The 112,265-nt window shown below is 59.7% G+C and carries 113 protein-coding genes and 4 pseudogenes (2 of these 117 running past the window's edge); 78 read left to right on the forward strand and 39 right to left on the reverse strand.

What is annotated here, in order from left to right; translation table 11 throughout:
- From AC515T_RS06480 to AC515T_RS06490, 3 genes and pseudogenes are all read left to right on the forward strand, one after another.
- A protein-coding gene (locus AC515T_RS06480) for an NAD-dependent epimerase/dehydratase family protein (RefSeq protein ID WP_496531850.1) crosses the window boundary here: on the forward strand, positions 1-246 show its 3' end. 747 nt of this gene lie to the left of the window's left edge; the window shows 246 of its 993 coding nt (coding positions 748-993); its start codon lies beyond the left edge, outside the window; the stop codon is at positions 244-246.
- A 106-nt stretch (positions 247-352) separates the two neighbouring features.
- Positions 353-1,228 (forward strand): ATPase, encoded by an 876-nt coding sequence (locus AC515T_RS06485; protein WP_496531851.1) that lies wholly within the window; start codon positions 353-355, stop codon positions 1,226-1,228.
- Between the two features lie 254 nt (positions 1,229-1,482).
- Positions 1,483-2,326, forward strand: a pseudogene (locus AC515T_RS06490) (cache domain-containing protein).
- 966 nt (positions 2,327-3,292) lie between these two features.
- On the opposite strand, the gene rapA reads toward AC515T_RS06490, so the two are convergent.
- Positions 3,293-6,139 (reverse strand): RNA polymerase-associated protein RapA, encoded by a 2,847-nt coding sequence (gene rapA, locus AC515T_RS06495; protein ID WP_496531852.1) that lies wholly within the window; start codon positions 6,137-6,139, stop codon positions 3,293-3,295.
- Positions 6,140-6,369: 230 nt separating this feature from the next.
- Here rapA and AC515T_RS06500 point away from each other — a divergent pair, with 230 nt between their 5' ends.
- The 3 genes from AC515T_RS06500 (at position 6,370) to ccoM (ending at position 7,228) form a co-directional block, all read left to right on the forward strand.
- The gene (locus AC515T_RS06500; RefSeq protein WP_122566805.1) at positions 6,370-6,711 is read left to right on the forward strand and encodes an aspartate-semialdehyde dehydrogenase; all 342 of its coding nucleotides are present in this window, start codon (positions 6,370-6,372) and stop codon (positions 6,709-6,711) included.
- Positions 6,712-6,805: 94 nt separating this feature from the next.
- Complete coding sequence (locus tag AC515T_RS06505; protein WP_003184513.1) at positions 6,806-6,967, forward strand: hypothetical protein; 162 nt, start codon at positions 6,806-6,808, stop codon at positions 6,965-6,967.
- A 144-nt stretch (positions 6,968-7,111) separates the two neighbouring features.
- Positions 7,112-7,228 carry a cytochrome c oxidase subunit CcoM gene (gene ccoM, locus AC515T_RS06510; protein WP_496531853.1) on the forward strand — a complete coding sequence of 39 codons (117 nt, stop codon included), beginning with the start codon at positions 7,112-7,114 and terminating at the stop codon, positions 7,226-7,228.
- Positions 7,229-7,482: 254 nt separating this feature from the next.
- On the opposite strand, the gene AC515T_RS06515 is transcribed toward ccoM, so the two are convergent.
- Complete coding sequence (locus tag AC515T_RS06515; protein ID WP_496531854.1) at positions 7,483-8,958, reverse strand: inorganic phosphate transporter; 1,476 nt, start codon at positions 8,956-8,958, stop codon at positions 7,483-7,485.
- A 364-nt stretch (positions 8,959-9,322) separates the two neighbouring features.
- On the reverse strand, positions 9,323-9,523 hold the full coding sequence (locus AC515T_RS06520) for a hypothetical protein (RefSeq protein ID WP_003184509.1): 201 nt from the start codon (positions 9,521-9,523) through the stop codon (positions 9,323-9,325).
- Between the two features lie 577 nt (positions 9,524-10,100).
- On the opposite strand from AC515T_RS06520, the gene pcaR reads away from it, so the two are divergent.
- From pcaR to pcaC, 11 genes are all read left to right on the forward strand, one after another.
- A complete protein-coding gene (gene pcaR / locus AC515T_RS06525) occupies positions 10,101-10,943 on the forward strand; it encodes a pca regulon transcriptional regulator PcaR (RefSeq protein ID WP_003184507.1) in 843 nt (280 codons plus the stop codon).
- A 141-nt stretch (positions 10,944-11,084) separates the two neighbouring features.
- On the forward strand, positions 11,085-12,431 hold the full coding sequence (pcaK, locus tag AC515T_RS06530; RefSeq protein ID WP_496531855.1) for a 4-hydroxybenzoate transporter PcaK: 1,347 nt from the start codon (positions 11,085-11,087) through the stop codon (positions 12,429-12,431).
- A 309-nt stretch (positions 12,432-12,740) separates the two neighbouring features.
- Positions 12,741-13,598 (forward strand): CoA transferase subunit A, encoded by an 858-nt coding sequence (locus tag AC515T_RS06535; RefSeq protein ID WP_496531856.1) that lies wholly within the window; start codon positions 12,741-12,743, stop codon positions 13,596-13,598.
- The gene (locus AC515T_RS06540; RefSeq protein ID WP_496533083.1) at positions 13,595-14,377 is read left to right on the forward strand and encodes a CoA-transferase subunit beta; all 783 of its coding nucleotides are present in this window, start codon (positions 13,595-13,597) and stop codon (positions 14,375-14,377) included. The genes AC515T_RS06535 and AC515T_RS06540 overlap by 4 nt, the downstream gene beginning before the upstream one ends.
- Positions 14,374-15,579: a 3-oxoadipyl-CoA thiolase gene (pcaF, locus tag AC515T_RS06545; RefSeq protein WP_496533084.1), complete on the forward strand. Its 1,206-nt coding sequence runs from the start codon at positions 14,374-14,376 to the stop codon at positions 15,577-15,579. The genes AC515T_RS06540 and pcaF overlap by 4 nt, the downstream gene beginning before the upstream one ends.
- Before the next feature lie 37 nt (positions 15,580-15,616).
- Positions 15,617-16,321 carry a protocatechuate 3,4-dioxygenase subunit beta gene (gene pcaH, locus AC515T_RS06550; RefSeq protein WP_496531857.1) on the forward strand — a complete coding sequence of 235 codons (705 nt, stop codon included), beginning with the start codon at positions 15,617-15,619 and terminating at the stop codon, positions 16,319-16,321.
- 1 nt (position 16,322) lies between these two features.
- On the forward strand, positions 16,323-16,889 hold the full coding sequence (pcaG, locus tag AC515T_RS06555) for a protocatechuate 3,4-dioxygenase subunit alpha (protein ID WP_496531858.1): 567 nt from the start codon (positions 16,323-16,325) through the stop codon (positions 16,887-16,889).
- Positions 16,890-17,161: 272 nt separating this feature from the next.
- Positions 17,162-18,460, forward strand: a complete 1,299-nt coding sequence (locus tag AC515T_RS06560) for an MFS family transporter (protein WP_496531859.1) — start codon at positions 17,162-17,164, stop codon at positions 18,458-18,460.
- A gap of 45 nt (positions 18,461-18,505) precedes the next feature.
- Positions 18,506-19,870: a 3-carboxy-cis,cis-muconate cycloisomerase gene (locus AC515T_RS06565; protein ID WP_496531860.1), complete on the forward strand. Its 1,365-nt coding sequence runs from the start codon at positions 18,506-18,508 to the stop codon at positions 19,868-19,870.
- 12 nt (positions 19,871-19,882) lie between these two features.
- Complete coding sequence (gene pcaD / locus AC515T_RS06570; RefSeq protein ID WP_496531861.1) at positions 19,883-20,683, forward strand: 3-oxoadipate enol-lactonase; 801 nt, start codon at positions 19,883-19,885, stop codon at positions 20,681-20,683.
- 10 nt (positions 20,684-20,693) lie between these two features.
- Positions 20,694-21,086 carry a 4-carboxymuconolactone decarboxylase gene (gene pcaC, locus AC515T_RS06575; protein WP_109755800.1) on the forward strand — a complete coding sequence of 131 codons (393 nt, stop codon included), beginning with the start codon at positions 20,694-20,696 and terminating at the stop codon, positions 21,084-21,086.
- Positions 21,087-21,297: 211 nt separating this feature from the next.
- Here the strand turns inward: pcaC and AC515T_RS06580 are convergent, their stop codons facing one another.
- A complete protein-coding gene (locus AC515T_RS06580; RefSeq protein WP_496531862.1) occupies positions 21,298-22,551 on the reverse strand; it encodes an OprD family porin in 1,254 nt (417 codons plus the stop codon).
- A gap of 1,179 nt (positions 22,552-23,730) precedes the next feature.
- On the opposite strand from AC515T_RS06580, the gene AC515T_RS06585 reads away from it, so the two are divergent.
- Complete coding sequence (locus tag AC515T_RS06585) at positions 23,731-24,084, forward strand: DUF6124 family protein (RefSeq protein ID WP_496531863.1); 354 nt, start codon at positions 23,731-23,733, stop codon at positions 24,082-24,084.
- A 213-nt stretch (positions 24,085-24,297) separates the two neighbouring features.
- Here the strand turns inward: AC515T_RS06585 and adeC are convergent, their stop codons facing one another.
- Genes adeC through AC515T_RS06600 form a run of 3 tightly spaced genes read right to left on the reverse strand, consistent with a single transcriptional unit; the run spans position 24,298 to position 30,077 of the window.
- Complete coding sequence (gene adeC, locus AC515T_RS06590) at positions 24,298-25,755, reverse strand: AdeC/AdeK/OprM family multidrug efflux complex outer membrane factor (protein WP_496531864.1); 1,458 nt, start codon at positions 25,753-25,755, stop codon at positions 24,298-24,300.
- The gene (gene emhB / locus AC515T_RS06595; protein ID WP_496531865.1) at positions 25,752-28,916 is read right to left on the reverse strand and encodes an efflux RND transporter permease subunit EmhB; all 3,165 of its coding nucleotides are present in this window, start codon (positions 28,914-28,916) and stop codon (positions 25,752-25,754) included. The genes adeC and emhB overlap by 4 nt, the downstream gene beginning before the upstream one ends.
- A 3-nt stretch (positions 28,917-28,919) precedes the next feature.
- Entirely contained in the window at positions 28,920-30,077 is a 1,158-nt protein-coding gene (locus AC515T_RS06600) for an efflux RND transporter periplasmic adaptor subunit (RefSeq protein ID WP_496531866.1), read from the reverse strand.
- Positions 30,078-30,342: 265 nt separating this feature from the next.
- Between AC515T_RS06600 and AC515T_RS06605 the strand changes: the two genes are divergently transcribed.
- Entirely contained in the window at positions 30,343-30,975 is a 633-nt protein-coding gene (locus AC515T_RS06605) for a TetR family transcriptional regulator (RefSeq protein WP_018607032.1), read from the forward strand.
- 212 nt (positions 30,976-31,187) lie between these two features.
- Here AC515T_RS06605 and AC515T_RS06610 read toward each other — a convergent pair whose 3' ends face one another.
- The 4 genes from AC515T_RS06610 to AC515T_RS06625 form a co-directional block, all read right to left on the reverse strand.
- Complete coding sequence (locus AC515T_RS06610; protein WP_496531867.1) at positions 31,188-31,814, reverse strand: hypothetical protein; 627 nt, start codon at positions 31,812-31,814, stop codon at positions 31,188-31,190.
- Between the two features lie 172 nt (positions 31,815-31,986).
- Entirely contained in the window at positions 31,987-33,036 is a 1,050-nt protein-coding gene (locus tag AC515T_RS06615; RefSeq protein ID WP_496531868.1) for an alkene reductase, read from the reverse strand.
- Between the two features lie 34 nt (positions 33,037-33,070).
- The gene (locus tag AC515T_RS06620; RefSeq protein WP_496531869.1) at positions 33,071-34,237 is read right to left on the reverse strand and encodes an MFS transporter; all 1,167 of its coding nucleotides are present in this window, start codon (positions 34,235-34,237) and stop codon (positions 33,071-33,073) included.
- A 17-nt stretch (positions 34,238-34,254) separates the two neighbouring features.
- Positions 34,255-34,557 carry an ArsR/SmtB family transcription factor gene (locus AC515T_RS06625; protein ID WP_003198672.1) on the reverse strand — a complete coding sequence of 101 codons (303 nt, stop codon included), beginning with the start codon at positions 34,555-34,557 and terminating at the stop codon, positions 34,255-34,257.
- 157 nt (positions 34,558-34,714) lie between these two features.
- Here AC515T_RS06625 and AC515T_RS06630 point away from each other — a divergent pair, with 157 nt between their 5' ends.
- On the forward strand, positions 34,715-35,299 hold the full coding sequence (locus AC515T_RS06630; RefSeq protein ID WP_496531870.1) for an acyl carrier protein phosphodiesterase: 585 nt from the start codon (positions 34,715-34,717) through the stop codon (positions 35,297-35,299).
- Positions 35,300-35,413: 114 nt separating this feature from the next.
- Here the strand turns inward: AC515T_RS06630 and AC515T_RS06635 are convergent, their stop codons facing one another.
- Both AC515T_RS06635 and olsB read right to left on the reverse strand, forming a co-directional pair.
- Complete coding sequence (locus tag AC515T_RS06635) at positions 35,414-36,208, reverse strand: lysophospholipid acyltransferase family protein (RefSeq protein ID WP_496531871.1); 795 nt, start codon at positions 36,206-36,208, stop codon at positions 35,414-35,416.
- Positions 36,208-36,963 carry an L-ornithine N(alpha)-acyltransferase gene (gene olsB, locus AC515T_RS06640; RefSeq protein WP_496531872.1) on the reverse strand — a complete coding sequence of 252 codons (756 nt, stop codon included), beginning with the start codon at positions 36,961-36,963 and terminating at the stop codon, positions 36,208-36,210. The genes AC515T_RS06635 and olsB overlap by 1 nt, the downstream gene beginning before the upstream one ends.
- A 146-nt stretch (positions 36,964-37,109) precedes the next feature.
- Here olsB and AC515T_RS06645 point away from each other — a divergent pair, with 146 nt between their 5' ends.
- From AC515T_RS06645 to AC515T_RS06665, 5 genes are all read left to right on the forward strand, one after another.
- Positions 37,110-37,982 (forward strand): acyl-CoA dehydrogenase middle domain-containing protein, encoded by an 873-nt coding sequence (locus AC515T_RS06645; protein WP_496531873.1) that lies wholly within the window; start codon positions 37,110-37,112, stop codon positions 37,980-37,982.
- A gap of 185 nt (positions 37,983-38,167) precedes the next feature.
- Positions 38,168-39,262: a serine hydrolase domain-containing protein gene (locus AC515T_RS06650; RefSeq protein ID WP_496531874.1), complete on the forward strand. Its 1,095-nt coding sequence runs from the start codon at positions 38,168-38,170 to the stop codon at positions 39,260-39,262.
- Positions 39,259-39,570 (forward strand): amidase, encoded by a 312-nt coding sequence (locus tag AC515T_RS06655; RefSeq protein ID WP_496531875.1) that lies wholly within the window; start codon positions 39,259-39,261, stop codon positions 39,568-39,570. Before AC515T_RS06650 ends, AC515T_RS06655 begins: the two co-directional genes overlap by 4 nt.
- Positions 39,571-39,804: 234 nt before the next feature.
- Positions 39,805-40,395, forward strand: coding sequence for a YceI family protein (locus tag AC515T_RS06660; RefSeq protein ID WP_496531876.1), 591 nt, complete (start codon positions 39,805-39,807; stop codon positions 40,393-40,395).
- Position 40,396: 1 nt separating this feature from the next.
- Positions 40,397-41,554: a phospholipase D-like domain-containing protein gene (locus AC515T_RS06665; protein WP_496531877.1), complete on the forward strand. Its 1,158-nt coding sequence runs from the start codon at positions 40,397-40,399 to the stop codon at positions 41,552-41,554.
- A gap of 130 nt (positions 41,555-41,684) precedes the next feature.
- On the opposite strand, the gene bglX is transcribed toward AC515T_RS06665, so the two are convergent.
- Positions 41,685-43,976: a beta-glucosidase BglX gene (gene bglX, locus AC515T_RS06670; protein ID WP_496531878.1), complete on the reverse strand. Its 2,292-nt coding sequence runs from the start codon at positions 43,974-43,976 to the stop codon at positions 41,685-41,687.
- A gap of 251 nt (positions 43,977-44,227) precedes the next feature.
- Between bglX and AC515T_RS06675 the strand changes: the two genes are divergently transcribed.
- From AC515T_RS06675 to AC515T_RS06700, 6 genes are all read left to right on the forward strand, one after another.
- Positions 44,228-44,836, forward strand: a complete 609-nt coding sequence (locus tag AC515T_RS06675) for a LemA family protein (protein ID WP_496531879.1) — start codon at positions 44,228-44,230, stop codon at positions 44,834-44,836.
- 137 nt (positions 44,837-44,973) lie between these two features.
- Positions 44,974-45,732: a TPM domain-containing protein gene (locus tag AC515T_RS06680; protein ID WP_496531880.1), complete on the forward strand. Its 759-nt coding sequence runs from the start codon at positions 44,974-44,976 to the stop codon at positions 45,730-45,732.
- Positions 45,733-45,766: 34 nt separating this feature from the next.
- Positions 45,767-46,384 carry a TPM domain-containing protein gene (locus tag AC515T_RS06685; RefSeq protein ID WP_496531881.1) on the forward strand — a complete coding sequence of 206 codons (618 nt, stop codon included), beginning with the start codon at positions 45,767-45,769 and terminating at the stop codon, positions 46,382-46,384.
- Between the two features lie 235 nt (positions 46,385-46,619).
- Positions 46,620-47,837, forward strand: coding sequence for a class I SAM-dependent methyltransferase (locus AC515T_RS06690; protein WP_496531882.1), 1,218 nt, complete (start codon positions 46,620-46,622; stop codon positions 47,835-47,837).
- A gap of 219 nt (positions 47,838-48,056) precedes the next feature.
- Positions 48,057-48,638, forward strand: coding sequence for a DJ-1/PfpI family protein (locus tag AC515T_RS06695; RefSeq protein WP_496531883.1), 582 nt, complete (start codon positions 48,057-48,059; stop codon positions 48,636-48,638).
- Between the two features lie 71 nt (positions 48,639-48,709).
- Positions 48,710-49,054 (forward strand): YegP family protein, encoded by a 345-nt coding sequence (locus tag AC515T_RS06700; protein WP_496531884.1) that lies wholly within the window; start codon positions 48,710-48,712, stop codon positions 49,052-49,054.
- A gap of 161 nt (positions 49,055-49,215) precedes the next feature.
- Here AC515T_RS06700 and AC515T_RS06705 read toward each other — a convergent pair whose 3' ends face one another.
- Complete coding sequence (locus AC515T_RS06705; RefSeq protein ID WP_496531885.1) at positions 49,216-50,235, reverse strand: DUF4917 family protein; 1,020 nt, start codon at positions 50,233-50,235, stop codon at positions 49,216-49,218.
- A 140-nt stretch (positions 50,236-50,375) separates the two neighbouring features.
- On the opposite strand from AC515T_RS06705, the gene yiaY reads away from it, so the two are divergent.
- On the forward strand, positions 50,376-51,524 hold the full coding sequence (gene yiaY / locus AC515T_RS06710) for an L-threonine dehydrogenase (protein WP_496531886.1): 1,149 nt from the start codon (positions 50,376-50,378) through the stop codon (positions 51,522-51,524).
- Here yiaY and AC515T_RS06715 read toward each other — a convergent pair.
- A complete protein-coding gene (locus AC515T_RS06715) occupies positions 51,521-52,684 on the reverse strand; it encodes an MFS transporter (protein WP_496531887.1) in 1,164 nt (387 codons plus the stop codon). The two genes, yiaY and AC515T_RS06715, sit on opposite strands and share 4 nt — an antisense overlap.
- Before the next feature lie 13 nt (positions 52,685-52,697).
- Positions 52,698-53,933: an aminotransferase class I/II-fold pyridoxal phosphate-dependent enzyme gene (locus tag AC515T_RS06720; RefSeq protein ID WP_496531888.1), complete on the reverse strand. Its 1,236-nt coding sequence runs from the start codon at positions 53,931-53,933 to the stop codon at positions 52,698-52,700.
- 258 nt (positions 53,934-54,191) lie between these two features.
- On the opposite strand from AC515T_RS06720, the gene fos reads away from it, so the two are divergent.
- The 3 genes from fos to AC515T_RS06735 all read left to right on the forward strand — a co-directional run bounded on the left by fos (position 54,192) and on the right by AC515T_RS06735 (position 56,886).
- Positions 54,192-54,608 (forward strand): fosfomycin resistance glutathione transferase, encoded by a 417-nt coding sequence (fos, locus tag AC515T_RS06725; protein WP_496531889.1) that lies wholly within the window; start codon positions 54,192-54,194, stop codon positions 54,606-54,608.
- A gap of 166 nt (positions 54,609-54,774) precedes the next feature.
- Positions 54,775-56,124 (forward strand): sensor domain-containing protein, encoded by a 1,350-nt coding sequence (locus tag AC515T_RS06730; RefSeq protein ID WP_496531890.1) that lies wholly within the window; start codon positions 54,775-54,777, stop codon positions 56,122-56,124.
- Positions 56,125-56,382: 258 nt separating this feature from the next.
- Positions 56,383-56,886, forward strand: a complete 504-nt coding sequence (locus tag AC515T_RS06735; RefSeq protein ID WP_496531891.1) for a DUF4142 domain-containing protein — start codon at positions 56,383-56,385, stop codon at positions 56,884-56,886.
- An 86-nt stretch (positions 56,887-56,972) separates the two neighbouring features.
- Here AC515T_RS06735 and AC515T_RS06740 read toward each other — a convergent pair whose 3' ends face one another.
- Complete coding sequence (locus AC515T_RS06740; RefSeq protein WP_496531892.1) at positions 56,973-57,377, reverse strand: low affinity iron permease family protein; 405 nt, start codon at positions 57,375-57,377, stop codon at positions 56,973-56,975.
- Positions 57,378-57,553: 176 nt separating this feature from the next.
- On the opposite strand from AC515T_RS06740, the gene AC515T_RS06745 reads away from it, so the two are divergent.
- The gene (locus tag AC515T_RS06745; protein WP_162893799.1) at positions 57,554-57,700 is read left to right on the forward strand and encodes a hypothetical protein; all 147 of its coding nucleotides are present in this window, start codon (positions 57,554-57,556) and stop codon (positions 57,698-57,700) included.
- A gap of 119 nt (positions 57,701-57,819) precedes the next feature.
- Here the strand turns inward: AC515T_RS06745 and AC515T_RS06750 are convergent, their stop codons facing one another.
- The 4 genes and pseudogenes from AC515T_RS06750 to AC515T_RS06765 all read right to left on the reverse strand — a co-directional run bounded on the left by AC515T_RS06750 (position 57,820) and on the right by AC515T_RS06765 (position 60,007).
- Positions 57,820-58,230: a type II toxin-antitoxin system HicB family antitoxin gene (locus tag AC515T_RS06750; RefSeq protein ID WP_058543061.1), complete on the reverse strand. Its 411-nt coding sequence runs from the start codon at positions 58,228-58,230 to the stop codon at positions 57,820-57,822.
- 40 nt (positions 58,231-58,270) lie between these two features.
- A pseudogene (locus AC515T_RS06755) lies at positions 58,271-58,453 on the reverse strand (type II toxin-antitoxin system HicA family toxin); the annotation flags it as partial.
- Between the two features lie 498 nt (positions 58,454-58,951).
- Positions 58,952-59,145 (reverse strand): annotated as a pseudogene (locus tag AC515T_RS06760) (helix-turn-helix domain-containing protein); the annotation flags it as partial.
- 232 nt (positions 59,146-59,377) lie between these two features.
- Complete coding sequence (locus AC515T_RS06765; protein ID WP_496531893.1) at positions 59,378-60,007, reverse strand: LysE family translocator; 630 nt, start codon at positions 60,005-60,007, stop codon at positions 59,378-59,380.
- Between the two features lie 145 nt (positions 60,008-60,152).
- Between AC515T_RS06765 and AC515T_RS06770 the strand changes: the two genes are divergently transcribed.
- Positions 60,153-60,629, forward strand: coding sequence for an Lrp/AsnC family transcriptional regulator (locus AC515T_RS06770; protein ID WP_496531894.1), 477 nt, complete (start codon positions 60,153-60,155; stop codon positions 60,627-60,629).
- 541 nt (positions 60,630-61,170) lie between these two features.
- Positions 61,171-66,186, forward strand: a complete 5,016-nt coding sequence (locus AC515T_RS06775; protein WP_496531895.1) for a beta strand repeat-containing protein — start codon at positions 61,171-61,173, stop codon at positions 66,184-66,186.
- 143 nt (positions 66,187-66,329) lie between these two features.
- Here the strand turns inward: AC515T_RS06775 and AC515T_RS06780 are convergent.
- The 4 genes and pseudogenes from AC515T_RS06780 to AC515T_RS06795 all read right to left on the reverse strand — a co-directional run bounded on the left by AC515T_RS06780 (position 66,330) and on the right by AC515T_RS06795 (position 69,122).
- Positions 66,330-66,628: pseudogene (locus AC515T_RS06780) on the reverse strand (DUF3077 domain-containing protein).
- A gap of 727 nt (positions 66,629-67,355) precedes the next feature.
- Positions 67,356-67,523, reverse strand: coding sequence for a hypothetical protein (locus AC515T_RS06785; RefSeq protein WP_003198738.1), 168 nt, complete (start codon positions 67,521-67,523; stop codon positions 67,356-67,358).
- Positions 67,511-68,245: a zeta toxin family protein gene (locus tag AC515T_RS06790; protein WP_447772709.1), complete on the reverse strand. Its 735-nt coding sequence runs from the start codon at positions 68,243-68,245 to the stop codon at positions 67,511-67,513. Before AC515T_RS06790 ends, AC515T_RS06785 begins: the two co-directional genes overlap by 13 nt.
- A 265-nt stretch (positions 68,246-68,510) precedes the next feature.
- Positions 68,511-69,122 (reverse strand): hypothetical protein, encoded by a 612-nt coding sequence (locus tag AC515T_RS06795; RefSeq protein WP_496531896.1) that lies wholly within the window; start codon positions 69,120-69,122, stop codon positions 68,511-68,513.
- A 344-nt stretch (positions 69,123-69,466) separates the two neighbouring features.
- On the opposite strand from AC515T_RS06795, the gene AC515T_RS06800 reads away from it, so the two are divergent.
- The gene (locus tag AC515T_RS06800; RefSeq protein ID WP_496533085.1) at positions 69,467-70,675 is read left to right on the forward strand and encodes a tyrosine-type recombinase/integrase; all 1,209 of its coding nucleotides are present in this window, start codon (positions 69,467-69,469) and stop codon (positions 70,673-70,675) included.
- A 12-nt stretch (positions 70,676-70,687) separates the two neighbouring features.
- Here AC515T_RS06800 and AC515T_RS06805 read toward each other — a convergent pair whose 3' ends face one another.
- The 9 genes from AC515T_RS06805 to AC515T_RS06845 form a co-directional block, all read right to left on the reverse strand.
- Positions 70,688-71,584, reverse strand: a complete 897-nt coding sequence (locus AC515T_RS06805; RefSeq protein WP_496531897.1) for a hypothetical protein — start codon at positions 71,582-71,584, stop codon at positions 70,688-70,690.
- Between the two features lie 43 nt (positions 71,585-71,627).
- Positions 71,628-71,831 (reverse strand): helix-turn-helix transcriptional regulator, encoded by a 204-nt coding sequence (locus AC515T_RS06810; protein ID WP_464710687.1) that lies wholly within the window; start codon positions 71,829-71,831, stop codon positions 71,628-71,630.
- A complete protein-coding gene (locus tag AC515T_RS06815) occupies positions 71,828-73,573 on the reverse strand; it encodes a DNA cytosine methyltransferase (protein WP_496531898.1) in 1,746 nt (581 codons plus the stop codon). Before AC515T_RS06815 ends, AC515T_RS06810 begins: the two co-directional genes overlap by 4 nt.
- A 244-nt stretch (positions 73,574-73,817) precedes the next feature.
- The gene (locus tag AC515T_RS06820; RefSeq protein ID WP_496531899.1) at positions 73,818-74,360 is read right to left on the reverse strand and encodes a phosphohydrolase; all 543 of its coding nucleotides are present in this window, start codon (positions 74,358-74,360) and stop codon (positions 73,818-73,820) included.
- Positions 74,357-74,578 carry a hypothetical protein gene (locus AC515T_RS06825; RefSeq protein WP_496531900.1) on the reverse strand — a complete coding sequence of 74 codons (222 nt, stop codon included), beginning with the start codon at positions 74,576-74,578 and terminating at the stop codon, positions 74,357-74,359. Before AC515T_RS06825 ends, AC515T_RS06820 begins: the two co-directional genes overlap by 4 nt.
- Positions 74,575-74,991, reverse strand: coding sequence for a hypothetical protein (locus AC515T_RS06830; protein WP_496531901.1), 417 nt, complete (start codon positions 74,989-74,991; stop codon positions 74,575-74,577). Before AC515T_RS06830 ends, AC515T_RS06825 begins: the two co-directional genes overlap by 4 nt.
- 49 nt (positions 74,992-75,040) lie before the next feature.
- On the reverse strand, positions 75,041-75,364 hold the full coding sequence (locus AC515T_RS06835) for a pyocin activator PrtN family protein (protein WP_496531902.1): 324 nt from the start codon (positions 75,362-75,364) through the stop codon (positions 75,041-75,043).
- A 158-nt stretch (positions 75,365-75,522) separates the two neighbouring features.
- On the reverse strand, positions 75,523-75,807 hold the full coding sequence (locus AC515T_RS06840; RefSeq protein WP_072348346.1) for a phage antirepressor KilAC domain-containing protein: 285 nt from the start codon (positions 75,805-75,807) through the stop codon (positions 75,523-75,525).
- 10 nt (positions 75,808-75,817) lie between these two features.
- On the reverse strand, positions 75,818-76,402 hold the full coding sequence (locus tag AC515T_RS06845) for a hypothetical protein (RefSeq protein WP_496531903.1): 585 nt from the start codon (positions 76,400-76,402) through the stop codon (positions 75,818-75,820).
- 359 nt (positions 76,403-76,761) lie between these two features.
- On the opposite strand from AC515T_RS06845, the gene AC515T_RS06850 reads away from it, so the two are divergent.
- Both AC515T_RS06850 and AC515T_RS06855 read left to right on the forward strand, forming a co-directional pair.
- Positions 76,762-78,012, forward strand: a complete 1,251-nt coding sequence (locus AC515T_RS06850) for an AAA family ATPase (protein ID WP_496531904.1) — start codon at positions 76,762-76,764, stop codon at positions 78,010-78,012.
- Positions 78,005-78,763, forward strand: a complete 759-nt coding sequence (locus tag AC515T_RS06855) for an HNH endonuclease family protein (RefSeq protein WP_496531905.1) — start codon at positions 78,005-78,007, stop codon at positions 78,761-78,763. Before AC515T_RS06850 ends, AC515T_RS06855 begins: the two co-directional genes overlap by 8 nt.
- A 1-nt stretch (position 78,764) precedes the next feature.
- On the opposite strand, the gene AC515T_RS06860 is transcribed toward AC515T_RS06855, so the two are convergent.
- The gene (locus AC515T_RS06860) at positions 78,765-79,496 is read right to left on the reverse strand and encodes a LexA family protein (RefSeq protein ID WP_496531906.1); all 732 of its coding nucleotides are present in this window, start codon (positions 79,494-79,496) and stop codon (positions 78,765-78,767) included.
- A 78-nt stretch (positions 79,497-79,574) separates the two neighbouring features.
- On the opposite strand from AC515T_RS06860, the gene AC515T_RS06865 reads away from it, so the two are divergent.
- The 33 genes from AC515T_RS06865 (at position 79,575) to AC515T_RS07025 (ending at position 107,326) form a co-directional block, all read left to right on the forward strand.
- Complete coding sequence (locus tag AC515T_RS06865; protein WP_496531907.1) at positions 79,575-79,835, forward strand: hypothetical protein; 261 nt, start codon at positions 79,575-79,577, stop codon at positions 79,833-79,835.
- A 332-nt stretch (positions 79,836-80,167) separates the two neighbouring features.
- The gene (locus AC515T_RS06870) at positions 80,168-80,686 is read left to right on the forward strand and encodes a phage regulatory CII family protein (RefSeq protein WP_043042002.1); all 519 of its coding nucleotides are present in this window, start codon (positions 80,168-80,170) and stop codon (positions 80,684-80,686) included.
- Positions 80,679-80,906 carry a TraR/DksA family transcriptional regulator gene (locus AC515T_RS06875; protein WP_496531908.1) on the forward strand — a complete coding sequence of 76 codons (228 nt, stop codon included), beginning with the start codon at positions 80,679-80,681 and terminating at the stop codon, positions 80,904-80,906. Before AC515T_RS06870 ends, AC515T_RS06875 begins: the two co-directional genes overlap by 8 nt.
- Positions 80,896-83,115 (forward strand): VapE domain-containing protein, encoded by a 2,220-nt coding sequence (locus AC515T_RS06880; RefSeq protein WP_496531909.1) that lies wholly within the window; start codon positions 80,896-80,898, stop codon positions 83,113-83,115. The genes AC515T_RS06875 and AC515T_RS06880 overlap by 11 nt, the downstream gene beginning before the upstream one ends.
- A complete protein-coding gene (locus tag AC515T_RS06885; RefSeq protein ID WP_496531910.1) occupies positions 83,108-83,467 on the forward strand; it encodes a PA0613 family protein in 360 nt (119 codons plus the stop codon). The genes AC515T_RS06880 and AC515T_RS06885 overlap by 8 nt, the downstream gene beginning before the upstream one ends.
- Before the next feature lie 513 nt (positions 83,468-83,980).
- Positions 83,981-84,325 carry a phage holin family protein gene (locus tag AC515T_RS06890; RefSeq protein WP_134923547.1) on the forward strand — a complete coding sequence of 115 codons (345 nt, stop codon included), beginning with the start codon at positions 83,981-83,983 and terminating at the stop codon, positions 84,323-84,325.
- Positions 84,326-84,472: 147 nt separating this feature from the next.
- Positions 84,473-85,075 carry a terminase small subunit gene (locus tag AC515T_RS06895; RefSeq protein WP_496531911.1) on the forward strand — a complete coding sequence of 201 codons (603 nt, stop codon included), beginning with the start codon at positions 84,473-84,475 and terminating at the stop codon, positions 85,073-85,075.
- 4 nt (positions 85,076-85,079) lie between these two features.
- Positions 85,080-87,092, forward strand: coding sequence for a phage terminase large subunit family protein (locus tag AC515T_RS06900; RefSeq protein ID WP_496531912.1), 2,013 nt, complete (start codon positions 85,080-85,082; stop codon positions 87,090-87,092).
- A 1-nt stretch (position 87,093) separates the two neighbouring features.
- A complete protein-coding gene (locus tag AC515T_RS06905; protein WP_014339651.1) occupies positions 87,094-87,300 on the forward strand; it encodes a phage head-tail joining protein in 207 nt (68 codons plus the stop codon).
- Positions 87,300-88,781, forward strand: a complete 1,482-nt coding sequence (locus AC515T_RS06910) for a phage portal protein (protein ID WP_496531913.1) — start codon at positions 87,300-87,302, stop codon at positions 88,779-88,781. Before AC515T_RS06905 ends, AC515T_RS06910 begins: the two co-directional genes overlap by 1 nt.
- Positions 88,778-89,938, forward strand: coding sequence for a head maturation protease, ClpP-related (locus tag AC515T_RS06915; RefSeq protein ID WP_496531914.1), 1,161 nt, complete (start codon positions 88,778-88,780; stop codon positions 89,936-89,938). The genes AC515T_RS06910 and AC515T_RS06915 overlap by 4 nt, the downstream gene beginning before the upstream one ends.
- Positions 89,935-90,279 carry a head decoration protein gene (locus AC515T_RS06920; protein WP_496531915.1) on the forward strand — a complete coding sequence of 115 codons (345 nt, stop codon included), beginning with the start codon at positions 89,935-89,937 and terminating at the stop codon, positions 90,277-90,279. Before AC515T_RS06915 ends, AC515T_RS06920 begins: the two co-directional genes overlap by 4 nt.
- 60 nt (positions 90,280-90,339) lie before the next feature.
- Complete coding sequence (locus tag AC515T_RS06925; protein ID WP_496531916.1) at positions 90,340-91,335, forward strand: major capsid protein; 996 nt, start codon at positions 90,340-90,342, stop codon at positions 91,333-91,335.
- Between the two features lie 2 nt (positions 91,336-91,337).
- Positions 91,338-91,652 carry a head-tail joining protein gene (locus AC515T_RS06930; RefSeq protein WP_496531917.1) on the forward strand — a complete coding sequence of 105 codons (315 nt, stop codon included), beginning with the start codon at positions 91,338-91,340 and terminating at the stop codon, positions 91,650-91,652.
- A complete protein-coding gene (locus AC515T_RS06935) occupies positions 91,649-92,311 on the forward strand; it encodes a hypothetical protein (RefSeq protein ID WP_496531918.1) in 663 nt (220 codons plus the stop codon). Before AC515T_RS06930 ends, AC515T_RS06935 begins: the two co-directional genes overlap by 4 nt.
- Positions 92,298-92,828 carry a hypothetical protein gene (locus AC515T_RS06940; RefSeq protein ID WP_496533086.1) on the forward strand — a complete coding sequence of 177 codons (531 nt, stop codon included), beginning with the start codon at positions 92,298-92,300 and terminating at the stop codon, positions 92,826-92,828. The genes AC515T_RS06935 and AC515T_RS06940 overlap by 14 nt, the downstream gene beginning before the upstream one ends.
- The gene (locus AC515T_RS06945) at positions 92,825-93,388 is read left to right on the forward strand and encodes a phage baseplate assembly protein V (RefSeq protein ID WP_496531919.1); all 564 of its coding nucleotides are present in this window, start codon (positions 92,825-92,827) and stop codon (positions 93,386-93,388) included. Before AC515T_RS06940 ends, AC515T_RS06945 begins: the two co-directional genes overlap by 4 nt.
- A gap of 59 nt (positions 93,389-93,447) precedes the next feature.
- Complete coding sequence (locus AC515T_RS06950; RefSeq protein ID WP_460104737.1) at positions 93,448-93,696, forward strand: hypothetical protein; 249 nt, start codon at positions 93,448-93,450, stop codon at positions 93,694-93,696.
- Between the two features lie 4 nt (positions 93,697-93,700).
- The gene (locus AC515T_RS06955) at positions 93,701-94,027 is read left to right on the forward strand and encodes a GPW/gp25 family protein (RefSeq protein WP_069971005.1); all 327 of its coding nucleotides are present in this window, start codon (positions 93,701-93,703) and stop codon (positions 94,025-94,027) included.
- A complete protein-coding gene (locus AC515T_RS06960; protein WP_496531920.1) occupies positions 94,024-94,908 on the forward strand; it encodes a baseplate assembly protein in 885 nt (294 codons plus the stop codon). The genes AC515T_RS06955 and AC515T_RS06960 overlap by 4 nt, the downstream gene beginning before the upstream one ends.
- Positions 94,905-95,516: a phage tail protein I gene (locus AC515T_RS06965; protein WP_496531921.1), complete on the forward strand. Its 612-nt coding sequence runs from the start codon at positions 94,905-94,907 to the stop codon at positions 95,514-95,516. Before AC515T_RS06960 ends, AC515T_RS06965 begins: the two co-directional genes overlap by 4 nt.
- A complete protein-coding gene (locus tag AC515T_RS06970; RefSeq protein ID WP_496531922.1) occupies positions 95,509-98,244 on the forward strand; it encodes a phage tail protein in 2,736 nt (911 codons plus the stop codon). The genes AC515T_RS06965 and AC515T_RS06970 overlap by 8 nt, the downstream gene beginning before the upstream one ends.
- Before the next feature lie 14 nt (positions 98,245-98,258).
- Positions 98,259-98,783 (forward strand): phage tail assembly chaperone, encoded by a 525-nt coding sequence (locus AC515T_RS06975; RefSeq protein WP_496531923.1) that lies wholly within the window; start codon positions 98,259-98,261, stop codon positions 98,781-98,783.
- 85 nt (positions 98,784-98,868) lie between these two features.
- Complete coding sequence (locus AC515T_RS06980) at positions 98,869-100,032, forward strand: phage tail sheath subtilisin-like domain-containing protein (protein WP_496531924.1); 1,164 nt, start codon at positions 98,869-98,871, stop codon at positions 100,030-100,032.
- A gap of 12 nt (positions 100,033-100,044) precedes the next feature.
- Entirely contained in the window at positions 100,045-100,554 is a 510-nt protein-coding gene (locus AC515T_RS06985; protein ID WP_014339636.1) for a phage major tail tube protein, read from the forward strand.
- A 66-nt stretch (positions 100,555-100,620) separates the two neighbouring features.
- A complete protein-coding gene (locus AC515T_RS06990) occupies positions 100,621-100,947 on the forward strand; it encodes a phage tail assembly protein (protein ID WP_014339635.1) in 327 nt (108 codons plus the stop codon).
- 100 nt (positions 100,948-101,047) lie between these two features.
- Positions 101,048-103,627: a phage tail tape measure protein gene (locus AC515T_RS06995; RefSeq protein WP_496531925.1), complete on the forward strand. Its 2,580-nt coding sequence runs from the start codon at positions 101,048-101,050 to the stop codon at positions 103,625-103,627.
- Between the two features lie 9 nt (positions 103,628-103,636).
- Positions 103,637-104,482: a phage tail protein gene (locus AC515T_RS07000; protein ID WP_496531926.1), complete on the forward strand. Its 846-nt coding sequence runs from the start codon at positions 103,637-103,639 to the stop codon at positions 104,480-104,482.
- Complete coding sequence (locus AC515T_RS07005) at positions 104,457-104,663, forward strand: tail protein X (protein WP_496531927.1); 207 nt, start codon at positions 104,457-104,459, stop codon at positions 104,661-104,663. Before AC515T_RS07000 ends, AC515T_RS07005 begins: the two co-directional genes overlap by 26 nt.
- 66 nt (positions 104,664-104,729) lie before the next feature.
- Entirely contained in the window at positions 104,730-105,053 is a 324-nt protein-coding gene (locus AC515T_RS07010) for a hypothetical protein (protein WP_043041978.1), read from the forward strand.
- A 73-nt stretch (positions 105,054-105,126) separates the two neighbouring features.
- Complete coding sequence (locus AC515T_RS07015; RefSeq protein WP_496531928.1) at positions 105,127-106,173, forward strand: phage late control D family protein; 1,047 nt, start codon at positions 105,127-105,129, stop codon at positions 106,171-106,173.
- 68 nt (positions 106,174-106,241) lie between these two features.
- Positions 106,242-106,805 carry a glycoside hydrolase family 19 protein gene (locus tag AC515T_RS07020; protein ID WP_496531929.1) on the forward strand — a complete coding sequence of 188 codons (564 nt, stop codon included), beginning with the start codon at positions 106,242-106,244 and terminating at the stop codon, positions 106,803-106,805.
- The gene (locus tag AC515T_RS07025) at positions 106,787-107,326 is read left to right on the forward strand and encodes a lysis system i-spanin subunit Rz (RefSeq protein ID WP_496531930.1); all 540 of its coding nucleotides are present in this window, start codon (positions 106,787-106,789) and stop codon (positions 107,324-107,326) included. The genes AC515T_RS07020 and AC515T_RS07025 overlap by 19 nt, the downstream gene beginning before the upstream one ends.
- Before the next feature lie 2 nt (positions 107,327-107,328).
- Here AC515T_RS07025 and AC515T_RS07030 read toward each other — a convergent pair whose 3' ends face one another.
- Positions 107,329-107,922, reverse strand: a complete 594-nt coding sequence (locus tag AC515T_RS07030; protein WP_496531931.1) for a hypothetical protein — start codon at positions 107,920-107,922, stop codon at positions 107,329-107,331.
- Positions 107,923-108,128: 206 nt separating this feature from the next.
- On the opposite strand from AC515T_RS07030, the gene AC515T_RS07035 reads away from it, so the two are divergent.
- Complete coding sequence (locus AC515T_RS07035) at positions 108,129-108,923, forward strand: DNA adenine methylase (protein ID WP_496531932.1); 795 nt, start codon at positions 108,129-108,131, stop codon at positions 108,921-108,923.
- 83 nt (positions 108,924-109,006) lie between these two features.
- Positions 109,007-109,198 carry a hypothetical protein gene (locus tag AC515T_RS07040; protein WP_411386991.1) on the forward strand — a complete coding sequence of 64 codons (192 nt, stop codon included), beginning with the start codon at positions 109,007-109,009 and terminating at the stop codon, positions 109,196-109,198.
- Here the strand turns inward: AC515T_RS07040 and AC515T_RS07045 are convergent.
- Positions 109,195-109,896: an SOS response-associated peptidase family protein gene (locus tag AC515T_RS07045; RefSeq protein ID WP_496531933.1), complete on the reverse strand. Its 702-nt coding sequence runs from the start codon at positions 109,894-109,896 to the stop codon at positions 109,195-109,197. The genes AC515T_RS07040 and AC515T_RS07045 overlap by 4 nt on opposite strands.
- 96 nt (positions 109,897-109,992) lie before the next feature.
- On the opposite strand from AC515T_RS07045, the gene AC515T_RS07050 reads away from it, so the two are divergent.
- Positions 109,993-110,418, forward strand: a complete 426-nt coding sequence (locus AC515T_RS07050) for a LexA family protein (protein WP_496531934.1) — start codon at positions 109,993-109,995, stop codon at positions 110,416-110,418.
- Complete coding sequence (gene umuC, locus AC515T_RS07055; RefSeq protein ID WP_496531935.1) at positions 110,411-111,682, forward strand: translesion error-prone DNA polymerase V subunit UmuC; 1,272 nt, start codon at positions 110,411-110,413, stop codon at positions 111,680-111,682. Before AC515T_RS07050 ends, umuC begins: the two co-directional genes overlap by 8 nt.
- Before the next feature lie 17 nt (positions 111,683-111,699).
- Here umuC and AC515T_RS07060 read toward each other — a convergent pair whose 3' ends face one another.
- A protein-coding gene (locus AC515T_RS07060) for a hypothetical protein (protein ID WP_496531936.1) crosses the window boundary here: on the reverse strand, positions 111,700-112,265 show its end. It continues 691 nt past the right edge of the window; only the last 566 of its 1,257 coding nucleotides appear in the window; its start codon lies off the right edge, out of view; the stop codon is at positions 111,700-111,702.

Genomic DNA, 112,265 nt, shown 5'->3' on the forward strand with positions numbered 1-112,265 from the left:
CAGGTCCGGCGTTATCGTTCCTACGGCCTGGCTTACAGCGTCGCGGCCTTGAATGAAGGTGTCTGCAAACTGTGGCCGGGCCGCCCCGAACCGACGCTGTCGCGCCTGGGCATGCAAGTCATGAACAAAAATTTCACCCTGGACATCAGCCGGGCCCGGCATTATCTCGATTACGATCCGCAGGTCAGCCTGTGGACGGCGCTCGATGAATTTTGCGCTTGGTGGAAGGTCCAAAACGGCCGCTGATCGGCCCATCATGAACCGAGTGCCAGGTTCGGGGTCAATCGGTGCGGCGGGTGAGAGGGTTATACTCGCCGCATCAAGCCATTACCGGTTTCCCAAAGGTCGAACCATGCCCATGCGTAACGATGCCAACGACGACTTCGATGATGTGCCGAGCCTGCGGATGCGGGCCGACATTCCCGATGACGATGATTTCATGCCCAACCGCCAGCCCCACGTGCAGGCGCGCCCGGCGCCCGTTGCCGCGGCCAAGGTCAAGGGGGCCAGCACCGGGCCGCTGTGGGCGTTGGTCGGCGCGCTGCTGTGTGCGTTGGGTTTCCTGGCCTGGTGGAGTTTTCAGCAGATTTCCCTGATGGAACAGCAACTGGTGGCGACTCAGGAAAGCTTCGCCCGGATCAGCGAGGATGCGGCGGGGCGCTTGCAGGACATTTCCGGCAAGGTGGTCGCCGGGCAGTCCAACGTCATGAGCGACAGTGAAGCCTTGAAGCTGCAGATCAAACAGTTGGACAACAAGCTGCAGGAGCAGGCCCGGCAATTCGACAGCAAGCTGGTGGAGCAGTACAAACAGCAGCAAGCCACATTCGGTCCATCCGCCGACCTGGACAAGGAGCTGGCCCAACTCATCGCCCAGGCCTCGGAACAGCAGAACACCAACACTCAGCTGCAAGCTTCGAACAAGGAGCTCCAAGCCCAGGTCAAGGCGCTGGCGGCTGAAGTGACCGCCCTGAAAAGCCAGGGCGAGGGTGGTGCTCTGGATGCCCAGCTCAAGAGCATCGGCGCCGACATCACCGCCCTGAAAAGGGCCACCTCCAACTCTGCCATCGATCGCCTGGAGCAGGACGTGATCGTGCTCAAGAGTCAGCAGGACAAGGGCGGCAACACTGCCGAGTTCGACGCCTTCCGCGGCCAGGTCACCCGTAACATCAACACCCTGCAGGCGCAGATCCAGAACTTGCAGCAGCAACTCCGCAACGGGGGTCAATAAGCCTGTTGGCGCTTGTTCGCCAGAGTGCAGCGTCAGTGCCATCAGGCTGAATGCGCCGCCGCTATCGCGAGCAAACTCGCTCCCACACTGGATGGTGCTTACCCCGTGGGAGCGAGCCTGCTCGCGATGACGCCGTTTCAGTCAATATCAATACCCCGCTGCTCACCCGGCTCCCCAGCAATTCCCTGAATACTCCAACATCACCCCACGCCGTCTACGCTCTTGAAACACCAACAAGAACGAGGGGCGTGCCCATGGGTTTTTTTCAAAGAATGGCCTGGCTGGGCGCAATGCTCATGCTGGGGCTGGCTCAGGCCCAGGCGGCCACTGAGGACGATGGTCAGGCGGCCCGGGCGTTGCTGGAGAAGGCTCTGGCCTATTACCACGACAACGGCGACAAAGCCTTTGCCGCCTTCAGTCGTCAAGGGGAATTCGTCGACAAGGATCGCTACGTGTTCGTTGTGGATACCCAGGGTGTGATGCTCGCCAGCGGCGGGCCGTCTTCGGCGTTGATCGGGCGGGACGTGTCCGAGGTGCTGGGGCCGGATTTGCGCAAAGCCTTCAAGGACGCCTTGAAAACCCCCGAGGCCAGTGGCATCCAGCAAGCCGAGTACCGCTGGCAGAACTGGGCGGACGGCAAGGTCGAGCGCAAGCATGTGTATTTCCAGCGTGTCGGCGAGCGAATCCTGGCCGTCGGCTACTACCTGCCCCGGGCTTCCGCCGAACAGGCCAGGGCGCTGTTGGACAAGGTCTCGAGTGACCTGCTGAAAAACGAGAAAGCCACGCTGACGGCGGTTAACTCCCTCAAGGGCGGTTACCTGCAGGATGATTTTGTATGTCTTTGTCGTCGACCTTGATACCCGGCGCTATGTCGGTCATGGCACCAATTTGCGTTTGATCAATACTGACTTTGCCAGGGTCAAGGATCCGGATAGCAAACCGGTTGGGGAGCCGATCCTGGCCATGATCGGCAAGCAGGATGTGGGGGAGTATGAGTATCGCTGGAAGAATCCGGTGACCGGGAAGGTTGAGGACAAGCATGCGTACCTGAAGAAGGTCGGGCATTTTCTGGTGGCGGTGGGGTATTACAGTCCTTGAGGGGGGGCTTCGTTTGGTGTGTATATCCGTTGCTGCGGTAACGGCTACTTAGGGTTCCGCTCTTACAGCGGGTCACTTTTGGAAGAGCGCCAAAAGTAACCAAAAACGCTTTGCCCCACCACTCGGCACCTCGCCTAGGCTCGGTGTGCCCGAACGAAGGCATTGCTCCGTGGGCCCGCCGCGAAGGGCCATCCATGGCCCAGCGCGGCTACCTCGGCATCCATGCCGAGGTGCCCACTGCGCAATGCCTGCGTTCGGCCATCGTGGTTAACGGGGCGCCCCAGATCAAAAACAAAAGCGAGGCGGCCTGATAGCCGACCTGGTTCTTGGTGGGGATCGCGTTCCCCCTGTGGGAGCGGGCTTGCTCGCGAAGGCGGTGTGTCAGTTTGTGGTGATGTTGGATGTGCCGGCCCCATCGCGAGCAAGCTCGCTCCCACAGGGGACAGGGTGCGCATGAATTTTTGTGCCTGTTGAAAATCCAGTGTGGGAGCGGGCTTGCTCGCGATGGCGGTGGCTCAGTCAATGAAGATGTTGGATGTGCTGACCTATTCGCGAGCAGGCTCGCTCCCACTGGGGAATTGGGGCACATGAGTTTTGTGCCTGCTGAAAATCCAGTGTGGGAGCGAGCCTGCTCGCGATGGCGGTGTCATAGCCGATGAAGATGTTGGATGTGCCGGCCTCTTCGCGAGCAAGCCCGCTCCCATAGGAAAAACGCGGTCCCACCAAGAACCAGGTCGGCTATCAGGCCGCCTCGCGGCGGGCCCACGGAGCAATGCCTTCGTTCGGGCATGCCGAGCCTAAGCGAGGCACCGAGTGGTGGGGCAAAAGCGTTCTGCTTACTTTTGACTGGGCCGGCTTCCGGGCTTCTCAAAAGTGAGCCGCCGTAAGGGCGGAACCGTCAGCGGCCGTTACCGCAGCAACGGATATACACCCGATAAAAGCACCACAGCCGGCCCCCAGCCAAAATCACCCAGCCACCAACACCCGAATCGCCTCCAAACGCAACGCCGCCTTCTCAAGCATCGCCAACCCTTGCTCGCGCTGTTGGCGCAGGGCCACCAGCTCGCTGTCGCGCACGGTTGGGTTGACCGCTTGCAGCGCGGTCAGGCGTGCCAGTTCCTCGTCGGTATCGGCGGCCAGGCGGCGCTGGGCCTCGGCCACGCGCTCGGCGTGACGCGGGGCGATCTTCTCTTCGCCGGCATTGATCCGCGGCGTGAGCTGGTCGCGCTGGGCCTGGATGAACTTGTTGGCGCTGGCGCGGGGCACGCTTTCGAGTTGGTCGTTCAGGGTTTCGAACGAAACCCGGGCGGCCAGGTCGTTGCCGTTGGCGTCCAGCAGGCAGCGCAGGGCGGCCGGTGGCAGGTAGCGGCCCAGTTGCAGCGAGCGCGGGGCGACCACTTCACTGACGTAGAGCAGTTCCAGCAACACGGTGCCGGGCTTGAGCGCCTTGTTCTTGATCAGCGCCACGGCGGTGTTGCCCATCGAGCCGGACAGCACCAGGTCCATGCCGCCTTGCACCATCGGGTGCTCCCAGGTGATGAACTGCATGTCTTCGCGAGACAGCGCCTGGTTGCGGTCGTAGGTGATGGTCACACCTTCGTCGTCGCCCAGCGGGAAGCTGGCGTCGAGCATTTTTTCGCTTGGCTTGAGGATCAGCGCGTTTTCCGAATGGTCCTCGCTGTCGATACCAAAGGCGTCGAACAGGGTTTCCATGTAGATCGGCAGGGCAAACTGGTCATCCTGTTCAAGAATGGCCTCCACCAGCGCATCGCCTTCACCGGCGCCCCCGGAGTTGAGTTCCAGCAAACGGTCGCGACCGGTGTGCAGCTCGGCTTCCAGGCGCTCGCGTTCGGCGCGGGCCTCGTCGATCAGCGCTTGCCACTGGCCATCGTCGGCTTCTTCCAGCAAGGGCAGCAGGCGCGGGCCGAACTGGTGCTGCAAGGCGTTGCCGGTCGGGCAGGTGTTGAGAAAGGCATTCAGGGCTTCGTGATACCACTGGAACAGCCGCGCTTGCGGGCTGGTTTCCAGATAAGGCACATGCAGCTCGATGACGTGCTTCTGGCCGATCCGGTCCAGACGACCGATACGCTGCTCCAGCAGGTCCGGGTGGGACGGCAGATCGAACAGCACCAGGTGATGGGCAAACTGGAAGTTGCGACCCTCACTGCCGATTTCCGAGCAGATCAGCACCTGAGCGCCGAACTCTTCGTCGGCGAAATAGGCCGCCGCACGGTCACGCTCCAGGATGTTCATGCCTTCGTGGAACACCGTGGCCGGGATGCCGGAGCGCACGCGCAGGGCATCTTCCAGGTCCATGGCGGTTTCGGCGTGGGCACAGATCACCAGCACCTTGGTGCGCTTGAGCATCTTCAGGGTGTCGATCAGCCACTCGACCCGCGGGTCGAAACGCCACCAGCGCTCCTCCTCGCTGGCGTCCGGTTGGGCCTGGAAGCTGACTTCCGGGTACAGCTCGGCATGATCGCCCAACGGCAATTCGAGGTATTCGGGCGGGCAGGGTAGAGGGTAGGCGTGCAGCTTGCGCTCGGGAAAACCCTGCACGGCGGCGCGGGTGTTGCGGAACAGCACGCGGCCGGTGCCGTGGCGGTCCAGCAGTTCACGCACCAGGCGGGCGCTGGCTTCGATATCACCATCATTGACGGCGGTCAGCAATGCTTCGCCTTCATTGCCCAGGAAGCCGTGGATGGTCTGGTGGGCCTCAGGCGAGAGGCGACCTTTGTCCAGCAGCTCCTGCACGGCTTCGGCCACCGGGCGATAGTTTTCGCTCTCGGCACGGAAGGCCTTGAGATCATGGAAGCGGTTCGGGTCCAGCAGGCGCAGGCGGGCGAAGTGGCTGTCCTGACCCAGTTGTTCCGGAGTCGCGGTCAGCAGCAGTACGCCGGGGATGGTTTCGGCAAGCTGCTCGACCAGGGCGTATTGTGGGCTGACCTGGTCTTCGTGCCAGACCAGGTGATGGGCCTCGTCGACCACCATCAGGTCCCAGCCGGCGGCGAACAGCGCGTCCTGGGCCTTTTCATCGTCCACCAGCCACTCCAGCGCCACCAGGGCCAGTTGGGTGTCTTCGAACGGATTGCTGGCATCGCTTTCGATGAAGCGTTCTTCGTCGAACAGCGCGACCTGCAGGTTGAAGCGCCGACGCATTTCCACCAGCCACTGGTGCTGGAGGTTTTCCGGCACCAGGATCAGCACGCGGTTGGCGCGGCCGGACAGCAATTGACGGTGGATGACCAGGCCGGCCTCGATGGTCTTGCCCAGGCCCACTTCGTCGGCCAGCAATACCCGCGGTGCAATGCGGTCGGCCACTTCACGGGCAATGTGCAGTTGGTGGGCAATCGGCTGGGCACGTACGCCGCCCAAGCCCCAAAGTGAAGACTGCAACTGGCGACTGGTGTGTTCCAGGGTATGGTAGCGCAGGGAGAACCAGGCCAGCGGGTCGATCTGGCCGGCGAACAGACGGTCGCTGGCCAGGCGGAACTGGATGAAGTTCGACAGTTGGGTCTCGGGCAGGGTGACGACTTCGTTCTGCCCGTTGAGGCCGTGGTAGACCAGCAGCCCATCGACGTCATCGACTTCGCGCACGGTCATCTTCCAGCCTTCGAAGTGAGTGATCACATCGCCCGGCGAAAACCGTACACGGGTGAGTGGCGCATTCCGTAGCGCGTACTGGCGAGTGTCGCCAGTGGCCGGATAGAGCACGGTCAACAAGCGGCCATCCTGTGCCAGAACGGTGCCTAAACCCAGCTCGGCTTCGCTGTCACTGATCCAGCGTTGCCCCGGTTGATACTGCTGCGCCATGCTGCCTGACTCCCGCCTTGAAAAAGCCGGTTATCTTAACGGAAGGATCCTTCAGACCAAAGGATTTACGTACGCTGATTCATTACCAACGGCACGGAACTTACGCTTGCCCAGCGATCAAACAAGCTCGGCCCTGGTGATCGCTGCAATTGCCAACTGGGTCACAAGTTTCAGACCGGCGGTTCAAGCTGCCACTTTAGCCGCCGACAACCTGAAGACAGGAGAACTTTATGTTGCCACCCATGCTCCCTTTGAGCGCCGTACCCATCACCGCTCAACAGGATCCGGTTCGCCAGCGACCGGACATACCGCCCGTGGTCCCGGTGCAGCAAAGCTCCAACGAAAGCACCATCGACCTGCAAAACCGCGATCCGGAAGAGACCGCGCTGCTGTTGCGCGAGGAACAGCGTCGCCAGCAGGAACGCGAACGCCGTCGCCGCGAGGCCGATGAAGACCCTGAAGAGCACTTGGCCGTACCGGGTACCGAACTCAACGCCGACAACACCGTGCCGGTGGTGCCGCTGATAGACGACGAGACGCGCCAGGGCCTGTGGGTCGATATCCAGATCTGATCCAGGCGTTTGCCTGTACGCACAGGCTGGTCAACACCGCCAACAGCCCGCATCATGGGCGCATCCGCAATTCACAGCACGATGCCCACACGCCATGAGCCAAGACGACAAGCTGATCGACCTCAGTGCCGAGCGCGCCAAGCGCGTTCACGACCTCAACGAAAAACGCCTCAATGAAGTCCGCCAGGCCTTCGAGCAGGCCATGCCGTTGGGCAAGCCCAAGAAAAAGCCGAAGAACAAGCCGAAAAAGCGCTGAACCCCCTCGATCCATTGATGCAGATCAGTTATTTCCCCACCTTTGCGCCCCGTTGCGGGCGTTATTGACCCCGGTCAATTTCCATCCAGGCCTGATTGGTTACCTTGAACCCATCGCAACAGGGGCAAGACCAGGAGGCCAGTCATGTTTTTCGATAATGTGGTGTTTGCCGGGGTGTTGACGGTCGGCCTCATGTTCGTGTTTTTCGCAGGTTTCGGATTCTTCATCTGGAAAGACGCACATAAGCGGAAAAAACCGTAGGTCTTTCCGGCTACAACGAGCACGCAAGGCATTTTGGGCGACTTCGGTCGCCCTTTTTTTTGAGCAGATTTCCCCTGTTCCACACAAGCCCATTGTGGGAGCGAGCTTGCTCGCGATAGCGGTATGTCTGTAGATACATGTGTTGACTGACCCAGCGCCATCGCGAGCAAGCTCGCTCCCACAGTAGTCAGGTATCCGGGCATAAAAAAAGGTGCGAACCGCAAGGGTCGCACCTTTTTTGTGAGTCGCTGGAATCAGCTACCCAGGGCCTTGGACGCCAGCCAGAACAGCCCGGCCGACAGGGCCACCGTCGCCGGCAGGGTCAGCACCCAGGCCAGCAGGATGTTGCGCACGGTGCCACCTTGCAGGCCGCTCTTGTTGGCGACCATGGTGCCGGCCACGCCCGAGGACAGCACGTGGGTGGTGGAAACCGGCAGGCTGAAGATGTTCGCCATGCCGATCATGCACGCGGTGGTGATCTGCGCAGACATGCCCTGGGCGTAGGTCATGCCTTGCTTGCCGATCTTCTCGCCGATGGTCAGTACGACACGCTTCCAGCCGACCATGGTGCCCAGGCCCAGCGCCAGTGCGACAGCCAGGATCACCCAGAACGGGGCGTATTCGGTGGTGGCGGTCAGGTCCTTGCGTAGCTTGTTCAGGTCGTCTTTTTCACGGGCCGCCAGGCCTGGCAACTTGCCAACCTTCTTCGCCGTGTCGTCCAGGCAAAGCAGGTAGCGACGAACCTCGATGCGTCGTTCCGACGGCAGCGAGTGATAGTCCGCCACGCCTTTGAGCGTGTCGAGCAGGGCATTGATGGTCGGTTCGGTCTGCTGCGGGTTGCAGCGGAATTTCTCCGGCAGATCGCCTTTCACGCTTTTGCCCAGCGCCAGGTATTCACCCAGGGATTCGTTGTTGCGTTGGTAGAACTGGCTCAGGTGCAGGGTCGCGTCACGGGTCCGCTCGATCTGGTAGGTGGTGCTGCCCAGGTCGAGTACGAACTGCGCTGGCACGATACCGATCAGCACCAGCATGATCAGGCCGATGCCTTTCTGGCCATCGTTGGAACCGTGGACAAAGCTGACCGCCATGGCCGAGATCACCAGTACCAGGCGATTCCAGAACGGCGGGTGCTTCTTGTCGTCGATCTTGCGGCGCTGTTCCGGTGTCTTGTGCATCTTCGACAGCGGGCGCCACCATTTCAGGCTGATCAGCACCAGAGCGGCGATCAGGAAGCCGGCCATGGGCGAGAACACCAGGGAGGCGCCGATATCGATCGCCTTCTGCCAGTTCACCCCATCGGCCAACGGGATGTCGTTGATCAACGCGTTGGCCAGGCCCACGCCGAGGATCGAACCGATCAACGTGTGGGAACTGGACGCCGGGATACCGAAGTACCAGGTGCCCAGGTTCCAGGTAATGGCCGCTGCGAGCAGCGAAAACACCATGGCCAGCCCGTGTCCGGTGTTCACATTGATCAGCAGCTCCACGGGCAGCAGGTGAACGATGGCGTACGCCACCCCCACGCCGCCCAGCAACACACCGAGGAAATTGAACACACCGGAAAAGAACACCGCCAGGTGAGGCGGCATGGCTTTGGTGTAGATAACAGTGGCAACCGCGTTAGCGGTGTCATGAAAGCCGTTGATGAACTCGAAGGCGAGGACAAAAGCCAGGGCGAGCAAGAGGCTCACAAGCACCCAAGCATCCAGTCCGCTGAATAAATCGATCATGAAGGTTTTCTGACCCGGTCGTAAGGGGGCGCGATTATGCCAGAAAACCTTGGCAATCGATGCATTGCCTGCTCATCGGTAACATTCTTCAACGAAATAATTTGTAGGAAAGCCTCAAGGGCGAGGTTTTCCGCGGGGGGCGTAACCCCTTGATTCAGGGGGCAAAGCGCATCCGGCCGGGATCACCGCCAGCGGTAGGACGCCTCGAGGGATTGTATGAAATATCTGAAAAGGAGGTCGGCCATGACCCTTCCCGATTGTCGGACGGAAACGGGTGGCGGCCCGCTCATGGCGGGCATGCGCTACGGTTTCCGGCCTGGGTGGCGGCCGGAAACCTCTTCACAAGAACATCGGGCCCGGAGCGTCACTGCTCTTCGGCTTTGAGTTCTTTTTCCATTTTCTGGAGTTCCTGGGTGAAGGCCTGGTCCTGAACGGTGGCGCGCTTACGCCAAGGCTTGCGTTCCGGTTCAGGTTGCGCGGCGTAGGTGGTGACTTCCCCGCCGTAAACTTCCTTGTAACGTTGTTCCTGGCGCTCAAGTTCCGCGCGCAGTTCGTCTTTCGTCACAGTTTTACCTAAATTAAATGAAGTTGAATCTGGTGATACGCACTGCATGTGGACATGCAGACGGCCACGGCACCAGAGCTGACAGCTGACGTAGCATCAGGGCTTCGCGTTGTTGCCAAACAGGGGAAGCGACCATGAAGGTGCTTCGGGCACCGGGGTAGCGACCACGGTGCCTGCGTACGGGAACGGTCGATTGGCCGTACCGTCGCTGTTTTGCATTATAGCGGCCCCGCCGAATAACACTATCGGGAAAAAGTAAAAGACGTTGTTGTTGTGTGAACTCATGTTTGTATGTGCAACTTGTACCGCCGCTCGCAGAAGATACCGGCGAGTGCCGCTATCCAGATGCCATTCCCACCGACAAGTTCAATATTGCCAACGTTGTCACGTCAAACCGAGTGCCACTGTTTCCCGCCAACTTACTCTCGATCGCGTCTGCGGCAGGCCATTATTCGACGTCTGGCCTGATTGCGATTATCGGTCGACGGTTCGATAATCGAACGATGTTGGCCGGCGGCCCTTGCTTGCCCATCGGGCAGCCGCTTGAATAGCTGTCACTCCCGGGGAAGGATCAGACATGAACGACCAATTGCGCAATGCCTTCACTTCAGTCGCGCCACCGATCGTCGCCTCGCCGGCCAAGCGGATTCAGGCCCTGACCGGTGATCCCGACTTCATGACGTCCCTGGCCCGCGGGTTGGCCGTGGTCCAGGCCTTCCAGGAGCGCAAGCGGCACCTGACCATCGCCCAGATCAGCCACCGCACGGAAATTCCCCGCGCCGCTGTCAGACGTTGCCTGCATACCTTGATCAAGCTTGGCTACGCCACTACGGACGGGCGCACCTATTCGCTGCTGCCCAAAGTGCTGACCCTCGGTCACGCCTATCTGTCCTCGACGCCCCTGGCCGTTTCTGCCCAGCCGTACTTGGACCGCATGAGCGAGCAACTGCACGAAGCCTGCAACATGGCCACGCTCGAAGGCGACGACATCCTCTACATCGCCCGTTCCGCCACCACCCAGCGCCTGATTTCGGTTGACCTGTCGGTGGGCGGGCGCCTGCCGGCCTATTGCACCTCGATGGGCAGGATTCTCCTGGCGGCCCTGGATGATGCGTCGCTGCGCGATTACCTCGACCACGCCGACCTGCAAGCCAAGACCAGCCGTACCTTGCACACACCCGAAGCGTTGCTCGAGTGCTTGCAACAGGTACGGCAGCAGGGCTGGTGCATCGTCGACCAGGAACTGGAACAGGGCCTGCGTTCGATTGCCGTGCCGGTGTACGACGCTTCCGGTCAAGTGGTTGCCGCGCTCAACGTCAGTACCCATGCCGGGCGGGTCAGCCGCAATGAGCTGGAACAACGCTTCCTGCCAGGCTTGCTGGGGGCCAGTCGCGACCTGAGCGCGCAACTGTTCACTTAAGCTGTTCGATAAACGCACACAGTCGGCGGCGATGAATTGACGGTATTTGCCCGGCCTCATTAATGTCGCGCAGCGTCATCCGGCGTGCTTCGCCGGTCTCTGATCCGTTCGCCTGCGTTTCTTGCGTGGAATAAAAATAATATGAACCAGCCCCAGACCTCCGTAGGCCACTGCCTCGATGTGCAGTCCTTCATCAATGCCCAACCCATTTCGCGCTATCAGTGGCGGGTGGTGATCCTCTGTTTCCTGATTGTGTTCCTCGACGGCCTCGATACCGCGGCCATGGGTTTCATCGCCCCGGCCTTGTCCCAGGACTGGGGCATCGATCGCGCGAGCCTCGGCCCGGTGATGAGCGCCGCGTTGATCGGCATGGTGTTCGGCGCGCTGGGCTCAGGGCCGCTGGCTGACCGCTTCGGGCGAAAAGTCGTACTGGTGGGCGCGGTCCTGCTGTTCGGCGCGTTCAGCCTGGCGTCGGCCTACAGCACCAACGTCGATCAATTGCTGGTATTGCGGTTCCTGACCGGCCTGGGCTTAGGCGCCGGGATGCCGAACGCCACCACCTTGCTCTCGGAATACACCCCGGAGCGCAAGAAATCCCTGCTGGTGACCAGCATGTTCTGCGGCTTCAACCTGGGCATGGCCGGCGGCGGGTTCATCTCCGCCAAGCTGATACCGGCGTTCGGCTGGCACAGCCTGCTGCTGATTGGCGGGATCCTGCCGTTGATACTGGTGGTGGTATTGCTGTTCTGGCTGCCGGAGTCGGCGCGTTACCTGGTGGTGCGCAATCGCGGCACCGACAAAGTGCGCAAGACCCTGGCGCCGATCGAGCCGCATACCGTGGCCCAAGCGGCGAGCTTCAGTGTGCCGGAACAGAAAACCGTGAAAGCCCGCAACGTGCTCGCGGTGATTTTCTCCGGCACCTACAGCGCCGGCACCTTGCTGCTGTGGCTGACCTATTTCATGGGCCTGGTGATCGTCTACCTGTTGACCAGTTGGCTACCGACCTTGATGCGCGACAGCGGCGCAAGCATGGAACAGGCCGCGTTTATCGGTGCGTTGTTTCAATTCGGCGGCGTGTTGAGCGCCGTCTTCGTCGGTTGGGCGATGGACCGGTTCAATCCGCACAAGGTCATCGGCCTTTTCTATCTGATGGCCGGGTTGTTTGCCTACGCGGTGGGGCAGAGCCTGGGCAATATCACTTTGCTCGCCACCCTGGTGCTGGTGGCCGGCATGTGTGTCAACGGCGCGCAATCGGCGATGCCTTCCCTGGCGGCGCGTCTCTACCCGACCCAGGGCCGGGCCACCGGCGTCTCGTGGATGCTGGGCATCGGTCGCTTCGGGGCGATCCTTGGAGCCTGGATGGGCGCCACCCTGCTGGGCCTGGGCTGGAACTTCGAACAGGTCCTGACGGCCCTGGTCATTCCCGCGGCCCTGGCGACCACGGCGGTGGTGATCAAGGGCATGGTCAGTCATGCGGATGCGACCTGAGCCAAGGATTATGGGGCCTGTGATGGACCTGTGGGAGCGAGCTTGCTCGCGATGGCGATGTGTCAGCGACTGATGCCTGTCTGATCCACCGCTTTCGCGAGCAAGCTCGCTCCCACAGGGTCTGCTCCCACAGGGGTCTCTGCGGGCTTGGATAAATCGATAGCCAAACAACAATCTGTTCGATAAACGAACACTCAGTCGATTATCGGATTGTTTGGCCTTTTCCCGAAGCTTAATCTTCAGTCATTCCGGCGCTTAACCTCGCGCCTTTTTTTCATGTCGGTCTACTGGAAAACGGGAGCCTGCCCCATGGCTGAAATCCTTTCGCTGCACGACGCGGTGAAGCAATTCGTCAACGACGGCGATACCGTCGCGCTCGAAGGCTTCACTCACCTGATTCCTACGGCGGCGGGTCATGAAATCATTCGCCAGGGCAAGAAAGATCTGACCCTGGTGCGCATGACACCTGACCTGATCTATGACCAATTGATCGGCGCCGGTTGTGCTCGCAAGTTGATTTTCTCCTGGGGCGGCAACCCTGGCGTCGGGTCGTTGCACCGCTTGCGCGATGCCGTGGAGAAACAGTGGCCGCACCCGCTGGAGATCGAGGAACACAGCCACGCCGACCTGGCCAACGCCTACGTCGCCGGCGCCTCCGGCCTGCCGTTCGCGGTATTGCGGGCCTACGCCGGCTCCGACCTGCCGAAGGTCAACCCGCTGATCAAGAGCGTGACCTGCCCCTTCACCGGTGAAGTCTTGGCCGCCGTGCCTTCGGTGCGCCCGGACATCACGGTGATCCACGCCCAGAAAGCCGACCGCAAGGGCAACGTGCTGCTGTGGGGCATCCTCGGTGTGCAGAAAGAAGCCGCCCTGGCCGCCAAGCGTTGCATCGTCACCGTGGAAGAAATCGTCGATGACCTGAATGCGCCGATGAACGCCTGTGTGTTGCCGACCTGGGCGTTGAGTGCGGTGTGCCACGTACCGGGCGGTGCTCATCCGTCCTACGCCCACGGCTACACCGAGCGTGACAATCGTTTCTACCAGGCGTGGGACCCGATCGCTCGGGATCGTGAGACGTTTACCGCGTGGATCGACGAATACATCCATGGCACTCAAGATTTCAGTGAGTTCCAGGCCAGACTGGCAGCCGCTCCGGAGGCGAAATAATGACGTACTCCACCAATGAAATGATGACCATCGCTGCGGCCCGTCGGTTGAAGAACAACGCCGTGTGTTTCGTGGGCATTGGCTTGCCGTCGAAAGCGGCCAACCTGGCGCGGCTGACGTCGTCGCCGGATGTGGTCCTGATCTATGAGTCGGGTCCGATCGGTGCCAAGCCCAGCGTACTGCCGCTGTCCATCGGCGACGGTGAGCTGGCGGAAACCGCCGATACCGTCGTACCGACCGGTGAGATTTTTCGCTACTGGCTGCAGGGCGGGCGTATCGACGTCGGTTTCCTTGGCGCGGCCCAGGTCGACCGTTTCGGCAACATCAACACCACGGTGGTGGGCGACTACCATCAGCCGAAAGTCCGACTGCCGGGTGCCGGTGGCGCGCCGGAAATCGCCGGCTCGGCCAAGAGCGTGTTGATCATCCTCAAGCAGTCGGCCCGTTCGTTTGTCGACAAACTGGATTTCATCACCTCGGTCGGTCACGGCGAGGGCGGCGATTCGCGTAAACGCCTGGGCCTGCCGGGCGCCGGCCCGGTGGGCATCATCACCGACTTGTGCATCATGGAGCCGGAAGCCGGCAGCCATGAATTCGTGGTCACCGCGCTGCACCCCGGCGTGACCCGCGAGCAAGTCATTGCGGCCACCGGGTGGGCGATCCGTTTCGCCGACCAGGTGCAAACCACCGCCGAGCCGACCGAGGTGGAGCTGCGCGCACTGCGCGACCTGGAAGCTCGCACCGCGGCGGCCCACGGCCAGGCACCGGGAGAAGCCTGATGCGCGACGTTTATATCTGTGATGCGATTCGAACCCCCATCGGCCGGTTTGGCGGCGGTTTGTCCGCCGTGCGCGCCGATGATCTGGCGGCCGTGCCGATCAAGGCGCTGATGGAACGCAACCCATCGGTGGACTGGAGCGCGGTGGACGAGGTGTTCCTTGGCTGCGCCAACCAGGCCGGCGAAGACAACCGCAACGTGGCGCGCATGGCGCTGCTGCTGGCGGGCCTGCCAGAGAGCATTCCCGGCGTGACCCTCAACCGCCTCTGCGCCTCGGGCATGGACGCCATCGGCACCGCGTTCCGCGCCATCGCCAGCGGCGAGATGGAACTGGCGATCGCTGGTGGCGTGGAGTCGATGTCCCGTGCGCCGTTCGTGATGGGCAAGGCCGACACCGCGTTCTCCCGCAACATGAAGCTGGAAGACACCACCATTGGCTGGCGCTTCATCAACCCGTTGATGAAAGCCCAGTACGGCGTGGACGCGATGCCGCAGACCGCCGATAACGTGGCCGATGACTACGCTGTGTCCCGCGCTGACCAGGACGCTTTCGCCTTGCGCAGCCAACAGCGTACGGCGGCAGCCCAGGCGACAGGCTTTTTCGCCGAGGAAATCGTTCCGGTGCGCATTACCCATAAAAAAGGCGAAACCTTGGTCGAGCAGGACGAACATCCTCGCGCCGACACCACGCTGGAGACCTTGAGCAAACTCAAACCGGTCAACGGCCCCGACAAGACCGTCACCGCCGGCAACGCTTCGGGGGTCAACGACGGCGCGGCTGCGCTGATCCTGGCGTCGGCCGAAGCGGTGAAGAAACACGGCCTGACGCCACGGGGCAAAGTGCTGGGCATGGCCAGTGCCGGCGTGGCGCCAAGGGTGATGGGTATCGGGCCGGTGCCGGCGGTGCGCAAGCTTACTGAGCGCCTGGGCCTGGCGGTGGCGGATTTCGACGTGATCGAACTCAATGAAGCGTTTGCCAGCCAGGGCCTGGCGGTGCTGCGTGATTTGGGGCTGGCGGACGATGCACCGCAGGTCAACCCGAACGGCGGCGCCATCGCCCTCGGCCATCCACTGGGCATGAGCGGAGCGCGCTTGGTACTGACGGCGCTGCACCACCTGGAAAAGACCGGCGGCAGGAAAGGCCTGGCGACCATGTGTGTCGGCGTCGGCCAGGGGCTGGCATTGGCAATCGAACGCGTCTGACGCGTCGCTCTACTAATAAGAAACCGAGGAATGCTTCATGACTGACAAGCCTGGTTATCGTCGCCCCCAAGCGGGCACCCAGCCGGAGTATCTGCACCCGCCGTACCAGTCCACCAACCTGCGCTCGCCGTCCAAGCCATTGGTGTTCCTGCCCCATTCGCTGTCGGAAATTACCGGCCCGACTATCGGTGCCGAGCGCTTGCAGGAAAAGGACCACGACCTGACCGCCCAGCATGCCGGCGAGCCACTGGGGGAGCGGATCATCATTCACGGGCGCGTGCTGGATGAGCACGGCCAGCCGGTGCCGGGCATCCTGGTGGAGATCTGGCAGGCCAACGCCGCCGGTCGCTACAACCATGACCGTGACAACCATGACGCGCCGCTGGACCCGAATTTCACCGGCACCGGTCGCACCGTCACCGACGCCGACGGCTGGTATCAGTTTCAGACCATCAAGCCCGGCGCTTATCCGTGGGGCAACCACCACAACGCCTGGCGCCCGGCGCATATCCATTTCTCGTTGTTCGGGCCGAGCATTCTGACGCGCCTGGTGACGCAGATGTATTTCCCTGGCGATCCGTTGCTCGAATACGACCCGATCTACAACTGCGTGCCGGACACCCGCGCCAAAGAACGCCTGATCGCCCGTTTCGACCTGGAAAAAACCGTCCCTCACTATGCCCTCGGTTACCGCTGGGACATCGTCTTGCGCGGCCGCGATGCCACGCCGATGGAGAAATAAGATGACGCTCACCGCCACCACGTCCCACACCGTTGGCCCGTACTACCACATCGGCCTGACCTGGCTGAACCGCGAAGACCTGACCGTCGCACAAACCCTCGGCCAGCGCGTGGCGATCACCGGGCAGGTGGTCGACGGTAACGGCCAGTTCGTCAACGACGCGATGCTGGAAGTCTGGCAGGCCAACGCCGCCGGCAAATACGCCCACCCGGAAGACGACCAGGACAAGCCCCTGGATCCGCACTTCGAAGGCTTCGGTCGGGTGCCGGTGGATGCCGAAGGGCGTTTTCGCTTCACCACCATCAAGCCCGGCACCGTACCGGGGTTGGCAGGCACGACCCAGGCACCGCACCTGGTGGTGCTGGTGTTCGCGCGCGGGCTGGTCAAGCATTTGCTGACGCGCATCTACTTCGACGGCGAACAAGCCAACGAAACCGACCCGCTGTTGGCCTGCGTGCCCGAGGAGCGTCGCGGCACCCTCGTGGCCAAGCCCGATGCGTCGGGTGTGTACCAGTGGAACGTGATCCTGCAGGGCACGGATGCCGAGACGGTGTTCTTCGATTACTGAACCGTGGCTTCTTGTGGCGAGGGAGCTTGCTCCCGCTCGGCTGCGAAGCAGTCGCAAACCCAGGCACCGCGGCCGTTCTGATACACCGGATCGCCAGTTGGGCTTGCTGCGCAAGCCAGCGGGAGCAAGCTCCCTCGCCACAGAGATGACACAAGCCTTGTGGGAGCAAGGCTTGCCCGCGATAGCGGCTGCACAGGCAATGCAATACTGTGGAACGGGAGTGTTACGAAGTGTGTCTAGAATTCGTCAGTCCCTAACGAGTGAACAAACCCATGACCATCCCAATCAGCAGTCACTACACCGGTGAAGAGCGCAGCAAGCGCATCTTCGCCATCGTCGGTGCCTCATCCGGCAACCTGGTCGAATGGTTCGACTTCTACGTCTATGCGTTCTGCGCGATTTATTTCGCGCCAGCGTTCTTTCCCTCGGACAACCCGACGGTGCAATTGGTCAACACGGCCGGTGTGTTTGCCGCCGGGTTCCTGATGCGGCCCATCGGTGGCTGGATTTTCGGTCGGGTGGCGGACCGTCACGGGCGCAAGAATTCAATGATGATCTCGGTGCTGATGATGTGCTTCGGCTCGTTGCTCATCGCCTGCTTGCCCACCTATAAGGACATCGGCGTCTGGGCGCCGGTACTGCTGTTGTTCGCGCGTTTGCTGCAAGGCCTGTCGGTGGGCGGCGAATACGGCACCACCGCCACCTACATGAGCGAAGTCGCCCTCAAGGGCCAACGTGGCTTTTTCGCCTCGTTCCAGTACGTGACGCTGATCGGCGGGCAACTGCTGGCGGTGTCGCTGGTGGTGATCCTGCAGCAGTTTCTCAACGAAGACGAACTGCGCGCTTACGGTTGGCGCATTCCATTCGTGGTGGGTGCGGCTGCGGCGTTGATTTCCCTGCTGCTGCGGCGGTCCCTGAAGGAAACCAGCAGCAAGGAAATGCGCGAGAACAAGGACGCCGGCAGCATTATGGCGCTGTTTCGCGACCACAAGGCGGCGTTCATCACGGTGCTGGGCTACACCGCCGGCGGCTCGCTGATTTTCTACACCTTCACTACCTACATGCAGAAATACCTGGTGAACACCGCCGGCCTGCACGCCAAGACCGCCAGCTACATCATGACCGGCGCGCTGTTTCTCTATATGTGCATGCAGCCGCTGTTCGGCATGCTGGCGGACAGGATCGGCCGACGTAACTCCATGCTCTGGTTCGGTGCCCTGGGGGCGTTGTGCACGGTGCCGATCCTGCTGACCCTCAAGAGCATCAGCAGCCCGTTCCTGGCGTTTGTCCTGATCACATTGGCGCTGGCAATCGTCAGTTTCTACACCTCCATCAGTGGCCTGGTGAAAGCCGAGATGTTTCCGCCTGAAGTGCGGGCGTTGGGAGTAGGGTTGGCCTATGCAGTGGCCAATGCGATTTTTGGCGGATCGGCCGAATACGTCGCCTTGAGCCTGAAGGCCCAGGGCATGGAGAACGCCTTTTACTGGTATGTCACGGTGATGATGGTGGTGGCGTTCCTGTTCAGCCTGCGCCTGCCCAAGCAACCGGCGTATTTGCACCATGACCTTTGACTCAACTGCGTCGGCCCGTGAGGCCGGCGCCCCCAAGGACTGTTTATGAGCGAACGACCGGGCAATCAGCTGTTCGATGCCTACTTCACGGCTCGCGAGATGCGCGAGGTGTTCTGCGATGCGGGCCGGGTCCAGGCCATGCTGGATGTCGAGGCCGCGCTGGCCCGGGCCGAGGCGCGGGTAGGATTGATCCCCCAGGACGCGGTGGCGCCGATCGAGAACGCCTGCCGTGCCCAGCTGTACGATTTTTCGGCATTGAGCGAAGCGATTGCCAGTGCTGGCAATTCGGCGATCCCGCTGGTGAAGGCGTTGGGCAAGCGCATCGCTAGCGAGAGCGCCGAGGCCGAACGCTACGTGCACCTGGGCGCCACCAGCCAGGATGTGATGGACAGTGGGCTGGTGCTGCAATTGCGCCAGGCGTTGGGCTTGATCGAAGCAGAGTTGGCGCAACTGGCCGCTACCCTGGCCCGACAAGCCGAACGTTACGCCGCCACACCGCTGGCCGGGCGCACCTGGCTGCAACACGCCACGCCGGTCACCTTGGGCATGAAAATCGCTGGTTGGCTGGGGGCGGTCACCCGCAGTCGCCAGCGCTTGAAAGAGCTCAAGCCACGCCTGCTGGTGCTGCAGTTTGGCGGCGCCTCCGGGACGCTCGCCGCGTTGGGTGAACAGGCATTACCGGTCGCCGAAGCCTTGGCCGCCGAACTGCAACTGACCCTGCCGGAGCAGCCGTGGCACACCCAGCGCGATCGTTTGGTGGAGTTCGGCGCGGTGCTGGGGTTGATCGCCGGCAGCCTGGGCAAACTGGGGCGCGACATCAGCCTGTTGATGCAAACCGAGACCGGCGAAGCGTTCGAGCCGTCGGCGCCGGGCAAGGGCGGTTCGTCCACCATGCCGCACAAGCGCAACCCGGTGGGCGCGGCGGTGCTGATCGGCGCGGCGACGCGCGTGCCTGGCTTGTTGTCGACGCTGTTCAGCGCCATGCCCCAGGAACACGAGCGCAGCCTGGGCCTGTGGCACGCCGAATGGGAAACCTTGCCGGAAATCTGCTGCCTGGTCTCCGGTGCCTTGCAACAGGCGCGGCTGCTGGCCGAAGGGCTGGATGTGGATGCGGCGCGCATGGCCCGCAACCTGGAGCTGACCCAAGGGTTGGTGCTGGCGGAAGCCGTAAGCATTGTCCTGGCCCAACGTGTGGGGCGCGACACGGCGCATCATTTACTGGAGCAATGCTGCAAGCGCGCCGTGGCCGAACAGCGACATTTGCGCGCTGTGCTGGGGGACGAACCCCACGTCACCGCGCAGCTATCCGCGACCGAGCTTGATCATCTGCTTGACCCGGCCCATTACCTCGGACAAGCCCAGACCTGGGTCGCCCGAGCCGTGGCCGAACACCTTGCCTTGAGCGCCTGAAAGGAGATTGTTGTGGGATTCGTCAAACTCGCCGAGGGCGATCTGAATTACCGATTGGACGGGCCGCAAGACGCCCCGGTGCTGGTGCTCTCCAACTCCCTGGGCACCAATTTACATATGTGGGACGAGCAGGTCGCGGCCTTCAGCGAACACTTTCGCGTGCTGCGTTTCGACACCCGTGGTCATGGCCAGTCGCTGGTGACCGAAGGCCCCTACAGCATCGAACAACTGGGCCGCGATGTGCTGGCGATGCTCGATGCCCTGGGCATCGCCAAGGTGCATTTCTGTGGCTTGTCCATGGGTGGGCTGATTGGCCAGTGGTTGGGCATCAATGCTGGTGAGCGCCTGCGCAAACTGGTGGTGTGCAACACCGCCGCCAAGATCGGCGACCCGTCGGTGTGGAACCCGCGCATCGAAACCGTACTGCGCGATGGCAAGGAGGCGATGGTGGCGTTGCGCGACGCCTCGATTGCCCGTTGGTTTACCCCGGACTTTGCCAAGGCCCAGCCTGCGACGGCAAACAAGATCACTGACATGCTCGCCGCGACCTCGCCCCAGGGGTATGCCGCGAACTGCGCGGCGGTACGTGATGCCGATTTCCGCGAGCAGTTGTCGTCGATTCGCGTGCCGCTGCTGGTGATCGCCGGCACCGAAGATGCCGTGACACCGCCGTCGGGTGGGCACTTTATCCAGGAGCGGGTCAGTGGGGCCGAGTATGCCGAGTTCCATGCCGCGCACCTGTCCAACGTCCAGGCTGGCGCGGCGTTCAGCGCGCGGGTGCTGGATTTCCTGCTTGATTCTGGCCGGGCCTGAGGAGTTTTCTGTGGACGAGAAACAACGTTACGACGAAGGCATGCAAGTACGCCGCGCGGTGCTGGGCGATGCCCATGTCGATCGCAGCCTCAATGCCCTGACCGAGTTCAACAGCGAATTCCAGGAGATGATCACCCGCCATGCCTGGGGCGACATCTGGACCCGCCCGGGCCTGCCGCGCCATACCCGCAGCCTGATCACCATCGCCATGCTGATCGGCATGAACCGCAACGAAGAACTCAAATTGCACCTGCGCGCCGCTGCCAACAACGGCGTGAGCCGTAGCGAGATCAAGGAAGTGATCATGCAGAGCGCCATCTACTGCGGCATTCCGGCAGCCAACGCCACCTTCCACCTGGCTGAATCAGTGTGGGATGAGCTGGGTGTCGAATCCCGGTCTTAACATCCACCGCTAATTCCTGTGGGAGCGGGCTTGCTCGCGAAAGCGGTGGGTCAGTTGGCGATGATGTTGGATGGACCACCGCCTTCGCGAGCAAGCCCGCTCCCACACTGGATCTTCAGTGAGCACAAAATTTTGTGTTCGACACTGATCCCCCTGTGGGAGCGAGCTTGCTCGCGATGACGGTGGTACAGCTTCCATCCATGTTCGGCGTCTACAGCAGGCTGATCGGATAGCTAATGATCAACCGGTTTTCATCGAACTCATTAGTGCTGTAATCCCGACGCATCGTCGAGTTGCGCCATTTCACGTTCAGGCTCTTGAGCGCGCCGCTCTGCACGGTATAGGCCAGCTCACTTTCACGCCCCCATTCCTTGCCATCGTCGACGGTGGCGGTGTGCACGTTGTCACCGCTGATGTAGCGGTTCATCAGGGTCAGGCCCGGCACGCCGACGGCGGCGAAGTTGAAGTCGTGGCGCAGTTGCCAGGATTTTTCCTTGGCGTTGTCGTAGCTGGAGTTATAGCTGTCGTTCGCCAGGGTGCCGCCGCTGGTGCCGTTGACGCGCATCCAGGCATCATCGCCGCCGACTTTCTGCAGGCCGACGTAGAAGGTGTTGCCGCCGTATTTGGCCGAGAGCATGGCGAACGCGGTTTTGTTGTCCAGGTCGCCGGCCAACGCACTGCCGTTTTCCTTGCCGGTGAAGTAGCCGAGGTTGGCGCCCAGGGTCCAGTCGCCGATAGGCTGGCTGTGGGTCAGGTTGAAATATTGCTGCTGGTAGATGTCGGACAGTTCCGCATACCACACGCCGACCTGGGTGCGTTTCTCGTTGAAGGCGTATTCGCCGCCGCCGAAATTGAAACGGTCGGAGGTGAATGCGCCGCGGCCGTTCATCGACATGTCTTCCATGCTGGCGTCGTTGCGCGGGCTGTTGCCGCGGAACTGGCCGCCGTAGAGGGTCAAACCGCTGATTTCGGTGGAGGTCACCTGGCCGCCACGGAAGGTTTGCGGCAGGGAGCGGCCATCGTCGGAACGCAGGATCGGCAGCACCGGCATCCATTCGCCGACCTTCAACTCGGTCTTCGATACCTTGGCCTTCAGGGCCACGCCCAAACGGCCGAAATCGTCGGCCGGGCGACCGTCGTCATGCACCGGCAGCAACTGGGTGCCGGCGGTGCCGCGGCCGCCGTCGAGCTTGACCGAGTACATGCCCAGGATGTCCACGCCAAAACCGACTGTGCCTTGGGTGAAACCGGACTTGGCGTCGAGGATGAAACTCTGGGTCCATTCCTCGGCCTTGCCCTGGGCGTTGTTCGGGTTGGTGAAGTTGCGGTTGAAATAGAAGTTACGCAGGTTCAGCGTGGCTTTGGCATCTTCGACAAACCCCGATTCCGCCGCCAGGACGGGCAGGGCGGTACTGGTCAGGGCGACGGCAATGAGGCTAGGGAACAAGTGCTGTGTGGGCTTCATGGGCGTGTCTCTAATTGTTGTGGGCGAAGCGTGTCGTTGCCGCAACCTTGGGTTGCAGACGGTGCGGTGGAACCTGGGCGCTCTGTTGATCAGCCGGACGAAGTAGGGCGTGTGGGCATGGCGTCGAACCTGTTGTTATTGGTTTTGTGGGAGCGATGGTGAAGGGCCGCTCGGGATCGGTTCAATTGCCGTTTGCGGGTTTTGGGCGATTATCGAACGGCAAAAATTACATCGGCTCAATGCCATTCCTGTGGGAGCGAGCTTGCTCGCGATGGCGGAGGGTCAGTTTGCGGTGGTGTTGGATGTGCTGGCGTCATCGCGAGCAAGCTCGCTCCCACAGGTTTTTGTATCGTGTGCGAATGTTGTGAACACCCGCAAACCTATGTGGGAGCGAGCCTGCTCGCGATAGCGTAGGGTCAGTTTGCGGCGATGTTGGATGTGCTGGCCTCTTCGCGAGCAGGCTCGCTCCCACAGGAGAAACGCGATCACTCAGAACCAGGTCGGCTATCAGGCCGCCTCGCGGTGGACGTTGATCTCGGCGCCCCGTTAACCACGATGGCCGCACGCAGGCATTGCGCAGTGGGCACCTCGGCATGGATGCCGAGGTAGCTGCGCTGGGCCATGGATGGCCCTTCGCGGCGGCCCACGGAGCAATGCCGGAGTGCGGGCATGCCGAGCCTAAGCGAGGCACCGAGTGGTGGGGCAGGAGCGTTTTGCTTACTTTTGCGCTTCTCAAAAGTGAGCCGCCGTCAGGGCGGAACCCTAAGTGGCCGTTACCGCAGGAATGGATATGTACTCGATCAACAAAGTCCAGGCCGGCTGTCAGGCCGCCATCGCGAGCAAGCTCGCTCCCACAGAATTTGTGTCCGGTCTGACAGACGCGACGATTTTTCCGACGAGGTTTTAAGGTTGCTGCTCGGAAGCGGTATCTCTAGCTTGTTCATGTCGCTGCCAACTCAGCGACCGGGACTGCAAGCCCGCCGAATTTGTTAGGCGCCTAGCTGCGCCCCTATAATCCATGGCGCTTTTTGGTGCCATCGGTTTTATGGTGGCTGTGTGCGGGAGACCTTCGGGTCTGCCGAGGTTACCTAACGACTCGGTCTTGCAGACCCGCATACAGCTGCCACCTATCATCTGCAAGTGATGTTGGCGGCTCTCATTTTCGTTAGGAGCACCATCATGATCAAAGAAACACCGAATCCCCCAGAGTCTGGATCCACCTTCCCCTACAGCGACCCCGATCCAGAAAAGCTCCAAGAGGCCGCAGACCGAGCACTCGATTACCATCTGGGCACCCACCCTGATCCCAAACCCAAAACCTCAACTCAAGTTTTCACCGTCATCGATACCCTCGACACCGAGTGCCTGCTAGCAAATCTCAGCGAAACCCTGGCCTCGGCCAGTGCGATGGTCAACGACCTGGCGTTCGACCTGAAAGGCTCTCGGCGGCATGTCGCGCTCGGCGTGGTGCAGATGATTGACTTGAGTGAGTTGTTGGCCAATCGAGCGCTGGATCTCGTCGACCCGCGTTAACCAAGTGTGGCGAGGGGATTTAGCGAAGCGTCGCATCGCCCCGCTGAGCTGTGGGAGCAAAGCTTGCTCGCCAAACAGGCGCCTCGGATCCTGAAAGACCGCATCGCCTTCATCGCGGGCAAGCCTTGCTCCCACATAGGCCAGCGTTAAAGCGCACACAAACAAAAAAGCCCACCTTCCGGTGGGCTTCGTGTTTCAGCGTCCAAACATCAATCAGAACAGCTTCATCTTCGGCGCTTCTTCTTTCACCGGTTCGTTCTTACCCGTTTCGGCATTCCAACCGCCGCCCAGTGCCTTGTACAAATTGACCTCGCTGGTCAGTTGCGCAAGGCGGTCAGTGATCAGCGACTGTTGCGCGCTGAACAGCTGGCGCTGGGCGTCGAGGAAGGTCAGGTTGCTGTCGACGCCGATACGGTAGCGACGCTCGGCCAGGCGGTAGTAGTCCTGGTTGGCGGCGACGAAGTCGGTCTGGGCCTGCAACTGTTCGTTGTAGGTCTGGCGCGCGGCCAGGCCGTCGGAGACTTCCTGGAACGCCGTTTGAATCGACTTTTCGTACTGCGCGACGTTGATGTCTTTCTGGATCTTGGCGTAGTCCAGACTCGCTCGCAGGCTGCCGGCGTTGAAGATCGGCAGGTTGATCTGCGGCGCGAAGGTCCAGGTGCCCGAACCGCCCTTGAACAGGCCGGACAGGTCCGGGCTCAAGGTGCCGGCGTTGGCTGTCAGGCTGATGCTCGGGAAGAACGCGGCCCGCGCGGCGCCGATGTTGGCGTTGGCGGCCAGCAGGTTGCGTTCGGCCTGGAGGATGTCCGGACGACGTTGCAGCAGATCCGACGGCAGCCCGGCCGGCACTTTGCTGAGCAAGTCATCACTCAACGGTTGCGAGCTCAGGTTGGCCGGCAGGCCAGTGCCCAGCAGCAGGGTCAGGCTGTTTTCGTCCTGGGCGACCTGGCGGGTGTAGCGGGCCAGTTGCACACGGGCGTTTTCCACAGCGGTGCGCGCCTGGCTCAGGTCCAGGGCCGAGGCCACGCCGACTTCGGCGCTGCGCGAGGTCAGCTTGAAGCTTTGCTCGTAGGCCCCGAGGGTTTCCTGGGTCAGCTTGAGCAGTTCCTTGTCAGCCTGCCAGGTCAGGTAGGCATTGGCGACGTTGGCCACCAAGCTGATCTGGGTGCTACGGCGGGCTTCTTCAGTGGCGAAGTAGCTCTGCAACGCTTGCTCGCTCAGGCTACGAACCCGACCGAACAGGTCCAGTTCATAGGCGCTGATGCCCAAGGTCGCCGAGTAGGAACTGCTGATCGCCGCTTCACCGGTTTGCGAAGCACGTGCCGGTACCCGCTGGCGGCTGCCGGAGCCGGTGGCCGAGACCGCCGGGAACAGGTCCGCGCGCTGGATGCGGTATTGCGCGGCGTAGGCATCGATGTTCAGTGCCGCGACGCGCAGGTCGCGGTTGTTTTCCAGGGCGACCTGGATCAGCTGTTGCAATGCCGGGTCATGAAAAAACTGCTTCCAGCCTTGCTCCGCGGCGGCCTGGCCAGGCGCATTGGCCGCCTCGTAGGCCGGCCCTTGCGGATATTGCGCCGCGACCGGTGCGTCGGGCCGCTGATAGTCGGGGATCAGCGAGCAACCGCTGAGCACGACGGCGGCGATGGTCAGGGAGAGTAGCGACTTGCTCATTGGCCAGCCTCTTTGGAAGTTTCAGGAGTGTCGTGCCCGTCGGTATTTTTGCGACGGCCTATCGACGACACGGTCACGAAGAACAATGGCACCCAGAAGATTGCCAGGATGGTGGCGGTGAGCATACCGCCAATCACACCGGTACCGATGGCGTGCTGGCTGCCTGAACCGGCGCCCGTGGATATCGCCAGCGGAACCACGCCGAGGACGAACGCCAGGGACGTCATGATGATCGGCCGCAGACGCATCCTACAGGCTTCAACAGCGGCTTCTACCAGGGTACGGCCCTGTTCATGGAGTTCCTTGGCGAACTCCACGATCAGAATGGCGTTTTTCGCCGCCAGGCCGATGGTGGTCAGCAAGCCCACCTGGAAGTACACGTCGTTGGACAGGCCGCGCAGGCTGGTCGCCAGCAGGGCCCCGATGATCCCCAACGGCACCACGAGCATGACCGCGATTGGAATCGACCAGCTTTCGTACAGCGCCGCCAGGCACAGGAACACCATCAGCAGCGACAAGGCGTACAAGGCTGGGGCCTGGGAGCCCGACAGACGTTCCTCATAGGACAGGCCCGTCCAGGAAATGCCAACACCGGCCGGTAGTTTCTTGGCGATGGCTTCGACTTCGGCCATGGCTTCACCGGTGGAATAGCCTGGCGCCGGGGTGCCAAGGATTTCCATCGCTTCCACGCCATTGTAACGGGCCAGTTTCGGCGATCCGTAGACCCACTCACCCTTGGCGAACGCCGAGAACGGCACCATGGTTCCGGCGCTGTTGCGCACGTACCACTTCTGCAGGTCTTCGGGGCTCATGCGTGCGTTCGGCTGGCCCTGGACGTACACCCGCTTCACCCGACCACGGTCGATGAAGTCGTTCACATAGTTACTGCCCAGAGCAATCGACAGGGTGTTGTTGATGTCCGAGAGGGTAATACCCAGGGCACTGGCCTTCTCGTCATCGATTTCCAACTGGTATTGCGGTTCATCGTTCAGGCCGTTCGGACGCACCTGGGCCAGTATCTTGCTTTGGGCCGCCATGCCCAGGAACTGGTTACGGGCTTCCATCAACTTGTCGTGGCCGATGCCGGCGCGGTCCTGCAGGAACACGTCGAAACCGGTAGCGTTACCCAGCTCCATCACCGCTGGCGGTGCGAAGGCGAACACCATCGCGTCGCGGAAGCTGAAGAAGTGTTGCTGGGCACGGCCAGCGATTTTGAACACGGTGTTGTCGGCGTTACGCTCTTCCCACGGCTTGAGCATGATGAACGCCAGGCCGGAGCTCTGGCCACGACCGGCAAAGTTGAAGCCGGTCACGGTGAACACCGAGGCCACGCCATCGCCTTCGCCGCCGTCCTTGCTCGGACGCAGCAGGAACTCACGCATCTTGTCCACCACCACCTGGGTACGCTCGGCGCTGGAACCGGCCGGTGTCTGCACCTGGGCAAACAGCACGCCCTGGTCTTCTTCCGGCAGGAACGCCGTCGGGATACGGGTGAACAGCCAGACCATGCCAACCACGATGATGATGTAGGCCAGCAGGTACGGGGCCTTGTGCTTGAGCATGTTGCCCACGCCCCGTTCGTAGCTCCTGACGCCACGGTCGAAGGTGCGGTTGAACCAGCCGAAGAAGCCGCGTTTCGGTGTGCCGTGCTCACCTTTGGGAATCGGCTTGAGCATGGTGGCGCACAGGGCCGGGGTGAAGATCAATGCCACCAGTACCGACAGGGCCATGGCCGAGACGATGGTGATGGAGAACTGCTTGTAGATCACACCGGTGGAGCCGCCGAAGAACGCCATCGGCAGCAGCACCGCCGAGAGCACCAGGGCGATACCCACCAGGGCGCCCTGGATCTGGCCCATGGATTTCTTGGTGGCTTCCTTGGGCGACAGGCCTTCTTCGCTCATCACCCGTTCGACGTTTTCCACCACGACGATGGCGTCGTCCACCAGCAAGCCGATGGCCAGCACCATGCCGAACATGGTCAGGGTGTTGATGCTGAAGCCGAACGCCGCGAGGATCCCGAAGGTCCCGAGCAGTACCACCGGTACGGTCATCGTGGTGATGATGGTGGCGCGGAAGTTCTGCAGGAACAGGAACATCACCAGGAACACCAAGGCGACCGCCTCGATCAGGGTTTCAACCACACCCTTGATCGATTCGCTCACCACCGGCGTGGTGTCGTAGGGGAACACCACTTCCAGGCCTTGCGGGAAGAACGGCTTGAGATTTTCCACGGTCTGGCGCAGGGCCTTGGCCGTGTCGAGGGCGTTCGCGCCAGTCGCCAGGCGCACTGCCAGGCCGGAGGCCGGGGCGCCGTTGAACTGAGCGTTGATGCTGTAGTTCTCACCGCCCAGGGCGACATCGGCCACGTCGCCAACGCGCACTTGCGAGCCGTCCGGGTTGACCTTGAGCAGGATCGCCTTGAACTGCTCAGCGGTCTGCAGGCGGGTCTTGCCGATGATGGTAGCGTTCAGTTGCTGGCCGGGCATGGCCGGCAGGCCGCCGAGCTGGCCGGAGGCGATCTGGACGTTCTGCGCGGAAATGGCCGTGCTGACATCCACCGGGGTCAGGTTGAAATTGTTCAGCTTGGCCGGGTCGAGCCAGATCCGCATCGCGTACTGGGCGCCGAAGACCTGGAAGTCACCGACACCGGCGGTGCGCGAGATCGGGTCCTGCATGTTGGACACGATGTAGTTGGACAGGTCTTCCCGGGTCATGCTGCCGTCGCGCGACACCACGCCGATCACCATCAGGAAGTTTCTCACTGATTTGGTCACGCGGATGCCCTGTTGCTGCACTTCCTGCGGCAACAGCGGGGTGGCCAGGTTCAGCTTGTTCTGCACCTGGACCTGCGCGGTGTCGGAGTTGGTGCCTTGCTCGAAGGTCGCGGTGATGGTCATGCTGCCGTCGGAGTTACTTTCCGAGGAGACATAACGCAAGTTGTCGATACCGTTGAGTTGTTGCTCGATGACCTGCACCACAGTGTCCTGCACGGTTTGCGCGGACGCGCCCGGGTAGGTCACTTGGATCGCAATGGCCGGCGGCGCAATGCTCGGGTATTGGTTGATCGGCAACTTGAGGATCGATAGAGCCCCGACCAGCATGATCACCAGGGCGATCACCCAAGCGAAGATCGGACGGTCGATAAAAAATTTCGACATGGTTTACTCCCCTTTGCCGCCAGCGGCTTTATCAGCTGCCTGAGCGGGGGCCGGGTTTTTGGTATCGACGTTGGTGGCTTCGGTGGCTTTGACTTCAACCCCCGGCCGTACGTACTGCAAACCTTCGGTGATCAGGCGATCGCCGGCCTTGAGCCCGTCTTCGATCAACCACTGGCTGCCGACCGTGCGGCTGGCCTTGAGCTGACGCAGTTCGACCTTGTTGTCCGGGCCAACCACCAGTGCGGTCGGTGCGCCCTTGAGGTCGCGGGTCACGCCTTGTTGCGGCGCCAGGATCGCCGCGCTGTTCACACCGGCCTGCAATTGCGCGTGGACGAACATGCCTGGCAACAGGGTGTGGTCAGGGTTGGGGAACACGGCGCGCAGGGTCACCGACCCAGTGGTCTGGTCGACCGATACTTCGGAGAATTCCAGCTTGCCTTCGTGCGGATACTGACTACCGTCTTCCAGGGTCAGCTTGACCATGGCAGCGTTTTCACCGGCCTTTTGCAGACGGCCGCTTTCCAGCTCGCGGCGCAATTGCAGCAGCTCGACCGAGCTCTGCGTCACGTCGACATAGATAGGGTCCAGTTGCTGGATGGTCGCCAGGGCATCGGTCTGGCCGTTGCTCACCAGCGCACCCTCGGTCACCGAGGAGCGGCCGATGCGACCGGAAATCGGTGCATAGACCTTGGTGTAGCGTACGTTGATCTGGGCGGTCTGCAGGTTGGCTTCCGACTCCAGGCGATTGGCCACGGCGGTGTCGTATTCCTGGCGACTGACGGCTTGCTCGTCCACCAATTGCTTGTAGCGGTCGGCAATCGACTTGGTGGAACGCAAGTTGGCCTCGGCGCTCTTGAGGGTCGCTTCATAGACGGCCGGGTCGATCTGGTAAAGCTGCTGGCCGGCCTTGACGTCGGCGCCTTCCTTGAACAGGCGCTTGAGAATGATCCCGTTGACCTGTGGCCGGACTTCCGCGACTCGGAACGCGCTGGTGCGGCCCGGCAGTTCCGAGGTCAAGGTGAAGGGCTGGGTCTTGAGGGTTACGACGCCGACCTGAGGAGGGGGAGCAGCAGGTGCAGCCTCTTCCTTTTTGCATCCGCTGAGCAGCGATGCCAGGGCGATGGCGGTAACCAGAGCAGTAACAGCTGGCTTGAATTGCATGGAAATCCTCGGGTCCAGGCGCGCAACGGGCGCACTCGAAAGTGGAAGGGTAAAAAAGCAGCATTAATTCAATTAGTAGGATGCTAAGAAATATACTTACGTACATGGTTGTTTGTAAACAGCCAAATTGCGTAATATCCGGATTTACACAAGCCTGACAAAGGCGAGCGTAGATCGGGGACGCGTTCCAAGAGACGTCGCCTCATATTCTGTTCCGCTGATTCTTACGCGTTGCTGACGCATCCTGATTGAGGTGTTTACTGCCATGGTCCGTCGTACCAAAGAGGAAGCCCAGGAGACTCGCAGCCAGATCCTCGAAGCGGCCGAAAAGGCCTTTTTCGAGCGTGGCGTGGCGCGTACGACCCTGGCCGACATCGCGACACTGGCCGGTGTGACGCGTGGTGCCATCTATTGGCATTTCAGCAACAAGGCGGACCTGCTCCAGGCCATGCTCGATACCCTGCACGAGCCGCTCGATGAGTTGGCCCGTGCCAGTGAGAATGAAGAGGAGCTTGATCCGCTGGGCTGTATTCGCAAGCTGTTGGTCCGATTGTTCCAGCAAGTGGCCCTTGACCCGAAAACCCGACGCATTAATGAGATCCTGTTCCATAAGTGTGAATTCACCGATGAAATGTGCGATTTGCGCCAGCAGCGACGCGAGGTCAGCCTCGACTGCAATGTACGCATCGCCCTGTCGTTGCGTAATGCGATGAAACGCGGCCAGTTGCCGGATGATCTGGACCCTGAAAGGGCGGCAGTCGCCATTCATGCCTACATCGATGGCATTCTGTACCAGTGGCTGCTGGCCCCCGACAGCTTCGCCCTGGCGGGTGAGGCCGAGCGTTGGGTGGAGATCGGGCTGGACATGCTGCATCTGAGCCCCAGCCTGCGCAAATGAAACAAAATGCGTAATTGCGTCGGTTTGTGTCAATACGAGCGCGTAAGGGTGCTTTTATAAACCGACACTGGCGCGGTTGATAGGCAACCGGCGGCGAATTTTGTAGGAAATTTGTTTCGTGCTAGTGAATGTGCGGGAAGAATCCGCTCGGCAGGGTCATCCGAACGGATCGGCCGATGCCCCACCAGACTGTTCTGGCGAGGCCGAATTGTTCAGCTCAGCGTGAGTTCCACGGTAAAACCATAGGGTTCTTCACTGGCTGTGCGAGTGATTCGTGTCGTGCATTGGATCGGGCTCGTTCCAATAGAGGTCAGTGTGTGAGTCCGGACGGGTGTCAGCGTCGGTGAAATAACACCGAAGGACGTATTGACGCGCAAGCCGAAGTCAAAGCGAACGCCGAACTCTTCATCGCCGAACACAATGAAGTGTTTGAACATGTCCTTACTGCGACTGCCCAGGCGCCGGGTATAAGCGAGGTCGAACTTCCAGGCTTGGATATCCCAGGGAAGAATCTGTGTGGGGTGTTGTTCGTCCGCATTCAACTGCAGCGTGTGTTCACCGATTTCAAAATCCAAGTCGGTATGGTTGATCAACTTTACGATGACACGGGTGCGGCTTGGGTTGATGCGCTCCTGTTCCCAGGCTTTAACCTGCTTGTTGACCTTGTCATTCAGGTTCGCCTTCTCGATGAGTGCCGTGATCATCGGCCTGTATTCTTGCGTATCGAGTGATTTGAGGAATTGGTACAACACGGCCAACGGTGCCCAACTGAATTGAGAGGCGATGAGTTCATAAATACCATTGTTGGTCTGTTGGTTGTTTTCAGGGGTGGCGTTCATTTGAAATCCTTTTCAAAGAGAGTGATTGCAAGCGGGCAAGACGTTATGTCTTGTTGTTGGCGATCATATGGAAAGTTAGAGGGGTTTTAGAAGTTTGGATGTTTGACTGGATATTTAACGCACATAAAAAAAGCCCTGTCTCTTTCGAGGCAGGGCTGTTGTTTTCTCCAACTTACATCACTGGATAATCGATATAACCCATCGGTCCCTTGCCATAGAAAGTTTCCGGATGCGCTTCGTTCAGCGGTGCATCGGCTTGCAAGCGGGCCGGCAGGTCTGGGTTGGCAATGAACGGCACGCCGAAAGCCACGGCATCGGCCTTGCCCTCGGCCAGCCAGGCATTGGCGCTGTCCTTGGTGAAGCGTTCATTGGCGATGTACGGGCCGCCGAACGCCTGCTTGAGTTGCGGGCCGATGCTGTCTTCGCCTTCCTTCTCACGGGAGCAGATGAAGGCGATGCCACGCTTGCCCAGCTCGCGTGCCACGTAGCTGAAGGTTTCCAGGCGGTTCTCGTCACCCATGTCATGGGAGTCGGCCCGTGGCGCCAGGTGCACGCCAACCCGGCCGGCGCCCCAGACTTCGATGGCTGCGTCGGTTACTTCCAGCAGCAGGCGGGCACGGTTTTCCAGGGAGCCGCCGTAGTTGTCGGTGCGCTGGTTGGTGCTGCTTTGCAGGAACTGGTCAAGGAGATAGCCGTTGGCGCCGTGGATTTCCACGCCGTCGAAACCGGCGGCCTTGGCGTTCTCGGCGCCGACTCGGTAAGCGTCGACGATGTCGGCGATTTCAGCGGTTTCCAGTGCGCGTGGTGTCGGGTAGTCGGCCAGGGGACGGACCAGGCTCACGTGGCCCTTTGGCTGGATCGCGCTGGGCGCCACGGGAGTTTCGCCGTTCAGGTACGACGGATGGGAGATCCGGCCCACATGCCACAGTTGCAGGAAGATCTTGCCGCCAGCGCCGTGGATCGCCTTGGTGATGTTGGCCCAGCCGCGAACCTGGTCGTTGGACCAGATGCCCGGCGTGTCCGGATAGCCCACGCCCATCGGCGTGACGGAGGTCGCTTCGCTGAGGATCAGGCCGGCGGACGCGCGTTGCACGTAGTACTCGGCCATCAACGCGTTGGGCACGCGGCCTGCGTCGGCGCGGCAGCGGGTGAGCGGGGCCATGATGATGCGGTTCTTCAGCTCGATGTCGCCGAGTTTGATGGGGTCGAAAATAGTCGCCATGAAAATACAACCTCGAAAGTGGAAGGGTTAACAGTCAATGAGTGGCTGGGGCCAGGTCGGCGTTGCCGCCCTGACGGAAAGTGATGAGGGTGACCAGCAGCGCCAGCACAGCCAGCGCGCCGGCGGCCAGGGGCACGGAGGTCAGGCCCAGGCCATGGTCGATGACGTTGCCGCCGACCCAGGCACCCAGGGCGTTGCCGATGTTGAAGGCGCCGATGTTCAGGGTGGACACCAGGTTGGGCGCGTCTTTACCGAAGGTCACCACGTTGACTTGCAGGGCCGGTACGGCGGCGAAGCAGGCGGTGGCCCAGAGGAACAGGGTGATTTCACTGGGGATCAGCGCCACGCTGGTCCAGCTCAATACGGTGGAGACCACGGCCATGGTGAGGAACACGCCCATCAGGGTGTTCGCCAGGCTCTTGTCCGCCAGCTTGCCGCCGATGATGTTGCCCAGGGTCAGGCCCAGGCCGATCAGCACCAGGGTCCAGGTCACGCCACGGGGCGATACGCCGGTGACTTCACCCAACAGCGGGGCGACGTAGGTGAACAGGGTGAACACTGAGGCGGAGAACAGCGCGGTCATGCTCAGGGATAGCCATAGGCCGGCGCCTTTGAGCGCTACCAGTTCCGAGCGCATGTCGAGTTTTTCTTCATCGCGCTTGGCCGGCAGGAAGCGGATCAGGCCGATCAGTGCCACCACGCCAATGACGGTCACGGCCCAGAAGGTCGAGCGCCAGCCGGCTTCCTGGCCCAGTGCGGTGCCCAGCGGCACACCGAGCACGTTGGCCAGGGTCAGGCCGGTGAACATCAGGGCCACGGCCGAGGCGCGCTTGTTGGGCGCCACCAGGCCAGCGGCCACCACCGAACCGATACCGAAGAACGCACCGTGGCACAGCGCCGTGACCACCCGGGCGAACATCAGCACGTTGTAGTCGCTGGCGATGGCGCAGAGCAGGTTGCCGACGATGAAAATCCCCATCAACGCCACCAGGGCGGCCTTGCGCGGCAGCCGGGCGGTGGCCAGGGCCATGAACGGCGCACCGATGGCCACGCCCAGGGCGTAACCGGTCACCAGCCAGCCGGCGCCGGGAATCGACACGCCCAAGTCGGCCGCCACGTCGGGCAACAGGCCCATGATGACAAACTCGGTGGTGCCGATGGCGAAGGCGCTCAGGGCCAGGATCAGGAGTGAGAGGGGCATGATGGGTCCTTGTCAGGTCAGAGCTCTTGGCTCATTTGCTTGAGGAACTGCTGGATCACTTCCTCGTTGCGTTTGAAGAAGTGCCATTGACCGACCTTCTGGCTGGTGATCAGCCCGGCCCGTTGCAACACCGCCAAGTGCGCAGACACCGTGGATTGCGACAGACCGCAACGCTGGTCGATCTGCCCGGCACAAATGCCGAACTCGTGGTTGTGCAACTGTTCCGGGAACTGGACCTTGGGGTCTTTGAGCCAGTTGAGGATGTCTCGCCGTACTGGGTGCGCCAGGGCTTTTATTATTTCGTCGAGGTCGAGGGTCATGGGGGGCAGGCTCGGGGTGAGTAAAACGCTATATCGCGATAGAACGAACCTTAAATCGTTATTTCGCGATACACCAATATGAATTTGATCTGAATGCCGAACAAATCGCTATATCGGGTTATAACGATATGGGCGCGGGGGTGCTAAGCTGCGGGCCATGAACTATCTCGCGCACCTGCACCTCGGCGGCTCCGGCCGGGAACAACTGCTCGGCAGCCTCTACGGCGACTTCGTCAAGGGACCGCTGCAAGGGCTCTACGACCCGCGGATCGAAGCGGCGATCGCCCTGCATCGGCGCATTGACATGTACACCGACCGCCATCCCCTGGTGGACATCGCCCTGTCGCGCTTTTCCACGGTGCGCAGGCGTTATGCCGGGATCGTGCTCGACGTGTTTTTCGACCACTGCCTGGCCCGGGACTGGCCGTTGTACGGCGAAGGGCCGCTACTGGATTTCACGGCCCGGGTGTACCAGGTACTCGGCACCGAACCGCAGCTGCCAGGACGCCTGGCGCACATCGCGCCGCATATGGCAGCGGATGATTGGCTGGGGTCTTATCAGGAATTCGAAGTGCTGGGGCAGGTGCTGCGTGGCATTTCCCGCCGCCTGTCCCGGCCGGAGGAATTGGCCGGGGCGATGCCGGAACTGGTCAGGCTGTATGAGCCGTTGAGCGAGGATTTCCGGTTGTTCTATCCGCAGCTTCAGGATTTTGCGCTGAGCCAGATTGCACCACAAAACTAATTGTGGGAGCGGGCTTGCTCGCGAAAGCGGCGGTTCAGTCAACATCTCTGCTGAATGTTGAGCCGCCTTCGCGAGCAAGCCCGCTCCCACAAGGGATTTCCACAGGTTCTCGGATCAGGCCGCAATCGCCGTAGGCCGCACCGGCGCTTGCTGTTTCTCGGGAATCGTCCCGAACAACGCCTTGTGCACCGCCTGTTGCGCCTGGAAAGCCAGGGCCGCGCGTTCCTGGCCGTGGCAGGCAATCGGTTCCAGCAGATGGATGTGCACCTCACCCCGATCATTGGCGAACAGGCGCATCAGGTGCGACAGCAGATCATCATCGCCAATGAACGGCGCCAGCGAATCCGGTTCACCATTGCGCAGGTAACGGATCGCCACCGGTTGCAACGCGACGTCGGCGTCGATGGCCGCCGACAATAAGCGCCCATGGAAAGTGCGCAGGGAGCGGCCATCGGTGGTGGTGCCTTCCGGGAACATCAGCAGCGGATGGGCCTGCTCCAGATGGCGGCCCATTTGCTTGCGGATCAATTGGCTGTCACCCGAACCGCGTCGGATAAACAGGCTACCAGCCTTGGCGGCCAGCCATCCGGCGACCGGCCAGGTGCGCACTTCAGCCTTGGACAGGAATGACATCGGCGTGAGCATGCCCAGCAACGGGATGTCGGTCCAGGACACATGATTACTGACCCACAGCATCGGCCGTTGTGGCAGTTGACCGTGGACGGTGACGGAAAAGGGCAGGGCATGGCTCAGCCGCGCCATGAAGAACCGCGACCAGCGCTGGCGACGGACCATCGAGTTGGCGACCCCCAGGCGTTCGAACAGGCCGAACACGCTGGCCATGCTCAGGCCCAGGGTCACCACCAGCAAGACTCGCGCGATACGCGCGTACACCCGCAACCGGCTCATTACACGGCTGCCTTGAAGTGGCGGGCGTAGCGCGGGCAGAGTTCGTCGCGCTTGAGCAGGATGAACACGTCGGCCACCTGGAAATCCTCGTCCCAGCACGGCTCGCCGCAGATCTTCGCGCCCAGGCGCATGTAGGCCTTGAGCAGCGGTGGCATTTCGGCGATGACGTTGGACGGCACGTCCAGGGTCGGCAGCGGTTTTTTCGGCACGGCTTGCAGGTGTTCGGTGCACAGGTAGCGTTCACGCAGGCGCTGCATGATCGCCTGGGCCTGGACGCCGCCATCCTGCATCGGAATGCTCGCGCAGCCCATCAGGTAGCTGTAGCCGCCTTCGTTCAGGACTTCAGCCAGCTCGCCCCACAGTACGGCGATGGTGCCGCCGTTGCGGTAGGCCGGGTCGACGCAGGTACGGCCGATTTCCAGGATCGGGCCCTTGAGATGGACCAGGCCGTGGAGGCTGAATTCTTCTTCGCTGTAAAACCGGCCCAGGCTGCTGGCGGCCTGGTGATCGAGCAGGCGAGTGGTGGCCACGAGGCGGCCGGTGTTCAGGTCGCGTACGCCAATGTGGGCGCAGTGAACATCATAGTCATCCATGTCCAGACCTTTTTCCGCGCCTTTGAGCTTGGCGTTGAATTCGCCGCTGAAGACGTTGAAGCGCAGGGCCTGGGCTTCTTGCAAGGCGTGGGCGCCAATCAGGCGTTCGGCTTGCAGGCGGCGTTCATTGCCGGTGTCGCTGATGCGGGCGATCTGGGTCATAGCGAATCTCCGTGCGGGCTGTTCAGTTGCAGCCTGTCGACTTTCTTTATGCAGCCATGTTGTGCAAAGTCAGGCTATGTAGCCCCGGTGTCATCGCCATGAAGCTTTGGTGATGCTTATATGACAGCCCTCAAGGAGTCCGCCCAATGCCCTGGCACACCCTGATCGAACACGGCGAGCGCTTGCCCGCCCATCCGGACCTGGCCGAGGGTTATGCCGCGTTGTTGCAACGCCTGGGGCCGGTGACGCCGTTCGAACTGGCCGTGGTCGGGGCTCGGTCGATGGCCACGCCGGGGCTGGCGTTCCTGGTGGGGTACCAGGCGGCGCTGCGGGTGCTTTGGCCGAGCGCGCCGCAGAGTCTTGGCGCCTTGTGTGCCACCGAACAACGCAGCCTGCGCCCGGCGGACATGCAGACCCGCCTTGACGACTTGCGCCTGCGCGGGCGCAAGGATTTCGTCACCGCCGGCGATGCCGCCGAGTGGCTGTTGATTGCCGCCCGCTGCGAAGCGCCCGGTGAAGCGCCACGGCTGAACCTCGCGGTGGCCTATGCGGGCGAGCCCGGCGTGACCCTGGAAAAACTGCCCGCCATTGCCCTGATGCCGGACATCAGCCATGGTCGCGTGCTGCTCGACGGCGCGCTGTGCGAGTTGCTGGCGGGCGACGGTTGGGACGCCTACGTCAAACCGTTCCGCACCCTGGAAGACCTTTATGTACTCAGCGCGATGACGGCCTGGTTGTATGGCGTCGGGCAGGAATGTGCCTGGCCCCAGGTGTTGCAGCTGCGCCTGCTGGCGTTGCTCGCCGGCTGCGCGGAGGTGAGCCGCCACAACCCCTCCAGCGCTGCCGGGCATTTGCTGCTGGGTGGGTTGTTCGCCCAGTTCCAAGGGCTCGACGGTGAACTCAACGCTGCCCTGGCCGCCGGGCCTGCGGCGTGGCGCGAGATGTGGACGCGGGATAAGGCGGTGATGGAGATGGCAGCGGGGGCGCGGGCCAAGCGGTTGGCCAAGGCGTTGGGGTAGTCCTTCAAGCGACCACCCCCCTGTGGGAGCGAGCTTGCTCGCGATAGCGCCGGATCAGCAACCATGATGTTGGCTGACACGCCGCCATCGCGAGCAAGCTCGCTCCCACAGGGGGGCCACACAAAACTCAAATTGTCATCAAGTCTGAATAGGCTCCGAAGGTTCAACCCTGCGAGCCCCAAAGCATGTCCAAAGGCTGGTTCCTGATCCCGCTGCTGTTGCTCAACCTGAGCGTCCAGGCCGAAGACTGGCCCGGCGAGCAATGGCCAAGCGGCCCGACCCCGAGCGGACCGGCCGTCGAAGCCTTGGAACATTACGCCTTCCCACCCCGGGACGATACGAGCCGCGAGGGCATCCGCAGCGACGCGTTGCTGGTGATCCAGGACGGTCGGCTGGTCTATGAACGCTACGCCGGGCCGACCACCGCCCAGACCCCGCACCTGACCTGGTCCATCAGCAAAAGCCTGCTGGCGACGGTGTTTGGCGTGGCCTACGGTGAACAGCGCTTTGCCCTGGACGATCCGGCAGCCAAATACTACCCACCCCTGATTCGGCACCCGGGCCTGACCCTGGCCGATCTTTTCCACTGGGCTTCGGGCCTGGACTGGCAGGAGGACTACGAATACGCGCCGCTCAAGTCATCGGTGGTGGCGATGCTCTACACCCGCGGGCGTCATGACATGGCGGCGTTTACTGCGAAACATGACAGCTTCAGCCCACCGGGGCAGGCGTTCCGCTATTCCAGCGGCGACAGCAACCTGTTGGCGGCGGCCCTGAAAAACATCGTCGGCGCGGCACGTTATCCCGATTACCCCTGGACGGCCCTGTTCGAGCCCCTGGGCATCCGCCACGCTACGTGGGAAACCGACGCCAGCGGCACGTTCGTGGGATCGTCCTATGCCTACCTCACGGCGCGGGACCTGGCGCGTGTCGGGTTGTTGATGCAACGGGACGGCCGTTGGGGCGAACGGCAACTGATCCCCAAGGATTGGGTCGCGTTCAGCCGCGAGCCGTTCGTGCACTTCCAGGCCGGCCAGGACGAAGCCGTGCCGGGCGGGCACTGGTGGCTCAACCGCGCCGCCGATCCGACGCTTCACCCCTGGCCCGATGCGCCGCCGGACACCTTCGCCGCGCTGGGCCATTGGGGCCAGGCGCTGTACATCATTCCCAGCGCCAAACTGGTGATCGTGCGCTACGGCGACGACCGCGACGGGAGCTATCGCCATAACGAACTGCTCAAGCGCGCCATGGCGGCGTTCGCCGGGAAGGTGCAGCCATGAAGTGCAAAATCTTGCTTACCCTGCTGTCGGTGCTGCTCATTGCGCTGTTCAGTTGGGTCTGGCTGGAGCGGGTGGCGTTGCGGGCCTTCCCCGACATCATCAGTGCCTACACCGCCAAGGAATACTGCTCGTGCCGTTATGTGATGGAGCAACCGGCCGAGTATTGCCGGGGGTATGTGAAGCAGTCAGTGCCCACCAGCGATTTTATCGAGACCGTTGACGCCAGGCGCGTCACCGTCAGTGGATTGGGGCGCAGCAACAGTGCGCAATGGCTGGGCGAGCGGCAGGGGTGTCAGTTGGAACCCTGACATCTGAGTCAGCGGCTGCCTTTTATGGCGAGGGAGCTTGCTCCCGCTGGGCGGCGAAGCAGCCCCTAGCTCTCGACTGATTCAAGAGCTTGCGAGTGCTGCGCACTCAAGCGGGAGCAAGCTCCCTCGCCACGGGAATTCATGGATCGCCGGTTCACTGTTGCAACAGACAGTTTGCAAGCGCCCTCGGCCCGGTTAAGGTTCGCCACAGGTTTATCTGCCCTCCGAGTGTGTATGTTCAAGCGGTTTTTCCCTCACGCGGTCGCCAGCTTGCTGCTGGCCTGCGCAGCGTTGCCGGCCCAGGCCGACTGGTACCTGGACGGCGAGTCGTCGCGGCTGTCGTTTATCAGCAGCAAAAACGGCAATGTTTCCGAGGTCCAGCGTTTCCTGGTGCTGCACGGCCAAGTCCAACCCGACGGCTTGGCGCGCCTGGAAGTGGAGCTGGAATCCATCAACAGCGGCATTCCCCTGCGGGACGAGCGCATGCGCGCCGAGCTGTTCGAGATCAAGCAGTTTGCCGAAGCCACCGTTACCGCCAGGATCGATCTGGTGCCGATCCAGGACCTGGCCAACGGCGCGCAGTTGGAGTTGCGCCTGCCGCTGACGGTGAACCTGCACGGCAAGCAGCATGAGTACCCGGTCGAACTGCTGGCGACGCGCCTGGATGAACGCCGCTTCCAAGTGGTGACCCTGGAACCGGTGGTGCTCAACGCGGCGGATTTCGATCTGGCGCCGGGTCTGGAAAAGCTGCGCAACCTGGCCGGGTTGTCGGCCATCAGCCTGTCGGTGCCGGTGAATGCGGTGCTGATCTTCACGGCGCGCTGACATGAGCGGCCCGGTGTTTCCCTGGCGTGAAGGCAATCGCTTCGAGCTGTTGATCGATGGCCCACAGTTTTTCCCACGCATGCTGGTGGAAATCGCCCGTGCCCAGGAACAGGTCGAGTTGGAGCTGTACCTGGTGGAGGCGGGCGCTTGCGCCGAAGCGATGGTCCAGGCATTGGTCCAGGCCGCCGAGCGGGGCGTTCGCGTGCGCTGCCTGTTCGATGACTACGGCAGCCTGGCGTTTACCCTTGGCCTGCGCAACCGCTTGACCGAGGCTGGGGTGGAGTTGCGTTTCTACAATCGCTTGAGTTGGCGCCGCTGGGTACGCAACCTCTACCGCGACCACCGCAAGCTGTTATTGGTGGATCAACGTCTGGCGGTGGTCGGTGGCACTGGCGTGACCGATGAATTCTGGAACCCCCTCGACGACCACTGTGAGTGGCACGAAGTGATGGTGGAAATCGTCGGCCCGCTGGTGCTCGACTGGCAGTTACTGTTCGACCGCCAGTGGCTCGCCAACCGCCATCGCCGTGCCTGGAAGCCCGCCTCCAATTTCGGCTTGCCGCGCCTGCCCCGGGTACCGCCGGTGGGCGAGGGCATGGGCCGGGTGGCGTATGCCGACGCCCGTCAGCACCGCGACATCCTGCAATCGCTGTCGCGGGCATTGAACAGCGGCCAGAAACGCATCTGGATGGCGACGCCGTATTTCCTGCCGACCTGGAACGTGCGCCGCTCCTTGCGCAAGGCCGCCGCCCGCGGCATCGACGTGCGCCTGCTGTTGACCGGCCCGCGCACCGATCACCCGTCCGTGCGCTACGCCGGGCACCGTTACTACCCGCGATTGCTCAGGGCCGGCGTGCAGATTTTCGAATACCAGCCGTGTTTCCTGCACCTGAAAATGGTGCTGGTGGATGATTGGGTCAGCATCGGCTCGTGCAATTTCGATCACTGGAACCTGCGCTTCAACCTGGAAGCCAACCTTGAAGCCCTGGATTCCCAGCTCAGCAGCGCCGTGGCGGCCAGTTTCGAGCGGGATTTCGCCCAGAGCCTGCAAGTCAGCCTCGACGCCTGGCAGCGCCGGCCGCTGTGGAAGCGGTTCAAGCAGCGGTTGTGGGGGTTGGTGGATCGGGTGGTGGTGAACTTGCTGGATCGGCGGGGGTAGCCCGAACACTCAGATACAACTGTGGGAGCGAGCTTGCTCGCGATGGCGCAGTGTCAGTCGATATCAATGTGACTGATCTGACGCTATCGCGAGCAAGCTCGCTCCCACAGGGAGTTTGTGTTGCCTGGGATCAGAGCAACTCAAAACTCTGCTGCTTCACGTCCTGGGAATCCAGGCCGATCTGCACGTTGAACTTGCCCGGTTCAGCCGCGTACTTGAGTTGGGCATTGAAGAACTTCAGGTCGTCTTCGGTGATGGTGAAGTGGATGACTTTCTTCTCGCCGGCCTTGAGCATCACCTTGCGGAAGTTCTTCAGCTCTTTCACCGGACGAATGATCGAGCCGGTCACGTCCTGGATGTACAACTGCACCACGGTTTCGCCGTCACGCTTGCCGGTGTTTTCCAGTGTCACGCTGGCATCGAGCTTGCCGGTCTTGTTCAGCGTGGTCGATGACAGGGCCATGTCCGAAAGACTGAACTCGGTGTAGCTCAGGCCGTAGCCGAACGGGTAGAGCGGGCCGGTGGTGTCGTCGAAGTACTGCGAGGTGTAGTTGCCTGGTTTGCCCGGCGTGAACGGCCGGCCGATGCTCAGGTGGTTGTAGTAGGTCGGAATCTGCCCCACCGAGCGTGGGAAGGTGATCGGCAATTTGCCCGACGGGTTGTAGTCGCCAAACAGCACATCAGCGATGGCGTTGCCGCCTTCGGTGCCGCTGAACCAGGTTTCCAGGATCGCATCGGCCTGCTGCTTTTCTTCCAGCAACGACAGCGGACGGCCATTCATCAGCACCAGCACCAGCGGCTTGCCGGTGGCCTTCAGGGCCTTGATCAGCTCGCGCTGGCTGGCGGGGATGTTCAGTTCGGTACGGCTCGACGATTCGTGGGACATGCCACGGGACTCACCCACGGCGGCCACCACCACATCGGCGTCCTTGGCGGCTTGCACCGCTTCGTCGATCAGCACCTGGGCCGGGCGCGGGTCATCTACCACTTCCGGGGCGTCAAAGTTGAGGAAGTTCAGGTAGTCGAGCACCTTCTTGTCGCCGGTGATGTTGGCGCCACGGGCGTAGATCAGCTTCGACTCGGTGCCCAGGGCCCGGGTCATGCCGTCGAACAGGGTCACCGATTGCGCAGGGCGTCCGGCCGCGGCCCAGCTGCCCATCATGTCGATCGGTGCCTTGGCCAGCGGGCCGACCAGGGCGATCTTCGCGCTCTTCTTCAGGGGCAGGGTCTGGTTGCGGTTTTCCAGCAGCACCAGGCTGCGGCGCGCCACGTCACGAGCATCGGCGCGGTGCAGGCGGCTTTCGGCGTAGGTGTCGGCCGGGTCGTCCTCAGCCTTGCCGATGCGCAGGTACGGATCCTTGAACAGGCCCATGTCGTACTTGGCGGCAAGCACTTCGCGCACCGCGTTGTCGATGTCGCTCTGCTCGATCTCGCCGGCCTTGAGCAGCCCTGGCAGTTCCTTGCCGTAGAGCGAGTCGTTCATGCTCATGTCGATGCCGGCCTTGATCGCCAGCTTCGCCGCTTCGCGACCGTCCTTGGCGACGCCGTGCTTGATCAGTTCGAAGATGGCGCCGTGGTCACTGACCGCCAGGCCCTTGAAGCCCCATTCCTTGCGCAGCAGGTCGTTCATCAGCCAGGTGTTGGCCGTGGCCGGCATGCCGTTGATGGAGTTCAACGCGACCATCACCCCGCCGGCTCCGGCGTCGATGGCGGCGCGGTAGGGGGGCAGGTAGTCCTGATACATTTTCAGCGGACTCATGTCCACGGTGTTGTAGTCCCGGCCGCCTTCCACCGCGCCGTAGAGGGCGAAGTGCTTGACGCTGGCCATGATGCTGTCGGCCGCGTTGGCGCCGTTGCCCTGGAATGCCTTGACCATCACCCCGGCAATGCGCGACACCAGGTAGGTGTCCTCGCCAAAACCCTCGGAAGTCCGGCCCCAACGTGGGTCGCGGGAAATGTCGACCATGGGCGCGAAGGTAATGTCCAGGCTGTCGGCCGCCGCTTCCTTGGCCGCGATGCGACCGGAGTGGTAGATGGCGTCCATGTCCCAGCTCGAGGCCAGGGCCAGGGGGATCGGGAAAATCGTGCGGTGGCCATGGATCACGTCATAGGCGAAGAACATCGGGATCTTCAACCGGCTGCGCATGGCCGCGTCCTGCATCGGACGGTTCTCATCGCGGGTGATGGAGTTGAACGTGCCACCGATGTTGCCGGTGGCGATTTCCTTGCGAATCATCTCCCGGGGCATTTCCGGGCCGATGCTGATCAGGCGCAATTGGCCGATCTTTTCCTCGAGGGTCATCTGCTTCATCAGGTTGCTGATGAACGCGTCCTTGTTCTCTATGGGGGCGGGCAGGTTGTCGGCAAATACGGATTGACTGGCCAGGGTGACAAACAGGCCCAGCAAACACAGCTTCTTCATGAATAGTTTTCTCGCAAGCCTAAAGGGCGGGGATCACGCCACGCCGGTCAGCCAAAATGTGAGGAGCGGCTATTGTTGTTCAGTTAAATGCAGCACACTTTCGAACCCATTGGGCTGAACTTAGTTTCGCACTGCGCATCTTTTAGCCCATCGACCCGTTTCAATCCAGTGCGGCGGCAGATTATGCCCCAGACGCCAGTGAGATAGGTGGCCGGGTTTTTCCAATGTCATGCCAGGGAGCGCTTCATCCAATGAATCCACGACTGAACCACCTTCGCAGCCTGCCGATGCTGGCCTTGATGCTGCTCACCACGTTGTTGTCCGGTTGTGGCATCAATAACATCCCGACCCTGGACGAACAGGCCAAGGCCGCCTGGGGCCAAGTGCAGAACCAGTACCAGCGCCGCGCCGACCTGATTCCCAACCTGGTGGAAACCGTCAAGGGCTACGCCCAGCACGAGCAGGAAACCCTGACCGCCGTGGTTGAAGCGCGGGCCAAGGCCACGTCGATCCAGGTGGACGCCAGCACCTTGGACAACCCGGAAAAACTCAAGCAGTTCCAGCAGGCCCAGGACCAGTTGAGTGGCGCGTTGAGCCGGTTGATGGTGGTGGTCGAGCGTTATCCGGACCTCAAGGCCAACCAGAACTTCCTGGCGCTGCAATCGCAGCTCGAAGGCACCGAGAACCGCATCGCCGTGGCCCGCCGCGACTTCATCCTGGCGGTGCAGAAGTACAACACCGAGATCCGCACGTTCCCGGGACGCCTGTGGCACAGCGTGATGTACAGCGACCTGCCGATCCGCGAAACCTTCGAGGCTACCAGCCCCAATGCCGAGAAAGCCCCTGAAGTGAAGTTCTGAAAAAAACTGTGGGAGCGAGCCTGTGTGAGCAACGCTTGCTCGCGATGAACGATAACGCGGTCATTAGAAAGACCGAGGTGCCTTCATCGCGAGCAAGCTCAGCTTCCACACCCGCTCGCTCCCACACAGGAGTTCTGATGCGAGTGTTGAAATTTGGCCTGGTGCTGTTGCTCTGGGTCTTTGCCATCACGGCCCAGGCCGAGCTGAAGTTTCCGGCACTGACCGGACGAGTGGTCGACACCGCCCAGATGCTCGACCCTTCGGTGCGCGTGCAACTGGAGACGCAGCTCAAGGCCCATGAACAGGCGACCGGCGAGCAGGTGGTCGTCGTGACCCTGGCGGACCTGCAGGGCAGCAGCATCGAGGATTTCGGTTATCAACTGGGGCGCCACTGGGGCATCGGGCAGAAGGATAAAAACAACGGCGCGCTGCTGATCGTCGCCCGGGATGACCGTAAACTGCGCATCGAAGTGGGCTACGGCCTGGAGGACCGCCTGACCGACGCGCAGAGTTCGGTGATCATCAACCAGGTGATCACCCCGGCCTTCAAGACCGGCAACTTCAACAAAGGCATCAGCGATGGCGTCGCGGCGATGCTGGTGGTGCTGGGCGGCAGCCCGCTGGACGAGCCGGCGCCGGCATACGGTGCGGATGGGCAGCAGGAGCAGGGCGATTTCGTCGAGCGCCATCCAGGGCTGTTCATCTTCCTGGTGATACTGTTTATTTTGACGATATTGGTCTGCCAGATGCTCGGTATCCTGCCGACTGGAAGCGGCGGCTCCAGTCGTTCGGGCGGCTCCGGTGGGGGCGGCTTCAGTGGTGGAGGCGGTGGGGGCGGCGGCTTCAGCGGTGGCGGTGGCAGTTTCGGGGGCGGCGGTTCGTCGGGCGGCTGGTGACAATAATAATGAGAATGAGCAGGCACTTTTAACCATGGCATTACTGACTGAACACGAACAACGCAAGGTCGCCGAGGCCATCGCCCGGGTCGAGCGGCATACCGACGCCGAACTGGTCACGGTGCTGGCCGCCCGCGCCGACGATTACGCTTACATCCCACTGCTGTGGGCGAGCCTGTTGGCCCTGGTGGTGCCCGGCGTGGTCCATTACCTCACCGGCTGGTTGGCCCTGCACAGCCTGTTGCTGGTGCAATGGGTCAGTTTCATCGTGTTGTGCCTGGTGTTCCGCATCCCCAGGGTCACCACGCACCTGATCCCTCGTTCCGTGCGTCACTGGCGGGCCTCCAACCTGGCGCGCCGGCAATTCCTCGAACAGAACCTGCACCACACCGTGGGTAGCACGGGCGTGCTGATTTTTGTCTGCGAGGCCGAGCGTTATGTGGAAATCCTGGTCGATGAAGGCATTTCCAAACACCTGGACAACAAGTGTTGGGACGCCATCGTCGCAACGTTCACCCAACAGGTTCGCCAGGGGCAGACCTTGCAGGGGTTCGTGACTTGCATCGAAGCCTGTGGCGAATTGCTCAAGGAACACGTGCCGCTGACCCACGAGCGCAATGAGCTGCCGAATCGGTTGGTGGTTTTGGGTTGAAATAAATTTCTGCCGGACCCCGTTGTGGCGAGGGGATTTATCCCCGCTGGTCTGCGCAGCAGACCCAAACCAGGCGACCGGGTCTCCCTGCATAACCGGTTGTCGGTTATTGGGGGCTACGCCCCTAGCGGGGATAAATCCCCTCGTCACAATTGATTTTTCCCGTGCCCTCACTCCCCATCCCCCCTAAAATACCCGCCATTCCCGATTCGCCCGCCCCGAGGCCGCTTTTTTCATGTCTGTCACCGCCACCCCCGCCCGTCCCGCGCCGGATCACCACGCCCAGTTCATCGAGCTGCTGCAAACCAGCCTTGAACAAAATGCTTTCATCAAACTGGTGTTGGCCAAGTACGTGGGGGAGGAGGCGGACCTCCAGCGGCTGATCATCAAGCAACTGACGGTCAAGGACCTGCCGTGCCTGTCCTTTGTCTACCGCTACAAGACCCGGGACATCACCAAGAATTTCCCGCTGGCCGAAGGCGTGGACACCGTCGCCGCGCTGTTGCCAGCGTCGTTCAAGAACGCGCATTTACTGGCGGTTACCGACGAGGCGCAGTTGGAGTACAGCAAGAAGGGCAAGAGCTCGCTGTTCAAGAGCAAGCCCCAGCAACTGCGGGAAGTGCCGTCTGCCGAGCACAACCGCGAGAAAAACCGCTTCCTCGACCTGAGCCGGCCATTCTTGGCCGACCTGGGCGTGACCAACCACAAGCACGAGCTGATTCCGGCGATGTCGCGCAAGTGGAAGCAGATCAACAAGTTCATCGAGGTCTTCAGCCACGCGCTGACGTCTTCGCCACTGGCCCTGGACAAACCGGTGCGGGTCTCGGATTTCGGTTCGGGCAAGGGCTACCTGACCTTCGCCATCCATGATTACTTGCGCAACACTTTGCAGGCCGAAGGCATGGTGACCGGTGTCGAGCTGCGCGAAGACATGGTCAAGCTGTGCAACGAAGCCGCCGCGCGTCTGGAACACCCGGGCCTGAGCTTCCAGCACGGCGACGTGCGCAGCGTGGCGCCGAGCGCGGTGGATGTGATGATCGCCTTGCACGCCTGCGACATCGCCACCGACTACGCGATCCACATGGGCATTCGCTCGGGCGCCTCGATCATCATGTGCTCGCCGTGCTGCCACAAGCAGATCCGCCTGCAGATCCAGAGTCCGGCCTTGCTCAAGCCGATGCTGCAATACGGCCTGCATCTGGGCCAGCAGGCGGAAATGGTCACCGACAGCTTGCGGGCGCTGTTTCTGGAAGCCTGCGGCTACGAGACCAAGGTCTTCGAGTTCATCTCCCTGGACCACACCAACAAGAACAAGATGATCCTGGCCGTCAAACGCGCCGAACCTGAGAACCCCACCGAGCTGCTGGCAAAAATCGAAGAACTCAAGGCCTTCTACCACATCACCGAGCACTGCCTCGAAACGCTGCTGCGGGCGGATGGTTATCTCGCCTGACAGCATGATCCTCCTGTGGGAGCGAGCTTGCTCGCGATGAACGATAACGCGGTGCGCCTGAAGGATCGCATCGTCTGAATTGCGAGCAAGCTCGCTCCCACAAGTTGCATCCAGCGATGTGCAGCCCGTCAGGTAATCACCGCTTATCCCTCATCTACCGACGTACCGGTCTACCTTTAATGCGTTCACCCCTCACGCATTCTCAAAGGAGCCCTTCCCATGGCTGCCAAGAAAATTCTGATGCTGGTCGGCGATTACGTCGAAGATTATGAAGTCATGGTGCCGTTCCAGGCCTTGCAGATGATCGGTCACACCGTGCACGCGGTGTGCCCGGGCAAAAAGGCCGGGCAGACGGTGCGCACGGCGATTCACGATTTCGAAGGCGACCAGACCTACAGTGAAAAACCGGGGCACTTGTTCGCCCTCAATCATGATTTTGCCAATGTTCAGGCCGCTGACTATGACGCGCTGCTGGTGCCGGGTGGGCGTGCGCCGGAATACCTGCGCCTGGACGAAGCCGTCCTGCAGTTGGTGCGCGATTTCGATCTGGCGGGCAAGCCGATTGCCGCGGTGTGCCACGGTGCGCAATTGCTGGCGGCGGCGGGCATCCTCGAAGGGCGCGAATGCAGCGCCTACCCGGCGTGCGCCCCGGAAGTACGGCTCGCTGGCGGGACCTATATCGATATTCCCGTGACCCAAGGCCATGTCCAGGGCAATCTCGCGACCGCACCGGCCTGGCCTGCGCACCCCAACTGGCTGGCGGGGTTCCTGACCCTGTTGGGCACGGCTATCACTTTGTAGTACCGCACTGGCAAGGCAAGCGCAGTGGGTCTTTACTCTCGGGGCATGCCCTCATTGCCTGGAGAACAATCATGTCTGGATGGTACGAAATCAGCAAAAGCAGCAGTGGCCAGTTTCGGTTTGTGCTCAAGGCGGCCAACGCCGAGACCATCTTGACCAGCGAGCTGTACACCACCCGCAGCGGCGCCGACGGTGGCATTGCTGCGGTGCAGAAAAACAGTCCGTTGGCCGAGCGCTATGAACTCAAGAACACCAAGGACGGCCATCCGTACTTCAACCTCAAGGCCGGCAACCACGAAGTGATTGGCAGCAGCGAGGCGTACTCATCGGACGCTGCCCGGGACAAGGGCATCGCCAGCGTCAAGGCCAACGGACCGACGACGGTCATCAAGGACAAGACCGTGGTTGCGCTCTGACAGGACGGTAATAAGAGGATCTGTGGCGAGGGAACCTGTGGGAGCAAGGCTGGCCGGCGATGCAGGCGCTGCGATTGTGCAGGCTAGCCGAGTTATTGTTCATCGCGAGCAAGCTTTGCTCCCACAAGTGAACCCCCTCGCCACTCACGTTTACCCTGCCTTTAAACCTCCACCGGCACCGACAGCTTCGGATCGCCCAGCGGGTGGCTCTTGGCATCGAAGAAGCGCAATTGCACCTCCAGCCCCTGGAACACCTTGGCGTAATGGCGCTTCTGATGCTGGATGAACGCCTGGCTACGGGGATAGATCGAAACCGCCACGGTTTTCGGGGCGGCCAGGCGCAGGGCATGGACAATGTGCCGGTCCTGTTCGCCCAAGGCATGGCCGAACAGGCACAGGTTGTCGCCGTGCTGCAGCAACTGGTCGTAGCAGAACGACAGGTAATCGCTGCTGCGGATGGTCTTGAGCTTGTCGGCGCTGGGGCCTTCATTGACGAACAGCGGTACGTCGTCGAGGGTCTTGATCGTGTTGTTGATGGCGAAACTGCCTAGCAAGGTGCCTTCGGTGGACGTGAGCTTGCGCGCCGTGCCGTCCTGGTTGCGCACCAGGTGCAGACCGCCGTGCAGGTACAGCAGGCGTGGTTTGTCCGTGGTCGCCTGGCTCAGGTCGAAACTGTGGTCATCGCCGAAGAACAGGTCGCTGATGGTCTCGGCCCTATGCTGGATCGCCCAGTAGTTGAGCAGGTCGTAGTTGGTGGTGAACACCGTGCGGTAGCGGCTCAGCTCCTGGTTGAGCGTCGCCAGGGTCGACGGTTGCACCAGCCGCCAGGGGATGTGCACCGCGTGCACGGTGTTGATCAGCGCTTCCTTGATCGCGTAATAGCGGTTACGCGGGGCGGCGGAGCTGACGGCCAGGGCCTTGTTGACCCGACTGGTGGTTTTCAGCGCCCCGAGCACTTGTTCGAAACTGCGGGTCTGCATTGCGTCGAACACACTCAGTTCCGACGGGCTCAAGGGTTTTTCCTCGACGGTGCGGGCATTTTCGAACAGCGAGTCATATCCGAAATCGTCCCACACCGCGCGGCTGGCCCCATTGCCTACCAGCAGGCCGCTGAAGGCGGTGTCGGCGCGCACGGTCTCCCAGTCTTCGAGCCGGGTGTCGTATTCCTGGAAATCGGTCATTGCAAGGATCATCTCAAAACGTGGCAAAGGCAGGCCGCGACTTTATCACGCCCCAGTCTTGAGCCAGATCAAGATGCGTCGTGACTACGGGGTCATTCTGTAGGTCCTGCCGATCCGGCCTCTATCAGGAGCGTGACCCCATGAGCAGTACTTTTTTCATTCCCGCCGTGAACATCATGGGGCTGGGTTGCCTGGATGAAGCGATGACCGCCATCCGCAACTACGGCTTTCGCAAGGCGCTGATCGTCACCGACGTGGGGCTGGCCAAGGCCGGCGTCGCTAGCAAGGTAGCCGAGCTGCTGGCGCTGCAGGACATCGATTCGGTGATTTTCGACGGTGCCAAGCCCAACCCAAGTATTACCAATGTCGAGCTCGGGCTGGGTTTGTTGCTGGAGAGCCGGTGCGATTTCGTGGTGTCCCTGGGCGGCGGTTCCCCTCACGATTGCGCCAAGGGTATCGCGTTGTGCGCCACCAACGGCGGGCAGATCCGTGACTATGAAGGCGTCGACCGTTCGAGCAAGCCGCAATTGCCGTTGATCGCCATCAACACCACGGCCGGCACTGCCAGCGAGATGACCCGTTTTTGCATCATCACCGACGAGACACGCCACGTGAAAATGGCGATTGTCGATCGCAATGTGACCCCGCTGATGTCGGTGAACGACCCGGCGTTAATGGTGGCGATGCCCAAGGGCCTGACGGCCGCCACCGGCATGGATGCACTGACCCATGCGATCGAGGCTTATGTCTCCACCGCCGCCAATCCGATTACCGATGCCTGCGCCCTGAAGGCCATCACTCTGATCAGCAACAACCTGCGCCTGGCCGTGCGCGACGGCAACGATCTGGTGGCGCGGGAAAACATGGCCTACGCGCAGTTTCTCGCGGGGATGGCGTTCAACAATGCGTCGTTGGGTTTCGTGCATGCAATGGCCCATCAACTGGGTGGCTTTTACGACTTGCCTCACGGCGTGTGCAACGCAGTGCTGTTGCCCCATGTACAGAGTTTCAACGCCTCGGTGTGCGCCGCTCGCCTGACCGATGTGGCCCATGCCATGGGCGCCGATACACGTGGCTACAGCCCGGAAGAGGGGGCCCGCAATGCTATAGCGGCGATCCGCAGCCTGGCCCATGACGTGGACATTCCGGCCGGTTTGCGTGACTTGGGCGTGCGCCTCAACGACGTACCGGTGCTGGCCGCCAACGCCTTGAAAGACGCGTGCGGCCTGACCAACCCACGGGCGGCGGACCAGCGGCAGATCGAAGAGATTTTCCGCAGCGCGTTCTAAGCGACCCGGGGCGGCACGAACCTCACGCAGAGCATCGCCGCCGCCCCCAACAGTGCACACAACGCCGCCAACGGCCAGGCCTGCTGGCTCAACAACAGGCTGGCCATGGCGCCGATCACCGAGGCCATCAGTTGGTGCAGGAACCCGCTCAGCGCCATGGCATAAGCGCCGGCCACCGGTGAGCCTTCATTGGCCAGGGACAGGCTGATGGGATAGATCAACGATTGGCCAAACACCGCGAAGCAATACGGCAGCCAGAAGAGCAGCGCGATGCTGCTCAGGGTGAGGCTGCCTGCCAGCATGGTCATGCTGCCGCCCAGCACCAGCGCGATGCCCCAGTCCATCATTCGCCGTTGACCGGTGCGTAGCACAAACGCGTTCACCGCCAGCGCCCCGAGCAGGTACGCCGCACTGATCGGCCAGCCCAGCAGGCCATATTCGATGGCCGACCAGTGAAAGCTCTCCTGCAGGATCAGCGGCGCGGCGGTGTTGAAGGCGACGATCACGCCGTAACCCAGCCCACCGGCCAAGGCCGGCAGCAGGAACGCCCGTTGCCGGAATATCTGCCCGTAGATACCCCATGCCGATTGCCCGTTGCTGGTGTGCGCCAGCGTCGGGAACCTGGTCCGGGACACCGCCGCGGCCATGGCCAGGCTGACGGCGCCCAAGCCTTGGAAAATCGCCTCCCAGCCGAAAGCGGCCTGGATCAGCGAGCCCAGGTATTGGCCGATACCGAGGGCAATCACAAAGGCGATCGATATCCAGGACAGGGCCTTGGCCAACAGGTCGCCGCTGAAACTGTCGCGAATCAAGACCCGCGCCATCACCGAAATACCACTGGCACCGATGCCCTGGATCAACCTGAGCGTCAGGAACGCCTCCACGGTTGTGCCCAGCGGCAAGGCCAGGTTGCCCAGGCCGTACAACCCCAAAGCCGCCAGCAAGACCGGCTTGCGCCCCAGGCGCTGGCTCAGGCTGCCCCACAGCAACATGGGCAGCGCCATGCCGATCAGGTAGACCGACAGGCCCCAGGAAACCCGGGACGCATCGGCACCAAGATCCCGGGCGATTGCGGGCAGGGCCGGCAAGTAGATGCTCATGCCCAGTTGTGCCAGGAAAACGGTGGCGCAGGTGACGATCAGGGTTGTACGGTTCTTCATCGAGCGTCCTGTCTCAAGGGCGGAGGTCACGCCCGTGGGTCAGCAGCAGTGCGGTGATCTTTTCGCAAAACGAGCGAATCACGTCCGGCTCCATGTCGGCGCGCAGGGTAATGCGAATGGCGGCCTTGCCTTGCGGCACCACGGGGAAAAAGACCGCCGAGGTGAAATACCCCAGTTCGGCCAGTTCGACCGCCAGGTTATTGGCCTGGGCCGCGTCACCGCAAGGCACCATACGGATTGCCATGGGAGTGCCGCGCTGTCCGGTCCGCACGAGGCTGTCGAAGAGGCGGATATTAGCCTGCAAACGCTCCTGCAAGGCAGTGAATTCCCGGCTGCGGTGCAGGCGGATCGACGCCATGCCGGCGCCAATGGCCGCTGCGTTCAGGCTCTGGGACCAATTGCTCGGCCCACCGTAGCGCTGCACCAGCGCCTTGTGCCGTTCACAGCCAAACATGACCAGTCCGCCACTGGCGCCGAATGACTTGGCCAGCGAGGCCACGATCAGGGTGCGTTCGTCCACCGCCGGGAGCCGCGAGCGGACCAGGCCGGCGCCGGACTCCCCGACTGCGGACAGGGCGTGAGAGTCGTCCAGGTAAAGAAACAGGCCATAACGTTGCTTGAGGTACATCAGGCTGTCCAGGTCCGCCATTCCGCCCATGCTGTAGGCGCCGTCGGCCACGTACGCCACGTCGCGCTGGCGTTTGCACACGTCTTCGATGAAGTCCATGTCGTTGTGCGGGCAGGTGATGACCTGGGTTTCATCGGCGCAGGCGGCCTTGCTGTGGTTCATTGAATGATGGGCACGTTTGTCGAACACCATGACGGGCGCGCGATTGTGGGTGAATGCGCCGCTGGCCAGCAGCGGCAGGATCCCGGCGCTGGCCGCACTGCAAGACAGGGCACTGAGGCAACTGGCGCCGAACAGCTCCGACAATTGGCTTTCGTATTGGTCCAGGATCGCCAGTTTGCAGCGATTCCTTGAGTTGGCAACCCGCAGGGTCCCGGCTTCCCACAGGGCGGTCATGGCGCCGTCCAGCAGCGCGGGGTGATAGTCCAGGCCCAGGTAGGACGTGGTGCAGAAGTGATGAAACGTCCGACCGTATTGGTCGACCAGCACATTGGGTGTCTTGACCTCGACATTCAGCCCTGAGATTTTTCCGGCCTCGGTGCCCTGCCAACCCTGGTCAGCGAGGGAAATGAGCTTGCGGTAGTTGGTGAAGTAATGAGGTGGTTGAGCAGTCTGGTCCATGGCGCGATTACATTCCTTGGTTGATGGTGCTGTCCGTGGGGGTGTTCCGATTGCGGTGTGTTTCCAGACTTTACAGATTGTTGTGCAGGGCTTTGAATCGGCTGTTTCCGGCGTGTTTGAGTGTCACTGGAGATTTCCACGTAGGACTTTGCCTAGTACCCTGGCCGGGGAATCCATCGGCGCTGTCGGAACTTGGGTGCATCATGGGTTTACCCCAAGCCCGCCGGGTTATCACTCTTTTCTGAAGGTTGCTTGCTGATGCTCTCAGGCCTCAATCATCTGACCCTTGCGGTCACCGACCTGGATCGCAGTGTGGTTTTTTATGGCGAGCTCTTGCAGCTGCGTCTGGAGGCCAAGTGGGACAGCGGGGCGTATTTGTCGCTGCCGGGGTTGTGGTTGTGCCTGGCTTTCGACCCGTTGCGCAGGCCCGAACCGGCGACGGACTACACCCATTACGCATTCAGCATCAGCGCCGAGAACTTCCCCGTGCTGGTGGCGCGGCTGAACGCGGCCCAGGTGTCGTCGTGGCGCGACAATCGCAGCGAGGGGGATTCGTTCTACTTTCTCGACCCGGACGGGCACAAGCTGGAAGCCCATGTGGGCGACCTGGCGTCGCGGTTGAAGGCCTGTCGGCAGGCACCGTATGCTGGCATGAGGTTTTTTACAGCGCCGTGATGGGGCGATGTCGAATCGAGTTGGCGTTTGATCCTCTGCACTCTGATTGCCTGCGCTATCCTCATCGATATCGGGAGCGCGTCGGTCTCGCTCGTTGTATTGGCGTCACGAACTGACGACCACCCGCTTCGCTCACCGTTGCATTATCCGGATGACCTCCAGCCCCATGGACACTTCAAGTTCCGCGCCGCTGGCCAGCTACATCGACCTTCTGCTGGACGCCGTGTGTGCCGTCGACGGTCAGGGGCGTTTCGTGTTTGTCAGTGCCGCCTGCGAGCGCATTTTCGGCTACACCCCGCAAGAGCTGATCGGCCAGCCGATGATCGACCTGGTGCACCCTGCCGATCGCCAGCGGACCCTCGAGGCGGCGCGGGAGATCATGGAGGGCGAGCCCAAGCTCAATTTCGAGAATCGCTACCTGCGCAAGGACGGGCGGGTGGTGCACATCCTGTGGTCGGCGCGCTGGTCGCCGGTGGACCAACTGCGCATTGCCGTGGCCCGGGACATCACTGAACGCAAGCAGGCCGAGTCTCGGCAGGCGGCGTTGTATGCGATTTCCGAGGCGGCCCATGCCGCGGCTGACTTGCTGGCGCTGTTCAAGCGCATCCACCTGATTATTGGCGAGTGGCTGCCGGCGCTGAATTTTTCGGTGGCGCTGTATGACGAACAATGTTCGCAGTTGAACTTCCCCTATCACGTCGATGATCGGGAAGGGCAGCCCGAATTGCCGGGCACGGTCACAGGGCGTTTGTGCGCCGAAGTGATTCGCAGCGGCCAGCCGATCCTGTTGACGCCCGGTGGCAACTCGTTGCCAGCGGGGTTCGACGATCTGGTGGCGCAGTCGGACGCGCCGTGTTGGCTGGGCGTGCCGCTGAACTCGCAGAGCGGCACGATTGGCGCGCTGATCGTCAAGAGTGCGCCGGACAATGAGCGCTACACCGAACAGGACAAGGAACTGCTGCAATACGTCTGCGCACAGCTCACCATTGCCATCGAACGCAAGCAGTTGCACGCCCGTTTGCAGCACATGGCTCAGTACGATCAGTTGACCCAGGTGCCCAACCGCGAATTACTCCGTGAACGCTTCAAGTGTGCACTGGCGACTGCCCGCGCCGCGTCCGGGCGCATGGCCTTGCTGTATATCGACCTGGACCGTTTCAAGCAGGTCAACGACACCTATGGCCACGGCGTGGGCGACATGCTGTTACAGGCGGTGGCTAATCGTATCAAAGGTTGTATCCGTGACAGCGACACCGTGGCGCGCATTGGTGGCGACGAGTTCGTGGTCCTGCTGCACAGCATCCAGGCCTTGGAGGATGCCCATAGCGTGCAGGAAAAAATCCGCCACACACTGGCCCAGCCGCTGCGTCTGGATGGGCACTGCCTGAGCATCGAGCCGAGTATCGGCGTGGCCTGTTTCCCCGACCATGGCGCTGAAGATGTCGCGCTGTTCCGCCACGCCGACGAGGCGATGTACGCGGCCAAGCGTCACAATCACAGGGCATTCGGCATCTGATAACGCGTCGCCGTTCGTCGCGGCGCCGCAGGCTTTTTCAACCTTTCAACCTTTCAAGCGTTGTCCTTTTCAGATGTCACGCGGGCTCCGCTCGCCGGAAACATCGTCCATGATCGAACGAAGAGGTTTGAAGTGGGTCGCAGAAGTAGGAGAACCACCCTCGCGGCTGTCGACAGCCACTTAGCGGAAAGCGAAGTCGGGTGGTTCTGATTCAGAGGCGGGAACCCGTCAGAACTTTTATCAGAGGAGGGCGCGACCATGAGCCGTATGGCCAGCTTCTTTCGCACCACCAGTGTCATTGTGCTGATGGGCCTGGGTGCCAACAGTGCCTGGGCCCAATCGCCTGTCGAATTCATCAACGATGCTTCCGCCAAGGGCATGGCCGACATCGAGACAAGTCGCATGGCCCACGGGAAGGCCGAATCCAGGGAGGTCAAGGATTACACCATCATGGTGATCAACGATCGCACCACCGCCAATCAACATCTGGCGAAGATCGCCAAGAAGCTCGACTTGCCTGTCGCCCCCCGGGAGGAGGTGGCTGACAAGGCCAAGGCCTTGATGCCACAGGTCAAGGAAGGTGAGTCGTTCGAAGCCGCGTATGCTGCCAGCCAAGTCAAGGCCACCGAAGAGGCCATCGCGCAGATCCAGCAGCAGGCCCAGACCACCGAAGTGCCGGAGATCAAGGCTTTCGCCGACGAAACCCTGCCCAAGTTGCAGACCCATCTCGAAATGGCCAGGGCACTGCAGGCCAGCCGCTGATCCACATGTTGTTGCATCCTGGGCCGGGACGTTCGCGTCCCGGCTGATGTGTGCTCGCTAGAAGGGGGCCTTCCAGCGCATCTGCCTCAGCACTGGTTCAGGTCCACTTTGTTGTCTTTTTCCAGACCTTCAAGGTTCTTGGCTTCGCCCTGGCCCATGGCCTGGTAATGCTTTCTCAGCGCTTCCAGTTGCTTGAGGTCCAGCGACTCGAGGCCGAGCATCGCATTTTGTGCTTCCTTGGTCGCCCGCAATAATTCGTCGACCTTGAGATGCAGGATGTCTGTATCGCGGTTCTGCGTATTCTGGATCAGAAACACCATGAGGAAGGTGATGATGGTGGTCGAGGTGTTGATGATCAATTGCCAGGTGTCGTTGAAACCGAAGAAAGGTCCGCTGGCTGCCCACAGTGCCAACAACACGATGGCCCCCAGAAATGTCTTGGGGCTCCCCGACCAGAGGGCCAGTTTTTGAGCGATTTTTGCGAACGTCATTGCCGTGTTTCCTTATGGGGTGCACCTGTTTGGTGTGACAGCAACGAGACGATGAAAATTCTACTTACATTTCAGTCGCCAACATTCATCGACGTTCATCGCCCGGCACGATGACAGTCGCAACCATCGCCGCTCTCGCAGGTCACTGCTGAAAGCCCTCGGCATCGGAGTACATCATGAATCTCGCCCGCACTTTTTGCCTTGCCTGCGCTTTGTTCGCCCTGCAAGGCTGTTTCGACAACTCGGATAACGAGACCAAGGACAACACCGACGGCACCAAGTCTTCGGTGCAGATGCAAGAGTCTGGAAAGGAGAGCAAATAACGCATAGCTGCACCCTGTGGGAGCGAGCTTGCTCGCGATGGCGTCAGTTCACCAATGCACGGGCGCCTGACACACCGCTATCGCGAGCAAGCTCGCTCCCACAGGTTATGGCGGTTTTCTCACCGCCCTTGCTGCAACACCTTCAGCGCTGCCGACGCCAGGAAACCCGAGCGGCTCTTCTCTTCAGGATGGTGCAACACATACTCATCGATACGGTTGAGCAGGTAGCCGGGCAACGTGATGTTGAGTTTCTGCGCTTTGCCCAGGTACTTGGTCACATCAATGTCCACCAACGCCCAGGTGCAGCCGGCATATTTCGGATTGGCGGCGTGCAAGGTGACGGTATTGGCCGGCGGAATCGGCGAGCCGTCTTCAGCCAGAATCTCGAAGTGCCCCTCGATGGCCTCACGCGCCATCGCCATGGCCTCGTCCAGGTCATCACCTGCGGAAAAACAACCGGGAATATCCGGCACTTCAACACCCCAGGCGTGCTTGTCATCGCCCATGGAAATCGCAATCGGGTAAAGCATATTCATCGTCCTCCGGGAACGTTGCGCAACGGGCCGGCTGAAGCAACGCCTGTTGCAAAATACTGATGGCCGTTTTCTTGAGCAGGTCCTTCTTCGGATGAGGAACCGTGACCAATCCCGGTTTGGTCGGGTGCTTGAAGTGATGGTGACTACCCCGCACCCGCACCCGCACCAGATACCAACCGTCTGCAATGATCTGGCTTATTAAAAATCGGCTATTCACAACACCTCCGTGTGGTGTGCTTGGTGGGTGCTATACCTACTGAAAATTAATGATCAACACTATACCCACCAGGGACGCCCCTGGTGGGCTCGCGCAGGCATTGCAACGAAGTCTAGAAGCGGTGTCGCACAAGGGCGGCAGAGGGGCGGGGTGGGTTTATTTCGGGATGTGAGACAGGGCGAAAATGCGGGTGTGGCGAGGGAGCTTGCTCCCGCTGGTGAGGTTGTAAAGCCGTCTGGATCTTTAGCTGCTACTGAAAAAAGTGCGGAAGACACCGACCTTGGACTCGTATCAGTCAGTCAAGAAAAGAAACCTGTGGGAGCGGGCTTGCTCGCGAATGCGTCGGGTCAGCCAAGATCATTGTTGAATGACACACCGCTTTCGCGAGCGGGCTCGCTCCCACAGGGGATTTGTGTGGATGCGATACCTGAGAACAATTCTGAAAAGATGTGGGAGCGAGCCTGCTCGCGATGGCGGTGGCACAGTCAACCATCATCGCAAGCGGAATTTAATTGCCTCGATTGGATCGCAGGGGGCATCGGGTAGTGCTCGTCCTCGTATTTTTCGATCAACAAGGCAAGGATTTCCAGCTCATCGCCTTCAGCCGAACCGACTTCCACCCCCCAGAGCTGTTCGATGCGCGCAAAAGCTGCATTCAAGTCGTCCTGATTACAAATGGGGTTGATGTTCATCATATGGTCTCCGCGTAGAACACCTTGTACAGGGGGCACATGCCGACGAATGTACAAAACCATGCTAGTGCTGGTAACTGGTTTTTTGTATCAGATTCAAGATGATTCATGTCAGAAGAACACAACTGTGGGGAGGAAGCTTGCTCCCGCTGGGCTGCGAAGCAGCCCTCAGTTTTTCTGCACAGTTTGCCAAACGCCCACCTGTGAGTCCGATCAGCCTATCCCCAGGCCGCTATGACTGCTGCACAAACGTCAGCCGTACCGCAAAACCAATCAGAAGACTGCCAAACAACCACTGCTGTACGCGCTGGGCCGAAGGCGATCGCTGGAGCCAGCGTCCAAGTGCGACGCCCACCAATGCGTAGGTGCTGTCGAACAGCAGGCCGACGCCGACCAGCACCACGCCCAGGATCGCGAATTGCCCCAGCACCGGTCCAGCCTGTGGATCGATAAATTGCGGCAACAACACTGAGCAAAACAGCAAGGCCTTGGGATTGAGCAGATTTGTCAGCAGCCCACGCCGAATCGCTTGGTAGCAACGCCGTTTCCCGGCCTCGACAGCGGCGCCTTCAAAACTCGGCAACAACGTGGTCCGCAGGCATTGAAAACCGATCCATAACAAATAAGCAGCCCCGGCCAGACGCACTGCATCAAAGGTCCATGGCGCTGTCTTGAACAACGCTGAAAGTCCCAGCGCCGCCAACGCAACATGGCATCCCCGAGCAACTCCCAGGCCCATTGCCGTCGCCAGCGCCGCGCCCCTGCCCTGACGGGCACCGGTTTGCAGCAGCAGGATCATGTCCGGCCCGGGCAACAGATACGCCACCGTCAACGCCATCAAAAACAACCCGAGCTCTGCCATGTCACACCCCCTTCATCGACGATTCGCAAGTGCCAAGTCTATGGCCGGCGGGCAGGGCAGGTGGTTGCGAAGATAGCTTATAAAGCTTCGAGAATTGGCATAAGCTGCCAAATATCTGCGTCATACAATCGGAAAATGCCAACTCATGAAACTGGATGCCTTTGACCGCAAAATCCTCGTCGCGCTGCAACGCGACGGCCGCCTGAGCAACGTGCAACTGGCCGAAGAGATCGGCCTGTCCCCCTCACCCTGCCTGCGCCGTGTGCGGATGCTCGAAGAAGCGGGGGTGATTCGTGGTTACCAAGCCGTCCTGGACCGCGACGAAGTGGGCCTCGGGCTGACAATCTTCGTAGGCGTCAAGGTCGAACGGCACAACGACGAGCGAGCCGAAGCATTTCGCCAGGCAGTGACGGCATTGCCCGAAGTGATCTCGGCGTTCCTGGTATCGGGCGAGTCAGATTTTCTGCTGCAAGTCGTGGTGCCGGACCTGCGGGCTTATGACCGTTTTGTCACGGGGCAGTTGTTGAAATTGCCCGGGATCAGCGATATCCGGAGTAATTTTGCGATTCATACGGTGAAGACGCCGGGGGCGTTGCCCTTGGGGCATTTGCCAAGTGCTTGACTGGATACAGAGGGCGACGTAACGCAGGGAGAGCACCGCGGAGCCCGTGGTGAGGGAGCTTGCTCCCGCTAGGCTGCGCAACAGCCCTCTCGTGAGCGCTTCGCACTCAAGCGGGAGCAAGCCCCCTCGCCACAAGGCTCATTTATTCTCAGGCCGTATTGTCTATCTCCCCTTTAAGGATCCAGTTATCGGGTTTGCGCAACATCAGACCTCTTGTGTAAAGAGATGTTATTGTGCTATCACGCAAGGACGCTCAGTGCCCAGCTAACTTCCCAATAGGGGGAAGGGCCTTGGATGGAGCTCAGCATGGATCGGCTGCGTCAATACTCAATGGATCGTAAAAGATCAAACATATCCCGTTTTTTCAAATCGGGCGGTTTTGTCGTGCCTGAAATTTAATAAATGACACGTTAATTGCCCATTTTCTAGCCGAAAGCTCCGCTCAAGCTTTACTGGCCACAGCCGAAATTCATGCTGCAGTTTTGTAAAAAATACTGATATTACGAGACCTCCTCTACCATCCTTAAAGCAAGGAAGAAAAATGGCAGTTATCAATGGAACAGCTGGCGCAGATGCACTAATTGGCACCGCAGGCGATGATGAGATCAACGCTCTGGGCGGGAACGATGTAATCACGAGCAGTGCTGGCGCAGACAAAATTGATGGCGGTGCTGGTTCAGATACTGTCGACTACTCGGCATCTACTGAAGGTATCAGTATAGATGTGCGCCTGGGCACTGGACTTGTTGGACGGGGTGGCGACGCAGAGGGGGATACTCTCATTGGTATCGAAACCGTCATAGGCTCTGCCTTCAACGATGTGCTCTCCGCTGGTCCGTACAGCATCGTCACAGGGGTACGGCTGGAAGGGGGGACCGGCGATGACATCTACAACATCGGCATGGGCTACACCCCCACCATCATCGAACAGGCCGATGGCGGCGACGATGAAGTCCGCGTGTCGGTGGTCAATCCCAATAGCACCGTCCTTGCCGCAAACGTCGAGCGCCTGACCTTCGTCGGCACTGGCGCATACACCGGTTACGGCAACGACGGCAACAACATCATTACCGGCGGTTCGGGTAACGACACCCTGTACGGTGGCGCGGGCGCGGACCAGTTCATCGGCGGTGCCGGCTCTGACGTAGCGGGTTATCTCGACAGCAAAGAAGCTGTGACCATCAACCTCAAGACAGGCGTGCATTCCGGGATCGCGGCAGGTGATACCTATACCGGTATCGAGGTGATCAGAGGATCGAATTTCAACGACACCTTCGTTGGCGATGGTAGCGGTATGGATTTCGACGGCGGTGCCGGAGTCGACACGGTCGACTACTCGGGCTCGACTGCCGGGGTAAACGTTAATGTCCGTCTCGGAACGGGAACCGCAGGAGCGGGCGGGGATGCCGAAGGCACCATTTTAACGGGTATCGAAACGGTCATAGGCTCTGCCTTCAACGACGTGCTCTCCGCTGGTCCGTACACCATCGTCACAGGGGTACGGCTGGAAGGGGGGACCGGCGATGACATCTACAACATCGGCATGGGCTACACCCCCACCATCATCGAACAGGCCGATGGCGGCGACGATGAAGTCCGCGTGTCGGTGGTCAATCCCAATAGCACCGTCCTTGCCGCAAACGTCGAGCGCCTGACCTTCGTCGGCACTGGCGCATACACCGGTTACGGCAACGACGGCAACAACATCATTACCGGCGGTTCGGGTAACGACACCCTGTACGGTGGCGCGGGCGCGGACCAGTTCATCGGCGGTGCCGGCTCTGACGTAGCGGGTTATCTCGACAGCAAAGAAGCTGTGACCATCAACCTCAAGACAGGCGTGCATTCCGGGATCGCGGCAGGTGATACCTATACCGGTATCGAGGTGATCAGAGGATCGAATTTCAACGACACCTTCGTTGGCGATGGTAGCGGTATGGATTTCGACGGCGGTGCCGGAGTCGACACGGTCGACTACTCGGGCTCGACTGCCGGGGTAAACGTTAATGTCCGTCTCGGAACGGGAACCGCAGGAGCGGGCGGGGATGCCGAAGGCACCATTTTAACGGGTATCGAAACGGTCATAGGCTCTGCCTTCAACGACGTGCTCTCCGCTGGTCCGTACACCATCGTCACAGGGGTACGGCTGGAAGGGGGGACCGGCGACGACATCTACAACGTCGGCATGGGCTACACCCCCACCATCATCGAACAGGCCGATGGCGGCGACGATGAAGTCCGCGTGTCGGTGGTCAATCCCAATAGCACCGTCCTGGCGGCAAACGTCGAGCGCCTGACCTTCGTCGGCACTGGCGCATACACCGGTTACGGCAACGACAGCAACAACATCATTACCGGCGGTTCGGGTAACGACACCCTGTACGGTGGCGCGGGCGCGGACCAGTTCATCGGCGGTGCCGGTTCTGACGTAGCGGGTTATCTCGACAGCAAAGAAGCTGTGACCATCAACCTCAAGACAGGCGTGCATTCCGGGATCGCGGCAGGTGATACCTACACTGACATCGAGGTGATCAGAGGATCGAATTTCAACGACACCTTCGTTGGCGATGGTAGCGGTATGGATTTCGACGGCGGTGCCGGAGTCGACACGGTCGACTACTCGGGCTCGACTGCCGGGGTAAACGTTAATGTCCGTCTCGGAACGGGAACCGCAGGAGCGGGCGGGGATGCCGAAGGCACCATTTTAACGGGTATCGAAACGGTCATAGGCTCTGCCTTCAACGACGTGCTCTCCGCTGGTCCGTACACCATCGTCACAGGGGTACGGCTGGAAGGGGGGACCGGCGACGACATCTACAACGTCGGCATGGGCTACACCCCCACCATCATCGAACAGGCCGATGGCGGCAACGATGAAGTCCGCGTGTCGGTGGTCAATCCCAATAGCACCGTCCTGGCGGCAAACGTCGAGCGCCTGACCTTCGTCGGCACTGGCGCATACACCGGTTACGGCAACGACAGCAACAACATCATTACCGGCGGTTCGGGTAACGACACCCTGTACGGTGGCGCGGGCGCGGACCAGTTCATCGGCGGTGCCGGTTCTGACGTAGCGGGTTATCTCGACAGCAAAGAAGCTGTGACCATCAACCTCAAGACAGGCGTGCATTCCGGGATCGCGGCAGGTGATACCTACACTGACATCGAGGTGATCAGAGGATCGAATTTCAACGACACCTTCGTTGGCGATGGTAGCGGTATGGATTTCGACGGCGGTGCCGGAGTCGACACGGTCGACTACTCGGGCTCGACTGCCGGGGTAAACGTTAATGTCCGTCTCGGAACGGGAACCGCAGGAGCGGGCGGGGATGCCGAAGGCACCATTTTAACGGGTATCGAAACGGTCATAGGCTCTGCCTTCAACGACGTGCTCTCCGCTGGTCCGTACACCATCGTCACAGGGGTACGGCTGGAAGGGGGGACCGGCGACGACATCTACAACGTCGGCATGGGCTACACACCCACCATCATCGAACAGGCCGGAGGCGGCGACGATGAGGTCCGCGTGTCGGTGGTCAATCCCAATAGCACCGTCCTGGCGGCAAACGTCGAGCGCCTGACCTTCGTCGGCACTGGTGCATACACCGGCTACGGCAACGACAGCGACAACATCATTACTGGCGGTTCGGGTAATGACACCCTGTACGGTGGCGCGGGCGCGGACCAGTTCATCGGCGGTGCTGGCTATGACACGGCGGGCTATCTCGACAGCAAAGAAGCCATGACCATCAACCTCAAGACGGGGGTGTATTCCGGGATCGCGGCAGGTGATACCTATACCGGTATCGAGGTGATCAGAGGATCGAATTTCAACGACACGTTCGTTGGCGATGGTAGCGGTATGGATTTCGACGGCGGTGCCGGGGTCGACACGGTCGACTACTCGGGCTCGACTGCCGGGGTAAACGTTAATGTCCGTCTTGGGACGGGAACCGCAGGAACGGGCGGGGATGCCGAAGGCACCATTTTAACGGGTATCGAAACCGTCATAGGCTCTGCCTTCAACGACGTGCTCTCCGCTGGCCCATACAGGATCGTCACAGGGGTACGGCTGGAAGGGGGGACCGGCGACGACATCTACAACATCGGCATGGGCTACACCCCCACCATCATCGAACAGGCCGATGGCGGCGACGATGAAGTCCGCGTGTCGGTGGTCAATCCCAATAGCACCGTCCTGGCGGCAAACGTCGAACGTCTGACCTTCGTCGGCACTGGCGCATACACCGGTTACGGCAACGACGGCAACAACATCATTACCGGCGGTTCGGGTAACGACACCCTGTACGGTGGCGCGGGCGCGGACCAGTTCATCGGTGGTGCCGGCTCTGACGTAGCGGGTTATCTCGACAGCAAAGAAGCCATGACCATCAACCTCAAGACGGGGGTGTATTCCGGGATCGCGGCAGGTGATACCTATACCGGTATCGAGGTGATCAGAGGGTCGAATTTTAACGACATTTTCTATGGCGGTAGTTCGTTCATGATGCAGGATGGCGCGGGTGGCGTGGATCTAGTCACTTATGAACAGTCTGACAGCGCGGTGACGATCGACCTGACCAACGGCACTGACACAGGGGAGGCTGCTGGTCATACCTACGCCAACATTGAAATGTTTCAAGGCAGCCATTTTAACGACACGCTATCGGGCTCTGGTGTGAAGGACATCTTCATTGGTGGCGTCGGGGCAGATGTCATCGATGGTCGCGCAGGTCTGGACAGTGCTTTTTACATTACAAGCACAACAGGCGTCTCGATCAACTTGCAGACTCAAATCAATCAGGGTGGCGATGCAGAAGGTGATGTATTGCTCAACATCGAACACGTGTTGGGCAGTCACTTCAACGATGTCTTGGTTGGAAACACCGGTGTTAACTATCTGGAGGGCGGATTGGGCAACGACGTCATCGACGGCGGGGACGGCAATGATTTCATCTATGGTGGACTGACTTCGTCGATAGGACCTTTCAACGTCGATGGCTCGGCGAATGGGCCGCAGGCAGACATCTTGTACGGCGGCAGCGGTAACGACAGCATCGTCACGGCTGCCAGCGACGAGGGTACTCAAGCCTACGGTGAGGTCGGAAGTGACACTATCACTGTGGCACATGGCATGGCTGATGGTGGAGAAGGCAACGACCTGTTGACCGGTACAGGCGTGGGCTTTTCACTGTCAGGAGGTCAGGGGGATGACAGGCTGGTATTGCAGGCCGGAGGTTTTGCTAACGGTGGTGAGGATGGCGATACCTACACCATCAATACTCCAACGTTAGTGACGATTCAGGATGACGGCATCAGCAGCGGCGACAAATTGGTTTTGTCATATATCAGCAGCTCTGAACTGTTGGCTGATCGCATCGGTAATGACCTCTATCTGCACCGATCAAGCTTCGATCCAGGACAGACACCGCAAGAAGGTGTGCGCCTCGAGGATTGGTATGCAGGTTACGACACCATCGAACAGATCCAGACAGCTGATATGCAGCTCATCACTCTGTCGGGCGTTAACCAGTTTGCCAATGATCTGTTTTCCTAAACAGCAGATAGCGTTCTTGCCGAGCAACGAACGACACAAGTAGGCACCCAAGATACAAAAAGCCCCGCTGCGAAAAGCGCCGGGGCTTTTTGTTTTGTCGTTAAATGGGACTTGCGGCTCCCATTCTCAAACGGACTGTCTATCTATTGTTTCTCGGCTTTTTTTCTAACTTCAACTTTCGGTCTTGGCGTAATGACTTTCACAACGTCATCAATCACCGCCTTGCTCATCTCCAACAAAAAATGCGCAGCCCAGGCGTAGCGGTCGGTGCTCTTTTCAAACGCCGCATCTTCGGCAAGCCGGTGAGCGAGATGCAAAAGATCCGACGCCCGTTCCAATGCCTCTTGGATGGGTACACCGCCGTTGACACGAAACAGTGCTCGATCAGCGGAATAGTTGAAGGGGTGTAGCCGATGGTTTTTAGCTCAGTGTTTTCGTTCATGGCCTGCCTCCGAAGATCGGAAAGTCGTTGGCCCGAAGCTGAAGCTTGGTTCGGTAAGCGCGGAAATAGGATGGAATTACGTTTCGCATAGTTTCACTCCTTGACTTGAGAAACCGCCGCCATCCTTTCCTAGATTCGGGTGGCAGCCGTACGTGGGCTAGGAACCGGGAGTCAAGGCACCCGGCACACCCGAGGGTGTCCCACGCACAGCCGCCATAAAACATCATCGCAAACACAAAAAGCGCCTGCAATTTTATGGGCGCTGTGCGCCTTGAATTCAACGGGTTCCTAGGCCCGGTCGCTGAATTTGCAGCGACGTCTGGAGAGTAGTCATCGAAGGGCAAGGGCAACGAGGCGAAAACTCGCCGAAAAGCAAAGTAAGCGCACCCCCTACGCAATTCTCGGATTTTGCCTACAAATCTCCCCTAGGGCCATGCGATACGTGGCGAGGGAGCTTGCTCCCGCTGGGCTGCGCAGCAGCCCTCTCATGAGCGCTTCGCACTCAAGCGGGAGCAAGCTCCCTCGCCACGGGATTCATTTTTCTCAGGACAATTGTCTATCTTTCCTGCAAAGGTCCCGTTGTTGAGGTTGTGCAACGTCTCGCTGGCCATAGTCGGCTTTCCAAACTTGCCGGCGTGCCCATAGGCGCCAGAGCGTGAAAGCAGGTTAACGGCGGAATGAAAAAGCCCGGCGGTCGGCCGGGCAGTTTTGGAATCCAGCAACGTGATCAGGCTTGCTTTGCACGCGCAGCCAACATCACTTCATTCTGTTTTTTGGTAGCTTCGGTCAGCACTTCACTGTAGACGCGTTTTTTTTCTTCCGATTTCGCATTACGAATGAAGTCTGCGAATGGGCTCGTGGATTCCTTTGTGGATCCGAGTTTCATGGTAAACATGGGGTTGCTCCGTCATTTATCCCAAGCATGGCCATCAGTTCGTGTCGCGTATGCTTCTCGGGGATATGGTAGTCGATCTTGTCAACGCCAGCCTTGTAGAGGCGTCCAGAATTATCAATGTGCTTCACAAGCAGATCGACATGTAGATCCTTGCCAAACTCTAGCTTAAGCGTGTTTACCACGTCACGTGCTGCAAAGTATTGGTCGACGAAATGCTCAGGTCGAATCCTCCGTCCTTCGGCTTCCTCACGGGCCGTTACAAAGGCCCAAGCAAGCCTAGGATCTTGATAGACGTAGAGTATTTGTACAAATCTCCCTTTGTCGAGGCACCGCTGCACATTTTTCCTCGCAATCTCTATATTTGAAAGAGTCCCATCCAGCAGAAAAGATTGCTTTCGATCTAGGGCGAGGTCAATCAGCTTCTCAACAAGAATTGAAACGGCGCCTTGGAAAAGCCAGGCATTGCCACCCTGATACGCTTCAAATTCGTTTCTGAGCTCGTCTGGATCAATTCGTAAGATGGGCGTATCACAGAAAAGGTTCAGCAGCGCTAAAGATGCTTCTGTTTTACCCGCGCCCGGCGACCCAGCCATGAAAACCGAAACAGGTTCTTTTTCGGGTGGATACTTGGTCTGATCCGTGAGCCGCTTGCCAATAGCCTTCTTGTTTGATCGGGAAAACCTGATCGCGTCATCCCAGATGGCCTGCTCTTCTCCCGTCATTCCAAGCCTTTTGTCTTCTTGCACTGAATGCGGACCCTCTTCGTGTGACTGGTGATTTGCCGTTTGTGCTCCGGGCTTTACCGTACCGCATGCGACACCTGGGAGGGGGGAATTACGACGTAATCCGCCGTGCTGACCTTGTCCAAGTGTTTCTAACCTAGAGGTGGCAAGGCCCCATTGGCCGGTGCGCTTCGCATAGCTAGTAGGTGATGAATCGAGATGTGCGTCACATGACATGACGCAGAGATCCGCCTCAGTCAATGGCTCAATTTTGAGCGTCTCTTGGTGACAACAGATCTGTATTGCGATGAAGAATTTTAAAAGCGCCTGCTGCACAACGCCTCGCAATAGCCTTCAGCATGCGCCGACGGATAAGCCCGTTGACCGGGCGAATCAAATACCAATACGACGTAAAACTTCGCAACGCATCCGCGTCGAGGCAATGCCCCCGTGTCTGCGTGATGACTCTCGCCAAGCCCGGTCGCAGCAACTGGCAGGTGAAGCTAATGACCAGCTTCACATTCCCCGGCTCATTGAATAGCTCGAACGCTGCGGCATCCGCGACAACGATTTGGCCGTAGTCAGCTTTCCACAGCTTGCCGGCGAGCCCGTAAGCGACCTCTACGTCGCCGTTGCGCTGAAGTAACGTGAAATTATCCATGCCAAATGAAGTGCGTTGATCAGGCTCTGGGTGCCGAGATCGACCCAGCAGGCGCATGGGGAGTTCGCGAAGCTTGATTGCATACCGGAAAAAACGGTCGTCTTCGGGGCGGTGGGCGAGGATTGCCGCCATGGCATGGGAAGGGTCCACGGGGATGTCCACGGTATGCAATTCACTGAACTGATACGTAGGCAGATATGAGTCAATCAGGTGCATCCTTGCTCTCCTTCATAGCTACTCGGTGTGAACCTCAGGGGCGCAAATCCCACAAAACTCCAGACCAAAAAAAACCGGCCACCAAGGGCCGGTTTTTTTAATCCCCCGTCAAAAACACACAACGCAGGACCAGAATTCGATTGGAGCGGGTGAAGGGAATCGAACCCTCGTTATCAGCTTGGGAAGCTGTATGGCGTGGAATATCAGTCAATTTTATTTCGTCCTTTTGCGTGCTAAAAATGCTTATAAAACAATGATTTAATTTGGTGTTTTAGTCTCATTGCATATCAGGTAATCTGTTGTTATTTCCGGCTAACAGACACCCCGAACAGACACCATACGTGATGCTAACAGACAAACAGATACGATCAATGAAACCTGGTGAGACCGACTACACGCGCTCTGATCAGCGTGGTTCACGCGGCAGCGGTGTGCTTGTCGTCAAGGTTAAAACCACGGGAATCAAAGAGCTTTACTATGTTCGTTATGTCCAGCAGAAAATCCGCCGAAAAAAGCTAGGCAATTGGCCGGATTTGTCATTGTCTGAGGCACGGTTGTTGTGCAGTGAGGCAGCCAAAACTGTTACTTCAGGTGGTACGCTCTCACTGCTCCTCGACTCCTATGTTTCAAAGCTGAAGACCGAGGACGCGGCCTCGCACGATGATGTTAAATGGTCGTTCAAAAAGTACGTCACTGAGCCACATCCTGAGATCGCGAAGCTGCCGGCTACCCTGGTTGAGCCTGGCCACATCAAAGAAATTCTGTCGAAGATGATTCAGGATGGGGTGACAACATTTACTAATCGAGTCAGAGCCCGGCTGCATGCGGCGTTTCAGCACGGTCTCAATCAGGAAAATAATCCTCGAGACTATCTGAAGGACGGAGTTCAGTTTGGGTTGAAGCACAACCCTGTAGCCGGCGTGCCGGTGCAGAAGGATTGGGAGAAGCCGGGAGAGCGAGCGCTATCGGCTAAGGAGCTGGGCACGCTTTGGAACTTGCTGCCGGAAGAACTTAGTATCGTGACATCTGAGTTAATCAAGTTTCTAATCGCAACGGGGGGCCAGAGGCCCACCCAGTTGCTGGCCTCGGACCGGAGTATGTACCACAAGGATCACATGTTGATTAGGGATGCAAAAGGCAAAGCGGGGGAGCGCACCGCGCATGTGGTGCCGCTTAATAATTTGGCGTTGGCCTGCTTGAAACGATTATCCATGATCACCGCCAACGATCCGTATCCATTCGCTGGCAAGGACCTAAACGATTCTATACATACTAATTCGCTATCGAGAGCAGTCACTAAGCTTTATTCAAGGAATAAAGATAGTTTCACTGGGCCGTTCACTCTTAGGGATATCCGCAGGACTTGTAAAACCTTGATGGGCGTAGCGGGCATTAGCAAGGAAATTCGGGACCGCATCCAAGGGCATGCGTTTTCAGATGTCTCATCAAAGCATTATGACCGCTACGACTATTTTAAAGAAAAACTGACCGCCCTTGATCTTTGGGCCTCATGGTTGGAAACAGAGGCCAAAATCAACAAGGATGCAGGTTAGGCACTGTAGTTTCTACTTCGGCGTCAATAATCGATTGAGGGCGTTGGTGATTTCTACTTCGTCCTTAAGAGCCTGTGACAAGCGGTCTGATAGTTCGCCAAGCACCACGCGAACGCTGGCCGCGTAGCCTAGACAGTCTTCATCAGAAAGATTATGGATTCCGTCACTCAATGCTCTGTATAAAAGTTTCAGTGGGCTGTGGCCGTTAATAAGTAAGCTTTCGGGCATCGCATCTTTTGCCATGTCTAGTGCTTTTGTAAACTGGGTTTCCAGTAGAGCGGCGTTCAGGATGTCTACCTTTTCTTTCGGAGCGCCAATTTTTTCAGATACTTTTACGATTTCTTTAAATATTCTATTTTTTTGGTGTTCTACTACACGCCGATAATAAACAAATGCTCCGACCCCCAAACCCTGATTTTCACACCTTCTGCCCTTTAAAAAATTATCTCTGTCAGGGCCGATTAGTTTTAGTAGTCTTGCTGCAACGGGAGGGCCGAATACCGGATTTTCACCATACTTTATCAAGGTTCCGCTATATTCTTGGTCTTCTCTGTAAGCCGTAATGGCATATATTTTTTTATGTTTTTGGCAGTTTGAGCAGCGATAGCTTATGAAACAATTAGTTGTGGTTTCCGCTCTTATTGAAGTTCTATCTCCATCGATGCAGCGATGAAAACGAACGCCATTACAAGATTCTTCTGAACAATGAATCTGTATTTCAGGTGTTTTTAAGTAATAGTGCTGGCTGCCACCATTCCACTTCAACTCCATTAAGTCATGGATGTGCGCTATCTGATTTGGTGGGGAGGCCTCTAGGAACTCAGCGAAAGATTGCGATAAAACCTCGGTAGGTTCGACTATGGTTTCACTTGTCATAAGGCTATCCGAACATAAAAATGCGAAGGCCATATGTAGCGCCTCCGCACTGTTTTGTCCAACACTGCAATTGAATTCAAGCTGCTGTCTTCACTTGCCAATCCGTTGGATCCGCTTGCCAGGATGCAATTTCTGATGCTCTCCAGCCGACTCGCCCTGGTGAGATACGGACTTGAGCTGGGAACCGTTTTGCTTTCACTTCACGCCAGAGTGTGGCGTGTGAGAGCGACGTTACCGCAAGTACCTCTACCTCCTTCAAATAACGATCAAGGGTGGTCATGCCGCCACCTCTATCAACTCATAATCGGCCCGATCTGTATTGGCGCCGATCAGAGCCATCATCGGCCATGGTGATACAGAGTTACCCACCATCAGTACCTGGTCTTTCTTGCTGAACTTCCGCCCGTCGTGGCCATGGTCAATCACGTAGTTGTCCGGAAAGCCCTGGGCTCGGTAAAGCTCCCGTGGCGTCAGCATGCGCATGCCAATGTCGACGATGACGTATGGCGTGCCCTTGATCACCACGGTAACCAGGGCCAGCCGATCCCGTGTGGTGATCGTGGCGGCCGGATCGCGCAGGTCGTAGATGTTGTCGGTGCCGTAGTACCCCATCAGGAAAGCGGCAACGCGCAGAGCGCCTTCCTCCACGTCTGGTGCGAGTGTGTACTCGAGCAGCGCGTGATGTTCTGCGCCGGCACAGATCGTTGAGATCGGCTCATCCATTGCGCTGCCCACACAGTTCTTGCGCAGGGTGAGCAGATTAGCGGTCACCAACTGTTGTTGGCTGCCCGTGGTGGTTATCGCTGTCAGAGGCTGACCTGGGTGCCGCCCCAGCGTTTCGTTGAAGCCACCGTTGTGTTGTGCGATGTAGGCCACGGCGAGCGCAAAGTGCCCACCCTTGACCTGCGCGCAGATGGTCCCCAACGGTGCATCAGCAGGCATGGTTCGCTGGGATGTCGCATTGGCGTGCTCTGTGAGGAAAGGCGCGACTTGTGGTGTCACCAGGGCGAAGCCATGCGCGCCGGTAATGGTCTTGGTTGGATCTTGCACGGACTGGCATCGCGCCATGTCGTTGCCTGCATGGTTGACGCTTACGATGAACGGATCGGCATGATCGATCACATAGCGATGGGCACCTTTACGCACGCGCTCCATAGTCTTGCCTGCCAATGGCCGGCGAACACCAGCGGTCCGGCCTTCTTCTTTCGTCAGGAAGATGCTCGGGCAGGGGATCGACCAGTCGATGCAACTGGCTGCGTTACGCCAAGCTTTTTGGCCCTTTGCGGGTGTCTTGAAGTGGGTCGGCTCCGGCCAATACAGGGGCTTACCATCACATCGAGCTACCATGTAAAGGCGGTCACGTGTAGTCGCGGCGCCAAAATCACAGGCTTTGAGCTTTCCATGCAGAATGTCATAACCCATGTTCTTGAGGATCTGCAGGAAGCGGCGCCAAGTCTTGCCCTTTCGTTTCGGATCAGGCACCAGGTATTGATCCTGGACCGGAACGCGCTCGCCTGGTGCGGCCACGCTCCCATCGCGGCGAATCACCCGGCCGGTGGTTTTGCATCGCTTAGCAATCAAGGGGCCCCATTGCAGGATCTGCCAGACGTTTTCCATAGTGATGAGGTCGGGTTTGACCTGCCCGGCCCACTTGACGGTGACCCATGACAGAGAGCGGCTGGCACTGCTGCGTGGTTGACCTCCAGCGGCAAGGCTGTGATGGGTACATTCGGGGCTTGCGTGTAGATGTGCGACGGGGCGGCCTCGTGTCGCCTTTCGGGGGCACACCTCATAGACGTCCGAGATGTAATGCTCTGCGCCTGGGTGGTTGCGCTTGTGCATGCTGATGGCTTTGGGGTTGTGGTTGATCGCGATATCGACGGCTTTGCCCGTAGCCATTTCCTGGCCCATGGTTGCGCCGCCGCCACCGGCAAACAGGTCGACGCGGATCTTGCCCATGAGATCGAGGCCGAATTGTGTAATGACGGCAGTGCTTAGTGGTGTTTGGGAAAAGGCTGTCATACCCAGCCTCCATGCGTATACCCCACGACAGGCTGCGCGAGCGGGCGATCCTGAGCGATTAGCGTTGCTTCAGTGTGCGCTGCCCCGCGCAGCTTTTCGTGGGGTATAAGCGCCTCGGCGGTGCTGCTGGGAAGAGCAGTAATGCCTGCTGCTGCGCAGCAGAGGCTGTTTTTTACAGGCGCGTCGACCCTGCTAGCGCTGCGGAGCAAAGCGGCCTGGGATGGGGTGTGGTTCTGTACTTGCTTCATGCCGCTTTCCTCCGGTGTTCGATAGCGAGTTGGTCCATCAGGCGCTGGTGGTAGGTGAGCCGGGCTTCGGTGGGTGACCACGGCCGGATGCGTTCTGGCGCGGGTTCGATGCCGACAAGGCAATCCCAGGTGGCCGGGTCGGGTGGCATCAGGTCGCGGCGTTCGGTGGCCAGGGCGATCAGGTCGGCTTGGGTGACGGATGCCGGCATGACCTGATCGATGCTGAAGCGGGTGCAAATGCACTCCCAGATCCAAGACTCGACATGCTGGTAGGCGTGCATCCAATGCTTGAGCGGTCGCACCATGTCGCCGATGTAGGCTTCGGTAGCGCCGTGGAGGAGGGCGGCGAGCTTGTGCTCGGTCGGCACCAGATCCGCAACCAAGCAACTATGCTGGGCCACGCTGTAGAACTCGCGGGTGTGGCCGTTGAAGCGGCACAGGTGAGCCAGCGAGTGAGCAATGTCACGCGGGTCGATCATGGCGGCGTACGGCTCGAACAGGTCAAAGCGTTTGCCGGTTTGGGTGAGGATCCAGGTCATGCTGCCTCCTTGATCAGGTCGGCGAGCAGCAGGGCGTTCTGGGTATCCTTGTGCAGCTTGCGCAGGGCTTCATAGCCGATCAGCAGCGACAGTTGTCGGTCAAACTCTTTGCGGAATCGAGTCACTTCGCGCAGTTCGGCGGTGGCTTTGGCGTGTTGCTGGTGCAGCACGCCGGCGTCTTGAGGTGAGAGGCGTAGCATCGGGCAATGACGGCTCATGCTGCATCCTCCACTTTGACCTGATCCAGCAGAGCGGCCATGCCCAGTGCTTTTTCGCGCAGGTCGAGCGCCTGCTGTGCCTGTGCCTTCGAACTCATGGCGCGGAAGGTGTCAGAGGCCAGCCTCAGTTTTTCGGCGATCTGCATAAGCGTTTGGCGCTCTCGAGGGCCGAAGGCTTGGCTTTCTTTCAGCCGCTTCGCATGGGCTGCGAGGTGCTTGTGATCGGCGCGGATGAATTGGAGGGCTGCCTCCAGCTCACGAATGGTTTTCGCGTTGGCGGCGCGTTCGTCGTTCGTGCCCTCTTCGATCCCTTCGACGCGGCCGTCAATCAGCCCGCCTCGGTAGCCGGTCCAGTAGATGAGGGCCGCGCTGACTATCAGGCCGATCAATGCGCAGATTTGAATTGCAGACATGTGGTGTGCTCCTGGTGGTGTGGGTGGCTGGTGGTGGCAGCCGTTACGGTTAGGCTTCTTCGGTTGCGTCGGCCTGGGCCTTCGCGTGGACTTCGTCGGCCCTGTAGGCCTGGATGTCGATCAGTGCCGCGACGTGGCGGATGTGCGCGTACTTCGGTGCCTTGCGGCTGCTGTCCAGCGTGGTCACGGGCAGTTGAATGCGGCCGCTGGTGATTTCGGCTGCAAACGACTGCTCGTTGAGGTTGCGGAAGTACTGCACGCGCAGCTTTTCGAGGGGGATAAGCACGTCGCCGAAGGTGCGATACAGCAGCTCGACGGTAGCCGTTTCCGGTGCTGGCATCAGGCGCAGCGGGTTTTGGGGCTGGCTAGTCATGAGGCTTTGGGCTCTCCATGCGTTTATTTCGGGCTGGGTGATTCCAGGCATTCAGGCAATGGCGTTTGGTCAGCTCGCGCAGATGCTCCGGCACCTCAAGGAGCGCGGCGTTGCGCTCCTCTCGGGTGCGTAGGGCGATGATCTGGCGGGCGTATTCCCTAGGCCACGTCACGGTTGTCTGCCGGGATGGCAGGAAGGTCGAGGCCCAGTTGCTCCGCTAGCCAGGGGATGCCGGCCTGTCGAACGCGTGTCGATTGGCTGTACTGCATGCCCAGCGTGTCGTGGTACCAGTTGCTGTCCTTGACCCGAAGGTATTCACGGTCGCGGACGGGGAACGCCGGCAGGTTGCGGTCGGTGAGCAGACCCTTCTCACGCATGAGCTTGATCAGGGCGGGGCGGGTCAGGCCGAAGTGCTTGGCGGTCTTTTCGAGATTGCGCTCCATGGCATACCTCTTAAGCTGCGTGCGCGGCGGGTGTCGCCAGCGCAGCCAGGTGGTTGATGGATTCGCAAACCTGCTCGTACATCTCGGCGTCGGTGCCGTACACGGTGAAGCATTTGGTGCGTGGGCTTTTGACGCCGATGCTCATGACTACCGTGATCCCAGAGCGTGTCCGTGTTCGGTGTACGGCGAGCCGGATCGGCAGCTGAAAGCCCAGGTCTAGGTCGATAAATCCCCCAGTGCAAACCAGTCTGTAAACCTCTTCGCGCTGTTGTGTACTGAAAGCGCCGTACTCGCGTTCAGCATGGCGTACCGAGTGGGGTTCGCCAGTTTGGTCAAAAGGGCCGTTAATGATCTCCTCAATGAAATCTGCCAGCGTCAGGTGTGTTTTTTTTGTGTTGGGCAAGGTCAGCGTGTGGCGCGCTGATCCCAGCTCAATGGTGAAGGTGCTGTCCGCCTTGTTGCGTTCAACTGTCAACCGAAACGCCAACACATCGCGGCGAGGCGTTGACCGTAAGGTGTGGTTGAAAGTCCCGCTTATGTTCACCTGGGCACTGAGCAAGGTAAGCGTGCGGTTGCCAATTTTGAATTTGCTCATGCTGCCCGGCCTCCGTTCGGATCGAATGGAGTTGATGCCGTACGGGCTTGTGACTTTGGCTTGGATGGGATGAAGCGGCAGCCGTGGCTATGTGCGAGTCGCCTTACTTCGAAGATGCGCGATAGGTCGGCAACGGCCGGGTGGATGTGTAGGGATGCAGTGGTGTGCATGGTATCGTCTCGCTCTGTGGTGGAAGAGTGAGCACAATATCAACCAATAGTTTACATAAGTCAACAACCATTGGTTGCGCTTTCGATGCTTGTACGTATCATTTTTAATGGCCATCATTCGTATGCTCAATTCTGTGCTACGTGAGCACGCTGATCGACAAGACTCAAGGGCTTGCAGTGGAGGCTATTATGAATGATGTCTATATAGAGAAATTACATGTTAGTGGCGTGCGTCAGTTTGACCGCTTTAACATCAGTTTTAACAAGGGATTTAACTTTATAGCCGGGCCGAATGGCTGTGGAAAAACTTCAATCTTGACATGCATTTCGCATTGTTTTAATGGGACTGATTCTAACTCGCGTTTTGATGAGGGCTCGGCTTTTTGGGTCGATATGACCTGCGCAGAAAATAAATACCGGCTAGGGCTGAATAAGGGGTCCTTCCATAAAAGTAGATATAGACATACGAGGCTGAAAGCATGGGTTGTGCCGCCTGTTGAGAACGGACGGGAGTCCTTAGATAGTTCTAATGCGAGCAGTACCTTGAGGGAATATTGTCCGCTGTTCATTGGGGCTTACCGGAACATACAATATAAAACGCTCGCGGGTATGGCTCGGGAAAAAGATAAAGAGCAGAGCAGAATGGATTATATTTCTAAAGCCCCGAATTCCCTCGAGGGCTCTTGGAATCCAGATATTAAGCAGTGGCTAGTAAATAGATATTTCATTATTGATAAGGAATGGGCTGTAGAGGAAAGGCTCAATTGGAATCATCTTTTAGAAAACCTAAGGGTGATAGGTCCATTTGAGAGCTGTTTTACTTTTAAGGAAATCGGAAGAGATCACGAGCCGGTGTTTTCCGTCTACGGACGCTTATGTTATTTAGAAGAGCTTTCCTCTGGCTATCAGGCAGTTCTTTCGATAATTGCTAATATTTTTGAATGGGTTGAAAGTGTTAATGAAGAAGGGCACCGTAGTGTAAAAGAGGCGAAGGGAGTCGTATTGATTGATGAACTGGATCTTCATTTGCATCCTGAATGGCAGCTGACACTACGTGATGCGCTTCAGTCCATCTTCCCAAGCTTGCAATTCATAGTGACAACTCACTCTCCTCATATTCTTGCTTCTGCCAGAGCTAATGAAGTTATCGCTATGCCGTCTGGCCCGTTCCCATTAATCTGCGATATCACTCCAACTTCAAATTCATATGCTGGATGGAATACTGATCAGATTCTTGTAGAGATCATGGATGTACGTAGTCTGGAGAACAAGCTTCATGAGGAATTGGTGGCGAAAGCATTGGATCAGATAGAAAAAAGGTCTACTGAAGGTTTGAAAGCCGCGATTTTAGAGCTTTCAAAAGTAAGTCATCCAAGCGATTCAATTGTTACGGTGTTGAATGCGCGCTTGGCATCCCTAATGGTTGCACACAATGATTAAACTTACTAGAAAAGACGAGCCAGCAATTTTAGTTAGTAGCAAGGAAAAATGGCTAGCTGAACTGCAAACGGCTATTGATAAGTATGGTGCTTATAAAAATATACCAGATCTGGAAAAGGCTTCCCTAACTGCCAACTATCGCCATCAAGATATAAAGGACGCATTGGTGGAAAGTTCTAATGGGAAATGCGCTTTTTGTGAATGTATTCCTGCTGAGGGAGGTAATGTAGAGGTAGAGCACTTCAAGCCAAAGTCAATCTATCCGGATTTAACATTTGAGTGGGTAAATTTTCTGCCGTCATGCCGCAAGTGTAATGGTACTAAACTATTTCATGATACCGGTTTAGAACCGATCATTAACCCATATGATGATGATCCAAGTTTAATTTTTTCTTTTGATGGGTTGCAGCTGAAAGTCCTCGACACTCCAAAAAAAACTATTGGTATGAAAACTATTGAAGTCTGTGGTTTGAATACCGTTCGCTTGTGGCGTCCCCGTGCGGATATATTGGTGAGCTTATATTGCTTTGCTGGAAGTTTAGAAGATGCTTTGGCTGAATTCAGGGGGGCGGATACAGAACGAAAAAAAATTAATAGGCTAAGGAGGATTTCGGAAGCTGTCGACCAAATAGAACTTCTTGCAAGTGAAAAAGAAAAATATTCATTTTTTTGTCTAAGTTTTTTGAAGAGTTGCGCTTCTTATATTGAGGCAAAGAAACTGCTCAATAAGGGCGTTAATCCTGAGTTGTGATCTACTCTGGAATAAAGGAGCCTACCACTTTTCCACAAATATGCGTCTCTTCCGTTATATCGATGATTGGATACTGTGGATTTATCGGTCTCAAAAATTGGCGTCCGGCATCTTCTACCAATATTTTGAATGTCGCCTCATTGGTACGTGGAACTCTTGCGATTACACGATCGCCTGTCTTGGTTTCCGCCTCAGGGTCGACAAAAATAATGCAGCCGGCGGGGTAGCTACGTCCGGGCCCGGGGTTCGTCATCGAATCGCCAAGAACTTTAAGTGCGTAACCATGATGGCTAATCGGCACGGGGCAAGAAATCCAGTAATCGGCCTCGTATGATTCAAAATTGATGATCGCCTCACTCCAGGCTCCTGCTTGAACCCAAGAAATTAACGGAACCTTCCCAAAACGGTGATTTATTTCGCTGACATTGCTCGTAAATGCGGCAGCAAATTGACTCGCGCTACTTTCACCGATCAGCTCCTTTGGCCCGATTCCATACTCCAGCCATTCCCGTCGAATTTTCAACCATGAGCTGAGCGCAGCCATGCTATCTGGTTCGGGCACAGCTTCGCCATTCAGCCATTTGCTAACGGCTTGAGTGGTTTTCTCCACTCCAAGACCTTTCAGTTGGCGATGTATATCCACGCCTCTACCACGGCTGCGCACGCCGGCATCATTCAAGGCTTCGTGAAGGCGCTCGCTAAAAGCTGCGCGGAGAGAAATTTTATCAACCATGGGTTGAGAGTCTCATAAAGGTTGCGCAATAGTCAGTTGATCTATAACATCAACCTTGAGTTGATAAATGGAGCTTCTATGTTGGATCCAGCAGATTTTCCGAACGCGATAGCTTTCGCTTTTGAAGCTGTAGGCGGTATCGGGGCCGCCGCAAGGATATGCAATCGAAGCTATCAGGCTTTGAACAAATGGCGTCGGGCTGGATGCCTGCCGCGTACGGACTACACCGGCGAAACAAAATATGCTGAGCAGCTAGCAGTAGCTGCGAAGCAGAAAGGCAATGCGTTTCAAGCATCCTGGTTACTGACTGTTTCGGCTCCTCATAAAGCCGTCGCATAGTGAGAAAAAAGGCGACCCAAAGGTCGCCCAGTTCCTCCCGACACGCACCACCACAGCGCTGTCGGGTCGCGATAAAGGTAGGCGGGCACACCACATGCAAACCACCTCCCTTTATCGCGCTTTCCCAAGGCTCGGAAGCCTTGGTGTTGCTGCCTTTTCCACCACAGATTGGGCAGCTGTTGCGCCAGGGATGAACAACGGATTGTTCGCCCCGGCACGGTGCCGGTGTCGATCCCTAAGATCTATCCGGCGTTTGGGCCCTTTCAAGCCACGCGGCAAATGTATCACCACTGCATGTCGCGCGGCACTGGCAACTTTCAAGGATTAATGCCATGAGCCGAATCGCTCTGAGTTGCGTCGAACGAGCACAGCGGGAAGTCCTGCCGCTCGATCTGGCGCTTTACCATGCCGCCCGGGACTACCCAGGCGGCGCCGCTGCAATCGCCGCCACTACCGGACGAAACCCCACCACGCTGCAGCACAAGCTGTCCCCCACGCACCCCAGCCACTCGGTAAACATTCAAGAGTTTGGCGAGATCCTCGAGCTGACCAAGGACAGACGCATCCTGGACGCGGTGCATGCCTTGGTCGGCGATACGATCTGGCACGAACTGTCTGAGGTTTACACCACTGACATGCCGGAAACCCTGACCATCGGTCTTGCAGAGTATTTTCGGCAGGTGGCCGATCTGGCCGATACCTGGGCCAAGAGCATTGGCGATGGTGTGGTTAGCGACCACGAGCTGGCCGCGATCCGTCTGCAGGTGTTTCGAGGTATCCAGGGGCTGCTGGGATTGTTTAACCGCGCCACGTACGTCAACCACACAACGCGGGGTGACGGCCGTGGCTGACATTGCTGATTTCGCCAATGACCTGGTGCAGGAGCGCATCGATCAGGCGCTTGCTGCTCGCAGTGCGTTCAAGCCGGCATTGCCTGGGCATTCGTTGTTGTTCTGTGAAACCTGCGACGATCCGATCCCCGAGGCACGGCGACTGGCCCAGCAGGGCTGCACGCAGTGTGTGAACTGTCAGTCCATCGACGAGATGCGGGAGGCTCGTCATGCTCGATGACGTGCTGAATCAATTTGCGGACTTCGGTCTGGAGCCCGCGCAGCCGCTGATTTACGGCACGCTGACTCGATGCAAGACCGCCCTGGATAAGGGCAAAGAGAAAAACGGCTGGTACGTTCTACACGAGCACCACACCGAGAAGGGCGAAACCCTGATCTTTGGTGCGTTCGGCGATTGGCGTACAGGGGAAACGCACAAGATCAAGGTAAAGCCCGGCCGGATGACTCCTGAAGAGCGTGAAGTCATGCGCGCTCGTCAGGAGGAAGCCAAGCGCAAGGCCGCTGAGAAGGCTGCCAACGCTGCCCGTCGAGCGGCTAACCGTGCCGCTGGTCTGTTCAAGCGGATGCCCGAGAAAGGTCGTAGCGCCTACCTGGATCGAAAGCAGATCGTGGGTCTCGGCGTTCGTTATGCCCCGCGCTCCGGCGCGGTTTTGGTGCCCATGCAAAACGCTCGGGACCAGATCGTCGGATTACAAGTGATATTCCCCGAGAAGCAAGAGGACACCGGCCGCGACAAATCATACTGGCCCTACGGTATGGCGAAGGAGGGGGCTTTTCTTTTGATCGGTCCGCACCCGGAGCCGGGCGAGCCGATTCTTGAATGCGAGGGATATGCCACCGGCATAAGCCTGCATATGGCGACCTCGCTCACGGTCGCGGTGGCCTTTGATGCGGGCAATTTACTGGCTGTTGCCAAGATCATGCGTGAGCGTTTCCCGGGGCGCCCGATCATCATCTGTCGTGACGATGACTGGAAAACCAAACGCCCGAATGGCGATCCCTGGAACCCAGGTGAAGAGAAGGCCAACAACGCGGCTACGGTTGTGGGTGGTCAGGTCGTTGGCCCGATCTTTTCGGGTGAGCGGGAGGACAAGTGGACCGACTTCAACGACCTGCATTGTGCGGAAGGTTTGGAGGCGGTGCGCCGTCAGGTGTTAGCAGTGGTCAAGCCTCCTGCAGCGGGTGGCTGGAAAGACTGGTTGGCCCGGACCGAAAATGGCATGTTGATTGCGCATATGCAAAATGTCGAGCTGATCCTGAGCAACGATGAGCGCTGGTCCGGTGTGATTGGCTTCAGCGCCTTCAGCTCCAAGATCGTCAAGCTGCGTGCTGCCCCGTATGGCGGCGGCGTCGGCGATTGGGCCGACATTGACGACATGCTGGTGATGAAGTGGCTCGCCCAGCAATATAACTTGCGGGTCAAGGCCAGCAGCGTGATCGAGGCGGTGAGCGTTGTTGCTCATGACAACGCATTTCATCCGGTACGCAATTACCTCAATGGCCTGGAATGGGACCGAGTGCCACGGCTCGATACCTGGTTGACGGACATCATGGGTGTTGCCCCTTCGGACTACAGCTCAAAGGTAGGTAAGCGCTGGATGGTGTCGGCAGTCGGCCGGGTGATGCAGCCGGGCTGCAAGGCTGACTCGGTGATGATCCTCGAAGGTGCGCAGGGCGCTGGTAAGTCCACGGCCATGTCGGTATTGGGCGGTGACTGGTTTATGGATACCCCGTTCGCTTTGGGCGACAAGGATGGATTCCAGGCGATTCGCGGCAAGTGGATCGTTGAGCTGGGGGAGCTGGACAGCTTCAACAAGGCCGAGTCCACCAAGGCGAAGCAGTTCTTTTCCGCCTCGACTGACACCTATCGCGAAAGCTATGGCCGCAGAACGATGGACGTGCCACGCCAGTGTGTTTTCGTGGGTACGACGAACCAGGACGAATACCTGAAGGACGCCACCGGCAACCGGCGTTATTGGCCGGTCGCCTGTACCAAGGTTGAGCTGGATAAGTTGCGCGAGATCCGCGACCAGCTGTGGGCCGAGGCGATGTTTTGCTATCAGTCCGGCGATATCTGGTGGGTCAATCGGGAGGAGGCTCCGTTGTTCGCCGAGGCCCAGGAAGAGCGCTTTGTGGTGGATGAGTGGGAAGGCCCCATCCTGGCTTGGCTCGAAGAGTCTCAGATTGGCGAGACCGCAACCGGCACCGACATTCTCCTGGGGGCGTTGAAGCTGGATTACGGCCACTGGGGCAAGCCAGAACAGATGCGCGTTGGAGCGATCATGCATCGGTTGGGTTGGCGCAAGGTCCGGCTACCCGCGTTGCCTAAGAGCGGCGTCCGGCCCTGGGGCTACAAGAAGCCACAAGATTGGGGCAGGGCATCGAACCTGAAAGTTCAGCCGGTCGAGGAGCCATGTTTCGATGATTAAGGAGATTGATGCGCGTCTGCGCAAATGGGCCGAGGATCTGCATTGCGGCCTGAGTGCGGGCGGGCTCGCCGGTGGGAACATGGTTGCCATGATGATGGAGAGCAATGGGCAGTTGATTCGAGGTCGACGTGCGTTCCGGGCGCCCTTAGAAGGTTCGCTGGATATTGAGCTGATCGTGACCAAACACCTTGATCCTCTGCATGTGCAAATCGTGCGAGAGCACTACTGTAACCAGGACTCCGACATGCGCTTGAAGTATGCCCACTGCGGCTGCGGGCGCGACACCTACTACCAGCGTCTGCATGAAGCGCACCTGTGCATCTATTGGTTGCTGATGGGGATTGCTGCTTGATCCTTTCTGCGTCCGTGGCTGTCCAACCGGTTCGCCTTGTCCCACTGCCGCTTGATGCAGTTGGACAAGCGCGGGCCGCGTTGTTGTTGGTGTGTCCTACTGTCCAACCTTCCCGCACGTCCCGCCCATGTGTGAGCGCAGCGGGAGCACATACGCGCCCATGGCGCGCACGCGTGCTCTTAGCTTTTTCTCTTTTACGGGAGAGAAGGGTAAATAAAGTAGGACAGTGGGGCAGGCCCCGATTCTAGGCGCCTGTAGCTGTCCTACTTCGACCCGAGATAGTTGGACAGGAAGGACAGCGCCGCAGGCGCTGGAAGCCGGAATAAAGATATTCGCCGACATTGCCTAGGCGTTCACCAGACATTCACCGGGTGGCATTAAAACAGGCTTGCTGCCACCGGAATCGACCTGTAAAAAGTACTCATCTTCGATAGGTGCGACCGCATAAAGCGGCAGTCACCACACACCAAACCCGGCCCTTGCGCCGGGTTTTTGCATTTAAGGGGCGGGGCAATGACGAACGAGCAGCAAGCGCTGGCAGAAATGCCGATCTGGTTAGTGATACTTCTGGCCTTGGTCGGTGGCGTATCGGGGGAGATGTGGCGGGCCGACAAGGACGGGGCGCGGGGCTGGGTGTTATTGAGGCGCTTGGCACTGCGGTCCGGTGGCTGCGTTGTCTGCGGGGTGTCGGCGATGATGTTGATGATCGCCGCCGGCATGTCGCTCTGGACAGCAGGCGCCTTGGGAAGCCTGACGGCGATGGCCGGTGCTGATGTTGCCATCGGTCTTTACGAACGCTGGGCCGCCAAGCGGCTGGGTGTAGCCGAGGCACCACCCACCGCTGGCGGGCAAGGGTGATTTTGGCGCCGGGGACCCTGCCGTTTTTCCTGGGGTACGGGGTCGCAAACCCGCGGGAAAGCGTTAGCGGCAGGGTTGCCAGCTTACTGAAATTCAACCCGTTGAAATTGAAAGGTCTGCATTGAAAAGCCGTTGAAAGGAGGGCTCATGGCAGAACCACAGTACCTGTCGAAGAGCGCCTTCGCGGCCCGGATCGGCAGGGCACCGAGTTACATCACCTGGTTGAAAAACAACAACCGGCTGGTGCTCAGTGCCGACGGCAAACAAGTCGATGTTCAGGCCAGCGAAGCGTTGATTCGCGACACCGCCGACCCGAGCAAAGCCGCCGTTGCCGAGCGCCACCAGCAGGACCGGATCCAGCGTGATGTGTACGGCCATCTCTCAACCTCGGCCGAGCCGACTTCCATGGCTGCGCCGCCGCCCGCGAACATCCCTGCGGGGCAGCTCCCCGATTTCCAGAAAGCCCGCGCTCTGCGCGAGCACAACCTGGCCCAGCTCGCGGAAATCGAGCTGCACAAAGCCAAGGGATCGCTGGTCGCATTGCCCGCTGTGAAATTGGGCGCCTACAACGCTGGCCGCCTCCTGCGCGATCAGCTGTTTGGCATGCCGCCACAACTGGCGCCGGAGCTGGCGGTGATGACCGACCCCTGGGAAATCGAAAAGCACCTGACGGCGGCCTTGCGCCGCACGCTGGAGGACGCGGAGCGCCTGTCCTCGGCGGACCTTGAACACGCCCTGAACACGAGTTGAGCCTATGCCCACGGAAATCCCTGACGGTGCAGAGGTGTACCGCGAGGCGTATTTCCGTGGGCTGCGTCCCGACCCGGATGTCTGGATCGATGTATGGGCCGACGAATACATGCGCATCCCGCGTGACACCGGCGCCGCCGAGCCCGGCCAGTACCGCACGTCGCGTACACCGTATGCCCGCGAACCCATGCGTTGCTTGTCACCGGCTCACCCCAGCAAACGCGTGGTGACTATGGTTGCCTCGCAGTTGATGAAAACCCAGATCGCCTTGAACTGGATCGGCGGCCTGATCCACATGGCGCCGTCGAACATCCTGACGCTGCTGCCGAGCCTGGGCTTGGCGAAGCGGGTCTCCTCGCGGATTGGCAAGACCATCAAGGCCACGCCGGTCCTGCGCGAACGGGTGGCCTCCAGCCGCTCGCGGGACTCACGCAACACCATGGACACCAAGGAGTTCGAAGGCGGTTCGCTGTACGTCACTACAGCCGGCTCGGCGGCCAACCTTTCGGAGCTGTCGGCGCGCTACGTTTACGGCGATGAGATCGACCGCTGGGAAGTGGACATCGGGGAGGAGGGCGACCCCATCGAGCTGGCGGAAACGCGGGGCAGTACTTTCGGTCGCAATGCCAAGTTCTACTTCTCCAGTTCGCCAACCATCAAAGGTGCCTCGCGGATCTCCGACCTGTTCGAGGGCAGCGACCAGCGTCACTACTACGTCCCGTGCCCCACCTGCGGCCACATGCAGACCTTGGAATGGGAGCGCCTGCACTACTCGCGGGACTTCAGCGTGGTGCACTACCAGTGCGCAGGCCCTGATTGTGACGTGTTGATCGAGGAGTACCACAAGGCCGAGATGCTCGCCAAAGGCGAATGGCGCGCCCATGCCGAGGGTGACGGCGAGACGGTGGGGTTTACGCTCAACGCCTTGTATTCACCGCTCGGCTGGATGGACTGGAAGTCCCTCGCCAAGCAGTTCGAAAAGGCCAAAAAAGCCCAGGCCAAGGGCGACCTTGAACCGATGCAGGTGTTCTACAACACCCGTTTGGCGAAGGTATGGGACAGCGCCCAGGAGCAAACCAAGGCCGATACTCTGAAGCACCGGGCACGCCTGGAAAACTTCACCCTCGGCTCGATGCCGGCCGGCGTGCTAATGATCACCGGCGCCGTTGACGTCCAGGCCAACCGCCTGGAGTTCATGGCGATGGGGTGGGGCGTCGGCATGGAGCGCTGGGTCATTGACTACCAGATCGTCGCAGGCGACCCGGCAGATGATCGCACCTGGGCGGCGCTGGATGAATTGCTCAAGGCCAAATACCGGCATCCGTGCGGCGTTGGCCTGGGCATTCTGGCAACGGCTGTCGACTCCGGTGGCCATCACACCGACGAGGTCTATCAGTTCTGCCGCGTGCGCCGCTGGCGAAACGTGTTCGCCATCAAAGGCGCGAGCAAGCCCGGCAAGCCGGTGATTGCCCAGCGACCATCCATGGTGGATGTGACCTGGAAAGGCCAGACCGAACGCAACGGTGCGGAGCTGTGGTTTGTCGGTACCGACACGGCGAAAGACTGGATCTACAACCGCTATCCGTTCGAGTCCGGTCCGGGCGCGTTGCACTTTGCTAGCGACCTGCCGGACGACTTCTTCGCGCAGTGCGTGGCCGAACGTAAGGTCGCCCGATATGTGCGGGGTCACAAACGCATCGAATGGGTCAAGGGCAAGGCCGAGCGCAACGAAGCCCTCGACCTGATGGTGTACTGCCTTGCCATGGCGCATTACCTGGGTATCAACCGCTACAAGGAACACGACTGGGAGCGGGTCCGTCAGGCCCTGGCACAGGCCGGGTTGTTCGATGACGCGCTGGGGATCAAGCCCGTGCAGGGCGAACGAGTCACTCAGCCTGTTCCGGCGGCCATGCCACAACCAGCACCACAACCTGTCGCTCAAGCGGCTCAACCACGACCCGCTGCACCACCCCCTCAACGCCGCAGCTCCACTAGCGGCTATCTGAAGAGACGCTGATATGTCCTTTACACAGAAGCACCTCGACGCGGTTGAGGCGGCCATCGCTCGCGGTGAGAAAGTCGTGCGCTACACCGACCGCACCGTGGAGTACCGCACCGTCGACGAGCTGATCAAGGCTCGCGACGAGATCCGCACCTCTCTGGTCAACTCGGCCGGGCCGCGCTCCCGCGTAGTCCGGCTTTATCACGGAGGCAAAGGAGTCTGATGGCCCGACACTTTCCGACGCTCAGCCGTAGCGGATTCTTGTTGCCGTCGAACATCAAGGCCAGTTACGAAGGCGCTGGAGAGGGCCGCCGATCCACTGGCTGGGATGCACCCGATAACGGAATCAACAGCATCAACACACCGGCACTGCGCAACCTGCGCGGCCGGTCCCGGGCGGCGGTGCGCAACGACCCGTATGCCTTCAACGTCATCGACAAACGCGTCAGCAACTTGATCGGCACGGGCATCACGCCCAGGCCGAACACAGAAGACAATGCGCTTCGCAAGCTGCTGCAGCTGCTATGGGATGACTGGGTGGACGAGTCGGACGCCGATGAGCACACCGACTTCTATGGGCAGCAGGCGCTGGTCGCTCGCACCGTCGAGACTTCCGGCGAATGCTTTGTCCGCTTACGACCACGGCGCCTGGACGAGGGGCTGGCGGTGCCACTCCAGGTGCAGATCCTCGCGCCGGAGTTCGTACCCCACGACAAATTCGAGACCACGCGCACCGGCAACGCCATTCGTGCTGGCATCGAGTTCAGTCCGGATGGCAAGCGGGTGGCCTACTGGATGTATCTGTCGCACCCCCGCGACGGCGTATCGCTGAACGCTGGTTACAACCAGTTGGTACGGGTGCCGGCATCGCAGGTGCTGCACATCTTCGAACCGGTAGAGCCGGGGCAATTGCGCGGTGTACCGCGCCTGTCTCCCGTGCTCAAGCGCCTGCGTAGCCTGGATAACTATGACGACGCAGTACTGTTCCGGCAGGAAGTAGCAAACCTGTTCGCCGGTTTTATCAGCCGCCCGGCGCCGGAATCTGGCCCCGTGCCAAGGGATCCCGTTACCGGTGAGCCGCTGAGCTTTGACCGTGACGGCTTCACGCCCATGGTCGCGCTGGAGCCCGGCACCATGCAGGAGCTGGGGCCGGGAGAGGAGGTGGAGTTCTCCAAGCCACCGGACGCAGGCAACAACTATCCCGACTTCATGCGCCAACAACTGATGGCAGCAGCGGCGGGCACCGGCACGCCATACGAGATCCTCACCGGTGACATGCGTGAAGTGAATGACCGGGCGTTGCGCGTCGTATTGAACGAGTTCCGGCGCCGCTTGGAACAACTGCAATTCGGCGTGTATGTGCATCAGCTCTGCCGCCCGATCCGTGCCGCTTGGATGGACATGGCGGTCCTGTCCGGTGCCTTGGTGCTGGACGACTACGCCAAACGGCGCCGCGAATACCTGCGCACACGCTGGGTGCCGCAAGGCTGGGCTTACATCCAACCCGTCCAGGACGTGCAGGCCCGCCGTATGGAAGTGCAGGCCGGCTTCGCCTCACGTAGCGAGATGGTCACCCGCACCGGTTACGACGCCGAAACAGTCGATGCAGAAAACGCAGCCGACAACGCCAGAGCCCAGGCGTTGGGCCTCAACTACAACACGCACGAAGCCGTCGAGGTTACGGACGACAAGGAGCAATCATGAGCAAACCAGCGCTTCCGCGCATTTACAACAGAGCCGGCCAGCGGGTGAACATCCAGGACAAGACCTGGTACGCCATGCAGGAGAGCGGCGAAGCCGATGAGCGGGTTATTGAAGTGTTCGTCTACGGCGAGATCGGCACCTGGGGCATCACCGCCAATCAGTTCGTGCAGGATCTGCGCGCCATGGACGACGGCATTTCGCCGGTTATCGCGGCATTCAACAGCATCGGCGGCGATTTGTTCGATGGTCTGGCGATGCACAACGCGTTGTCTCGCCTGGGCGAGCGTTGCACCGGCCGTGTCGATGCCCTGGCAGCCAGCGCGGCCAGTGTCGCGGTCTGTGGTGCGCACCGCGTGGTCATCGCCTCCAACGCCATGCTGATGATCCACAACCCATGGACCTACGCGGCAGGGGACGCCGAAGACTTCCGCAAGGTGGCCGACGTCCTGGATCAAACCATGGAGGCCATCATCGCGGCCTACAAGGCCAAGGCGCCGGACATCGACGAAGCCGAGCTTCGGCGTCTGGTGGCGGCGGAAACCTGGCTGACGGCCAACGAAGCGGTGGCCCTGGGGCTGGCCGATGAGGTGGGCGACGGGGTGAAGGTCAAGGCGTGTCTGGGGCAAGGCGCAGTGCTGCAGCGTTACCAGCATGCCCCAGCTGAATTGCTCGCCCAACTGGACGAGCCACCTGAGCCGGATATCGAGCTGGAGCCTGATCCTACTGATCCGCCCCAGGAGCATCCTGTGGCGAACTCGGCCAAGCTGGCTCTGATGATCACCCAGCGTTGTACGGCGGATGGCATCAGCAACCTGATTGAGCCACTGCTCAACTCCACCAAGCTGGAAAGCGAGGCCATCGTCCTGGCGGGCTTGGCCCGCGCCAAGGCCGTAAACGATCTGTGCGTTGCCGCACGACTGCCTGAGTTCAGCGCCGAGTACGTCGCGGCCGGTTTGGATGCCGCCTCGGTTCGAGCGCGTCTGTTCGACAAGTTGGTGGGCAGCGGCAAAGGCTTTGAGATCGACAACAGCCTACCGCTCAACGCAGACCCGGCCCCGAAGGTCCAGGCCAAACAACCCGACCCCACCTCTATCTGGGCAGCCCGCCAGGCGGCGCAGTCAGGTAGCGCTAATACCTCGAAAGGAGCAAGACCATGACCATCAAACTGGAACCGATGCACGCCGGTGAATTCCTCCTGTCCGAGGGTGCCGGGAACATCTCGCGTGAATCGATCAACGTCGCGGCAGGCCCAGCCTTGAATCCAGGGCAAGTACTCGGGCTGATCACTGCCACGGGCGAGTTCGCCCCTTACGACCCGATAGCCGAAGACGGCACGCAAACCGCCGTGGCGATCCTCTTCGGCCCGCTTGGCGAATCCGACGTGGTACGTCGAGCACGAGCCGTGGTGCGTCTGGCGGAGGTGAGCGAGGTCCATCTGACCGGCCTCGACCCGGATGCTGAAAAAGCCCTGGCCGCGCATTTCTTGATCGTCCGCTGAGTCGATCCCCTCGTTTCCAAGCCCGCCCAGAGCGGGTTTTTTCATTTCTGGAGTGTACTCATGGCCGATATCGCCATTTTTGACGACGAAGCGTTTGCCGTACCGGCGCTCACCGCCGCAATCAACGAACAACCCTATCTGCCGGGCCGCATCAGTAGCCTCGGCCTGTTTCAAGAAGAGGGCGTTGCTACCCTGACAGTGCAAATTGAGAAGGATGGCGACACCCTGGCCCTGGTGCCTGCGGGTGAGCGCGGTTCTTCGGGTCTGGTGGTCGGTGCCAGCAAACGCAAGATGATTCCTTTCAATACCGTGCACCTGCCGGAACGCTTCACCATCAAGGCCGACGAGATCCAGGGCATTCGGGCCTTTGGCACTCGCACTGAGTTGCAAGCGGTACAGGACGTGGTGAATACCCGGCTGGCAAAAGCGCGCCGCCAGTTGGATGCCACGCACGAGTTTCAGCGCATGGGTGCACTCAACGGCCTGATTCTGGATGCCGACGGTTCGACAGCACTGCTGGATCTCCACGCTGCTTTCGGAGTGTCCCGACAAAAAATGTCCATGGGGCTGAACGACCCGAGCACCGAACTGCGCGTCAAGTGCGGGGAGGCGCTGGACATGCAGGAGGACGCGCTGGGCAGTGTCACCAGCACCGGCTCCCGTGCTTTCTGCGGTAAGAACTTCTGGAACAAGCTGATCGTTCACAAGTCGGTCAAGGAAACCTACATCGCCACGCAACAAGCGGCGGCATTGCGCGGTGACGCTCGGGAGAGTTTCGAGTTCGGCGGCATCGTCTGGGAGCGCTACCGTGGCAAGGTGGCCGGTGTGGCCTTCGTCCATGATGACAAGGCGCTGCTGGTTCCTGAAGGCGTGCCGGACCTGTACATCTCGGTGTTCGCTCCGGCTGACTACATGGAAACGGTCAATACCCAGGGCATTCCGTACTACAGCAAGCTGGAGCCGTTGCCGTTCAACAAGGGTGTGGCCGGCGAGGCGCAATCCAACCCGCTGCACCTGTGCACACGGCCCCGTGCTCAGATCCTGCTGGAACTCTGATCATGAGCTTTCGCGAGCTGGTCGGCGACCTGGACAACACGGTGTTCGATGTCCTCGGCGACCCGGTTCTGATCGAAGGTCGCCCGGTCCTGGGTATGTTCTCCGCTCCCTGGTTGCAACCCAAACTCGGCCGGATTAACACCGGCCTGCGCGAGCCGCACCTGGTGATTCGGGTATCGGATGCCGAGGGCGTCATTGAGCGGCAGCAGGTCGTGGTCGACCTGCCGGTGCATGACGGTGGAGGTAATTACATCATCGTCAGGCCGGAGCCCGGCGGCGATGGATTGGTGACATTGGTGCTGAGGAAATCCCCATGAGCGTCGGCAGCTATGTCAAGCAGTCGGCCAGCAGCGGCATGATCACCCTGCAGGCTGATCGGTCGGATCTGAAAGCGTTTGCTGACTTCGCTGCGCTGGTGCCCAAGGCTTCCTTAGCTGCACAGCGCCGGGCCATCAACAAGACGTTGCGGTGGCTGCGAACTCACATTGCCCGCACTGTCAGCCGGCAGGAGCGCATCGCTGTGTCTGCTGTACGGCAGCGCTTGCGGGCCTATCCGCTCTCCGGAAACGGTCAGGGCAAGCTGTGGTTCGGTATCAATGCGATTGAGGCCAGCCGTGCGGGTCGACCACGACAATCACGGTCGGGTGTTTCGGTAGCAGGCCGTCGATATGAGGGAGCGTTTTTCAAGAAGGTCTACGGCAGCCGGCCAGATATCTGGATTCGAACCGCAAGCAAGCACTTCAAGGCCAGTGACTATCCCGACAGTGAGGTGTCTGGCGGTGGTGGGACAAGCTCGGGTTGGATCTCGGAGAACGACAGCCGCTTTCCACTTGCCAAGGCCAAGATATCCCTGGAGGACGTCCGGCCGCACTTCGAGTCATGGACCAATCGGGCTCACCAGCGCCTGCTTGAGATCCTGGAGCAGGAACTGAACTTTGAACTGCAGAAGTATCTGCGAGGATCTGCCCGTGTCTGACTTCAGTCTTGAGTTTTTGTATCAGGCCGTCGAGGCTCATATCACTGAGGCGATTCCCGGATTGGCCTGCGTGCGGACCATGCCCTACATGGCCGATCATATTGACTTGCCCGCTGCGGTGATTGAGTTGGTCGAGCTGGAACCCGGCCGGGATCCCGGAACAGGGGAGACGGCGTTGGTTGCGCGTTTGGAGGTGCGTTTCATCGTTGGCGGTGAGGATGCCGAATGCCAGCAGAAAGCGGCATTTGCCGCCGCACAAATGGCCGTGCTGTTGCGTATCCAGACATGGGGGCTGGAAGTTGATCCCGCGGAGTTTGTCCGTGCCGCCCAGGACTGGACCCGTCCCGAGTTGGATGGCTATGCGGTCTGGGTCGTTGAATGGACCCAGACTATTTACTTGGGCGAAGAAGAGTGGCCGTGGCCGAATCAGCCACCGGGTACCTTGCTCTGGGGCTTCAGCCCTGACACGGGCCCTGGTAGCGAAGGTAGCTATCAAACACCGGAGGAGATGGCATGAGCTACCCCAGTGCGCAGCATGACCGCATGCTGGCTGGTCTGGTGAAGGATTGTTATGTGGTCGCGTTAGATCTGACAGCTTCGCCGCCTGTATGTCGGGTGTCGGATGGGGACTGGGTCAGTGCCTGGGTGCGTTGGCACAGTATCGCAGCCGGTAAAGCCCGTCATTGGCGAGCGCCCAGCATGGGCGAGCAAGGAACCCTGGTAAGTGCCAGCGGGGAAGTGGCGCAGGGCACGTTTATCCCCGGTCTGTATGGCAATGCCGGTGCACCACCAGACAACCGCGACCACGTCGAAGTGTGGCGTTTCGATGATGGTGGCTCGCTGGTCTACGACTGGCAGGCCAGCACCTACACCATCACCGTGCCAAGCGGTACCGTGACCATCAAAGTCGGCGGAACCGAAGTGGTCGTTACTGACAGTGCGATCAACGCTACGGCAGGCGATATCACCTTGACCGGCAATGTGTTGATCAACGGCCCGTTGCAGGTAACGGGCGATATCAACGGCGGCGGCAGCATCATCGACACCACTGGCAACACACCGAATCACAAACACTGACTCCACCATTTATCCACAGCCCGCCGCGTGCGGGCTTTCGCATTTCTGGAGCAACCCATATGAGCAAAACGCGAACGGAGATCGAGCGGACAACTGCCGATGCGACGGTGCCTGAGCCCGTCCAAACCGAGTCGCCGGCCCCCATCGGACCGGCACGAGTGTTTCGCGACACCCGGTACACCTCACGCACGCTGATCATGCCCGACGGCCAGCCCATACCGGTTATCACCGGTAAGGTCACTGCGTGCGGCGATGATCAGTACGCCTTCCTCAAAGCGCACCCGGATATGCAACAGCTGACGGAGTAATTACATGATCGGAGTGGACCGTCGCACGGGGCAGCCGCTGTCCGGCCAGGCGCATTTGCGGCAGTCCATTGAGGACATTCTGAGCACGCCTGTCGGCAGCCGCCGCATGCGGCCGGAGTACGGCAGCCAAATGCGTCGCTATGTCGACCTGCCAGTTAACGAAGGTTGGAAAAGCGCGGTGCAGGCTGAAGTCGCTCGTGCCCTCGGTCGTTGGGAACCCCGTTTGAAGCTGGAGCGTGTTCGGGTCATTGCGGTGGTGGATGGACAAATCACCTTGCAACTGACGGGCTCTTACATTGGCGATGGCGTGGTGCTGGAGGTGAACGCATGAGCACTATCGACCTTTCGGCGTTGCCGGCGCCACAGGTGCTGGAGAGTCTGGATTTTGAAGAGTTGTATCAGGGCGAGCTTGCAACGTTCCGCGAGTACATGGGCGATAACTGGACCGCTTTCCTTGAAAGCGATCCGGTGACCAAGCTGCTGGAGCTGGGCGCCTATCGACGCATGCAGAATCGGGCGAGGGTTAACGACGCGGCCAAGGCACTGTTTCTGGCTCACGCCACTGGTGCTGACCTGGTGCAGTTGGCTGCCAACGTGAACCTTGAGCGCCTGGTCATTCAGGCTGAGGACTTGACCGCCGTGCCGCCAGTGGCGGCGGTGCTGGAAAGCTACGACGCACTGCGCGAGCGTATTCAACTGAGGTACGAAGGGCTGACCACTGCCGGGCCACGGAACAGCTACATCCTGCATGCTCGCAACGCCTCGGGCCTGGTGGCAGACGCCACGGCCGAAAGCCCGGCGCCGGCCGAGGTGGTCGTGACGGTACTGTCCCTGGAGGGCGATGGTACGGCCAGCCCCGCGTTGTTGGCCGAAGTGGACACTCACCTCAACGACGAAGATCGGCGACCTGTCGCTGATCGGCTGACGGTGCAGGGCGCTGAAATCTTGCCCTATCGAATCGATGCCGTGGTGTACATGGCCGGTAATGGCCCGGAAAACGAGGCAGCGCTGGCCGAGTGTCATGCGCGATTGCAGGCTTGGATCAACCCACGGCGACGCTTGGGCGTTGAGGTGGCCCGTTCGGCGATTGATGCACAGATTCACGTCAGCGGCGTAGCCCGAGTCGAAATCCCTGGTTGGGTGGACATCCGTCCAACCAAGGCCCAGGCAGCGTGGTGCACGGGGTTCACCATAAAGCGGGGTGGTAAATGAAAAGTTTGCTTCCCCTCAACAGCACCCAGCTTGAGCGGGCCATTGAGTCGGCTATCGACGAAATAACAGAGATACCGCTCAGAACCCTATACAACCCGGACACCTGCCCGGCGCACCTGCTTTACCAACTGGCTTGGGCTTGGTCCGTGGACCGCTGGGACGAGGCGTGGCCCGAAGAGGTCAAGCGCTCGGTGATCCGCTCTTCGTTTTACGTCCATGCCTATAAAGGAACCATCGGGGCTCTGCGCCGGGTGGTGGAGCCGTTCGGCTATCTGATCGAGGTCGTCGAGTGGTTCCAGACCGAGCCGAAGGGCGTGCCGGGGACATTCGCCTTGAAGATTGGTGTTTCCGATGAAGGCATCAGCGAAGAAACCTACAAGGAACTGACATGGCTGATTGATGACGCCCGGCCAGTCAGCCGCCATTTGTCTGGCTTGGACATCGTCCTGGAAGCACACCTCGCCGCCTTTGTCGGGTTCGCCGTTTATGACGGCGATGAGATCGATGTTTATCCCTGGAGCAATCCCGACATCGACGTACAGGTGCAGGATTACAGCGGCGTCAGCCATTACATAATCGATGAATTGGATACCTACCCCTATGGTTGATAAGAACACCATTTTTGGCGGCATGCTGACCACATTAGGTGCCAACAAAAAAACCAACTGCGATGCCCTGGGCATTCCCTGGGAGCCAAGGTACATGCTGATCGGGGATGCGAACGGCACCGATCCGGTGCCGAGCCCGTCGCAAACCAGGCTCATCAATCAGGTTTATCGGGCCCAGCTCAATCAACTCCGCGTATCAGAAAAGGACGCCAATGTTCTGATCGCTGAATTAGTGCTGCCGCCGGACGTGGGCGGTTGGTGGATTCGCGAGCTAGCCCTGGAAGACAAGGACGGTGTTTTCAGTGCCGTCTCCAATGTGGCGCCTAGTTACAAGCCGCTGCTCGCTCAGAACTCTGGCCGTAATCAGGTAGTGCGGATGCACATCATCACCAACGGCACTTCGAACGTTCAATTGAAGATTGACCCATCCGTGGTACTGGCAACCCGCGAATATGTCGACACGAAGATTCAGGAAGAGTTGTTCAAGCTCGACAACAAGCAGTCGGTTCGACTGGCGACCACGGCCAACATTGCACTGTCCGGGCTTCAGACCATCGACGGCGTGACGCTGCTGGATGGTGATCGGGTACTGGTCAAAAATCAGACCCAAGCCAAAGATAACGGTATTTGGATCGCTTCGACGCCGGCCTGGAAGCGGGCGCCTGATGCTGACAGCGGTGCTGAAGTCACTTCAGCGCTGATCGTGTCAGTCGAGCAGGGCGATACGCTGGCTGACACGCGTTGGCAGTTGGTCACGGACGGCCAGATTATCCTGGGCACCACGGCGCTGGCATTCCAGAACGTGACCCAAGGGTTTGCCCCGATCAACTCGCCCGCCCTGGTCAGTCCCACGGCGAACATGCCGGGTCAGTTCGACAGTTCGCAGTTACTGGTAAATTCCGCGTTCTTGAAGCGCGTCGGGGTCGAGTACGGGGATTACACTAACTATTCCGCCTCGACGGTGTTGACCCTGGCGGATGTGGGCAAGGTGGCGGCCTTTTCAACTGCGGGCGCCGCCGTGGCAACCCTGCCCGTCGGTGGAGGGGTCATCCCGCGCGGTGCCACCGTCAGCATTCTGTGCGGTATGGGGACGCTCACGGTCACTGCAGGCGCCGGAGAAGTCGTCGATGCCGTCAACTATATCGGCAACATCTCCCTGGCTCAGGGCGACAGCGCCGAGTTTGTCCGCATTGGTAACTTGTGGCGTCTGATTGGCGGTACAGCCGCACTCAAATATTCAGGTGTAATGTCTGGTGCGAATTGGGTGACGCAGGCGCAGTTCGACGTCAGCAAGGCGTTGGCGACCACCGAGTTTGTCAAACGCGCTGGTGTGGAATACGGCGGGTACGTCAACTATGCCGTTTCGACAGCGTTGACGCTCGCTGATGTCGGGCGCGTGGCGGCTTTCGGAAGCCCCGGTGCCCCACTAACAGCGACGCTGCCCACCGGTGCCGGGCTTACGCCGGGCTGTACCGTAACGATCTTCTGCGTGCAGGGCACGGTGACCGCCACGGCGGCGGCTGGTGACACCATTGGCGCTGTCGGCGCACCGGGGAACATTTCCTTGGCACAGGGCGATACCGCTGTATTCGTTCGCATCGGTTCGTTATGGCACTTGATGGGTGGCTCTGTCTCGCTCAAATACGCCGCCATCATGACCGGTTCAAACTGGGTGACACCGCCTCAATTCGAAAGTGACAAGTCGCTGGCAACGGCCGAGTTTGTGCAGCGAGCGCTAGGAAGCTATCGGGGCTTCACCTTTCTGGTGTCGAGCACGGTGTTAACGACTGCGGCAATTGGCACACTGGTATCGACCAGTGGCACGTTTACGGTGACGCTGCCGGCGGCCAATACGGTCGGCCAGGGCGGGGCAATTCACTTTCGCAATGTCAGCGGTGGCGTGGTTACCGTGGCCTGTGCTGGGGCTGACAATATTTATGCCGGCAGTGTTGCGCCGATTACGACGATTGCCGTGCGGCCAGGTGCCACGCTTGAGCTTTCCAGCAACAGCTCGGGCAGTTGGTGGGCTGCGGGTTCGGCACAGTTGCAGTATTCGCAGGTGTTTGGCTCAACTCCCGCTCAATTTGACAACTCAAAGCTGTATGCGACGACTGAGTTTGTACAGCGGGCTATCGGTAATAAACGATCCTCGACGTCCATCACTGCAAGTCGCTCGCTGACAACGGCAGATTTTGGATGTGAGTATGTGACCTCTTCGAACTCAAATATCACCTTGAGCATGCCGGCGCTCTCTACGATAGGGGACGGCGCCTCTATCCGTTTTGTGAACCTAGGGGTAGGGCGCGTCACGTTCAACTCGCCTGCAGGTGACTGTTTTATCGGTGCGTTCAACATCTCTGGCACTGCCACCAGTTTCGTTCTGGAGTATTGCGACGAAATCTCTATTACCAAATACGCTGGACTCTGGCTGGTGGTCGGGGTGGGTAGTCATGCGCAGTCCCGGGCGGTCCAAGGCTACAAGCGAACCAGTGGCGGGGTGATTGAGCAGTGGGGAATTTGGACGAGTTCGGCGACGGTTGGCGCGCCTGTTTCGGTGCTATTCCCAATCACCTTCTCGGGAGGCGTTCTGTCGGTTGAGATGACGCCGATAGCGCCGGTTGCCAGCGCTGTCTCCGCGTGGCTTGACAATAACTCCAACCTGAACGGATTTGTCGGCCGGGCAAACATTGCGTCCGCTTCGGTGTATTGGCGTGCGATTGGTTACTAATTAGGGAGGTAGGAATGGCGCTTTTTTTCCACGACAATCCGCGAGCGTTCTACGACGAGAGTTTCCACGGACCGCGCAAAATTCTGGTTCAAGATCCCGAGTGGAGTCCTGGCGAAGATGAATCGGACGAGCCGCCCATGGTGCAGGTGGATAACCCGGATTGCTTGATCCCGAAGGGGGCCAAGTTGATCGAGGTTGAACAGTATCAGGCGTTGCTCGATGGCCAGGCAGTGGGCAAGGTCATTGCTGCCGATGCTGACGGTTATCCGGTGCTGACCGATCCGCCCGCGCCGACGGTGGAGCAGCTTGCGGAGCAGGAGCGCAAATGGCGTGACGGCGAGCTGTTGGCCACTGACCAAATGGTTTCGCGGCATCGGGACGAACTTGAGGAAGGTGCCGCCACAACGTTAACCCTAGATCAGTACGCCGAGTTGCAGAGCTACCGCCGGGCGCTGCGCAATTGGCCAGAGAATGGCGAGTTTCCTTTGGCCGAGCATCGGCCGCCGGCGCCGGATTGGCTGGCTACGCAAATCACCTAAACGCCCCGCACTGACGGGGCGTTTTCTTTTCCGCTTCACCACTCAGGCCCCGCATGGCGGGGCCTTTTCGTATCTGGAGAAATTTATGAGTTTCTTTCACGGCGTGACCACCACGAACGTCGATACCGGCGCTCGTGTCATTGCCTTGCCGTCGTCCTCGATCATTGGGCTAGTTGATACCTTCGTGCCGGCGCCGGCCTACAGCGCGCAGCCCAATGACCTGGTGATGATCACCAATGAGCGCGAAGCAGTGGCAGCCTTCGGGCCTGACTCGGCAATGACCAAAGCCTGCCAAGCTATCTACACCCGAGCCAAAGCGGTGATCGTGGCCTGCGGTGTGGCCAAGCTGGATGATCCTGCGGAACAGACCTCGGCCATCATCGGTGGCGTACAAGCCAACGGTAAGCGCACCGGTCTGCAAGCGCTGCTGGACGGCAAGAGCCGGTTCAACGCGCAGCCGCGGCTGTTGGTGACTCCCAAGCACAGCGCGACACAGGCTGTCGGTACCGCCCTGGTGGCAGTGGCCGACAAGTTGCGAGGGCTCGCCATCCTCGACGGCCCAAACACCACCGATGAGGCGGTGATGGCCTACGCCGAGAACTTCGGCGCCAAGCGGGCGTACCTGGTTGATCCAGGCGTGCAGTATTGGGACACCACGGCGGACGCCACGGTCGACGCGCCGGGCTCGGCCTGGGTGGCGGGCTTGTTTGCTTGGACCGACAGCGAATACGGCTTCTGGGCTTCGCCTTCGAACAAGGAGTTTGTCGGCATCACCGGTACCACGCGGCCCATCGAGTTTCTGGACGGTGACGAAACTTGCCGGGCCAACCTGCTCAACAACGCCAACATCACCACGATCATCCGTGATGACGGTTTCCGCCTGTGGGGCAACCGCACGCTGTCGAGCGATCCGAAGTGGGCGTTTGTCACTCGCGTACGGACGATGGACATCGTCATGGACGCGATCCTCTACGGCCACAAATGGGCGGTGGACCGCTCCATCACAGCGACATACATCAAGGATGTGACCGAAGGTCTGCAGGCGTTCATGCGCGACCTGAAAGCCCAAGGCGCAATCATCAACTTCGAGGTGTATGCCGACCCGGAACTGAACACGGCCAGCCAGCTGGAGCAGGGCAAGGTGTATTGGAACATCCGCTTCACCGACGTTCCGCCGGCAGAAAACCCCAACTTCCGCGTAGAGGTCACCAACCAATGGCTGACCGAAGTCCTCGACACCGCCGCTTAAGGAGCGACCCCAATGGCAATGATTCCCGAAACCCTGGCGAACCTGAACTTGTTCGCCGACGGCGTCAGCTTCCAGGGCGATGTGCCGAGCCTGACGCTCCCCAAGCTCACGCTCAAGATGGAAGAGCATCGCGGCGGCGGCATGGACGCGCCGGTCGAGCTGGACATGGGTATGGAAAAACAGGAAGCGAGTTTCACCACCACGGGCGTACGCCGTGAGTCGTTGAAGTTCTTCGGTTTGGCCGACGGCACGGCGTTTAACGGTACGTTCCGGGGGGCTTACAAGGGACTCAAAGGTAAAGTCACGCCGGTCATCGTCACCCTGCGTGGCACCTTGAAAGAGGTCGACATGGGCGACTGGAAGCCGGGCGACAAGGCCGAGATCAAGCACTCCGTGGGGCTGACGTACTACAAGCTCGAAGTGGACGGCCGAACCGTCTACGAGATCGACCCCATCGGCATGCGCCGTGTCATCAACGGCGTTGATCAACTGGCCGCCCAGCGTTCCGCATTGGGCCTCTAACTCTTCTTGATACCCCGCCTGGCGAGTCGCCCGGGCGGCGGTTCCTCTGTTTAAGGACACACCTCTATGAGCAGCACCGCAATCCCAAGCTGGATGACCCTGGCCGCTGACCGCGTCACCGTGAAACTGACTGTGCCATCTGAAGCCAACGGCGTGCGTGTCGATACGCTGAGCCTCCGGACACCGACCGTGCGTGACCTTCGCATTGCCCGCCAAACAGCGCCCAATGATGAGGAACAACAAGATCTGAACTTGTTCGCCTCCCTGGCCGAAGTCGGTACCAAGGATCTGGATGGCTTGACGCTGAAGGACTTCAACCGCATACAGGCCGGCTATTTTCGCCTGGTGCGAGAAGATGAACTTCAACCCCAAGGTGCAGAAGCAACTGGCTAAGCGTCTAGCCACCGAGCTGAATTTTTCCGCCGCTGAAATTCTCGCCATGCCGTTCTCCGACATGGTCTGGTGGCTCTCAGACTGAAACAAGGGGTAGACGATGGCTAGCAAACTGGCGTTATCGCTGGTGATTGGCGGCGCCGTCAGTTCGACGATGGCGTCTGCCTTCCGCACGGTCGAAGGCCACATCAAAAAGCTGGAGGACAAAGGCAACAAGGCCAAGGTGCTCAAGAGCACCATTGGCGAAACCATCCGCCTGCGCGATGAATGGAAGCGGGCGCACGATAGCGGCGCTGCTTCGGCCGATGGCCTGTTGCGCAAACTCAACGGCAACCTTGATGCCCTGCGCAAGCAGGGCGTGGAGGTAGGCAGGCTGGGGCAGGAGTACCAGCGCCTCGGCCGCGCAGCCAAAGCCGCCGATCTGCAGCTCAAGGGACACCAGCAGCTCGATGCCGGCAAGAAAGGACTCACGTCGAGCATTGGTCAGGGTGTTGTAGCCACAGGCCTGGCGGCGATTCCGACCAAGGTCAGCGCGGATTATCAGGCGATCATCCGTGACATCGCGATCAAGGCGGATGTGGTCAACAAGCCGCAAGAAACACAGCTTAGCCAGACGGTGATCCAGACCTCCCGCGATACGGGTATGGCCCGTAACGACGTGGCGGACCTGGTGAATCAGCTTGTCGGTGCAGGTATGGACCTTAAGCAGGCCATGGCCTACGCACCGACGGCCGCGAAGTTTGCCATCGGCCAGGGCGCATCCGGCGTCGACACGGCCAGCATGATCATGGCGCTGCAGCAGAACGCCAAGATCAACGACCCCAAGGTGATGCAGCAGGCCCTGGAGGCCATCGCCTACCAAGGGCAGGCGGGGAGCTTCGAGGCCAGCGACATGGCTCGGTGGTTTCCTCAGTTGCTGGCGAGCATGGAGAAGAACGGCAGCACCGGCATGGAAGCGGTCAGTTCCTTGGGTGCGATGCTCCAAGTCCAGATGAAAACGGCCGGCGGCTCGGACGAAGCGGCCAACAACCTGAAAAACTGGATGGAGAAAATCGGTTCGGGCGACGTGGTCAAGGCGTACAAGGACGCCGGCATTGACTATCAAGGCTCCCTGAACACTGGTATTCAGAAGGGTATGTCGACCCTGGAATCCAGCTTCGCCCTGGCGATGAATTACATCCAGGCCACCGACCCGGCGAAGGCCGCGAAGATGGCCGAGGCCCAGGCCAAGATCAGCAAGGAGACGGATCCGGAGAAGGCCAAGGCGGCGCTCGATGCGCTGGAGAAATCCCTGCGTACCGGTGACCTGTTCGCAGACATGCAGGTCAAGGCGGCGCTTACGGCCTACTCGCAAAACAAGTCGCTGTACGAGCAGTTGAAAAAGGATTCGCAGTCCTCTGGCGGGATCCTCGATAAGAACCTGGCCGAGCGGCGCGAAACGTCGAAACAGATGTGGGACGAGCTGGGCCAGGCGGTTAGCGATGGCATGCGCAGCGTGGGGGACGCCATCCGCCCGGCGACCGACGCGGTCGCCCAGGGCCTGACTTCAATTGTGCGTGGGCTGACCAAGCTTTCGGATGGCTCGCAACCGGTGGTGCTTGGGATCGCTGGCATCACCGCCGGCCTACTGGCACTCAAGACCGCCGCCAGCGCGGTCAAGATCGGCAAGGGTCTGTACAACATCAGTCGCGGCCGGGCGATGGAACGAGGCGCGGGCGCCCTGGGTGACGCCGTCGCCAAGGCTCCTAAAACCGATATCAAGACGGTGGATAAGGGGCTGGGAGTCCTCGGTAAGTTGATGGGGGCCGGCAACGATCCTGCAGCAGGGAGCAGCAATGAGCCGCAACGTGTGTTTGTCGTCAACGCTGATGCAATAGGCCGGGCTGGTTCTGGTCCAGGTGCAGATCCTGGCGGCGGTTCCGGCAGGCGTCAGCGTGGCCGACGAGGTCGGCGTACCGGTATTGGGACCACCCCGCGTCGGCGATTAACCGCCCGGGTGCCCAATCCTCCGGCCGTGTCACCCCCTGCCGCTATGTCTGTCATGCCAAAGGTGGGGCTGTTGGCTGCTGCGCCTATGGCTGCTGCGGCGGAGGCAGCATCCGGTGGCTCGCTCGGCCGTGCGGTTCAGTCGATCAGGGGCGTCACCCGAGCCACCAAACGTATCCCCGGCGGTAACGTACTTGATGCAGGGGTGGGGGTCTTGGATACCGCGCTCAACGCCACGACCCAAGACGAAAAAGCCGAGGGTTATGGCGGTGCCGCTGGTGGTTTGGCGGGCGCACTGGCCGGCGGCGCAGCAGGTGCCGCTATTGGTTCAGTGGTGCCGGTCATCGGTACTGCAATCGGGGGCTTAATTGGTGCCGCTTTGGGCGGCCTGGGTGGCGAAAGTATCGGCGGCTTCTTGGGTAAGTCCTGGTTTGGCAGTGATGGTAAGGCCGAGGAGGCCAAGCCTCCCGAAGTTGCCAAACCAGCTGAGCCAACTCCGTCGGTGCCACCCAAGGTTGAGCAGGCTTTCAGCTTTTCGCCGCAAGTGTCCATCACCGTGCAAGGCGATGTAAAAGACCCGGCGCAGTTGGCCCGGGATCTGGAGCCGCATCTGCGACAGTTGATGGAGTCATTCTCCCGGGACGTGGCCGCCCGCCAAGCGTCGAGTCAGTTGTTCGATTCCCCTCACGTTTAAGGAGGTGCCATGGCCTACATGGAGCAACTGCAATCGGTGTTCAAATCACTGCTTGCAGCGGGGGAGGCTGGCCGTACCAGTCTCGACGGCATGCTGGGCCCACTCAATGGTGCAATCAGCGACATGACGGGCGCAGCCTCGGAGCTGGAGGGGGTGCCCTTCATTGGGCCGGCCATCGGCGCCAAGGTGCAACGGACCATGCGGGCCATCAACGCGGCGCAGTCCACCGTGGGCCAGGTGGCGGCGAAGTACAACCAAGCCGTCGCCGCAGCCGGCCAAGTCCAAGAGCGGCTGGGTTCGCTCAAGGAGCAGGCCGGCAAGGCGGGTGCAGCGATTAATCGCATCGCCGGCCAGGTGAGCCCATCGCTGAGCAACATCATGCCCACGGGTTCATTTGCTCCACAGCTGACACCAGCTGCCGAGGCGGTGAAGCCGTTCCCGCATCTGCTGATCATGCAGCCCCTGGAGCCGAACGCGCAGACGTACTACTTCAACCTGGATACGGCGGCATTCGAGGAGCTACGTCGGCAAACGTCGTTTCGTTGGGCAGGCCAGGAACGTCTGACACGCAGCATCGCCCAGCAGGCGGTCGGCCAGGGAGAGGACAAGATCAGCCTCAAGGGTGCGATTTTTCCGGGCTTCAAAGGTGGGCTCAAGCAGATGGATACCTTGCGTTCAATCGGACGGCGTCTGCAGCCGGTGAACCTGACAACCGGCTACGGCGAAGTGCTCGGCACCTGGTGCCTGCTCAACATCGAGGAAGATCAAAGCAACCTGCTCGCGGGTGGCATTCCGCGTAAGCAGTCCTTTTCACTGGAGTTTGTAAGCTATGGCGACGACCTGCAGAACGTCTGACGGGGATCTGCTGGACACCGTCTGTCATCACTATTACGGCCATCTGAATGGCACGGTGGAGGCTGTGCTTGCTGCCAATCAAGGACTGGCCGATGAGCCTCAACCGTTTCGCGTTGGGGTGATCATCGTGCTGCCGGATCTGCCGGCGCAGACGCTGGAGGACGTTCAGTTGTGGGATTGATGGCATATTGCCTGATGTCGAGTGGGCCGATACCATTGCCCCACTTTTACTGTCGAGGGAAGACATATGGAGCGATACACGGAACTAAGGAAGGTAAAACGGACCTGGTGGCGCGAACTTAATCACCGTATTAACTGGATCCTTTTTGGGACCATTGGTGCGGTCCTTCTGGCTTTCATTCCAGTATTAGGCTGGTTTTTAGCCTTCGGAGTGATGGTCATTGTTTTGTGGAAGACCTTTGGTTTTCGCGAGACGTTGACTCATGGCAACTGTCCTGCCTGCACCAAGGCTTTGCATATCGACCCTAAGCAGGATGTTATCGCATGTCCTGTCTGCGGCAGTTGCATGCATGTCCACGAAGACCGCTTGAGCCTGATCGATATCCCCTAACATTTCTGTACTCGTCCAGCGTTAATTACCTGAGCCCGCCTAGTGCGGGCTTTTACATTTCTGGAGTTCGACCATGCAACCTACGTTTCGCATCATCGCGGACGGCAAGGACATCACCACGCTGATTAATGACCGTCTACTGAGTCTGCGCACCTCAGACAAACCCGGCATGGAGTCGGACGATTTTGAGTTGCGGATCGATGATCGTGATCAAGCAGTTGCGCTGCCCTCGCGTGGGGCGGGTATCGAGGTGTACCTGGGATATACCGGCCAGGCCCTGACCCGTCTGGGGCGCTACACCGTCGACGAGATCGAGTTGTCGGGGCCGCCTGATACGTTGGTGATTCGAGGTAAAGCCAGTGACATGCGCGGCAGCGGCAAGACCGTGCGAAGTGGGTCTTGGGAAAACGTGCCCCTGCAGCAGATTGTCCGCGACGTGGCAGCCCGCAATGGTTGGCAGCCGGTGTGCCCGGTGCAAACCAAGGTGCCTCGAGTCGACCAACTCAACGAGTCGGATTACAACTTCATCACCCGCCTTGCCAAACAATATGACTGCACGGCCAAGCTGGCCGACGGCAAGCTGTTGGTCATGCCTCGGCAAGGCGGTCAGACCGCCAGCGGCAAGAACCTGAGCCCTGTGGTTTTGAAGCGCTCGGATCTGAGCCGTTATCAATTCCGTCTCGGCGACCGCAATACGCAAAAGGCCGTACGCACCAAGCACCAGGACAAAAAATCCGGCGCGCTTAAGGTGGTCGAGCTGGACAACGACGACTTGCCGAACGGCCTGCCAGCGGTCCATACCGATCGGCATATTTATCCTAACAAGTCAGCCGCCGAGCAGGCCGCCAAGGCGCGCCTGGCCGCGTTCAATCGCAGCAGCGCCGGGGTTCGCCTGGAAATGGCCGGGCGTACCGATGTATTTGCCGAACGGTCCATCATCGTCCAGGGAATCAAGCCCGGGCTTGATGGTGAATACCTGGCTGAGGCGGTGGAGCAATTGTTTACCTCCAGTGGCTGGACCACCACCGTCGAGTGCAATGGCGGCAAGAAGGGCAAGGCCAGCGCCAAGGGTAAGAAAAAGAAGAAGGAAGCCAAGCCGGTCAAGGTCGTCCAGCTTTAAGCGCCCTCAGCACCACCCTCAAACACAACCGCAACCCGCCATCGAGCGGGATTTTTTTTGGAGCCCCCATGCCACTCACTGAGCAGCAACTACAGCGCATCATGCCCAACGCCCGCCGCCAAGCGGGCGTTTTTGTATCGGCCCTGAACGCCGCCATGGCACACCGACAGATCGATACGCCCAAGCGGCAGGCGGCATTCCTGGCCCAGGTTGGGCATGAGTCCGGCCAACTGCAGTACGTGCGGGAGCTGGGCGGCGATCAGTACCTCAGCAAATACGACACCGGTTCGCTGGCTTCGAAACTCGGCAACACCCCCGAGCCCGACGGCGATGGCCAGCGCTATCGCGGTCGCGGCTTGATCCAGGTGACGGGGCGCAACAACTACCTGCGCTGCAGCTTGGCGCTGTTCGGCGACGAGCGCCTGTTGCGCACGCCCGAACTGCTCGAGCAGCCCCAATGGGCGGCCGAGTCGGCTGCGTGGTTCTGGTGGGTCAGGGAGCTGAACGTGCTGGCTGATCGGGATGAGTTCGAAATGATCACCCGGAAAATCAACGGCGGGGTCAACGGCTTGGCAGATCGTCTACAGCTGTGGGAACGGGCGAGGGCGGTGTTATGCGTCTCGTCGACCTGATCCCCTTGCAATACCGCGTGCTGGTCGCCGGGCTTCTACTGTGCGCTTTGGTCGCCGCTTCGGCGGCCATCGCCTGGACGGTCCAAGGCTGGCGATACGGTCAGCAGCTGGAAAAACAAGCCCGGCTCCACACCGAAACCCTCAACCAAATCACCCTGGCCTCGGTCGCGCTGCAGCGTACCGAGCAGGACAAGCGCCTGGCCCTGGAACAGCGGCTGGCCGCCAAAGACCAAACCCACTATCGAGCCCTAACCGATGCCCAACGTGATCAGGATCGCCTGCGTGATCGCCTCGCTACTGCTGATGTCCGGCTGTCAGTCCTACTCGACGCCACCGATACCACCAACGGCTGTGCGGTGTCAGCCGCCACCAGCGCCGGCGGCGTGGTTCATGGAGCCACACGCGCCCGACTTGACCCGGCGCATGCTCAACGAATTATCAGCATCACCAATGCCGGCGACCGGGGGTTGATTGCTCTGGCTGCTTGTCAAAGTTATGTCAGTGAATTGCTGGTTCGATGAATTCATTCGGCCGTAGGATCATCAGCCTTCAGCTTGTCCAAGAACAATAGCTCATCCTCTAATTTCATATAACTGAAGTCTTTGAGTAGGTGTGTAGCATTTTTGCGAACCGTCAATTCGAAGGCTTCATCTATTTCTACTCTTCTCCAGAAATCATTGAAACATCGGATGGCAATGTACTTTATGTCTTTGATATCCATTAGGTGAAATTTTTGATAGCCGCGTTCGATTATTGCTTCTCGTACAGTCTCTTTTTTTTCTGGATAGGAGTAATAGAAAATCGGTTGGGGAGGGTTTGGTTTGTTTGCACGGTCTCCTAGCGGTGAATAAGCATGGAGTAAAGAGCAGCGGGCGGACCACAAGTCATCTGGTGAGTAATTTTCCCATTTGAGATGTGAGTATTGGGTAAGGTATTTTTTAAATCTCTCACCGTTGCCTATTTTTGCTCCGCTTTCATTTGTTAGTGTTGCGCAAATGTCGATGAAGGAATAATACAGCAATAGAGCAGGGATTTTATGTCGTTTAAGTAGAGTGTCTTCTGCTGCGCTTTTCAAATCGTTGAGTGTTGAAAGTGCCAGTAAAGTTTGTGGGTTCATTCTTTCACCTATTGTTAAAGGGCACTCGTTATAAAATGATGAAATAGATATTCAGATAAAAGGAGCAGCTGATTCAAGTGCGTCAACACTTGCGTCAGCTGCCGTTCCCGCAGATTACCCCTGCAAGTCCAGCCAAGGCTCCTACCTCGTGCACGAAGCGCGGCGAGCCTAGCACCTGTTCATCCATACAGTAAAGGTCTTGCTCTATGTCTTCACCCATCATCCCTTGGATGGGCGGCAAACGTCGCCTAGCCGACCGCCTAATTCCGCTTTTTCCGCCTCACGAATGCTACGTCGAAGTCTTTGCTGGCGGTGCCGCGCTTTACTTCATGCGACCCCAGGCCGCCCCTGTTGAAGTCCTGAACGATATCAACGGCGACCTGGTGACGCTCTATCGCGTCGTGCAGAACCACCTGGAAGAGTTCGTGCGCCAATTCAAATGGGCGCTCAGCTCCCGCCAGGTATTCGAGTGGCAGAAAATGACCCGTCCCGAAACCCTCACCGACATCCAGCGCGCCGCCCGGTTCTTCTACCTGCAGCACCATGCCTTCGCCGGCAAGGTCACCGGGCAGACGTTTGGCACCGCGACCACTGGCCCGGCCATCAACCTGCTTCGGATCGAGGAGAACCTCTCGGCCGCGTGGCAGCGACTGTCCGGCACCTACGTCGAAAACCTCCCCTGGCTTGATTGTGCTGAGCGCTACGACCGCGCTCATACGTTCCACTACATGGACCCGCCGTACTGGCAGACCGCTGGATATGGCGTGGATTTCCCGTTCGAGAATTACGAGCGGATGGCTGATTTCATGCGCCGCTGCAAGGGCAAGGTCATGGTCAGCATCAACGATCACCCGGACATCCGTCGTGTGTTTGAAGGCCTTCACTTCGAGACGTTGGACATTCGCTACAGCAACACGAACCAGCGTCAGGGCAAGGCCGAGGTCAGCGGTGAATTGGTAATCATGAACTGGGAGCCGGCAGCGTTGGGAGGGCTGTTCTAATGGTTGTCGCGCTCGATCTGATCCGCTTGCTATGTGATTACGCTGGAGCGTTACTGTGGTCACGCAAACGAAGGACCAAGACCATGGAAACCGAAACCGCTGACAAGTACTTGAACATCTTCCCCTCCGAGCTGCTGGCGGCGGTGGCACGCGGGGAGGTGGATCTGAATCACTGGGCCGGCGTGGTGCTGGCTGGGCGAGGGTTGGACCAGAACGCACGCTGGGTGGGATTCCCAGAGGCGGCCCGACTTCTGGATCAACGTAGTCAGGCTTAGTTTTCTTCCGGACTCCAGGGGAGCAACAACTGTGCTCCCTGGTTTTTGACGTTTCCCACCTCTTTGCTCACGGCATACCATTCGAAATCGGCCTCAGGCCGGGAACGGTCTCTTGCAATTTCCTCTGCTTGCCCTGGGCTGAGGTTCGGGTCCAGCCATTCCCGTGCTTGTTCAGGTGATAACACTAACGGCCTGCGATCATGGATATCTACCATGCCCTGGTCGCATGACGCGGTAATGATTACGAAACCGTCACCGTCTTGCTCGTCTAGACCTGGACGGGCCTGTGCGAGCGCCCCGAAGAACATCGGCTTCTGATCCTTCAGCCGGATGAAATAGGGTTGTTTTTTCTTTGGATCATTTGGGTCTTTGACCCACTCATACCAGCCCTCGCTGGGCACCAATGCGCGCCCGGCCGGCCAAAGCTGTTTGAAAAACTTCCCTGTCGTAACGGTCTCGATCCTTGCATTGATCGGGTCCGGACGTTTCCCCTTCGCCCAAAAGGGCGCCCATCCCCACCGCACTGGCGTGATGTGGATACCTGCCTCTGTGCTGTGCAGGATTTGTACGCGGGTCGTTGGAGCCACGTTGTACCGGCTGATCGGCTCCGCGTCGTACCCGCCGAACAATGGCAGTTGAGGACCTAGCTCCTCCATAAACACTGCCATCCCCTCGTACTGCACGAATCTCCCGCACATGAGCTGCCCCGCCTGTCAGGTTTTTCCTATACAAATTGACCGCGAACCTTGTACAAAGTTAACTGTATGTTCGTACAGTATTTTGGATCGTGCGTCATGAGCTTTTCAATTCTAGGCCCTATTGCCGAGGGTGGCTTGAAGCTGCCCTTGTGTTCGTTTCGAGTGCCCGCGGGCTTTCCGTCTCCGGCGGCGGACCACATCGAAGCGCACATCTCATTGGATGAGGTTCTGAACATTCGCGCCCCGCATGTCTACCTGGTATCCATCGCGGGGGAGAGCATGCAAGGCGCTGGGATCTTTGAAGGGGACCTAGCCATTGTGGATCGTGCGATGGAACCTGCGCATGGCCACATCGTCGTGGCCTTGCTGAACAACGAACCCGTGTGCAAGCGCCTCTGCATCCGTGGGAAGGAGGTAATTCTCCTGTCGGAGAACCCAAAGTACCCACCGAGGTACGTGCTCGAGGGCGACGAGCTGATCATTTGGGGCGTCATCACCTGCAGCGTGCGCAGTCATGTCTAAAGCCCAGCCCGTTTTTGCCTTGATCGATTGCAACAGCTTCTACGCCAGTTGCGAAAGAGTGTTCCGCCCGGACTTGGCCCGCGTGCCCATTGTGGTGCTGAGCAACAACGACGGGTGCGTGATCGCCCGCAGCTACGACGCCAAGCCCTACGTGAAAATGGGCGAGCCGTATTTCCAGATCAAGCACAAGCTGCAGAAACACGGCATCGTCCCGTTCTCGTCGAATTACGCACTCTATGGAGACATGAGCGAGCGGGTGATGACCCTCATTGAATCGATGGTGCCGGCCGTCGAGGTCTACAGCATCGACGAAGCATTCGCGGATCTCACCGGTATCGACGGCCGGGATGCCCTCGGCCGCAAGATCCGCAGCCATGTGCTGCGCTGCACCGGCATCCCGGTCGGGGTAGGGATCGCTCACACCAAAACCCTGGCGAAGCTGGCGAATCACACCGCCAAGCGGCTCCAGGTGCAAACGGGCGGGGTGGTCGATATCTGCGACCCGTTCAAGCGCGACTGGGTGCTGCGCAATACCGACGTCTCCGAAGTCTGGGGAGTCGGTCGCAAGATGAAACTTCACTTGGACACTATGGGTATCAAGACCGCGATGGACCTGGCAAAGGCCGACCCGTGGACGCTACGCAAGAAGTTCAGCGTGGTGATCGAGAAGACCGCCCGGGAGCTGGCCGGCACGCCGTGTCTGGAGCTGGACGAGCCGGACCCGCCGAAGCAGGAGATCTGCTGTAGCCGGATGTTTGGCAAGCGGCTTACGGAGCTGGCCTCGATCAAGGAAGCGGTGGCTACCTACATGATGCGTGCTTCGGAAAAACTCAGGGCGCAGAAGTCGCTGTGCAAGAAGATCCGCGTGAGCATCCGCACAGGTATGTTCAACCCGGAAGAGGCGAAGTACGCCAACGGCGTGCTGATTGACCTACCGTACCCCACTGATGATGTGCGGCTGCTGACCAAATCAGCGGTGGAAGCGCTCGACCGGGTTTTTCGGCCAGGGTTCAAGTACAGCAAGGCCGAGGTGCTGTTGATGAATATCTGCCAGCCTGGGGAATACACGGAGGATCTCTTTGCTATCTCTCAACCAAGTGACGCTACGAGCTTGATGGCGGTACTCGACCAAATCAACGGACGCTGGGGTAGGGGGACACTCCGGCCTGCGAGCGTGCCAGTCAATCCAGATTGGGGAATGCGGCGGGAGATGATGAGTCGGAGCTATACCACCAAACTGGATCAGTTGTGGGTAGTTAATTGATGCGTCTGGAGGTGGAACTAAGAGCTGGACCTAAATCGAATAGCTTTTTTTAATAAAAATACTTTTCTCTCTAAGTCTCCAGTAGCTAGAGGGGAGTCCAAAAACGAGTTGGCCTCCGGGACGCTTGCTAAATATCTACTTCCAACGTAAAAAAATATAAGATGGCGGAAAATGCTGTGAAGTTGATAGCCGATTTGGTCGGCAATGCTAGAGCTGAAATTGCCATGTACGCTTCTGTTTCTATAAACTTTCGCAACCTCAAGTATTTGTCTTACTAATTCTTGATCTTTGTATAAGTAAGTGCAGCGTCTGATGATGATGTCGCTATTGTCATTCTGTCCCACGGTTGCTTCGAGTGCGCCCCAAAGCTTTATGATTAAGTAGTCCTTATTTGATTCGTCGAGGGCTCTGACATATCTGATGATTCCATCCTTTATCTTTTCTCCTCCATCAAGTTCTTCAATCCGGCTAATGATTTTTCTGATGTTGGATGCGATAGATTTCAAATTGTTTTGGTCGAACGTAAAAGGTGTGCGGGACTCATAGTCAGGCTCATACCAATAATTCTCGCTAGCAAGCTCGC

This window comes from Pseudomonas sp. FSO-7 (assembly GCF_059579345.1).

Excerpts from the sequence above, each read along its gene's own strand:
- AC515T_RS06815 (WP_496531898.1), bottom strand. The coding sequence starts at position 73,573 with ATGACAGCCTTTTCCCAAACACCACTAAGCACTGCCGTCATTACACAA.
- AC515T_RS06920 (WP_496531915.1), top strand. The coding sequence starts at position 89,935 with ATGACCATCAAACTGGAACCGATGCACGCCGGTGAATTCCTCCTGTCC.
- adeC (WP_496531864.1), bottom strand. The coding sequence starts at position 25,755 with ATGAGCAAGTCGCTACTCTCCCTGACCATCGCCGCCGTCGTGCTCAGC.
- AC515T_RS06870 (WP_043042002.1), top strand. The coding sequence starts at position 80,168 with ATGAGCCGAATCGCTCTGAGTTGCGTCGAACGAGCACAGCGGGAAGTC.
- olsB (WP_496531872.1), bottom strand. The coding sequence starts at position 36,963 with ATGACCCAGATCGCCCGCATCAGCGACACCGGCAATGAACGCCGCCTG.
- AC515T_RS06635 (WP_496531871.1), bottom strand. The coding sequence starts at position 36,208 with ATGAGCCGGTTGCGGGTGTACGCGCGTATCGCGCGAGTCTTGCTGGTG.
- AC515T_RS07005 (WP_496531927.1), top strand. The coding sequence starts at position 104,457 with ATGGCGACGACCTGCAGAACGTCTGACGGGGATCTGCTGGACACCGTC.
- ccoM (WP_496531853.1), top strand. The coding sequence starts at position 7,112 with ATGTTTTTCGATAATGTGGTGTTTGCCGGGGTGTTGACGGTCGGCCTC.
- AC515T_RS06785 (WP_003198738.1), bottom strand. The coding sequence starts at position 67,523 with ATGTTTACCATGAAACTCGGATCCACAAAGGAATCCACGAGCCCATTC.
- AC515T_RS06995 (WP_496531925.1), top strand. The coding sequence starts at position 101,048 with ATGGCTAGCAAACTGGCGTTATCGCTGGTGATTGGCGGCGCCGTCAGT.
- AC515T_RS07050 (WP_496531934.1), top strand. The coding sequence starts at position 109,993 with ATGAGCTTTTCAATTCTAGGCCCTATTGCCGAGGGTGGCTTGAAGCTG.
- AC515T_RS06960 (WP_496531920.1), top strand. The coding sequence starts at position 94,024 with ATGAGCACTATCGACCTTTCGGCGTTGCCGGCGCCACAGGTGCTGGAG.
- AC515T_RS07000 (WP_496531926.1), top strand. The coding sequence starts at position 103,637 with ATGGCCTACATGGAGCAACTGCAATCGGTGTTCAAATCACTGCTTGCA.
- AC515T_RS06620 (WP_496531869.1), bottom strand. The coding sequence starts at position 34,237 with ATGCCCCTCTCACTCCTGATCCTGGCCCTGAGCGCCTTCGCCATCGGC.
- umuC (WP_496531935.1), top strand. The coding sequence starts at position 110,411 with ATGTCTAAAGCCCAGCCCGTTTTTGCCTTGATCGATTGCAACAGCTTC.
- AC515T_RS06820 (WP_496531899.1), bottom strand. The coding sequence starts at position 74,360 with ATGACCTGGATCCTCACCCAAACCGGCAAACGCTTTGACCTGTTCGAG.
- AC515T_RS06515 (WP_496531854.1), bottom strand. The coding sequence starts at position 8,958 with ATGATCGATTTATTCAGCGGACTGGATGCTTGGGTGCTTGTGAGCCTC.
- AC515T_RS07040 (WP_411386991.1), top strand. The coding sequence starts at position 109,007 with ATGGAAACCGAAACCGCTGACAAGTACTTGAACATCTTCCCCTCCGAG.
- AC515T_RS06910 (WP_496531913.1), top strand. The coding sequence starts at position 87,300 with ATGGCCCGACACTTTCCGACGCTCAGCCGTAGCGGATTCTTGTTGCCG.
- AC515T_RS06650 (WP_496531874.1), top strand. The coding sequence starts at position 38,168 with ATGTCCAAAGGCTGGTTCCTGATCCCGCTGCTGTTGCTCAACCTGAGC.
- AC515T_RS06830 (WP_496531901.1), bottom strand. The coding sequence starts at position 74,991 with ATGTCTGCAATTCAAATCTGCGCATTGATCGGCCTGATAGTCAGCGCG.
- AC515T_RS06970 (WP_496531922.1), top strand. The coding sequence starts at position 95,509 with ATGGTTGATAAGAACACCATTTTTGGCGGCATGCTGACCACATTAGGT.
- AC515T_RS06790 (WP_447772709.1), bottom strand. The coding sequence starts at position 68,245 with ATGACGGGAGAAGAGCAGGCCATCTGGGATGACGCGATCAGGTTTTCC.
- AC515T_RS06505 (WP_003184513.1), top strand. The coding sequence starts at position 6,806 with ATGAGCCAAGACGACAAGCTGATCGACCTCAGTGCCGAGCGCGCCAAG.
- AC515T_RS06985 (WP_014339636.1), top strand. The coding sequence starts at position 100,045 with ATGGCAATGATTCCCGAAACCCTGGCGAACCTGAACTTGTTCGCCGAC.
- AC515T_RS06805 (WP_496531897.1), bottom strand. The coding sequence starts at position 71,584 with ATGGCCTTCGCATTTTTATGTTCGGATAGCCTTATGACAAGTGAAACC.
- AC515T_RS06700 (WP_496531884.1), top strand. The coding sequence starts at position 48,710 with ATGTCTGGATGGTACGAAATCAGCAAAAGCAGCAGTGGCCAGTTTCGG.
- AC515T_RS06845 (WP_496531903.1), bottom strand. The coding sequence starts at position 76,402 with ATGAGCAAATTCAAAATTGGCAACCGCACGCTTACCTTGCTCAGTGCC.
- AC515T_RS06990 (WP_014339635.1), top strand. The coding sequence starts at position 100,621 with ATGAGCAGCACCGCAATCCCAAGCTGGATGACCCTGGCCGCTGACCGC.
- emhB (WP_496531865.1), bottom strand. The coding sequence starts at position 28,916 with ATGTCGAAATTTTTTATCGACCGTCCGATCTTCGCTTGGGTGATCGCC.
- AC515T_RS06840 (WP_072348346.1), bottom strand. The coding sequence starts at position 75,807 with ATGGAGCGCAATCTCGAAAAGACCGCCAAGCACTTCGGCCTGACCCGC.
- AC515T_RS06795 (WP_496531896.1), bottom strand. The coding sequence starts at position 69,122 with ATGCACCTGATTGACTCATATCTGCCTACGTATCAGTTCAGTGAATTG.
- AC515T_RS07025 (WP_496531930.1), top strand. The coding sequence starts at position 106,787 with ATGCGTCTCGTCGACCTGATCCCCTTGCAATACCGCGTGCTGGTCGCC.
- pcaR (WP_003184507.1), top strand. The coding sequence starts at position 10,101 with ATGAACGACCAATTGCGCAATGCCTTCACTTCAGTCGCGCCACCGATC.
- AC515T_RS06850 (WP_496531904.1), top strand. The coding sequence starts at position 76,762 with ATGAATGATGTCTATATAGAGAAATTACATGTTAGTGGCGTGCGTCAG.
- AC515T_RS06600 (WP_496531866.1), bottom strand. The coding sequence starts at position 30,077 with ATGCAATTCAAGCCAGCTGTTACTGCTCTGGTTACCGCCATCGCCCTG.
- AC515T_RS06690 (WP_496531882.1), top strand. The coding sequence starts at position 46,620 with ATGTCTGTCACCGCCACCCCCGCCCGTCCCGCGCCGGATCACCACGCC.
- AC515T_RS06925 (WP_496531916.1), top strand. The coding sequence starts at position 90,340 with ATGGCCGATATCGCCATTTTTGACGACGAAGCGTTTGCCGTACCGGCG.
- AC515T_RS06605 (WP_018607032.1), top strand. The coding sequence starts at position 30,343 with ATGGTCCGTCGTACCAAAGAGGAAGCCCAGGAGACTCGCAGCCAGATC.
- AC515T_RS07035 (WP_496531932.1), top strand. The coding sequence starts at position 108,129 with ATGTCTTCACCCATCATCCCTTGGATGGGCGGCAAACGTCGCCTAGCC.
- AC515T_RS06500 (WP_122566805.1), top strand. The coding sequence starts at position 6,370 with ATGTTGCCACCCATGCTCCCTTTGAGCGCCGTACCCATCACCGCTCAA.
- AC515T_RS06955 (WP_069971005.1), top strand. The coding sequence starts at position 93,701 with ATGATCGGAGTGGACCGTCGCACGGGGCAGCCGCTGTCCGGCCAGGCG.
- AC515T_RS06610 (WP_496531867.1), bottom strand. The coding sequence starts at position 31,814 with ATGAACGCCACCCCTGAAAACAACCAACAGACCAACAATGGTATTTAT.
- AC515T_RS06825 (WP_496531900.1), bottom strand. The coding sequence starts at position 74,578 with ATGAGCCGTCATTGCCCGATGCTACGCCTCTCACCTCAAGACGCCGGC.
- AC515T_RS06660 (WP_496531876.1), top strand. The coding sequence starts at position 39,805 with ATGTTCAAGCGGTTTTTCCCTCACGCGGTCGCCAGCTTGCTGCTGGCC.
- AC515T_RS06980 (WP_496531924.1), top strand. The coding sequence starts at position 98,869 with ATGAGTTTCTTTCACGGCGTGACCACCACGAACGTCGATACCGGCGCT.
- AC515T_RS06615 (WP_496531868.1), bottom strand. The coding sequence starts at position 33,036 with ATGGCGACTATTTTCGACCCCATCAAACTCGGCGACATCGAGCTGAAG.
- rapA (WP_496531852.1), bottom strand. The coding sequence starts at position 6,139 with ATGGCGCAGCAGTATCAACCGGGGCAACGCTGGATCAGTGACAGCGAA.
- AC515T_RS07045 (WP_496531933.1), bottom strand. The coding sequence starts at position 109,896 with ATGTGCGGGAGATTCGTGCAGTACGAGGGGATGGCAGTGTTTATGGAG.
- AC515T_RS06835 (WP_496531902.1), bottom strand. The coding sequence starts at position 75,364 with ATGACTAGCCAGCCCCAAAACCCGCTGCGCCTGATGCCAGCACCGGAA.
- AC515T_RS06900 (WP_496531912.1), top strand. The coding sequence starts at position 85,080 with ATGCCCACGGAAATCCCTGACGGTGCAGAGGTGTACCGCGAGGCGTAT.
- AC515T_RS06775 (WP_496531895.1), top strand. The coding sequence starts at position 61,171 with ATGGCAGTTATCAATGGAACAGCTGGCGCAGATGCACTAATTGGCACC.
- AC515T_RS06890 (WP_134923547.1), top strand. The coding sequence starts at position 83,981 with ATGACGAACGAGCAGCAAGCGCTGGCAGAAATGCCGATCTGGTTAGTG.
- bglX (WP_496531878.1), bottom strand. The coding sequence starts at position 43,976 with ATGAAGAAGCTGTGTTTGCTGGGCCTGTTTGTCACCCTGGCCAGTCAA.
- AC515T_RS07010 (WP_043041978.1), top strand. The coding sequence starts at position 104,730 with ATGGAGCGATACACGGAACTAAGGAAGGTAAAACGGACCTGGTGGCGC.
- pcaH (WP_496531857.1), top strand. The coding sequence starts at position 15,617 with ATGACTGACAAGCCTGGTTATCGTCGCCCCCAAGCGGGCACCCAGCCG.
- AC515T_RS06800 (WP_496533085.1), top strand. The coding sequence starts at position 69,467 with ATGCTAACAGACAAACAGATACGATCAATGAAACCTGGTGAGACCGAC.
- AC515T_RS06880 (WP_496531909.1), top strand. The coding sequence starts at position 80,896 with ATGCTCGATGACGTGCTGAATCAATTTGCGGACTTCGGTCTGGAGCCC.
- AC515T_RS06740 (WP_496531892.1), bottom strand. The coding sequence starts at position 57,377 with ATGACGTTCGCAAAAATCGCTCAAAAACTGGCCCTCTGGTCGGGGAGC.
- AC515T_RS06715 (WP_496531887.1), bottom strand. The coding sequence starts at position 52,684 with ATGAAGAACCGTACAACCCTGATCGTCACCTGCGCCACCGTTTTCCTG.
- AC515T_RS06680 (WP_496531880.1), top strand. The coding sequence starts at position 44,974 with ATGCGAGTGTTGAAATTTGGCCTGGTGCTGTTGCTCTGGGTCTTTGCC.
- AC515T_RS06930 (WP_496531917.1), top strand. The coding sequence starts at position 91,338 with ATGAGCTTTCGCGAGCTGGTCGGCGACCTGGACAACACGGTGTTCGAT.
- AC515T_RS06580 (WP_496531862.1), bottom strand. The coding sequence starts at position 22,551 with ATGAAGCCCACACAGCACTTGTTCCCTAGCCTCATTGCCGTCGCCCTG.
- AC515T_RS06485 (WP_496531851.1), top strand. The coding sequence starts at position 353 with ATGCCCATGCGTAACGATGCCAACGACGACTTCGATGATGTGCCGAGC.
- AC515T_RS06685 (WP_496531881.1), top strand. The coding sequence starts at position 45,767 with ATGGCATTACTGACTGAACACGAACAACGCAAGGTCGCCGAGGCCATC.
- AC515T_RS06665 (WP_496531877.1), top strand. The coding sequence starts at position 40,397 with ATGAGCGGCCCGGTGTTTCCCTGGCGTGAAGGCAATCGCTTCGAGCTG.
- AC515T_RS06895 (WP_496531911.1), top strand. The coding sequence starts at position 84,473 with ATGGCAGAACCACAGTACCTGTCGAAGAGCGCCTTCGCGGCCCGGATC.
- AC515T_RS07015 (WP_496531928.1), top strand. The coding sequence starts at position 105,127 with ATGCAACCTACGTTTCGCATCATCGCGGACGGCAAGGACATCACCACG.
- AC515T_RS06720 (WP_496531888.1), bottom strand. The coding sequence starts at position 53,933 with ATGGACCAGACTGCTCAACCACCTCATTACTTCACCAACTACCGCAAG.
- AC515T_RS06935 (WP_496531918.1), top strand. The coding sequence starts at position 91,649 with ATGAGCGTCGGCAGCTATGTCAAGCAGTCGGCCAGCAGCGGCATGATC.
- AC515T_RS06945 (WP_496531919.1), top strand. The coding sequence starts at position 92,825 with ATGAGCTACCCCAGTGCGCAGCATGACCGCATGCTGGCTGGTCTGGTG.
- AC515T_RS06535 (WP_496531856.1), top strand. The coding sequence starts at position 12,741 with ATGGCTGAAATCCTTTCGCTGCACGACGCGGTGAAGCAATTCGTCAAC.
- AC515T_RS06950 (WP_460104737.1), top strand. The coding sequence starts at position 93,448 with ATGAGCAAAACGCGAACGGAGATCGAGCGGACAACTGCCGATGCGACG.
- AC515T_RS06675 (WP_496531879.1), top strand. The coding sequence starts at position 44,228 with ATGAATCCACGACTGAACCACCTTCGCAGCCTGCCGATGCTGGCCTTG.
- AC515T_RS06750 (WP_058543061.1), bottom strand. The coding sequence starts at position 58,230 with ATGCTTTACCCGATTGCGATTTCCATGGGCGATGACAAGCACGCCTGG.
- AC515T_RS06770 (WP_496531894.1), top strand. The coding sequence starts at position 60,153 with ATGAAACTGGATGCCTTTGACCGCAAAATCCTCGTCGCGCTGCAACGC.
- pcaG (WP_496531858.1), top strand. The coding sequence starts at position 16,323 with ATGACGCTCACCGCCACCACGTCCCACACCGTTGGCCCGTACTACCAC.
- yiaY (WP_496531886.1), top strand. The coding sequence starts at position 50,376 with ATGAGCAGTACTTTTTTCATTCCCGCCGTGAACATCATGGGGCTGGGT.
- AC515T_RS06885 (WP_496531910.1), top strand. The coding sequence starts at position 83,108 with ATGATTAAGGAGATTGATGCGCGTCTGCGCAAATGGGCCGAGGATCTG.
- AC515T_RS06645 (WP_496531873.1), top strand. The coding sequence starts at position 37,110 with ATGCCCTGGCACACCCTGATCGAACACGGCGAGCGCTTGCCCGCCCAT.
- AC515T_RS06730 (WP_496531890.1), top strand. The coding sequence starts at position 54,775 with ATGGACACTTCAAGTTCCGCGCCGCTGGCCAGCTACATCGACCTTCTG.
- AC515T_RS06745 (WP_162893799.1), top strand. The coding sequence starts at position 57,554 with ATGAATCTCGCCCGCACTTTTTGCCTTGCCTGCGCTTTGTTCGCCCTG.
- AC515T_RS06860 (WP_496531906.1), bottom strand. The coding sequence starts at position 79,496 with ATGGTTGATAAAATTTCTCTCCGCGCAGCTTTTAGCGAGCGCCTTCAC.
- AC515T_RS07020 (WP_496531929.1), top strand. The coding sequence starts at position 106,242 with ATGCCACTCACTGAGCAGCAACTACAGCGCATCATGCCCAACGCCCGC.
- AC515T_RS06765 (WP_496531893.1), bottom strand. The coding sequence starts at position 60,007 with ATGGCAGAGCTCGGGTTGTTTTTGATGGCGTTGACGGTGGCGTATCTG.
- AC515T_RS06965 (WP_496531921.1), top strand. The coding sequence starts at position 94,905 with ATGAAAAGTTTGCTTCCCCTCAACAGCACCCAGCTTGAGCGGGCCATT.
- fos (WP_496531889.1), top strand. The coding sequence starts at position 54,192 with ATGCTCTCAGGCCTCAATCATCTGACCCTTGCGGTCACCGACCTGGAT.
- AC515T_RS06810 (WP_464710687.1), bottom strand. The coding sequence starts at position 71,831 with ATGACCACCCTTGATCGTTATTTGAAGGAGGTAGAGGTACTTGCGGTA.
- pcaK (WP_496531855.1), top strand. The coding sequence starts at position 11,085 with ATGAACCAGCCCCAGACCTCCGTAGGCCACTGCCTCGATGTGCAGTCC.
- AC515T_RS06975 (WP_496531923.1), top strand. The coding sequence starts at position 98,259 with ATGGCGCTTTTTTTCCACGACAATCCGCGAGCGTTCTACGACGAGAGT.
- AC515T_RS06865 (WP_496531907.1), top strand. The coding sequence starts at position 79,575 with ATGTTGGATCCAGCAGATTTTCCGAACGCGATAGCTTTCGCTTTTGAA.
- AC515T_RS06735 (WP_496531891.1), top strand. The coding sequence starts at position 56,383 with ATGAGCCGTATGGCCAGCTTCTTTCGCACCACCAGTGTCATTGTGCTG.
- AC515T_RS06905 (WP_014339651.1), top strand. The coding sequence starts at position 87,094 with ATGTCCTTTACACAGAAGCACCTCGACGCGGTTGAGGCGGCCATCGCT.
- AC515T_RS07030 (WP_496531931.1), bottom strand. The coding sequence starts at position 107,922 with ATGAACCCACAAACTTTACTGGCACTTTCAACACTCAACGATTTGAAA.
- AC515T_RS06915 (WP_496531914.1), top strand. The coding sequence starts at position 88,778 with ATGAGCAAACCAGCGCTTCCGCGCATTTACAACAGAGCCGGCCAGCGG.
- AC515T_RS06565 (WP_496531860.1), top strand. The coding sequence starts at position 18,506 with ATGAGCGAACGACCGGGCAATCAGCTGTTCGATGCCTACTTCACGGCT.
- AC515T_RS06855 (WP_496531905.1), top strand. The coding sequence starts at position 78,005 with ATGATTAAACTTACTAGAAAAGACGAGCCAGCAATTTTAGTTAGTAGC.
- AC515T_RS06630 (WP_496531870.1), top strand. The coding sequence starts at position 34,715 with ATGAACTATCTCGCGCACCTGCACCTCGGCGGCTCCGGCCGGGAACAA.
- AC515T_RS06560 (WP_496531859.1), top strand. The coding sequence starts at position 17,162 with ATGACCATCCCAATCAGCAGTCACTACACCGGTGAAGAGCGCAGCAAG.
- AC515T_RS06695 (WP_496531883.1), top strand. The coding sequence starts at position 48,057 with ATGGCTGCCAAGAAAATTCTGATGCTGGTCGGCGATTACGTCGAAGAT.
- AC515T_RS06585 (WP_496531863.1), top strand. The coding sequence starts at position 23,731 with ATGATCAAAGAAACACCGAATCCCCCAGAGTCTGGATCCACCTTCCCC.
- AC515T_RS06625 (WP_003198672.1), bottom strand. The coding sequence starts at position 34,557 with ATGACCCTCGACCTCGACGAAATAATAAAAGCCCTGGCGCACCCAGTA.
- AC515T_RS06705 (WP_496531885.1), bottom strand. The coding sequence starts at position 50,235 with ATGACCGATTTCCAGGAATACGACACCCGGCTCGAAGACTGGGAGACC.
- AC515T_RS06655 (WP_496531875.1), top strand. The coding sequence starts at position 39,259 with ATGAAGTGCAAAATCTTGCTTACCCTGCTGTCGGTGCTGCTCATTGCG.